The organism is Salmonella sp. SJTUF15591 (assembly GCF_043356435.1).
Taxonomy (GTDB): Bacteria; Pseudomonadota; Gammaproteobacteria; order Enterobacterales; family Enterobacteriaceae; genus Salmonella; species Salmonella enterica.
Genome location: NZ_JBEUJO010000008.1, coordinates 1 through 115,343, shown reverse-complemented (window position 1 = coordinate 115,343; position 115,343 = coordinate 1). Strand labels below are relative to the sequence as shown.

104 protein-coding genes, 1 rRNA gene and 1 pseudogene (1 of these 106 running past the window's edge) are annotated in these 115,343 nt (G+C 53.1%); 61 read left to right on the top strand and 45 right to left on the bottom strand.

What is annotated here, in order from left to right; all coding sequences use genetic code 11:
* Nucleotides 1–2,080, top strand: the 3' portion of a protein-coding gene (gene acnB, locus ABVM99_RS18310; protein ID WP_393927152.1) for a bifunctional aconitate hydratase 2/2-methylisocitrate dehydratase. Its footprint begins 518 nt before the window's first position; 2,080 of the gene's 2,598 nt are visible here — the last part of the coding sequence; the start codon falls outside the window, past its left edge; the stop codon is at nt 2,078–2,080.
* Nucleotides 2,081–2,111: 31 nt separating this feature from the next.
* On the opposite strand, the gene ABVM99_RS18305 is transcribed toward acnB, so the two are convergent.
* A complete protein-coding gene (locus tag ABVM99_RS18305; RefSeq protein WP_023195293.1) occupies nt 2,112–3,083 on the bottom strand; it encodes a DUF4424 family protein in 972 nt (323 codons plus the stop codon).
* A 138-nt stretch (nt 3,084–3,221) separates the two neighbouring features.
* Here ABVM99_RS18305 and ABVM99_RS18300 point away from each other — a divergent pair, with 138 nt between their 5' ends.
* Together ABVM99_RS18300 and ABVM99_RS18295 are read left to right on the top strand one after the other, a co-directional pair.
* A complete protein-coding gene (locus ABVM99_RS18300) occupies nt 3,222–4,244 on the top strand; it encodes a DUF4431 domain-containing protein (RefSeq protein ID WP_223195289.1) in 1,023 nt (340 codons plus the stop codon).
* On the top strand, nt 4,245–4,586 hold the full coding sequence (locus ABVM99_RS18295; protein WP_031607590.1) for a hypothetical protein: 342 nt from the start codon (nt 4,245–4,247) through the stop codon (nt 4,584–4,586).
* A 14-nt stretch (nt 4,587–4,600) separates the two neighbouring features.
* Here the strand turns inward: ABVM99_RS18295 and ABVM99_RS18290 are convergent, their stop codons facing one another.
* Nucleotides 4,601–5,533: a DUF4424 family protein gene (locus ABVM99_RS18290; protein WP_023195296.1), complete on the bottom strand. Its 933-nt coding sequence runs from the start codon at nt 5,531–5,533 to the stop codon at nt 4,601–4,603.
* A gap of 74 nt (nt 5,534–5,607) precedes the next feature.
* On the opposite strand from ABVM99_RS18290, the gene ABVM99_RS18285 reads away from it, so the two are divergent.
* A complete protein-coding gene (locus ABVM99_RS18285; RefSeq protein WP_020898395.1) occupies nt 5,608–6,741 on the top strand; it encodes a DUF4431 domain-containing protein in 1,134 nt (377 codons plus the stop codon).
* 88 nt (nt 6,742–6,829) lie between these two features.
* Nucleotides 6,830–6,922 (top strand): annotated as a pseudogene (locus ABVM99_RS18280) (hypothetical protein); the annotation flags it as partial.
* 39 nt (nt 6,923–6,961) lie between these two features.
* Here the strand turns inward: ABVM99_RS18280 and ABVM99_RS18275 are convergent.
* Together ABVM99_RS18275 and ABVM99_RS18270 are read right to left on the bottom strand one after the other, a co-directional pair.
* Complete coding sequence (locus tag ABVM99_RS18275; protein ID WP_023195297.1) at nt 6,962–7,426, bottom strand: hypothetical protein; 465 nt, start codon at nt 7,424–7,426, stop codon at nt 6,962–6,964.
* 409 nt (nt 7,427–7,835) lie between these two features.
* Nucleotides 7,836–8,159 (bottom strand): low molecular weight protein tyrosine phosphatase family protein, encoded by a 324-nt coding sequence (locus tag ABVM99_RS18270; protein ID WP_001101536.1) that lies wholly within the window; start codon nt 8,157–8,159, stop codon nt 7,836–7,838.
* Nucleotides 8,160–8,429: 270 nt separating this feature from the next.
* On the opposite strand from ABVM99_RS18270, the gene yacL reads away from it, so the two are divergent.
* The 5 genes from yacL to ABVM99_RS18245 all read left to right on the top strand — a co-directional run bounded on the left by yacL (nt 8,430) and on the right by ABVM99_RS18245 (nt 12,998).
* Complete coding sequence (yacL, locus tag ABVM99_RS18265) at nt 8,430–8,792, top strand: protein YacL (protein ID WP_000384308.1); 363 nt, start codon at nt 8,430–8,432, stop codon at nt 8,790–8,792.
* Between the two features lie 234 nt (nt 8,793–9,026).
* The gene (locus tag ABVM99_RS18260; RefSeq protein WP_001022089.1) at nt 9,027–9,980 is read left to right on the top strand and encodes a 2-keto-3-deoxygluconate permease 1; all 954 of its coding nucleotides are present in this window, start codon (nt 9,027–9,029) and stop codon (nt 9,978–9,980) included.
* Nucleotides 9,977–11,248 carry a D-threonate kinase gene (locus ABVM99_RS18255; protein WP_000783300.1) on the top strand — a complete coding sequence of 424 codons (1,272 nt, stop codon included), beginning with the start codon at nt 9,977–9,979 and terminating at the stop codon, nt 11,246–11,248. The genes ABVM99_RS18260 and ABVM99_RS18255 overlap by 4 nt, the downstream gene beginning before the upstream one ends.
* Nucleotides 11,238–12,221 (top strand): D-threonate 4-phosphate dehydrogenase, encoded by a 984-nt coding sequence (locus ABVM99_RS18250; protein ID WP_000448752.1) that lies wholly within the window; start codon nt 11,238–11,240, stop codon nt 12,219–12,221. The genes ABVM99_RS18255 and ABVM99_RS18250 overlap by 11 nt, the downstream gene beginning before the upstream one ends.
* Nucleotides 12,222–12,230: 9 nt before the next feature.
* Nucleotides 12,231–12,998, top strand: a complete 768-nt coding sequence (locus ABVM99_RS18245; protein WP_000678254.1) for a DeoR/GlpR family DNA-binding transcription regulator — start codon at nt 12,231–12,233, stop codon at nt 12,996–12,998.
* Between the two features lie 29 nt (nt 12,999–13,027).
* Here the strand turns inward: ABVM99_RS18245 and speD are convergent, their stop codons facing one another.
* From speD to ABVM99_RS18230, 3 genes are all read right to left on the bottom strand, one after another.
* Nucleotides 13,028–13,822 (bottom strand): adenosylmethionine decarboxylase, encoded by a 795-nt coding sequence (speD, locus tag ABVM99_RS18240; protein ID WP_000734276.1) that lies wholly within the window; start codon nt 13,820–13,822, stop codon nt 13,028–13,030.
* Nucleotides 13,823–13,842: 20 nt separating this feature from the next.
* Complete coding sequence (speE, locus tag ABVM99_RS18235; protein ID WP_000829968.1) at nt 13,843–14,703, bottom strand: polyamine aminopropyltransferase; 861 nt, start codon at nt 14,701–14,703, stop codon at nt 13,843–13,845.
* Nucleotides 14,704–14,809: 106 nt separating this feature from the next.
* A complete protein-coding gene (locus ABVM99_RS18230) occupies nt 14,810–15,157 on the bottom strand; it encodes a YacC family pilotin-like protein (RefSeq protein ID WP_000846613.1) in 348 nt (115 codons plus the stop codon).
* Nucleotides 15,158–15,358: 201 nt separating this feature from the next.
* On the opposite strand from ABVM99_RS18230, the gene cueO reads away from it, so the two are divergent.
* A complete protein-coding gene (cueO, locus tag ABVM99_RS18225) occupies nt 15,359–16,969 on the top strand; it encodes a multicopper oxidase CueO (protein ID WP_000946047.1) in 1,611 nt (536 codons plus the stop codon).
* Nucleotides 16,970–17,046: 77 nt separating this feature from the next.
* On the opposite strand, the gene ABVM99_RS18220 is transcribed toward cueO, so the two are convergent.
* Nucleotides 17,047–19,437 (bottom strand): glucose/quinate/shikimate family membrane-bound PQQ-dependent dehydrogenase, encoded by a 2,391-nt coding sequence (locus tag ABVM99_RS18220; protein ID WP_023195298.1) that lies wholly within the window; start codon nt 19,435–19,437, stop codon nt 17,047–17,049.
* Between the two features lie 205 nt (nt 19,438–19,642).
* Between ABVM99_RS18220 and hpt the strand changes: the two genes are divergently transcribed.
* Entirely contained in the window at nt 19,643–20,179 is a 537-nt protein-coding gene (gene hpt / locus ABVM99_RS18215) for a hypoxanthine phosphoribosyltransferase (protein WP_000683342.1), read from the top strand.
* A gap of 57 nt (nt 20,180–20,236) precedes the next feature.
* On the opposite strand, the gene can is transcribed toward hpt, so the two are convergent.
* Nucleotides 20,237–20,899, bottom strand: coding sequence for a carbonate dehydratase (can, locus tag ABVM99_RS18210; RefSeq protein WP_000651591.1), 663 nt, complete (start codon nt 20,897–20,899; stop codon nt 20,237–20,239).
* Nucleotides 20,900–21,007: 108 nt separating this feature from the next.
* Between can and ABVM99_RS18205 the strand changes: the two genes are divergently transcribed.
* Both ABVM99_RS18205 and ABVM99_RS18200 read left to right on the top strand, forming a co-directional pair.
* Nucleotides 21,008–21,934, top strand: coding sequence for an ABC transporter ATP-binding protein (locus ABVM99_RS18205; protein WP_000150619.1), 927 nt, complete (start codon nt 21,008–21,010; stop codon nt 21,932–21,934).
* Nucleotides 21,931–22,701: an ABC transporter permease gene (locus ABVM99_RS18200; protein ID WP_000983418.1), complete on the top strand. Its 771-nt coding sequence runs from the start codon at nt 21,931–21,933 to the stop codon at nt 22,699–22,701. The genes ABVM99_RS18205 and ABVM99_RS18200 overlap by 4 nt, the downstream gene beginning before the upstream one ends.
* Before the next feature lie 112 nt (nt 22,702–22,813).
* On the opposite strand, the gene ABVM99_RS18195 is transcribed toward ABVM99_RS18200, so the two are convergent.
* The 4 genes from ABVM99_RS18195 to ABVM99_RS18180 are packed head-to-tail and all read right to left on the bottom strand — an operon-like array spanning nt 22,814 to nt 27,736.
* Nucleotides 22,814–23,890 carry a fimbrial protein gene (locus ABVM99_RS18195; protein WP_023195299.1) on the bottom strand — a complete coding sequence of 359 codons (1,077 nt, stop codon included), beginning with the start codon at nt 23,888–23,890 and terminating at the stop codon, nt 22,814–22,816.
* Between the two features lie 8 nt (nt 23,891–23,898).
* Entirely contained in the window at nt 23,899–26,445 is a 2,547-nt protein-coding gene (locus ABVM99_RS18190; protein WP_023195300.1) for a fimbrial outer membrane usher protein, read from the bottom strand.
* A 26-nt stretch (nt 26,446–26,471) separates the two neighbouring features.
* Nucleotides 26,472–27,155, bottom strand: a complete 684-nt coding sequence (gene stiB, locus ABVM99_RS18185) for a fimbrial biogenesis chaperone StiB (protein WP_001086408.1) — start codon at nt 27,153–27,155, stop codon at nt 26,472–26,474.
* Between the two features lie 47 nt (nt 27,156–27,202).
* Nucleotides 27,203–27,736: a fimbrial protein gene (locus tag ABVM99_RS18180; RefSeq protein ID WP_000779122.1), complete on the bottom strand. Its 534-nt coding sequence runs from the start codon at nt 27,734–27,736 to the stop codon at nt 27,203–27,205.
* Between the two features lie 369 nt (nt 27,737–28,105).
* Here ABVM99_RS18180 and ABVM99_RS18175 point away from each other — a divergent pair, with 369 nt between their 5' ends.
* Complete coding sequence (locus ABVM99_RS18175; RefSeq protein WP_000901958.1) at nt 28,106–28,546, top strand: PTS sugar transporter subunit IIA; 441 nt, start codon at nt 28,106–28,108, stop codon at nt 28,544–28,546.
* A 61-nt stretch (nt 28,547–28,607) separates the two neighbouring features.
* Complete coding sequence (locus ABVM99_RS18170; protein WP_000245316.1) at nt 28,608–29,837, top strand: polysaccharide deacetylase family protein; 1,230 nt, start codon at nt 28,608–28,610, stop codon at nt 29,835–29,837.
* A 1-nt stretch (nt 29,838) separates the two neighbouring features.
* Here the strand turns inward: ABVM99_RS18170 and ABVM99_RS18165 are convergent, their stop codons facing one another.
* The 16 genes from ABVM99_RS18165 to thpR form a co-directional block, all read right to left on the bottom strand.
* Nucleotides 29,839–30,900 carry a fimbrial protein StkG gene (locus tag ABVM99_RS18165; protein ID WP_052938223.1) on the bottom strand — a complete coding sequence of 354 codons (1,062 nt, stop codon included), beginning with the start codon at nt 30,898–30,900 and terminating at the stop codon, nt 29,839–29,841.
* Between the two features lie 11 nt (nt 30,901–30,911).
* The gene (locus ABVM99_RS18160) at nt 30,912–31,511 is read right to left on the bottom strand and encodes a fimbrial-like protein (RefSeq protein WP_001186616.1); all 600 of its coding nucleotides are present in this window, start codon (nt 31,509–31,511) and stop codon (nt 30,912–30,914) included.
* An 18-nt stretch (nt 31,512–31,529) separates the two neighbouring features.
* Complete coding sequence (locus ABVM99_RS18155) at nt 31,530–32,087, bottom strand: fimbrial protein (protein WP_000673424.1); 558 nt, start codon at nt 32,085–32,087, stop codon at nt 31,530–31,532.
* A gap of 26 nt (nt 32,088–32,113) precedes the next feature.
* Nucleotides 32,114–32,698 carry a fimbrial protein gene (locus ABVM99_RS18150; RefSeq protein ID WP_001267119.1) on the bottom strand — a complete coding sequence of 195 codons (585 nt, stop codon included), beginning with the start codon at nt 32,696–32,698 and terminating at the stop codon, nt 32,114–32,116.
* 22 nt (nt 32,699–32,720) lie between these two features.
* A complete protein-coding gene (locus ABVM99_RS18145; RefSeq protein ID WP_023195302.1) occupies nt 32,721–35,318 on the bottom strand; it encodes an outer membrane usher protein in 2,598 nt (865 codons plus the stop codon).
* A gap of 67 nt (nt 35,319–35,385) precedes the next feature.
* Entirely contained in the window at nt 35,386–36,138 is a 753-nt protein-coding gene (locus ABVM99_RS18140; protein WP_023195303.1) for a fimbrial chaperone, read from the bottom strand.
* Nucleotides 36,139–36,224: 86 nt separating this feature from the next.
* The gene (locus tag ABVM99_RS18135) at nt 36,225–36,830 is read right to left on the bottom strand and encodes a fimbrial protein (RefSeq protein ID WP_000466114.1); all 606 of its coding nucleotides are present in this window, start codon (nt 36,828–36,830) and stop codon (nt 36,225–36,227) included.
* Between the two features lie 277 nt (nt 36,831–37,107).
* Nucleotides 37,108–37,488 carry an aspartate 1-decarboxylase gene (gene panD / locus ABVM99_RS18130; protein ID WP_000621526.1) on the bottom strand — a complete coding sequence of 127 codons (381 nt, stop codon included), beginning with the start codon at nt 37,486–37,488 and terminating at the stop codon, nt 37,108–37,110.
* A gap of 94 nt (nt 37,489–37,582) precedes the next feature.
* Nucleotides 37,583–38,437 carry a pantoate--beta-alanine ligase gene (panC, locus tag ABVM99_RS18125; protein ID WP_023194384.1) on the bottom strand — a complete coding sequence of 285 codons (855 nt, stop codon included), beginning with the start codon at nt 38,435–38,437 and terminating at the stop codon, nt 37,583–37,585.
* Nucleotides 38,438–38,562: 125 nt separating this feature from the next.
* The gene (gene panB / locus ABVM99_RS18120; protein ID WP_023194383.1) at nt 38,563–39,354 is read right to left on the bottom strand and encodes a 3-methyl-2-oxobutanoate hydroxymethyltransferase; all 792 of its coding nucleotides are present in this window, start codon (nt 39,352–39,354) and stop codon (nt 38,563–38,565) included.
* Nucleotides 39,355–39,474: 120 nt separating this feature from the next.
* The gene (gene folK / locus ABVM99_RS18115; protein WP_000150777.1) at nt 39,475–39,954 is read right to left on the bottom strand and encodes a 2-amino-4-hydroxy-6-hydroxymethyldihydropteridine diphosphokinase; all 480 of its coding nucleotides are present in this window, start codon (nt 39,952–39,954) and stop codon (nt 39,475–39,477) included.
* A complete protein-coding gene (gene pcnB, locus ABVM99_RS18110; RefSeq protein ID WP_125540466.1) occupies nt 39,951–41,348 on the bottom strand; it encodes a polynucleotide adenylyltransferase PcnB in 1,398 nt (465 codons plus the stop codon). Before pcnB ends, folK begins: the two co-directional genes overlap by 4 nt.
* Nucleotides 41,349–41,509: 161 nt before the next feature.
* Entirely contained in the window at nt 41,510–42,406 is an 897-nt protein-coding gene (gluQRS, locus tag ABVM99_RS18105) for a tRNA glutamyl-Q(34) synthetase GluQRS (RefSeq protein WP_052938224.1), read from the bottom strand.
* A 68-nt stretch (nt 42,407–42,474) separates the two neighbouring features.
* Nucleotides 42,475–42,930, bottom strand: coding sequence for an RNA polymerase-binding protein DksA (gene dksA / locus ABVM99_RS18100; protein ID WP_001155232.1), 456 nt, complete (start codon nt 42,928–42,930; stop codon nt 42,475–42,477).
* A 176-nt stretch (nt 42,931–43,106) separates the two neighbouring features.
* A complete protein-coding gene (gene sfsA / locus ABVM99_RS18095) occupies nt 43,107–43,811 on the bottom strand; it encodes a DNA/RNA nuclease SfsA (protein WP_000899412.1) in 705 nt (234 codons plus the stop codon).
* Between the two features lie 16 nt (nt 43,812–43,827).
* Nucleotides 43,828–44,358, bottom strand: a complete 531-nt coding sequence (gene thpR / locus ABVM99_RS18090; protein WP_023195906.1) for an RNA 2',3'-cyclic phosphodiesterase — start codon at nt 44,356–44,358, stop codon at nt 43,828–43,830.
* A gap of 72 nt (nt 44,359–44,430) precedes the next feature.
* On the opposite strand from thpR, the gene hrpB reads away from it, so the two are divergent.
* From hrpB to stfH, 13 genes are all read left to right on the top strand, one after another.
* Nucleotides 44,431–46,860: an ATP-dependent helicase HrpB gene (gene hrpB / locus ABVM99_RS18085; RefSeq protein WP_023195905.1), complete on the top strand. Its 2,430-nt coding sequence runs from the start codon at nt 44,431–44,433 to the stop codon at nt 46,858–46,860.
* Nucleotides 46,861–47,000: 140 nt separating this feature from the next.
* Complete coding sequence (gene mrcB, locus ABVM99_RS18080) at nt 47,001–49,523, top strand: bifunctional glycosyl transferase/transpeptidase (RefSeq protein ID WP_000918127.1); 2,523 nt, start codon at nt 47,001–47,003, stop codon at nt 49,521–49,523.
* Nucleotides 49,524–49,815: 292 nt separating this feature from the next.
* A complete protein-coding gene (gene fhuA, locus ABVM99_RS18075) occupies nt 49,816–52,005 on the top strand; it encodes a ferrichrome porin FhuA (protein WP_023195904.1) in 2,190 nt (729 codons plus the stop codon).
* A gap of 48 nt (nt 52,006–52,053) precedes the next feature.
* Nucleotides 52,054–52,851 carry a Fe3+-hydroxamate ABC transporter ATP-binding protein FhuC gene (gene fhuC, locus ABVM99_RS18070; RefSeq protein WP_023195903.1) on the top strand — a complete coding sequence of 266 codons (798 nt, stop codon included), beginning with the start codon at nt 52,054–52,056 and terminating at the stop codon, nt 52,849–52,851.
* The gene (gene fhuD / locus ABVM99_RS18065) at nt 52,851–53,741 is read left to right on the top strand and encodes a Fe(3+)-hydroxamate ABC transporter substrate-binding protein FhuD (RefSeq protein ID WP_001205357.1); all 891 of its coding nucleotides are present in this window, start codon (nt 52,851–52,853) and stop codon (nt 53,739–53,741) included. The genes fhuC and fhuD overlap by 1 nt, the downstream gene beginning before the upstream one ends.
* A 14-nt stretch (nt 53,742–53,755) precedes the next feature.
* On the top strand, nt 53,756–55,795 hold the full coding sequence (gene fhuB, locus ABVM99_RS18060; RefSeq protein WP_108711029.1) for a Fe(3+)-hydroxamate ABC transporter permease FhuB: 2,040 nt from the start codon (nt 53,756–53,758) through the stop codon (nt 55,793–55,795).
* Nucleotides 55,796–56,734: 939 nt separating this feature from the next.
* Entirely contained in the window at nt 56,735–57,295 is a 561-nt protein-coding gene (gene stfA, locus ABVM99_RS18055; RefSeq protein WP_001090553.1) for a fimbrial major subunit StfA, read from the top strand.
* A gap of 85 nt (nt 57,296–57,380) precedes the next feature.
* On the top strand, nt 57,381–60,038 hold the full coding sequence (locus ABVM99_RS18050) for a fimbrial biogenesis outer membrane usher protein (RefSeq protein ID WP_023195587.1): 2,658 nt from the start codon (nt 57,381–57,383) through the stop codon (nt 60,036–60,038).
* Between the two features lie 17 nt (nt 60,039–60,055).
* Nucleotides 60,056–60,808 (top strand): fimbrial chaperone StfD, encoded by a 753-nt coding sequence (gene stfD, locus ABVM99_RS18045; RefSeq protein ID WP_023195588.1) that lies wholly within the window; start codon nt 60,056–60,058, stop codon nt 60,806–60,808.
* An 18-nt stretch (nt 60,809–60,826) separates the two neighbouring features.
* Nucleotides 60,827–61,339, top strand: coding sequence for a fimbrial protein (locus tag ABVM99_RS18040; RefSeq protein ID WP_001250313.1), 513 nt, complete (start codon nt 60,827–60,829; stop codon nt 61,337–61,339).
* Nucleotides 61,336–61,812: a fimbrial minor subunit StfF gene (gene stfF / locus ABVM99_RS18035; RefSeq protein ID WP_023195589.1), complete on the top strand. Its 477-nt coding sequence runs from the start codon at nt 61,336–61,338 to the stop codon at nt 61,810–61,812. The genes ABVM99_RS18040 and stfF overlap by 4 nt, the downstream gene beginning before the upstream one ends.
* A complete protein-coding gene (locus tag ABVM99_RS18030) occupies nt 61,812–62,342 on the top strand; it encodes a fimbrial protein (protein WP_023195590.1) in 531 nt (176 codons plus the stop codon). Before stfF ends, ABVM99_RS18030 begins: the two co-directional genes overlap by 1 nt.
* A complete protein-coding gene (gene stfH / locus ABVM99_RS18025) occupies nt 62,342–63,181 on the top strand; it encodes a fimbrial adhesin StfH (protein ID WP_023139565.1) in 840 nt (279 codons plus the stop codon). The genes ABVM99_RS18030 and stfH overlap by 1 nt, the downstream gene beginning before the upstream one ends.
* A gap of 97 nt (nt 63,182–63,278) precedes the next feature.
* On the opposite strand, the gene hemL is transcribed toward stfH, so the two are convergent.
* Nucleotides 63,279–64,559 (bottom strand): glutamate-1-semialdehyde 2,1-aminomutase, encoded by a 1,281-nt coding sequence (hemL, locus tag ABVM99_RS18020; protein ID WP_000045249.1) that lies wholly within the window; start codon nt 64,557–64,559, stop codon nt 63,279–63,281.
* A gap of 169 nt (nt 64,560–64,728) precedes the next feature.
* On the opposite strand from hemL, the gene clcA reads away from it, so the two are divergent.
* Together clcA and erpA are read left to right on the top strand one after the other, a co-directional pair.
* Entirely contained in the window at nt 64,729–66,150 is a 1,422-nt protein-coding gene (gene clcA, locus ABVM99_RS18015; protein ID WP_000845430.1) for a H(+)/Cl(-) exchange transporter ClcA, read from the top strand.
* Between the two features lie 81 nt (nt 66,151–66,231).
* On the top strand, nt 66,232–66,576 hold the full coding sequence (gene erpA, locus ABVM99_RS18010) for an iron-sulfur cluster insertion protein ErpA (RefSeq protein ID WP_001278668.1): 345 nt from the start codon (nt 66,232–66,234) through the stop codon (nt 66,574–66,576).
* A gap of 100 nt (nt 66,577–66,676) precedes the next feature.
* Here the strand turns inward: erpA and ABVM99_RS18005 are convergent, their stop codons facing one another.
* Genes ABVM99_RS18005 through mtnN form a run of 3 tightly spaced genes read right to left on the bottom strand, consistent with a single transcriptional unit; the run spans nt 66,677 to nt 68,828 of the window.
* Nucleotides 66,677–67,300 (bottom strand): TRIC cation channel family protein, encoded by a 624-nt coding sequence (locus tag ABVM99_RS18005; protein WP_000964234.1) that lies wholly within the window; start codon nt 67,298–67,300, stop codon nt 66,677–66,679.
* 36 nt (nt 67,301–67,336) lie between these two features.
* Nucleotides 67,337–68,137 carry a vitamin B12 ABC transporter substrate-binding protein BtuF gene (gene btuF, locus ABVM99_RS18000; protein WP_023195591.1) on the bottom strand — a complete coding sequence of 267 codons (801 nt, stop codon included), beginning with the start codon at nt 68,135–68,137 and terminating at the stop codon, nt 67,337–67,339.
* Nucleotides 68,130–68,828: a 5'-methylthioadenosine/S-adenosylhomocysteine nucleosidase gene (gene mtnN, locus ABVM99_RS17995; RefSeq protein ID WP_023195592.1), complete on the bottom strand. Its 699-nt coding sequence runs from the start codon at nt 68,826–68,828 to the stop codon at nt 68,130–68,132. Before mtnN ends, btuF begins: the two co-directional genes overlap by 8 nt.
* Nucleotides 68,829–68,912: 84 nt before the next feature.
* Here mtnN and dgt point away from each other — a divergent pair, with 84 nt between their 5' ends.
* From dgt to cdaR, 3 genes are all read left to right on the top strand, one after another.
* The gene (gene dgt, locus ABVM99_RS17990) at nt 68,913–70,430 is read left to right on the top strand and encodes a dGTPase (protein WP_000146450.1); all 1,518 of its coding nucleotides are present in this window, start codon (nt 68,913–68,915) and stop codon (nt 70,428–70,430) included.
* 129 nt (nt 70,431–70,559) lie between these two features.
* Complete coding sequence (gene degP, locus ABVM99_RS17985; protein WP_023166208.1) at nt 70,560–71,978, top strand: serine endoprotease DegP; 1,419 nt, start codon at nt 70,560–70,562, stop codon at nt 71,976–71,978.
* A 152-nt stretch (nt 71,979–72,130) separates the two neighbouring features.
* The gene (gene cdaR, locus ABVM99_RS17980) at nt 72,131–73,288 is read left to right on the top strand and encodes a DNA-binding transcriptional regulator CdaR (protein ID WP_000929420.1); all 1,158 of its coding nucleotides are present in this window, start codon (nt 72,131–72,133) and stop codon (nt 73,286–73,288) included.
* Between the two features lie 88 nt (nt 73,289–73,376).
* On the opposite strand, the gene ABVM99_RS17975 is transcribed toward cdaR, so the two are convergent.
* Nucleotides 73,377–73,763, bottom strand: coding sequence for a DUF3461 family protein (locus tag ABVM99_RS17975; protein WP_000272193.1), 387 nt, complete (start codon nt 73,761–73,763; stop codon nt 73,377–73,379).
* Nucleotides 73,764–74,009: 246 nt separating this feature from the next.
* Here ABVM99_RS17975 and ABVM99_RS17970 point away from each other — a divergent pair, with 246 nt between their 5' ends.
* Nucleotides 74,010–75,311 (top strand): MFS transporter, encoded by a 1,302-nt coding sequence (locus ABVM99_RS17970; RefSeq protein WP_000017195.1) that lies wholly within the window; start codon nt 74,010–74,012, stop codon nt 75,309–75,311.
* Between the two features lie 36 nt (nt 75,312–75,347).
* Here ABVM99_RS17970 and dapD read toward each other — a convergent pair whose 3' ends face one another.
* The 3 genes from dapD to map form a co-directional block, all read right to left on the bottom strand.
* Nucleotides 75,348–76,172 (bottom strand): 2,3,4,5-tetrahydropyridine-2,6-dicarboxylate N-succinyltransferase, encoded by an 825-nt coding sequence (dapD, locus tag ABVM99_RS17965; protein ID WP_001186676.1) that lies wholly within the window; start codon nt 76,170–76,172, stop codon nt 75,348–75,350.
* A gap of 29 nt (nt 76,173–76,201) precedes the next feature.
* Complete coding sequence (gene glnD / locus ABVM99_RS17960; protein ID WP_052938322.1) at nt 76,202–78,874, bottom strand: bifunctional uridylyltransferase/uridylyl-removing protein GlnD; 2,673 nt, start codon at nt 78,872–78,874, stop codon at nt 76,202–76,204.
* Between the two features lie 237 nt (nt 78,875–79,111).
* Nucleotides 79,112–79,906, bottom strand: coding sequence for a type I methionyl aminopeptidase (map, locus tag ABVM99_RS17955; protein WP_001018214.1), 795 nt, complete (start codon nt 79,904–79,906; stop codon nt 79,112–79,114).
* A 450-nt stretch (nt 79,907–80,356) separates the two neighbouring features.
* Between map and rpsB the strand changes: the two genes are divergently transcribed.
* The 21 genes from rpsB (at nt 80,357) to tilS (ending at nt 106,020) form a co-directional block, all read left to right on the top strand.
* Nucleotides 80,357–81,082 carry a 30S ribosomal protein S2 gene (gene rpsB / locus ABVM99_RS17950; RefSeq protein ID WP_000246886.1) on the top strand — a complete coding sequence of 242 codons (726 nt, stop codon included), beginning with the start codon at nt 80,357–80,359 and terminating at the stop codon, nt 81,080–81,082.
* A gap of 257 nt (nt 81,083–81,339) precedes the next feature.
* Nucleotides 81,340–82,191 carry a translation elongation factor Ts gene (tsf, locus tag ABVM99_RS17945; RefSeq protein WP_000808106.1) on the top strand — a complete coding sequence of 284 codons (852 nt, stop codon included), beginning with the start codon at nt 81,340–81,342 and terminating at the stop codon, nt 82,189–82,191.
* A 144-nt stretch (nt 82,192–82,335) separates the two neighbouring features.
* Nucleotides 82,336–83,061 carry a UMP kinase gene (pyrH, locus tag ABVM99_RS17940; RefSeq protein ID WP_000224567.1) on the top strand — a complete coding sequence of 242 codons (726 nt, stop codon included), beginning with the start codon at nt 82,336–82,338 and terminating at the stop codon, nt 83,059–83,061.
* A 146-nt stretch (nt 83,062–83,207) separates the two neighbouring features.
* Nucleotides 83,208–83,765 (top strand): ribosome recycling factor, encoded by a 558-nt coding sequence (gene frr, locus ABVM99_RS17935; protein WP_000622423.1) that lies wholly within the window; start codon nt 83,208–83,210, stop codon nt 83,763–83,765.
* Between the two features lie 141 nt (nt 83,766–83,906).
* The gene (gene ispC / locus ABVM99_RS17930; RefSeq protein WP_023195593.1) at nt 83,907–85,103 is read left to right on the top strand and encodes a 1-deoxy-D-xylulose-5-phosphate reductoisomerase; all 1,197 of its coding nucleotides are present in this window, start codon (nt 83,907–83,909) and stop codon (nt 85,101–85,103) included.
* Nucleotides 85,104–85,415: 312 nt separating this feature from the next.
* Nucleotides 85,416–86,174 carry a (2E,6E)-farnesyl-diphosphate-specific ditrans,polycis-undecaprenyl-diphosphate synthase gene (ispU, locus tag ABVM99_RS17925; protein WP_000947413.1) on the top strand — a complete coding sequence of 253 codons (759 nt, stop codon included), beginning with the start codon at nt 85,416–85,418 and terminating at the stop codon, nt 86,172–86,174.
* A gap of 12 nt (nt 86,175–86,186) precedes the next feature.
* A complete protein-coding gene (cdsA, locus tag ABVM99_RS17920) occupies nt 86,187–87,044 on the top strand; it encodes a phosphatidate cytidylyltransferase (RefSeq protein ID WP_000922422.1) in 858 nt (285 codons plus the stop codon).
* 11 nt (nt 87,045–87,055) lie between these two features.
* Entirely contained in the window at nt 87,056–88,408 is a 1,353-nt protein-coding gene (gene rseP / locus ABVM99_RS17915) for a sigma E protease regulator RseP (RefSeq protein ID WP_000949017.1), read from the top strand.
* A 31-nt stretch (nt 88,409–88,439) separates the two neighbouring features.
* Nucleotides 88,440–90,851, top strand: a complete 2,412-nt coding sequence (bamA, locus tag ABVM99_RS17910; RefSeq protein ID WP_001240922.1) for an outer membrane protein assembly factor BamA — start codon at nt 88,440–88,442, stop codon at nt 90,849–90,851.
* A gap of 122 nt (nt 90,852–90,973) precedes the next feature.
* Entirely contained in the window at nt 90,974–91,459 is a 486-nt protein-coding gene (gene skp / locus ABVM99_RS17905; RefSeq protein WP_000758966.1) for a molecular chaperone Skp, read from the top strand.
* Between the two features lie 3 nt (nt 91,460–91,462).
* Nucleotides 91,463–92,488, top strand: a complete 1,026-nt coding sequence (gene lpxD / locus ABVM99_RS17900) for a UDP-3-O-(3-hydroxymyristoyl)glucosamine N-acyltransferase (RefSeq protein ID WP_001139265.1) — start codon at nt 91,463–91,465, stop codon at nt 92,486–92,488.
* A 105-nt stretch (nt 92,489–92,593) separates the two neighbouring features.
* Nucleotides 92,594–93,049 (top strand): 3-hydroxyacyl-ACP dehydratase FabZ, encoded by a 456-nt coding sequence (gene fabZ, locus ABVM99_RS17895; protein WP_000210741.1) that lies wholly within the window; start codon nt 92,594–92,596, stop codon nt 93,047–93,049.
* A gap of 3 nt (nt 93,050–93,052) precedes the next feature.
* Nucleotides 93,053–93,841, top strand: coding sequence for an acyl-ACP--UDP-N-acetylglucosamine O-acyltransferase (lpxA, locus tag ABVM99_RS17890; RefSeq protein ID WP_000565950.1), 789 nt, complete (start codon nt 93,053–93,055; stop codon nt 93,839–93,841).
* The gene (lpxB, locus tag ABVM99_RS17885; protein WP_000741216.1) at nt 93,841–94,989 is read left to right on the top strand and encodes a lipid-A-disaccharide synthase; all 1,149 of its coding nucleotides are present in this window, start codon (nt 93,841–93,843) and stop codon (nt 94,987–94,989) included. Before lpxA ends, lpxB begins: the two co-directional genes overlap by 1 nt.
* The gene (gene rnhB, locus ABVM99_RS17880) at nt 94,986–95,582 is read left to right on the top strand and encodes a ribonuclease HII (protein ID WP_000569412.1); all 597 of its coding nucleotides are present in this window, start codon (nt 94,986–94,988) and stop codon (nt 95,580–95,582) included. The genes lpxB and rnhB overlap by 4 nt, the downstream gene beginning before the upstream one ends.
* Before the next feature lie 23 nt (nt 95,583–95,605).
* Nucleotides 95,606–99,088 (top strand): DNA polymerase III subunit alpha, encoded by a 3,483-nt coding sequence (dnaE, locus tag ABVM99_RS17875; RefSeq protein ID WP_001294834.1) that lies wholly within the window; start codon nt 95,606–95,608, stop codon nt 99,086–99,088.
* 12 nt (nt 99,089–99,100) lie between these two features.
* Nucleotides 99,101–100,060, top strand: a complete 960-nt coding sequence (gene accA, locus ABVM99_RS17870; RefSeq protein ID WP_000055753.1) for an acetyl-CoA carboxylase carboxyl transferase subunit alpha — start codon at nt 99,101–99,103, stop codon at nt 100,058–100,060.
* 179 nt (nt 100,061–100,239) lie between these two features.
* Nucleotides 100,240–102,003 carry a chitinase gene (locus tag ABVM99_RS17865; RefSeq protein ID WP_000524168.1) on the top strand — a complete coding sequence of 588 codons (1,764 nt, stop codon included), beginning with the start codon at nt 100,240–100,242 and terminating at the stop codon, nt 102,001–102,003.
* Between the two features lie 75 nt (nt 102,004–102,078).
* Complete coding sequence (gene ldcC, locus ABVM99_RS17860; protein WP_001021042.1) at nt 102,079–104,220, top strand: lysine decarboxylase LdcC; 2,142 nt, start codon at nt 102,079–102,081, stop codon at nt 104,218–104,220.
* 55 nt (nt 104,221–104,275) lie between these two features.
* Entirely contained in the window at nt 104,276–104,665 is a 390-nt protein-coding gene (locus tag ABVM99_RS17855; protein WP_000901086.1) for a VOC family protein, read from the top strand.
* Between the two features lie 62 nt (nt 104,666–104,727).
* On the top strand, nt 104,728–106,020 hold the full coding sequence (gene tilS, locus ABVM99_RS17850; protein ID WP_000210056.1) for a tRNA lysidine(34) synthetase TilS: 1,293 nt from the start codon (nt 104,728–104,730) through the stop codon (nt 106,018–106,020).
* Between the two features lie 83 nt (nt 106,021–106,103).
* Here tilS and rof read toward each other — a convergent pair whose 3' ends face one another.
* Together rof and ABVM99_RS17840 are read right to left on the bottom strand one after the other, a co-directional pair.
* The gene (rof, locus tag ABVM99_RS17845; RefSeq protein WP_000062330.1) at nt 106,104–106,364 is read right to left on the bottom strand and encodes a Rho-binding antiterminator; all 261 of its coding nucleotides are present in this window, start codon (nt 106,362–106,364) and stop codon (nt 106,104–106,106) included.
* Nucleotides 106,351–106,551 (bottom strand): YaeP family protein, encoded by a 201-nt coding sequence (locus tag ABVM99_RS17840; protein ID WP_001518678.1) that lies wholly within the window; start codon nt 106,549–106,551, stop codon nt 106,351–106,353. The genes rof and ABVM99_RS17840 overlap by 14 nt, the downstream gene beginning before the upstream one ends.
* Before the next feature lie 197 nt (nt 106,552–106,748).
* Between ABVM99_RS17840 and ABVM99_RS17835 the strand changes: the two genes are divergently transcribed.
* Genes ABVM99_RS17835 through nlpE form a run of 3 tightly spaced genes read left to right on the top strand, consistent with a single transcriptional unit; the run spans nt 106,749 to nt 108,446 of the window.
* Complete coding sequence (locus ABVM99_RS17835; RefSeq protein WP_001185319.1) at nt 106,749–107,294, top strand: YaeQ family protein; 546 nt, start codon at nt 106,749–106,751, stop codon at nt 107,292–107,294.
* Nucleotides 107,291–107,713: an alternative ribosome rescue aminoacyl-tRNA hydrolase ArfB gene (gene arfB, locus ABVM99_RS17830; protein ID WP_000560523.1), complete on the top strand. Its 423-nt coding sequence runs from the start codon at nt 107,291–107,293 to the stop codon at nt 107,711–107,713. The genes ABVM99_RS17835 and arfB overlap by 4 nt, the downstream gene beginning before the upstream one ends.
* A 31-nt stretch (nt 107,714–107,744) precedes the next feature.
* On the top strand, nt 107,745–108,446 hold the full coding sequence (gene nlpE / locus ABVM99_RS17825) for an envelope stress response activation lipoprotein NlpE (RefSeq protein ID WP_000252578.1): 702 nt from the start codon (nt 107,745–107,747) through the stop codon (nt 108,444–108,446).
* Nucleotides 108,447–108,519: 73 nt separating this feature from the next.
* On the opposite strand, the gene proS is transcribed toward nlpE, so the two are convergent.
* From proS to metN, 6 genes are all read right to left on the bottom strand, one after another.
* Nucleotides 108,520–110,238 (bottom strand): proline--tRNA ligase, encoded by a 1,719-nt coding sequence (gene proS, locus ABVM99_RS17820; protein WP_001260683.1) that lies wholly within the window; start codon nt 110,236–110,238, stop codon nt 108,520–108,522.
* A gap of 110 nt (nt 110,239–110,348) precedes the next feature.
* Nucleotides 110,349–111,056 (bottom strand): tRNA (N6-threonylcarbamoyladenosine(37)-N6)-methyltransferase TrmO, encoded by a 708-nt coding sequence (tsaA, locus tag ABVM99_RS17815; protein ID WP_000093985.1) that lies wholly within the window; start codon nt 111,054–111,056, stop codon nt 110,349–110,351.
* Nucleotides 111,053–111,457, bottom strand: a complete 405-nt coding sequence (gene rcsF, locus ABVM99_RS17810) for an Rcs stress response system protein RcsF (protein WP_001202315.1) — start codon at nt 111,455–111,457, stop codon at nt 111,053–111,055. Before rcsF ends, tsaA begins: the two co-directional genes overlap by 4 nt.
* 118 nt (nt 111,458–111,575) lie before the next feature.
* Complete coding sequence (gene metQ, locus ABVM99_RS17805) at nt 111,576–112,391, bottom strand: methionine ABC transporter substrate-binding lipoprotein MetQ (protein ID WP_000874215.1); 816 nt, start codon at nt 112,389–112,391, stop codon at nt 111,576–111,578.
* A gap of 38 nt (nt 112,392–112,429) precedes the next feature.
* Nucleotides 112,430–113,083 carry a methionine ABC transporter permease MetI gene (locus tag ABVM99_RS17800; protein ID WP_001287486.1) on the bottom strand — a complete coding sequence of 218 codons (654 nt, stop codon included), beginning with the start codon at nt 113,081–113,083 and terminating at the stop codon, nt 112,430–112,432.
* Nucleotides 113,076–114,107, bottom strand: coding sequence for a methionine ABC transporter ATP-binding protein MetN (metN, locus tag ABVM99_RS17795; protein WP_023194922.1), 1,032 nt, complete (start codon nt 114,105–114,107; stop codon nt 113,076–113,078). Before metN ends, ABVM99_RS17800 begins: the two co-directional genes overlap by 8 nt.
* A 189-nt stretch (nt 114,108–114,296) precedes the next feature.
* On the opposite strand from metN, the gene gmhB reads away from it, so the two are divergent.
* Nucleotides 114,297–114,863 (top strand): D-glycero-beta-D-manno-heptose 1,7-bisphosphate 7-phosphatase, encoded by a 567-nt coding sequence (gene gmhB / locus ABVM99_RS17790; protein WP_001140158.1) that lies wholly within the window; start codon nt 114,297–114,299, stop codon nt 114,861–114,863.
* 368 nt (nt 114,864–115,231) lie between these two features.
* Nucleotides 115,232–115,343: ribosomal RNA gene (locus tag ABVM99_RS17785) — 16S ribosomal RNA — on the top strand; the annotation flags it as partial.

Sequence of the window (115,343 nt, the reverse complement as noted above, 5' to 3'; positions counted from 1 at the left end):
GACCGGCGAAACGAATACCGACGATCTCTCTCCGGCGCCGGATGCGTGGTCGAGACCGGATATCCCGTTACATGCGCAGGCGATGCTGAAAAACGCCCGTGAAGGCATTGAGCCGGATCAGCCAGGCGTTGTCGGCCCCATCAAACAAATCGAAGCATTGCAGAAAAAAGGCTACCCGCTGGCCTACGTGGGCGACGTGGTGGGCACCGGTTCTTCCCGTAAATCCGCGACCAACTCCGTGCTGTGGTTCATGGGCGATGACATCCCGAACGTGCCGAACAAGCGCGGCGGCGGCCTGTGCCTCGGTGGCAAAATTGCGCCTATCTTCTTTAACACTATGGAAGATGCGGGCGCACTGCCAATCGAAGTTGACGTTTCTAACCTGAATATGGGCGATGTGATTGACGTCTACCCGTACAAAGGCGAAGTGCGCAATCATGAAACCGGCGAGCTACTGGCAACCTTCGAACTGAAAACCGACGTGCTGATCGACGAAGTGCGTGCCGGTGGTCGTATTCCGCTGATTATCGGCCGTGGCCTGACCACCAAAGCGCGTGAAGCGCTGGGGCTGCCGCACTCAGACGTTTTCCGTCAGGCAAAAGACGTGGCGGAAAGCAGCCGTGGCTTCTCGCTGGCGCAGAAAATGGTCGGTCGCGCCTGCGGCGTGAAAGGTATCCGTCCGGGCGCGTACTGCGAACCGAAAATGACCTCCGTCGGTTCTCAGGATACTACTGGCCCGATGACCCGCGATGAGCTGAAAGACCTGGCCTGTCTGGGATTCTCCGCCGATCTGGTCATGCAGTCGTTCTGTCACACCGCAGCCTATCCGAAGCCGGTTGACGTCACCACGCACCACACGCTGCCAGACTTCATTATGAACCGTGGCGGTGTCTCCCTGCGTCCGGGCGACGGCGTGATCCACTCCTGGCTGAACCGTATGCTGCTGCCGGATACCGTCGGTACCGGCGGTGACTCCCATACCCGTTTCCCGATTGGTATCTCTTTCCCGGCGGGTTCTGGTCTGGTGGCGTTTGCCGCCGCGACCGGCGTGATGCCGCTGGATATGCCGGAATCCGTGCTGGTGCGTTTCAAAGGCAAAATGCAGCCGGGCATCACCCTGCGCGATCTGGTCCACGCCATTCCGCTGTACGCCATCAAACAGGGCCTGCTGACCGTTGAGAAGAAAGGCAAGAAAAACATCTTCTCTGGCCGCATCCTGGAAATTGAAGGTCTGCCGGATCTGAAAGTGGAGCAGGCGTTTGAGCTGACCGATGCTTCTGCCGAGCGTTCCGCTGCCGGTTGTACCATCAAGCTGAACAAAGAGCCGATTGTTGAATACCTGACCTCCAACATCGTCCTGCTGAAGTGGATGATCGCCGAAGGCTACGGCGACCGCCGTACGCTGGAACGTCGTATCCAGGGCATGGAAAAATGGCTGGCGGACCCGCAGCTGCTGGAAGCCGATGCTGACGCAGAGTACGCGGCGGTGATCGACATCGATCTGGCGGATATCAAAGAGCCAATCCTGTGTGCGCCGAACGATCCGGACGACGCGCGTCTGCTGTCTGATGTGCAGGGCGAGAAGATCGACGAAGTGTTCATCGGCTCCTGCATGACCAACATCGGCCACTTCCGCGCCGCTGGTAAGCTGCTGGATGCGCACAAAGGCCAGCTGCCGACCCGCCTGTGGGTGGCGCCGCCAACCCGTATGGACGCCGCGCAGCTGACCGAAGAAGGTTACTACAGCGTGTTCGGTAAGAGCGGCGCGCGTATCGAAATCCCGGGTTGTTCCCTGTGCATGGGTAACCAGGCGCGTGTGGCTGACGGTGCGACGGTCGTCTCGACTTCAACCCGTAACTTCCCGAACCGTTTAGGTACCGGTGCGAACGTTTTCCTGGCCTCTGCGGAGCTGGCGGCCGTTGCGGCGCTGATCGGCAAACTGCCAACGCCGGAAGAGTACCAGACCTACGTGGCGCAGGTGGATAAAACAGCGGTAGATACCTACCGTTATCTGAACTTCGACCAGCTTTCTCAGTACACCGAGAAAGCAGATGGCGTGATTTTCCAGACTGCGGTGTAAAAGTGACTGGCCCGGATTTCCGGGCCAGTTTTTACAGCGAAGAATCGTAATAAAAATGGATATCCAGGTTTTCATCGGGCTTGAAGTTTTTTTGTTTAAACTCCAGGGTTAACGGATCAATTTGTTTTAGCGGGTAATTAAAGCAGGGGACAACCACTTCAGTCTCATCCTTCTTATGAATGCGCAAGGTAAAGTCGCCAATGACACCCTCTTTCCAGTTAGCGCCAGTTTTCAGAATATAGCCCAGATAGCCCCAGCCGATATTCGCGCTACCGTCTTCGTTTTTATATTTTATTCCTGCATCCAGCTGTTTTAACGCCTTGCGAGTGGCGGCGGTCAGGCATTGATCGCCGAGCTCATCACCAAGAAGACTGTCAAGGCTGTCAGGCACGCCGGTGGATTTACTGGGCGTGTATGAGTGGTGAATAACGATCTCCTTGCCCGCCGGAAAACGTTGTTGCCAGATAAAATATTGTTGAACGGCAATATTCAGATAGCCGTCATCAAACCACTCTGACGGTAATTGCTGTTTTCCCTCTTTATATCCTTCTTCAATAGAGGCTTTGCCCTCGCGATTGAGGACATGGCGTAGCTGTGGGATCGTCCAGCCGGTTTGCAGTAGTTTCGCCGTAATGTCTTCTTCACCTTTACCGCCTAAGTCATGGATGACTCGCCAGCGGGACTCGCTTTTAACCGGTTTACCGTCCACGCTGATCTTAAAGTTGGCAATACCTTCTGTGCGATCTCCCATATATCGTTGGGAAATAGCCGGCATCGGAAAGGCTACCAGAACGGTAATATCCTGCGCCGAATGATTAATAAATACATAATCGACATTGATACGATCGCTGGCAATCAACAATCGCTCTTTCGCCATGCTGATCTCATTTTGTTGTAGAAATTCAATGGAACCATTGGTTTCCCCGACCGCCGAGTCGTTTGCATAAGCATGGTAACTGGTAATAAAACACAGGAGTACGCTCAGCCATTTAAAATATGTCATACCGGTGCATTCCATGTCCGAAACATAATCATTATCATAATCCGGCGAGTGCCGTTTTTCGAGGGAAGAAAAATGCGGTATTATTTATTTTTATTATTAATAATTTGCCAAAATACATTTGCCGAAGAAATAAGGCCATTGCCACAAGGTGATACCTGGCGCAAATATATTGCCCTGTCGCTGCGCGATGAAGAAGGGCTTGAGGATGGGCTGTTTAACCTGCGGCGGATTGAAGCAAACAGTAGCATTGCTTACGTTTGTGGCTTAATAAAAGACAAAAACGATAATTTTCTGACGGATGGGCAAAATCAATATCATCTTTATGACCGCGTGATGGCGATAGGTTATCGCTGGAGTTGGGGCAGCGTTGTGCGCTTTGATAAAACCATTGCTTCGCCGCAGGATGTTCACTGCCATTATGGTAAAAACGTACCGTTAACGTCTGCACTCTTACGTGAGCAGGTCGCCGCGCAAGGGCGCAAAAATATTTGCCAGCCGGTAAAAGCCAGCGACCCGCTGCGAAGCGATATTCTGAACGGCCTGCGCGCCAGTTATATTGGCGACAGCAATAGCTTAACCCTTAACGGCCCGCTGCCGACGGTAAAATTTATCGTCGAAGACCTTTGCGCCACGGAAGATTATGCTTACTTTTTGGGTAAGGCGACGGGAGATAAAACGAGTTTTTTTATCCATGATGACGCCAATAATCGGCTTCGCGTCGTGTTGAAAAAATCCCCGGATGGCGTGTGGCGCCCGCAGCCGGAAAACAACCTGCTGACACAACAATCTAAAGTGAGCTGCGGGTACTATAGCGATGGCACGCTGCGAGAAACCGATTTAGCGCAACTGGCGCAGGCGTGCAGGGTGGAGGGAGACACCGTTAACCTCACCGGTACGCTTCGCCAGCAGGGGGACGGCGAGTCCGCTTACTGGACCCTGACCCCGGATAACCCCCTTGCCTGCGTGCGCGATGCCAATAAGCAGCAGCCTGGCTGGAACCAGACGATGCAACTGGTGCTAACCCCACAAGAGCGGGAATCGCTCAACAATTTGGTCGGTAAAAAAGTCAGCGTCGGCGGCGATATTTTTCTGGCGCTGAGCACCTCGCATCATACGCCGCTGTTACTGGATAATATTTTTCGCTTAACGGAAATAAAGTGAATGAGAAAGTTATGGGTTATAGGAATGCTATTGATGCTATGCGGCAACGCTGATGCGGCGGCTAAATTACAGTATTTACACGTTACTAACGGTGGGATGATGGCATTTTACGATGACGGTAACGCAAAAATGTGCGCGCGCTGCGAACCGATGGTGCAGAATCTCAAATCAATGAATAACAAGGCGCCTTATGCCCGTTGGAAACAGATGGGGGATGTCATAAAACTGAAGTCGCCAAATAGCGAGAGTGATTATAAATTTTACCAGCAGGGTGAAATTCTTTCTACCTGGTGGATTTTTAATTATAAGACGCTTCATGCGCTCGTGGATTTAAGTGAGTAAAGCGTTTTATGCCATCATTCGTACATGGACGATAAAGAATAAAACGACACTGCCAGATTTTCCGCAGGCCGGAAATTTTTCTGCTTAAATTCCAGCGTAGTGGCGTTAACCCGCGTCAGCGGCGGCTGAAAGCAGGTGGTTATCGCATCGCCGTGAAGGCGCAGCGTAAACTCGCCGATGTCTCCCTCTTTCCACGCGGGATCACCGGTTAGCACCACATCCATCCGGTTTTGCCCCAAAGCGCCTGCCGGGCCTTGCGTCGTCATTAACTGATCCAGCGCCTGCTGTATTTGCTGGCGGTTTTCCGCCGTCGGGCAGGTGTTGTCATTGTCCAGTTCATCCGTTGACATTAGCGCGCTGAGTGACACGCTCGGGGTATAAACCTGGTGGATAGTCACCGCTTTCCCCGCCGGAAAGGTCTGCTGCCAGATGAAGTTGCGCTGGATAGTAAACTGCGGCTGATTATCCTTAAACCATTCCGGCGGCAGCGCCGGGAGATCCGGCGGAGGCGAAAATTCACCGTCGCTTAGCGCGGCGATCAGTTGCTCCACCGTCCAGCCAGCCTGCTGAAGTTTATCGGTGATCTCTTCCTGCGGAGCATTCAGTACTACGGTCCAGCGTGGTTGCGGGGTCACGATCTGACCATCGACGCGGATTTTAATGTTGCGGATGCCGGGGATGTAATCTTCGCCAACTTCGTTAACGTCGCTAAATGACAGCGGCGGCATGGGGAAAACGACAGGAACGATAATATCCTGCGCGGTCGGATTCACAAACAAATAATCGGCATTAATCCGATCGCGTTCAATTAACAGACGCTCTTTCGCCAGTTGAATATCGCTCTGTGCCAGTAAATGCAATGAACTATTCGCCACGGCCTCATTGGCTTGCGCCGGATGAGGCAATACTGCCAGCAATAACGGGAAACCGAACGCGATCTTTTTCATGAGCAAATGATTACTGATAATAACGCAAAGCGCTATTATGGCACCCTCAATGCAATTTTTCGACGGTCACGTTCATGCGTTATTTTTTATTGGTGTTGATGATGATTTGTTGCAATTTATATGCATCAGATATGTTCCCGCTGAAGCCTGATGAAAATCCACGCGGCGCTATTGCATTAACGCTACGCGAGGAGGTTGGGCTATTAAACGCCCGCTTCGATATCAAGCGGATTGAAATCAACGAGACGCGCGAACTGGCCTATTTTTGCGGCCTGCTAAAAGATACTGACGGTCAGTATATTAAAGATGAAGATGATAAATATTATCTCTTCGATCGTATTCTGCTGGACAGCGGTACCGAAGGGTGGGTGAGTACGGTTTACCTGGATGAAGAGTTTAGCGCGCCGGAGCAAGCAAAGTGCCACTTTGCCGGGAATGTTGACCTGAAGTCACAGGAATTACGCGCGCTGGTGAAACAGTACGGGCGCATCGCAGCTTGCCTGCCGGTAGAAAAAGGCGATCCGTTGCGCACGCAACTGCTTGACGCGGTACGTGAAAACTACGTTGGCGATCTTAATCGTAAAACAACGCTGAATAATACGCCTGTGCCATCCTTCGTGGTGACGCAGCTATGCGCGGCGCAAAAATATGCCTATTTTTGTGGCGAACCTGCCAATGCCGATGCTGACTGGTATAGTCAGGATAGTAAAAAGCTGGATGTGGTATTGCAGAAAGACGCTAATAATACATGGTGGTTGCCCGTTCCTCAATTTCAGGGCATTAGTCGCCAAAGCTCACTGGCCTGGTGTAACCACAGCACCGACATTTTGCCAGTCAAAACGGTTGAAGAAATGGCGAAAAAACGGCAACAGCGTTGCGTGCGGGAAGGCGATACCGTGTCATTGCGCGGAATACTGGCAGAGCAAAAAAGCGGCGCGCAGCGTTATTGGGTGGTTAAACTCGAAGAACCGTTAACCTGCGTCCAGGATGCCGACATGCAGACAGCCGACTGGAATGGGCAAGTGCAACTCTTGTTGAGCGATGAGATCATAGAAAGAGTTAAAGTACAGTACGGCGACGATTTGTTAAACCAAGAAATTGTTGTCACAGGTGATGTTTTACTGGCATTAAGTTCAGATCACCACACGCCACTGGTACTGGAGAATATTGTGAAACTCATGCCCGTGATGGAGGGGCCGGGCTGGTGATGTGAGACTCCCCATTTTTAATGACTGCGTTATTCCGGCGCATAATAAAAGGTCATCGACAGATCGTTTTCCGGCTTCTGCGGAGCTGGCGGCGGTGGATACCTACCGTTACCTGAACTTCGACCAGCTCTCTCAGTACACTGAAAAAGCGGACGGCGTGATTTTCCAGACTGCGGTGTAACAGAGACGGGCCCGGATTTCCGGGCCCGAATGGCGCTTCTTATTTATTATTACGCTTCACTTCCCGTAGCCCCGGCAAATACGTAATTACCCCGCCCATTATTGCCCCGGCTACAATCGCTGGAATAAGCATAATCAATACTTCACCATATATTAATGGCAGTATGCTTATGTCAAAATCATATCGCGCAAAATTAAACAGCGTCGTGATCAGACCACCTGCAATGGCGCAAAGGATCATCCTGTTAATTATTTTTTGATATAATTTCAGGGGTATCAGCGCGCAGGCGACACCGGTTAACCATGCGGGGAGGAGACTGTATATCCAGCCGGTAATAATCACTAATTCTGGTATTGTTCTGCAGAAATAGAACAAAAATGAGTCTGGTCCGCCAATAATGGCGGGTAAAAAGTTTATGATACCTATCGCGGTGGCTGCGCCTATTAACGGCCCAAGCAGAATAAACCAACCGCTATGATAAATTATTCGTCGAAATACAGACATAATGTATCCTTCCTGAATTTTCCTTCAACCGTCTGACAAAAAATACAACTCACTACGGCTTCTCTGCTGATATCGCCCATTGCTGGAGCTCAGTTGAAAAGCGCTTATCAAGTAGCCAACAATTTCATGACAACGACCCGGATGATAAGGAAGCGTCTGAAAGACTAGCAGGCGTCGGCGTGGGCAGGGTATTGATGATTTCTGAAAAAACGCCAGAGGGACACCGGGCTGGTAATGCTATAACTGGATGAGGGGCAGCCATTTTTAATGACTGCGCTCTTCCGGCACATAATAAAAGTTCATCTAAACGGCGCGCTGCCTGATGTGAAATTTGTCGTCGAGTTTTCGCTTAACGGAGATTAAGTGAATGTAATCGTGATGGATGATGGACATTTCCTTGCGGCAATGCCTATATCCCCAACACTTCCGGCACCAGCTCTTCCAGTTGCCTGACCAGCTCAGGGTCCATATAGCGATAATCGTCGGGGATATCGAGTACGTGCAGGGGCTTATTTTCAATAATACGACGATATTCAGCCATCAACCGGTCTTTATGTTTCTGCTCCATAACGCAGATAACGTCAGCCCACTGAAGTAACCCGCACGACACGCTTTTTTTGGCGTTGCGGCTGGTGCCGGCGGAACGGACGCTAAGGCCGGGATAGCGGCGGAACACCTGCTCCGCCGTGGGGCTGCGCCATTGATTACGGCTGCATATGAAAAGCACATTCATTAAATAAATACTCTTCCAGATCGCGCTTCGCTAACGGCGAGTTTGTGAGCCGTGGAGACTCAATACCCCACGGTGCGGCACGTAGCACTTTGTCGGAGCGCGTGTAGATATATTGAAGCGCTAGAGTGACTTTCTGTATGAATAATAAACCGTTTTGGCATTTTTATTTTATCTTTTGTGCGCCCCGCTGTTTTTCTTTCACCGTGCTGCGATAATTACCTTAAGGCGCAATGCGGTATTGGCGCATTGCCAGGGCAGAGGAAAACAATTATGGATTACGAATTTCTGCGCGACGTTACCGGAGGGGTAAAAGTACGAATGTCGATGGGCCACGAGGTGGTCGGTCACTGGTTTAATGAAGAGGTTAAAGACAACCTCTCGCTACTGGATGAAGTAGAACAAGCCGCGCGTACGGTCAAAGGCAGCGAACGCTCCTGGCAACGAGCAGGGCATGAATACACGATCTGGATGGACGGCGAAGAAGTGATGATTCGCGCCAATCAGCTGGATTTTTCCGGCGATGAGATGGAAGAGGGGATGAGTTATTACGATGAAGAGAGTTTATCCCTGTGCGGCATGGAGGATTTTCTACGGGTCGTCGCCGCGTATCGGGAATTCGTCAGTAAAGCCTGACCCTCTCTTCGTTATTGTCCCGCAACGCCAGTCGACGGACAGTTGGGGGCGGTAGTGGAAACGAAATCACTACACATTCCAGCCGGGAGTATCCCGGCTTTTTTATAGCAGAATGATTTTTTGATTTTTATTAATCATTTTAAAACTGTGATCTGACGCGTTTGTGATCTTAATTTGATTGAATATAATCGTTATGATTTTATTCAATCACAACAAGCAACAGGCGGTAAGACCATGAACATCAAAAAAGCAATAGAGCGCGTACCCGGCGGCATGATGGTCGTACCGCTCGTTATTGGCGCAGTCATTAACACCTTCGCTCCACAGGCGCTTGAGATCGGCGGTTTTACCACCGCCTTATTTAAAAACGGCGCGGCGCCGCTGATTGGCGCTTTTCTGCTGTGTATGGGAGCCGGTATCAGTGTGAAAGCCGCGCCCCAGGCGTTATTGCAGGGCGGGACGATTACGCTCACTAAGTTGCTTGTCGCCATCGGCATTGGCCTGGGCGTGGAGCATCTTTTCGGCGCGGAGGGTATTTTTGGCCTGAGCGGCGTGGCGATTATCGCGGCGATGAGCAATTCGAATGGCGGACTTTATGCTGCGCTGGTAGGCGAATTCGGCAATGAGCGCGACGTCGGCGCTATCTCTATTTTGTCTCTTAATGATGGCCCTTTCTTTACGATGATTGCGCTGGGCGCGGCAGGGATGGCGAACATTCCCATTATGGCGCTGGTGGCGGTGCTGGTTCCGCTGGTTGTCGGCATGATCCTCGGCAATCTTGATCCTCATATGCGCGATTTTTTGACCAAAGGCGGCCCGCTGCTCATTCCTTTCTTTGCTTTTGCGCTGGGGGCGGGCATCAACCTGGAAATGTTACTGCAAGGCGGACTTGCCGGAATTCTGCTCGGCGTGCTGACAACGTTCGTTGGCGGTTTCTTTAATATTCGCGCAGATCGTCTGGTTGGCGGAACTGGCATTGCCGGGGCGGCGGCCTCCAGCACCGCGGGTAATGCCGTTGCGACGCCGCTGGCTATTGCGCAGGCCGACCCTTCGCTCGCCGAGGTGGCCGCTGCTGCCGCTCCGCTGATTGCCGCCTCGGTGATCACCACGGCAATCCTGACGCCAGTGTTGACCTCCTGGGTTGCGAAAAAACAGGCGCGTCAGGCTTCTTTGGAGAAAAACGCATGAAAATGATGGTTATCGCCGACGATTTTACCGGATCGAATGATACCGGCGTCCAGTTGGCGAAGAAGGGGGCGAGAACGGAAGTCATGTTGAGCGCGTCGCAAAAACCGTCCCGCCGCGCCGATGTGTTAGTCATTAACACCGAAAGCCGGGCGATGCCCGCAGATCAGGCGGCATCTGCCGTTTATGCCGCGCTTTCCCCGTGGTGTGAGACATCGCCAGCGCCGCTGGTGTACAAAAAAATCGACTCTACATTTCGCGGCAATATCGGCGCCGAAGTGACGGCGGCCATGCGCGCCAGTCAGCGAAAACTGGCCGTTATCGCCGCCGCGATCCCTGCGGCCGGACGCACGACGCTTGAAGGAAAATGTCTGGTTAATGGCGTCCCGCTACTGGAAACAGAATTTGCCAGCGATCCGAAAACGCCCATTGTCTCTTCCCGCATTGCCGAGATAGTGGCGTTGCAAAGTGAGATCCCTGTGTATGAAGTCTTTTTGCAGGATGTCCGACGCGGTGGGTTAAGCGCCTTACTTACGGCTTATGCGGCTGAGGGCGAAGGGATTATCGTCGTGGATGCGGTGGAAGAGCGGGATCTGACGTTGATTGCGCAAGCGGCGTGCGAACAACCGTCGATGCCGCTGCTCGTTGGCGCAGCTGGTCTGGCGAATGCGTTGCCGGTTGAACTTTTTATGCAAGACCGGCAGCGGCTGCCGGTGCTGGTGGTGGCCGGTTCGATGAGCGAAGCCACGCGACGTCAGGTGGATAATGCGCTGTGCCGGGGACGTGCGGAGGTCGTGGATATTGATGCCGCGCGCATGGTGTCGGATAGCGCGGAACAGGAAATCGCGTCTGTCGTAGAGCAGGCCTGCGCGCTGTTAAGTCAGCATCGACATACGATTTTACGCACCAGCCGTCGCGCAGAAGATCGACAGTTAATCGACGCGCTGTGCGAAAAATTCGCGATGAGCCGTCAGCAATTGGGCGAGCGACTGAGCCAGCGGCTTGGCGTCGTCACGTTAAACATTATCGAGCAGGCGCGGATTGGCGGGCTGTTTCTGACCGGCGGCGATATCGCTACCGCCGTCGCCGGCGCGCTTGGCGCTGAAGGTTATCGCATTCAAAGTGAGGTGGCGCCCTGTATTCCCTGTGGAACGTTTGTAAACAGCGAAATTGACGATCTGCCGGTCATTACCAAAGCGGGCGGATTCGGTTCAGACAGTACGTTGTGTGACGCGCTTTATTATATTGAGGAGATGTATTGTGGAGACTAAAACCGTTGCCATTACTATGGGCGATCCAGCGGGCATTGGGCCGGAAATTATTGTTAAAGCGCTAAGCGAAGACGGTCTCAACGGCGCGCCGCTGGTGGTTATTGGATGCCTCGCAACGTTGAAACGTTTACAGGTGAAGGGCATCACGCCGAACGTTGAGCTACGGGCCATTGAACGGGTCGCCGAAGCGCGTTTTGCGCCCGGCATCATTCATGTGATTGATGAGCCGCTGGCGCAGCCGGAGGCGCTGGAGGCCGGGAAAGTTCAGGCGCAGGCGGGGGATTTAGCGTATCGCTGCGTGAAGCGCGCCACCGAGTTAGCGCTACGGGGCGACGTACAGGCTATCGCTACCGCGCCGCTGAATAAAGAGGCGCTGCACCTGGCGGGGCACAACTATCCGGGCCATACCGAGCTGCTCGCGACCCTGACCCATAGCCGCGATTACGCGATGGTACTTTACACCGATAAACTAAAAGTGATTCACGTTTCAACGCATATCGCGCTGCGTAAATTCCTTGATACGTTAAGTACCACGCGTGTCGAAACGGTGATTGGTATTGCTGATACTTTCCTCAAGCGTGTGGGTTACGTTAAACCGCGTATCGCCGTGGCAGGCGTGAATCCTCATGCGGGCGAGAATGGCCTGTTTGGCGATGAAGAGACGCGTATCCTGACGCCAGCCATTACCGATGCCCGCGCAAAAGGTATGGACGTTTATGGGCCGTGTCCGCCGGATACTGTATTTCTCCAGGCTTATGAGGGGCAGTATGATATGGTGGTGGCGATGTATCATGACCAGGGACATATCCCGTTGAAATTGCTTGGCTTTTATGATGGCGTGAATATCACCGCGGGGCTGCCGTTTATCCGGACCTCTGCCGATCATGGCACTGCATTTGATATCGCCTGGACGGGAAAAGCAAAATCTGAGAGCATGGCCGTATCGATCAAACTGGCAATGCAACTGGCATAATTCCCTGTTATGAAAGGACAACACCGTCTGGATCTCATTGTGGCGTATCTGAAAAACCATACGCTGGTTACGGTAGAACAGCTGGTTGAGGCGGTTGACGCATCGCCAGCCACTATCCGTCGCGATTTGATCAAGCTGGATGAGCAGGGCGTGATCAGCCGTAGTCATGGCGGCGTGGCGCTGCGGCGTTTTGAACCCGCCCAGCCCACCACCAATGAAAAACAACTGCGATCGCCCGCTGAAAAACGGGCGATCGCACGCGTTGCCGCATCGCTGGTGAATGCTGGCGATGCCGTCGTGCTGGATGCCGGTACGACAATGATGGAACTGGCGAAATGCTTAACCCATCTTCCGCTGCGGGTCATCACCGTCGATCTGCATATTGCGCTGTTTTTAGCTGAGTTCCGGCAAATTGAAGTGACGATTGTCGGCGGTCGTATCGATGACAGCAGTCAGTCCTGTATCGGTGAGCATGGGCGTAAGCTGTTGCGCAGCGTGTATCCGAACATCGCGTTTATGAGCTGTAATTCATGGGGGGTAAAAACGGGCGTGACGACCCCAACGGAAGATAAGGCCGGGCTTAAACAGGAGATTATTGCTAATGCGCAGCGCAAAGTGTTGCTGGCGGACAGCAGTAAGTATGGCGCGCATTCGCTCTTTAATGTGGTGCCGCTTGAGCGCTTTAATGACGTGATTACCGACGTCAATCTGCCGCCGTCAGCACAGGTTGAACTGAAAGGGCGCGCTTTTGCGCTAACGCTGGTGCAGCCGGAGTGACAGCGCCGTCAGGCGCTGTCAGTGGTGAATCAGACCGCCGAAATATTGCGGCCGTAGTAAATCTCGCGCATCTCTTTCCACAGCGCGGCGGTGATCTCCTGGCGTTCGGTTTCAGTGAGATCTTCCGGTTTGGTGTGAAACATGTAGTGCTTAAGATCGAACTCTTTAAGCAGCATCTTGGTATGGAAAATATTTTCCTGATACACATTTACATCCACCATGTCATACAGCGACTTCATATCTTCCGACATAAAATTCTGAATAGAATTAATCTCATGATCGATAAAGTGCTTCATACCGTTGACGTCGCGCGTAAAGCCGCGCACGCGGTAATCGATGGTGACAATATCGGACTCTAGCTGGTGGATCAGGTAATTGAGCGCTTTTAGCGGTGAAATCACCCCGCAGGTTGACACTTCGATGTCGGCGCGAAAGGTGCATAGCCCGCCTTCCGGATGGCTTTCCGGATAGGTATGCACGCAGATATGGCTCTTATCGAGGTGCGCCACCACGGTTTCCGGCAGTGGGCCGGGATGTTCGGTTTGATCGATAAGTTTCGGGTCGATCGGCTCTTCGCTCACCAGAATCGTGACGCTGGCGCCCTGGGGTTCATAATCCTGACGGGCGATGTTCAGGATGTTCGCGCCGATAATGGAGCAGGTCTCCGACAGGATCTCGGTCAGTCGGTTGGCGTTATAGAGTTCATCGATATAGGCGATATAGCCATCGCGCTCTTCTGCGGTTTTGGCGTAGCAGATATCGTAAATACAAAAACTCAGGCTTTTCGTCAGATTGTTAAAGCCATGCAGTTTCAGCTTTTTCAATTTTTATCACCTCCTTAACGTCACTGTGCGGACAGTGCGTCATGTAGATATTGCGGTAGCGCAAATGCAGCGGCATGAATAGCCGGGTTGTAATAGCGACATTTGAGGCCGGCGGCATGAAAACGCGCCTGAATAATTTCACTCGACAGGTGACGAAGAGCGTCGTTGTCCGTCGCCCAGGCGAAGGTCATGATGCCGCCGTAATAGGTCGGAATCGCCGCCTGGTAGAAGCCGACATCGCTGAAGTAATGACTCAGCTTGCGGTGGCTGTCGAGCGCTTCATCCTGTTGCAGGAAGCACACGCCGTTCTGGGCGACAAAAATGCCGCCCGGATTCAGGCAACGCTTACAGCCTTCATAAAAGGCGGAGGTAAACAGGCTTTCGCCGGGGCCTATCGGATCGGTACAGTCGGAAATGATCACATCAAAGGTCTGATGGGTCTGATTGACGAAATTCACGCCGTCGTCGATCACCAGCGTAAAGCGCGGATCGTCGTAGCTGCCGGCATTGTGGTTGGGTAAATACTGGCGGCAAAACGAGACTACGCCAGCGTCTATCTCTACCATGGTGATGGTTTCGACATTTTTATGCCGGGTAACTTCACGTAGCATTGCGCCGTCGCCGCCGCCGATAATCAGAACGTGTTTCGCATGACCGTGCGCCAGCAGCGGGACGTGGGTCATCATTTCATGATAAATAAACTCGTCGCGTTCGGTGGTCTGTACCACGCCGTCCAGCGCCATCACGCGGCCAAAAGCGGCGTTTTCAAAGATGATTAAATCCTGGTGATCGGTTTTTTCATGATACAGAACGTTGTCTACGGCAAAGTACTGACCAAACTGGTCGTGTAGCGTTTCATGCCACATCGTATTTTCGGCCATTGGCTGATACCTCCATTGTTAACACCCGTAAAAAAAGGGCGCAACATCATAGCTAACAATGACCGTGGATGCACGGTCATTATTTCAGCAATAGGATCGCGGAGGATTATTTAACGTAGGCTAACAGGCTCAGAGAATCGCGGGCCAGAGCTTTGCATTTTTTAGCGACCGGAATACCGATGCCGCTAAGATCGCGGTAGCTGTCTTCGCCCAACGATTTCATATCGAAGGTGTCGTAGTTACTCAGGTCCCACTGATTTTGCTGGGCAAAAAAGACCAGCGCACGGCGAATCTGACTGTTGGGTAAATTTTGGTAACCACAGTCATTTTTCAGAAAAACGAAAACCGCCGTTAAATCGGCCATATCTTCAGCTTCGGATTCAGTAAGCGCATAGCTATTTGCGCATAAGGCCATCAGGCTGCCAAACAACACGGGTCTGAAAAACGTCTTCATTGCTTCTACCACGGCATCAGGGAAAGTCAACGTTAGCATACTGAGAACGTAGCGACGACTTTTATTATTAGAATTGGCCGCGGCGTTTTCATTCTTATTGTATTGCTGTCAGGAATGGTAAAGACGTGTTGCTGGCTTGACCTTCCCGTTAGGGCAGGGTCTAAGCTTAGACACCCGCCTGTTCATTATAAGGAAATGATTATGTTACGCCGTGATTTCTTAAAATATTCAGTGGCGCTGGGGGTTGCATCAGCGCTGCCGCTGTGGAGCCGCGCCGCTTTTGCCGCCGAACGTCCCGCGTTGCCTATTCCTGACCTGTTAACGGCAGATGCGAGCAACCGTATGCAGTTAATTGTTAAAGCCGGACAGTCGACATTCGCCGGTAAGAACGCGACAACCTGGGGCTACAACGGTAATTTGCTGGGGCCAGCGGTACAGCTTCACAAAGGAAAAAGCGTGACCGTTGATATCCATAACCAACTGGCCGAAGACACGACGCTTCACTGGCATGGTCTGGAGATTCCGGGCATCGTCGACGGCGGCCCGCAGGGGATTATTCCCGCAGGCGGAACCCGCACGGTGACGTTTACGCCGGAGCAACGCGCCGCGACCTGCTGGATTCATCCGCACAAACACGGCAAAACCGGGCGCCAGGTGGCGATGGGCCTTGCCGGGCTGGTGCTGATTGAAGATGACGAGATTCGCAAATTGCGCCTGCCGAAACAGTGGGGCATCGACGATGTGCCGGTGATCATTCAGGACAAACGCTTCTCCGCCGATGGCCAGATTGATTATCAACTGGATATTATGACCGCCGCCGTCGGCTGGTTTGGCGATACGCTGCTGACCAATGGCGCTATCTATCCGCAGCATTCCGCGCCGAAAGGCTGGCTACGTCTGCGCTTGCTAAATGGCTGTAATGCGCGTTCGCTGAATATCGCCGCCAGCGATAATCGCCCGCTTTATGTGATCGCCAGCGACGGCGGCCTGCTGGCGGAGCCGGTGAAAGTCACCGAACTGCCGTTATTAATGGGCGAGCGTTTTGAAGTGCTGGTGGATATCAGCGACGGGAAAGCCTTTGATCTGGTGACCCTGCCGGTCAGCCAGATGGGAATGGCGATCGCTCCGTTTGATAAACCGCATCCGGTGATGCGTATCCAGCCGCTGCGGATTACCGCCTCCGGTACGCTGCCGGATACGTTGACGACGATGCCGGCGCTGCCGTCGCTGGAAGGGCTGACGGTGCGCAACCTGAAACTGTCGATGGACCCGCGCCTTGATATGATGGGGATGCAAATGCTGATGAAGAAATATGGCGCTCAGGCGATGAGCGGCATGGATCATGACAGCATGAACGCGCATATGCAGGGCGGCAATATGGGGCATGGCGAGATGGATCATGGCAACATGGATCACAGCGGGATGAATCATGGCGCGATGGGCAATATGAATCACGGCGGAAAATTCGACTTCCATAACGCTAACTTTATCAACGGCCAGGTCTTCGATATGAACAAACCGATGTTCGCGGCGCAAAAAGGCCGACATGAACGTTGGGTCATTTCCGGCGTGGGCGACATGATGCTGCATCCTTTCCATATTCACGGCACGCAGTTCCGTATTCTGTCAGAGAACGGCAAAGCGCCAGCGGCGCATAGAACGGGCTGGAAGGATACGGTACGCGTTGAGGGCGGTATCAGCGAAGTGCTGGTCAAGTTCGATCACGACGCGCCGAAGGAACATGCCTATATGGCGCACTGTCATCTGTTAGAACATGAAGATACGGGAATGATGTTAGGATTTACGGTCTAATCGATGTCTGTGACGCAGGCCGGGTAAGGCGAAGCCGCCACCCGGCACAATGCCCGGCATACGCCGGGCATTAATGGTTATTTCGCGTCGTCAGGCAAAGCATAGGCCACGATATAGTCGCCCATCTTCGTACCAAACGAACCGTGGCCTCCGGCAGAAACGACCACGTACTGCTTACCGTTTACCTCATAGGTCATCGGCGTTGCCTGGCCTCCGGCGGGTAAACGTCCCTGCCACAGTTTTTCCCCGTTGCTCATGTTATAAGCGCGCAGGTAGTTGTCGGCGGTCGCGGCAATGAACAGCACGTTACCGGCGGTTGAGATTGGCCCGCCGAGCATGGGCATCCCCATGTTGAACGGCACCGGAACCGGCATCGGGAACGGCATACTGTCGCGCGGCGTCCCTATACGTTTCTTCCATACGATTTCATTGGTCTTCAGATCCAACGCGGAAATATAGCCCCAGGCCGGTTGTTTACACGGCAGGCCAAACGGCGAAAGGAACGGATTCAGCGTGACGCCGAACGGTACGCCGTACTGTGGCTGAATACCCGCTTCTGTTCCGGTACCTTTCGCGTCTTTCGGCGGCTCCATCGGATTACCCGGGCCGCGTGGGATCAGCTTCGATACAAACGGCAGCGCCATCGGGTTAGCGATAGCGACCTGACGGTCTGGATCGACGGAAATACCGCCCCATTCAAACATCCCCAGGTTGCCAGGGAATACCAATGTCCCCTGCTCGGACGGCGGGGTGAAGATACCTTCATAGCGCAACTGGTGGAACATAACGCGGCACACCAGTTGGTCGAACATGGTCGCGCCCCACATATCCGCGCCGGAGAGATCTTTTTTCGGGCGGAAGGTTAAATCAGAGAACGGCTGAGTTTTGGCGACGTAATCGCCTTTTGCCGCGCCTTGTGGGACCGGTTTTTCCGGAGCGGGCACGACCAGCTCGCCATTACGTCTGTCGAGCACAAAGATATTACCGGTTTTCGCTGGCGCATAGATAACCGGAACGGTGGTACCGTCAACGGTAATATCCGCCAGCGTCGGCTGTGCCGGCAGGTCCATATCCCACAGATCGTGATGGACGGTCTGATAACTCCAGGCCAGTTTCCCGGTGGTGGCATTCAGCGCCAGAATGGAGCTGGCATAACGTTCCTGCTCCGGCGTGCGGTTACCGCCCCAGATATCCGGCGTGGTCACGCCCATCGGCAGATAGACCAGATCCAGTTTCGCATCATAGGCGGCAGGCGCCCAGGAGTTCGGCGAGTTAAAGGTAAAAGCGTGCTCATCGGCTGGAATCGCGTTCGGATCTTTCGCCCCCGGATCGAAGGCCCACAGTAGTTTACCGGTATTAACATCAAAACCACGGATAACGCCGGACGTTTCGCGGGTAGAGAAGTTATCCGTGACCGAACCGGCAATGACAATCGTTTTATCGGTGATAATCGGCGGCGACGTCGGTTCATACAGTCCCGGCGTGGTGTCCGGCATATTGGTTTGCAGATTCAGGACGCCTTTGTTGGCGAAGGTTTCACACAGCTTGCCGGTTTCGGCATTCACCGCGAAAAGGCGACCGTCATTGACCGGGAGGATAATGCGGCGCGGACAGTCGGCGATGACCTCCGGCGAGGCGGTATCCGCTTTGGCCTCATGATAAGAGACGCCGCGGCAGGTCACATGCTGGAAAGACGAATCGGTCTTCAACTGAGGATCAAAATGCCACTTCTCTTTACCGCTGGCGGCGTCCAGCGCGAACAGACGCTGGTGAGCTGTACACAGATAAAGCGTATCGCCGACTTTAATCGGGGTCACTTCGTTGGTGATTTCGCCCGGATCATTGGGTTGTTTCAGATCGCCGGTGCGGAAGACCCACGCTTCTTTCAGTTGGTGAACGTTATCCGCAGTGATCTGTTTCAGCGGCGAATAGCGTTGGCCTTCCTGATTACGTCCATAGGCCGGCCAGTCTTCGTCGGCGATCGACGAGCTTGTTGCGACGGGCGTGGCGTCGGCGCGAAGCGTACCGTTGATCTCCTGCGGGTCGTTGAAGCCAGCCCAGGTCAGAATGCCGCCGCTAATCAGCAGCGCCACGACCAGCGCCGCCACTGCGCCGCTGGAAGGAACCACCAGCCGATGCCAGACAAACGGCAATATTAGCCAGATGCCGAAAAACACCAGAATATCGCTACGCGGCGTGAGCGCCCAGAAGTCGAACCCGACTTCCCACACGCCCCAAATCATTGTCGTCAGCAGCAGGGCGGCATACAGCCACAGCGCGGCACGTTTACTGCGCCATAGCAATCCGGCCACAACCAGCATCACGAGGCCCGCGATGGGGTAGTACCAGGAACCGCCAATAGCAACCAGCCAGACACCTCCGATAAGAAGATACAGCCCGCAAAGTGCTGCAAAGAGGGCCGTCAGCGTCACGAGTAATCGTGGCGATCGTGCGTTATTTTCTGCCATAAAAAGACACCATCCCAAATTGTTAATTTTTTAGTAGCAATTAAGTATAGGAATTAACATGTGTGATCGTCATCACAAAATGAGCTTTCTTATCAAATGCCGCGAATGAATACGTTTGCTGTTATACTGCGTGCCTTGCGCGTCAATGCGGCGTTATTAGTCACCGGCATTGAGTGATTTGTTTTTAAATCATATGGTTATAAATATGAAACATACTGTTGAAGTCATGATCCCCGAAGCGGAGATCAAAGCACGTATTGCCGAGCTGGGTCGTCAGATTACCGAACGTTATAAAGACAGCGGCAGTGAAATGGTGCTGGTAGGTCTGTTGCGTGGCTCATTTATGTTTATGGCGGACCTGTGCCGTGAAGTCCAGGTTCCTCATGAAGTCGATTTTATGACCGCCTCCAGTTATGGTAGCGGCATGTCCACCACCCGCGACGTGAAAATCCTCAAAGATCTGGATGAGGATATTCGCGGTAAAGACGTGCTGATTGTCGAAGACATTATTGATTCCGGTAATACGCTGTCGAAGGTCCGTGAAATCCTGGGCCTGCGCGAGCCGAAATCGCTGGCGATTTGTACGCTGCTGGATAAACCGTCTCGCCGCGAAGTGGACGTGCCGGTTGAGTTTGTTGGCTTTTCGATTCCGGACGAATTTGTAGTCGGTTACGGTATCGACTACGCCCAGCGTTATCGCCATCTACCGTATGTCGGTAAAGTGGTGCTGCTGGACGAGTAAGAGCAGAAATGCCGGATGGCGTCGCTAAAGCGACTTATCCGGCCTATAGCTAATGGCTTATTGGTGGGGAATGTATTTCAGACTTAGGGCGGAGATACCCTTATGATAGCCGTTCTCCAGCGTTTCTCTGTTGGTGGCGGTGACGTCAAGATCGCGCAGCAGGCCATCATTGATACTGTACGCCCAGCCGTGAATGGTCACATTCTGCCCGCGTTTCCACGCTGACTGCATAATGGTGGAATGCCCCAGGTTATAGACCTGCTCCATGACGTTCAATTCATAGAGCGCGTCCAGACGTTGCTCTTCGGGCATTTTTCCCAACAGCGAGCTATGTTTAAGCCAGATGTCTCGGATATGCAGCAGCCAGTTATTAATCAAGCCCAGCTCAGGGTTTTCTACCGCAGCCTTGATACCGCCGCAACCGGAGTGGCCGCAAATGATAATATGCTCAACTTCCAGAACATCTACCGCATACTGAACCACGGAGAGACAGTTCAGATCGGTGTGAATAACCAGGTTAGCCACATTACGGTGAACAAACAATTCGCCCGGTTCAAGCCCGGTTAAACGCTCTGCGGGAACGCGGCTGTCGGAACATCCAATCCATAGAAAGCGCGGTTTTTGCGCTTGCGCCAGTTTCTCAAAAAATCCGGGGTCCTCTTCCACCAGCATTTTTGACCATAGTGCATTGTTGCTGATGAGTGTATCTATGTCTTTCATGGAAGTTAACGACCTGTAACCAAATAAGTGCGTTGGGCTAATATAGGGCAACTCCGTAATTATTTAAACCATATATAAAGTGTAAGAACGTAAAGTAAGTGAGAATTTATGACCATTGCGCTGGAACTTCAACAACTTAAAAAAACCTATCCCGGCGGCGTTCAGGCGCTGCGCGGCATAGATTTGCAGGTCGAAGCGGGGGATTTTTACGCGCTTCTGGGGCCAAATGGAGCAGGGAAATCGACCACCATCGGTATTATCAGCTCATTGGTGAATAAAACGTCCGGGCGCGTTAACGTTTTTGGTTATGACCTGGAAAAAGACGTGGTTAACGCCAAGCGACAGCTTGGACTGGTACCACAGGAATTTAACTTTAACCCGTTTGAAACGGTGCAACAGATCGTAGTGAATCAGGCCGGTTATTACGGCGTGGAGCATAAAGAGGCGGTTTTACGTAGCGAAAAGTATTTAAAACAGCTCGATCTGTGGGAAAAACGTCATGAACGCGCGCGGATGCTCTCCGGTGGGATGAAACGCCGCCTGATGATCGCCCGCGCATTGATGCATGAGCCTAAGCTATTGATTCTCGACGAGCCGACGGCGGGCGTCGATATCGAATTGCGTCGCTCGATGTGGGGATTCCTGAAAGACTTAAACGCCAAAGGCACCACCATTATTCTCACCACCCACTATCTGGAAGAGGCGGAAATGTTGTGCCGCAATATCGGTATTATTCAGCACGGCGAGCTGGTGGAAAATACCTCCATGAAAAATCTGCTTTCAAAGCTGAAATCGGAGACGTTTATTCTGGATTTAGCGCCAAAAAGCCCGCTACCTAAGCTTACGGGTTATCAATATCGTCTGGTGGATACCTCGACTCTGGAGGTGGAAGTGTTACGCGAGCAGGGGGTTAACAGCGTCTTTAGTCAACTGAGCGAGCAGGGGGTTCAGGTATTAAGTATGCGTAATAAAGCTAACCGTCTGGAAGAACTGTTTGTGTCGCTGGTGCATGAAAAACAAGGGGATCGCGCATGATGCAGCTCTACTGGGTTGCCCTTAAAAGCATCTGGGCGAAAGAGATCCACCGCTTTATGCGGATCTGGGTGCAAACGCTGGTGCCGCCCGTCATCACCATGACGCTCTATTTTATTATCTTCGGTAACCTGATCGGTTCGCGCATTGGCGAAATGCATGGTTTTAGCTATATGCAATTTATTGTGCCGGGTCTGATTATGATGGCGGTTATTACTAACTCCTACGCGAATGTCGCGTCGTCATTTTTTAGCGCCAAGTTTCAGCGCAATATTGAGGAACTGCTGGTCGCGCCGGTACCAACGCACGTGATCATCGCCGGATTTGTCGGCGGCGGCGTAGCGCGCGGGCTGTGCGTGGGGATTCTGGTGACGGCGATTTCGCTCTTTTTCGTGCCTTTCCAGGTGCATTCCTGGGTATTTGTCGCGCTAACGCTGATTCTGACCGCGATTCTGTTCTCGCTGGCCGGGCTGCTGAACGCCGTGTTTGCGAAAACTTTTGACGATATCAGCCTGATTCCCACCTTCGTGCTGACGCCGCTGACCTACCTCGGCGGGGTATTTTACTCGCTGACGCTGTTGCCGCCGTTCTGGCAAGGGCTGTCGCACCTGAACCCGATCGTCTACATGATCAGCGGCTTCCGCTACGGCTTCCTGGGTATCCATGATGTGCCGCTGGTGACGACGTTTGGCGTACTGGTGATCTTTATCGCCGCTTTCTACCTGCTGTGCTGGTCGCTGATCCAGCGTGGGCGCGGGTTGCGCAGTTAAGCGTTGACAGGGGCGTTGGGTTGCACTTTGCTTCACCCCATCTACGGGCCCGTAATATCAATGGGTTACGGGACTGTAGGTGGGGGGGGCTTGCTGAAACCCAACGCTTCTCTCAGCGAATCTGAATCTCCAGCGTGGCGGTAGCCTGGTATTCTCCGGTGTGGGGAACATGTCCGGTGGTATTGACCGGCGCGGCGGTGAACTCGGTGCTGCCTTTACCGTCTGTGTAATCTTCAATCGGCAATTCGGCGCTACCGCCGGGAACGATGGTCTTATCGTATTTATCGGAAATCCGTATCCCTAAATTCTCATTGTCGGTTTTCAGGTATTCCGGGTTGTGCGGATCGGTTTCTCCGTTCAATGACATTGACAGGTTGGTGCCGTCCGCCACGTTGCTACAGGTAAAGTTTACTTGCGTGGTGACGTGCGAGTTCTGCGGACTGTCGCCGAGATTACGAATATCTTTGCCCTCAATATCCGGCAGCCTGACCTCGATAACCTGCCCGGCGTTGATGGAACAGGACTGCGGCACGGTAATAGTTCCGGACATGGTGACGTGCGCGACAGGGGGAACGGCGGGGGGAATATTATCTCCGCTGCTGCCCGGCGTTTTTGATAAATAGAGATTCATGATCGTTGTTTGCGGGATCGAGATTTCACCGACCAAAGGATGAGTAATATAAATCCTTACCGTGCCTTTATTGCCCGCCGTCATTGATTTCATTTCTGCATCGCCACAGCCGCCTGCGGAACTATCTTCATTGCTGATTGAGGAAAACGGGACAGGAATATTCTGGTTCAACTTCCCGGCTACATACGCTTCGGTGCCAATTTCCAGTTTGCCTGCCACGAGGACATAGTAATCCATATGTCCGTAGTATCGCGTCTCGCTGTGCGTGCCTTTCTGCGTCAGATCGCCGGTGGTCGCGGTGAAATAGTTGTACCCGCGATAATCACTGTTATCGCAGTCGCATTTAGCCGAATATTCTCCGCCAGCTGACCAGTGCTCTTCAACGATGGTTCCCGTGTGGTTCCCATCCGTATCGGTAATGGTTTGATTAAAACTAAAAGGAAAATTATGCGTGCCGCTGGTGGGTTGACACCAACCGCTTCCGTTGCCCATCGTTCCGTCTGCCAGCGCATGGCCTGAAAATAGCGCCAGCGCCAGCAGCATCCATAAATTCTTCATGTTGTTCCTCACTGGCAGACGGCGTTCGCCATCACGATGCCGTTCATATTTTTGCTGATATCCAGGCGGTAATCCGCGCGGCAAGAGGCGCTTCCCCAGTTCACCAGTAGCAGGCCCTCTTCCGGCAGGCCGCTGAGGAAGACCTGGCCTTTATCGCCGACGATACTGGCCAGGTTCGCATCCTGCCCATCGACGCTTGCCGTCGCGCCAAAGGGCACGGGCTCGCCATTGCTGCGCGTCAGCGTTAACAACACGCGATAGCCCTTATGCGTGTCATACGCCGCGCGCACCACCGCATTACGCGTCGGGTAGACGGTCTGGTTGTTGAGCGGAATATCCACGTTGTCGGCAAACGTGCTGCTGTCGAGCGAGATATCGTAGCGATAATACGGCGTGACGTTGGGGATCACCGTATAACCCCGGAAGTCGGTGGCGACGCCAGTCTGGTTTTCAACCGAAACGCCGCTGGCGCCGGGCGCTTTAATTAAAATCGCCGCGCCGGTAATCGGCTGGCTCAGGGTAATACCGTTTTCGTGCGCCAGAATGCCGCCGCTGATGCCGTAGCTGACCTGTTGGCTATCTGGCGACTGATTGTAACCGGCGTTGAGGTTGGCATAAGTACCTTTGTAGCTGGCGTTTACCCCGCCGGAATCACCGTCTTGTGTGCTGTGGCTCTGCTGTAACGACCAGTTCAGGTTTCTGTCACGCAGCGCGGTGCCGCTAAGGGTGGTGCTGTTCACCGTGGCATCGTGCTTACGCGTGTTCAGCATATAGCTGGCGTATAGCCTGGAATCGAACACCGTAAACGGAACGTGCAGCGACAGCGTGAACAGCCGATCGTTCTGGTTATAACGATCGTCGTCGTTATCATCATCGTCATTGTCCGAACGGTACTGGTAGGTGTTTTTGTTATAGCTGTAGCTCAGCGTATAGCTCACCGGACCCCAGCTATTGTTGTAGCTGGCGCTCAGAGATTCCATCTGCTGCGCGCTGTGCCAGTAATCTTCTTTGACCCAACTTAGCGTTAAGGAACCGAGCGTATTGCTAATTTGCTGGTTGACCGAGGCTTCGAAACGATTATGGCGCTTGCCGTAGTTATCATAAAAATCGTCGTCCGGGTTGATCACCTCGCTCAGCGAATTGTAGTTTTCGCTGGCGTAACGATAGCCGGCCAGCGAAAACGTGGTGCCCGTGCTGACGACGCCCTTGCTGTAGCGGACGCGCCAGGATTGCCCGATTTCTTTGCGGCCATCGTCAAATTTGGCGTGCGACCAGATGCCGTCCAGGGAAATGGCCCCCAGCATCTGCATATTTTGCCCGACGCCGAAGGCGACGGACTGGTATTTATCGCCGGCAATCTGGCTGCCGCCGTACAGGGTGATGCCCCACGGCAGGCCGTACAGCAGGGTCGCCTGGCCGAAGTCGTCCAGCGTGTGGTTGTTATAATCGCGATATTTACCCACGGTCACGCTGTATTTTGCCCGTCCGGTGCGCTGCAGAATCGGCAGCGAAGAGTAGGGCACGATAAAATGCTGTTCGCTGCCGTCGGCTTCTTTTACCGTTACGTCATAGTCGCCGTTGCTGCCGGTAGGAAACATATCGTTGATTTCAAATTCGCCCGGCGAAACGGCGGTTTGATAGGCGATATAGCCGTTTTGCCGCACGATAACCTGCGCGTTTGAGCGGGCGATGCCGCGAATCGTCGGGGCGTAACCACGCTGGCTGTTGGGCTGCATTTGATCGTCAGAGGTAAGCTGGAGGCCGCGAAAAGGTACGCTGTCGAACACGTCGGATGGCGTATTGCTGTCTCCGGCGGTGAACTGGCTTTTCAGCGCGATAATGTCGCGCTGTAAATAGTTATAAACGCTGTTCCAGCTACCGCTCTCGCCGTTATTTGAACTCCAGTTACTGTAGTTGCGAAAACGCCACGGCCCGAGGTTAAAACCCGGCTGGAGAGCGATATACTTCGATTCCGCATCGTCGGAATCCTCGCTGGAACCGTACTCTTTATAGCCGCTGAAGCTGTAGTTCAGCATCAGCGCGGTAATCCCCTCCTGCCACTTTTCCGGCGGCACGTAGCCGCGCGCGTTGTTGGCGATGTAGAGTTGCGGGATGCTTACTGATAATGTCTGTTGCTGAAAATCAAACCGCTGGCTGGCGCCGGGGATAACGCTGAGATCGACGCAGCCTTTTTCACTCTCCAGGGTTGGAAAAAGGTCGGTTTTGACGCTGTTATCTTTTAGTTCCTGAAGCCGTAAACAGCCCTGTAATGCCTGTTGACCGTCACTGAGCGTCGTGAGTTGAAAATCAACGTTTCGCGCGCCGATTTCTGTTTTATTGATATTGATAGTGACGTAATAGGTGCCAGGCAGCTGGCTTTTGTCGTTATCAAATGTCGACAGATCGACGCTTGTGCGACTCGCCTGCCCATGGTTTTCAATAAATGCCGGATTGAAATAGTCGCGCGCCCATGCAACGTGTGTGAACGTGCTGCCCAGCGCGATACACACAGCGCAGCGCGATAAATAAAATACCCGGTGTTGCCTTTTGCACATCGGCACTCTCATCCCTGTCACTCTTCTCAAGGCGTTTGTTTATGTTCGGGGCCAGTACCGCCAAAATCGTTGATGATAGACCAGACAATCGGGCCGCTGGCGGCGGCAGGCAGCGTGTACTGCGCGTTGCCGAAAGGCGCCACATAGCGCGGGGCTTTCACTTTTTGACTGCCAACGGAAAGGGTGGCGAAGTTCATATAATAGGGCGTGGGGTTCTTCACGGTGAGCGTGCGACCCTGACGCGACCACGTTAACCGATCGGCAACCTCTTCTGGTTTTTGGGTTAACGCTTTTGGCCGGTAAATCAGCTTAAATTCCGCTTTAACGGCCAGCATGAGCGTGTTGTGTTTATTGTCCGGATTACTGCTGGGAATCGATTTAATATCCAGCCAGTACAGCGACTCGCGATCTTCCGGCAAATTGCCGCCGGTACGGATAATTCGCAGTACGTTCTTTTGCCCGCCATTAAGGCGAAAAAGCGGCGGGGTGACCATAAACGGCGCATCGCCGCTCGCCCCTGTTTCGCTGATCGATTGCGCCCAGGACTGAATTAAATAGGGAACGTTGTCGCTATTGCTTATCGATATGGACGCATCTTTGGCATCGCCGTGAAAAATAACCCGCGTTGTGCCGATGTTTATCCCTGCGGCATGCGCCAGCGAACCGCACAACAGGCAACAAAGCAACCCTGCTTTAGCCAATGAATTCATTGATGACCTCAATAAACAAAGGGGCCAGCCGACGCTGGCCGCCAGGATCAGTTATATTGCAGATAGAATGTTGCGGTTGCATCGACCGTTCCCGACTTAACGGGAACTGCGGTGGAGATATAGCGGGCGGTGAAAGGCATTGAGAGTTCCGTCACCCCCTCTGTGAGCGCGACTGCGGCAGACCATGCCTGAAGATCGTTAAAGGTCATAGGGGTGCTAGATTTATCAAGAATTTGCACGCCAATATTCTCAGCATCATCCTCATTTTTCAGGATGGTCGCATCGGTTCCGTCGAGTGTGCCTTCAAAGCGCGCCTGTACACTGCTGTAGACGTTTGCGTCGCAGTTTTCGAGTTCGATGGTGAAGTCTTTATCCCCTGCCGTCTGCCCTGCGGCAGTAAAAAGAGAGGCAAATTCGTCCTGTAATGTCACCTCTACTGAATCCGTTTTTACCGTACAGGCGTTTTGCTTAATGAGGCCGGTGATATGTACGGTGCCGTCTTTGGCGGTGTCTGCCAGCGCGGCGGGGGAGAGGGTGATGGCAGCCAGTGCCACAGTGAGTGTTTTTAAGGTGAGTTTCATTATCTTTGATCCTTTAAGATATTATAAATATTGACATAGTAACAATATCTATAGTGTGGGAAGTTATTGTTCTTTTTATTGCCGAATGAGTAAATATAATGTCCGATGATTTTTGCGGAGCGAAGAAAAATTCAGAATACATAAATATGAAATATTTATAATATATATTTAATCAATTATTTTGGTGAGTGTTTGTTTAATTGAATCGCCGTGATTACCCTTTAATGGGCCAGATTCTATGAAGGCTGTTAACAATTTTAAAAATAATGCAAATTTTTTTGAATAAAAAATGATCGTGGTCATAGTGTATTGTCGGCCAAAAAAACATGCTGACATCATGCAGGATTGGAGCTCAATGGAGGAGAAGTTATGCTGGGATGGGTCATTTCCTGTCATGACGATCGGGCGCAGGAAATGCTCGAAGGTCTTGAAAAGAAGTATGGGCCGTTGGCGCAGTGTCGGGCGGTCAATTTCTGGCGTGGGTTAAGCGTAAATATGCTCAGCCGCATGATGTGTGACGCCCTCCATGCCACCGACTCCGGTGAAGGCGTGATATTTTTAACCGACATTTCCGGCGCGGCGCCTTATCGTGTCGCGTCGCTGATGAGCCATAAACATTCTCAATGTGAAGTTATTTCCGGTGTCAGCTATTCATTGATGGAGGAAATGATTCCATGGCGAGAGTCAATGAGCAGTTCAGCATTTCGCGACCAGATTGTCGCGCTTGGCGCGCCGGATGTCACCAGTCTCTGGCATCAGCAGCAGAAAAATCCGCCTTTTGTATTGCTGCATGATTCGTATGAGTTTTGATCAATACCATTGACGACGCTTTTGCTACAATGACGGCGTTTTTTCGCCTCGGTTATGATATATGGTTATGCGCGTTGTTCTTATCTTGCTGTTCTTTTTCGCCGGTAATGTGTTGGCTGCCTTGCCCGCTCGTTATATGCAAACGACGAAAGATGCCGCCATCTGGTCGCAGATTGGCGACAAAATGGTGACCGTAGGGAATATCCGCGCCGGACAAATTCTTTCCGTAACGCCTGTTGCGGCTGATTATTATGCCTTTAAATTCGGCTTCGGTGTGGGCTTTATCGATAAAGGCCATCTGGAATCCGTGCAGGGAAAACAAAAAGTGGAAGATGGCCTGGGCGATCTTAACAAGCCGCTCAGCAATCAGAATCTGGTGACCTGGAAGGACACGCCGGTGTATAACGCGCCGGACATCAGTAGCGCCCCGTTTGGCGTATTGGTGGATAATTTGCGTTACCCCATTATTAGCAAGCTGCAAGGCCGGCTACACCAAACCTGGTATCAGATCCGTATTGGCGACAGGCTGGCTTATGTCAGCGCCATGGATGCGCAGGAAGACAACGGCATTCCGATTTTGACCTATCATCACATCTTACGTGATGAAGAGAATACTCGTTTTCGCCATACGTCCACCACGACTTCGGTTCGGGCATTCAGCAACCAAATGACCTGGCTTCGCGATCGCGGCTATGCCACGTTGACGATGTACCAACTGGAGGATTACATCCATAACCGCGCGAATTTCCCGGCGCGCGCGGTGGTTATCACCTTTGACGATGGCCTTAAATCGGTGAGTCGCTATGCGTATCCGGTATTAAAGCAGTACGGTATGAAAGCGACGGCATTTATTATCTCATCGCGTATTAAGCGCCATCCGCAAACATGGAATCCCAGATCGCTGCAATTTATGAGCGTGTCCGAATTGCGCAAGATAAGCGACGTTTTTGATTTTCAGTCGCATACCCACTTTTTACACCGGGTAGACGGGCATCGTCGCCCGATTTTATATAGCCGCAGCTACCATAATATTCTGTTTGATTTTGAACGCTCGCGGCGGGCGCTCGCACAGTTTACTCCGCACGTATTTTATCTTTCTTATCCCTTTGGCGGCTATAACGCGACCGCTATCAAAGCAGCAAAAGACGCCGGTTTCCATCTGGCGGTCACCACGGTGAGAGGGAAGGTGAAGCCGGGGGATAATCCGATGTTGCTCAAAAGGCTGTATATTCTGCGCACGGATTCGCTGGAAACCATGTCGCGGCTGATCAGCAACCAGCCGCAAGGGTAGTTTACTCGTAGGTTACCTGGAAGGTGACAGACGATCCAAAAATACCGGGTGTCACGGCCTCCGTCCCTGTTTTGACCAGCTTTGCCTTAAAGTTGGCGTTTACTGAGGTCACCGGCCTCCCGATTATCTCGCCCACGGCAATGACTTCTGGCGTACTGTCGGTATGAATTTGCGGATAGGCCGGTGAGCTTATTTTTACGCCGACGCCGCCAGCCGCGGTAACGCTTGAGTTGCTGGTAATCGAGTTGGTGAACAGGTTCTTATCCGCATTGGTATATGAGGATTTCGCCACGAACGAGACTTCAATCGTCCCGGTACAGGTTCCGGTAATCTGAAAAGGCACCTCGGTGGTCTGATCTTTCTCCAGGTCGCTTCGGTACCAATCACCTAAATTCACGGTGGTGGGCGCGGTAAGAATACAGGTCGGTTCGGAGAATGGAATGTTAAACATCATATCAGAAATGGTGATTAGCGGGCGAGGATGGTCAGACTCAGAACCTACGGGGTCTCCGAGAACAATGCGCCCCAATGGGCCGCCGATTGAGCTAATAAAACCGACTCCTGAAGGCACGCCATTAAAGCCGGGCATCTGGTAGATTTCCATCACGGCGTACCATTTTTTTTCATTCTTGAAATAGCCTTCGTTGTCGTCAGCATAAGCGGTCATATAATATTGACCGGAATTGACGGGAAACCATCCGGTAATGCCTTTCCCTGCGGGGTATAACCCAATGGCATACGTAATGCCGGGTATATTAGTGCGAAACAACGCCTTACCGTCGACATACCCTTCAAGTAAGGTGTTGTCCGTCATCTGGTAAATGTTCTCTCCATCATCCCCCACTGCACAGTGGCTGTGCATTTCCGGCGTTAATTCCATCGTAATACCGCTAGCCAGCAGCGTGGCGGTTTGCACCGAGGGGTGAAAGGTAATGATTGGCTGAACGCCTGGCGACATTATCTGTCGTGTATCGCCATTGTAAAATTTACATTCCATAGCACCATAGGCTGCGCCGGATGCGCTCAACAATAACAGTGCGGCCAGATAAGGGGATAGCTTCATCATAAATCCTTTTATTCGTAGCTGACGTCAACCAACACGTTGCTGGTGACAACGCCGCTGACAACTGCGCCCGTATTCTGATAGCGCGCGTAAAACTGATAATCCGTTAAATACAGCGAACTGCTTTTTCCGCTGACGTCGTAAACCACGTTAGAACTGCCATCGCTGTTTAAGACGTTAGTTTTATAGTCTGCCGAGAAAATGACGATACCAACGTTTTGCGCCGCGCCTGTTGTGGCATCATTTTTGAAAACCTGGTTTTGGTTGCTCCAAAAACCGGATTGCGGCGTAAAACTGAACATCAACTGCTTGATGCTACTGTTATCTGCACAGTTTTCGAGACGCACGTTAAAAGGCGTGCCGCCCGCTTCGTCGGTAGGCGCATATTTACTGCTGCCGTCGTTATTGTAAAACCATGCCCGCGTGACGTTGGGAAGGTAGACTTCCCCCCCATTTTCCAGACTGAGTTTGCAGGTGCTGTTAACAATACTGGCGGTCAGATTGATATCCAAATTGGAACCCGCCTGGCTGATGCCAGACCAAAAACCGCCCGTCAGACCCATAAGCAACACAAGACCGGGCTGGCGTAAAAGAAACAGTAATTGTTGCATGAACAAAGCACCTGAAAATTAAGGGTATGTCACAACAAAGGTGACCGGAGCCGTGACATCGCCGGCGGTGACGTCGCTCAGGCTTTTACCGTTTGCCACCACAATGCGTGACGTCATTGGGTAGGTACCCGCACCGTTGGTAATGGTCACCTTCTGTGCGGCTGGTGGCGTTTTACAAGACAGTTTCACCCCCGTGTCTGCATCGCCGCCCCAAATTTCGAAGGCGGTATTCAGGCCCGCCGCGTAAGAATCGCCGTCTAAATTATCACCGGAGCAGGTTCCGCCGGTGCCCGCTTTTGCTTCTACTTCTGCGATGGTTACGCCGGAACAATTGCTCAAGACAATGCTCAGCGGCATCGCTTTCTTGTTAAGATCCGATTTATATGTCTCACCATAGCCAATGGTGCTGACATTTTTTCCGTCACCATTAACGACGATAGCTTTACAGGTACCGGTTGTCACTGTGGTCTTAAAGGTCATTTGTACACTGTCGGTACCGGTAATAGCGGCTCTGACCACTCCAGAGAATAAGACGGCAGAAACGGATAATGTGATTAAAGCTGATGTAAATTTCATAGTGATGCTCCGTAGATCTGCGTTAATTACTCGTAGCTAAATACGAAAGTCGCAACGGCTGAGAAAGCCCCGGTGGTAGCCGAATTTGCCTTGGTCTCTTTCATGATGGCGATCAGCGGAACCTCTTTATTGTTAATTTCTACCTCACTCCAGACCAGACGTTCTGAATCGGCGGTGGAGTTAATAACAAAAGGTTCATCTGGTTTGGATGCGCGCGCTACTGACACCCCCATATAGTCGGCTGAGCCTTTTGTTCCATTCGTTAATATTTTTGTTGAATACCCGGATGGCGTTCCGTTGATTGATGTCTTTAATGATTGAAGCGATGCCGGGCATTCAACAATCACTAATTTAAAATCTGCCGTTGCTGTTCCCGCTCTTACATCATCAATACGAACTTCACCACTACTATTACCAATGATTAATTCCTGTACCGTGTCGGAGCCTGTACCACCGACCAGTTTCATGTTACACGTCGTCTCTAAAATTGTGGCCGTGAAATTAACATCCAGGTTAGTGGAGTTAGCGGCAAGCGCGCTTCCAGAAGCTGCCATTACGGCAAGTGCCGCGATGGGAAGACTGAGGCGGTTTCTTTTCATATAAACTCTCATTAGTTTTTCCCTAAACAGGTCATTACATGTGACAAAGTTGATTGCTCAGTACGGGGGTGAGTCCCGCTTTTGCCGTGGTTTCAGCTAATTGGTAACGCACCGTACAGGTACTTTCTTTACCACTGCCCCACACCACGCGAAGTTCGCCTTGCGGTTCTACGCCGCGCACGTACGCCTGTCCGGCCTGGCCTACGGTACCGACAGTTTCATTTTTCTCGTTAAGGACATCTGCGCCTAAAGGAATAAAGCCTTTATCGCTACGCAGTAATTCCAGAATCAGTGAGCGACCTTCATCGGTTTCAAAATTCACCAGCACGACGGCGCCGCTACGCGGTACGGTAACCGTGCTGGTGCTTTTGATTTCAACATCGTTCTCCAGTGTGCTGATATCCAGCGACACCCGGTTTTCGCGGTAGGCTGACATATACGGTAAAATGCCATAGCCCGAACTGCCGATTTCGCTGCTGCTGTAGCCCAGTCCTGCGCCTTGTGCGCCGCTGGCTTTCACCAGGGCGACGGCGTCGGTTTCGCCAATGCTGCCCGGCGCGAACGCCACGCCGCCAGAATGCAGCACCATGCCACCGCTGTAACTGGCGGAATATTGCTGGCTATTGTCGTCACCAAACGAGGCGGAAATCCCTAATGGGCCATAGCTGCTGTTAAGGGAGCCAAAGCCACTTACCTGATTCAGGTTGCCGTAATTACCGCTGCTGGAGGTGGCGCTCACGGAGTAGCTGATGTCGCTATCTTTGGTATTACCGCTGGCGGTGGAGTTGACGTTAGTACCGCCCTTCATGTCAGAACGCAGGCCCATGTTGATATTGGAGAAACCGCCAGATCGTTCCCCGTTGTGGGAGAACATACTCAACGGAATACTGAAACTTAAATAGACGCTGTCGTCTTTACTGCCGTTCTGGTCATAGGCGCGTTGTAATGACACGCTATAGCTGCCGTAGGCAAAACTGTTGTTGTAACCCACGCTATAGTTGGCCGTGGAGCCCGCATCATTCCAGTAGTCCTGCCATGTTCCGCTGACATACACAGAACCCCAGGTTGTTTCTCCCTGGTTTAAGGGCTGGTTGATGCTGATTTGCACCTGATTTTTGGTACGCTGGTAATCGTCATATAACTCATCACCTGAGCGATAACTTTGCTGCGCATATTGCTGATGTTTAACGCTGTCTTGCAAAGACGCGGCGTCATTCAGGCTGAGGTAGTCTTCAGTAGAAAAACGATAAGCGGCGACGTTAAATGAGGTATTGGTCGCCTCGATCATTTTGCTGTAGGTCAGCCGGTAGCTTTGCCCGCTGAGCGTGCCTAAATCATCAATACTGGCGTGAGATTGCGTTACATCAAAGGCGAATGCGCCAATACCGGTGTTCATTGCCAGACCTAATAACCCAGCATAGAAATTCATATCGGTATATTGCGCGCCGATATAGCCGGTAAAGGTGTTGTTCAGGCCATAGTAAAACTGCGCGTAACCCACCTGCGGTTTATCATGCAAAGAATCATCGTTCAGCTCGCCGACGCCGATATCCCAGCGTGTCGCGCCGGGGCGTAACATTTGGGTGACTGACGAAAAGGGAACGGTAAAGCTGCGTTTGCTGCCGTCCGCTTCTTCTACGGTGACCAGCAGATCGTTACCATAACCTGTGGTGCTAAGGTCGTTAATCTCGAACGCCCCCGGCGGTACGGTGGTTTCGTAGATTTTATTGCCGCTTTGCATCACCGTGACTTTGGCATTGCTGTTGGCGACGCCGCGGATAACAGGCGCGTAGTTGCTGGAGCCCATCGGTAACATGCGGTCATCGTTATACATTCGTATCCCGCTCAGGCTGAAGGAGTCAAACGCATCGCCGCGAGTGTAGGAGTCGCCTATCACCATTTGCGCTTTCAGCGCGGTGATATCTCGCTGTAAATAAACGTCCTGATTGTTGTATTCGCTACCGGTATCTTTGTTCCAGTTAAGGCTACCTCGGGAACGCAAACGCCACGGTCCCATATTTAAACCGTAACGTAGCCCCACGTAAGCGGTATCGGACGTTGTGCCGTTGCCTTCACTGTGCCAGGCGTTCATATCATAAGAGACGATGGCCGCCGGAACGCCATCTTCCCACAGTGAGGGGTCAACATACCCGGCAGGACGCTTCAGGATATAAATCTGCGGGAAGTTGAGATCCATGGCCTGTTTGCCGGAATCGTAATTCGCCGTCGCACCGGGGTAGTATTTTTTTATATCCAGACACGTGGTGTTGTCGTCGACCTCGACGTCATCGCGCATTGCGGCGGGATCAACGCCTGCCTGGGTGAGTAAAAGCGGCGTCAGACATGCACTGGCGCGTGGCGTACCGTTTTCATTAAAGGTAATTTCAGAGGTAGATTTCAACGCATTGTTAAGATTCACTTTCACACGATAGGTTCCGGCAAGCACCGGGTTGCCATATGCATAGCGACTAATATCGATATTAGCGCTGCTATTAAGTAAAAATTGTTCGTTAAATTCTACGGCTTCGTCCGACTCAGCAACGGTTTTTTCTGCTGCTGAATTTGCAGCAGAAACGGAAAAAGGGAGTGCAGCGCCAATAGTAAGACATAATAATGAGCGTTGAAATAGCATTGTTTTTCCGAATAATTAACGTGGGTCAGAATGGCCCACTACATTGGTACGTAATTGTTATAATTGATTAGTTTATTTTGGCTTCTCGTTTATTTGTGCCGCCATTATCATTAATGGTGTTATAGATAACGGTACCGTTAATATTATTCGAAAGGCCTTTTACGGGCATGCTGACCCCGCTAAAGGGTAAAACGGATTTGCTGTCGACGGTATATTCTTTACCGCCCACTTTAAATTTTACGTTGGAAATAGAAACGTTGTACGCGCTGTCATTTTGGGCAAATAGTGAAAGCGTATTGCCTTCTTTTTTCTGCGACCATTTCAGGTTTGCCGCCGCATCGCCAGGCGTGCCTTTCAGGCCATCCGGGCGGAAAAATAATTTGATCCGCGTGCGAAAGGCGAGTTGAAGTTGATTTAAACTCTCGCCTTCTTTAGCTTTTGATTTTGGCGGAATTTCCAGCACGTTAAACCAAAACAGCGATTCCCGATCCTGAGGTAATGCGCTACCCATATACGTAATACGCAAGGATTGCCCTTTTTGTGGATCGATACGAGATACCGGAGGCGTAATGACAAACGGCAGTTTTAGCTCCTGCGGATCAACACCGTCACGCCCGTCATCCAGCCAGGTTTGCACCAGTAGAGGTTTATTGCCCCGGTTATCCAGGTTCACAATCACGTCTTTTGATGACGCTGGGTACACAATACGTGTTCCGGAAATGACGATATCTGCGTTTGCCTGGAATGTGGCAAATGCCGTGAAGGCCGCGGCAGCGAAGCAGGTGGTTTTAAATCCCTTTGTAATAACCGTATTGACCATTTTACCCTCCCTGTAGGTATACTTTAAAATTAAAATCCCCCAGCACAGCCGCTGAGGGATTGGCTAATCTTTTTAAATACAAAGGATTAGTTATAAATAACAGTGAAGGCAACTTGTGCCTGTACGGTTCCTGCCGTTACCGGGCTGGTGTCTGCATTCCACTTCTGGCCCTGGGTGTAGGCTACGCGGTAGAACAGGTCACCAGTGCCATCAGCGGAAATAGTGGCTTTCTGCGTGTTGTTAGTCTGGTCAATTTTGATCAGATCGGTAGCGCCGTTACCGTTGTTAGCCAGCACCAGGTTAACGTTTTCTGCTGCTCCTTGCAGATTAGCCGGTGGTACTAACAGACCACCTGACGTTGAACTGGAACCGCCCCAGGAATTAAACTGAGCGGAGGCATCTTTTACCGTTGCGTTATCACATTCGCTCAGATTCAGAGTGAACTGTTTTTCGCCCAGAGTACTGTTAGCACCCAGTGCGGTAGCGAAGTTTTTAACAAAAACGGTATCCAGAGTAATGTCAAAATCATTACCGTCTTGATCTATTTTATTATCAAGAGAGATTTTACAGGTATTGTTAGAAACCAGACCGTGGAAAGTAATAGTACCCGTATCTGGATCTGCTGCCATTGCAGACCCGGCACCCAAAGTCATTGCAATAAAAGCGGCTACGCCATATTTTCTGAAAAACATTTAGAATATCCATATTTTAGTGATAAATATAAATAAAATATATTTATATATCTTATTTGTTGAAATATTATATTTCGAGGCGGATTTTATAGAGAGTTGCGATGAAAAGGAATAAAGTTATCCATTAGAAATACTTTATGTTCTTTTAAGTAAAACTAATGCTTTATTATTTAAGCAATAAGATAAATAATAAATAATATTATTTATTGGTGATTTAAAAAAAAGACAACCCGTCCCAAAATATGTTTTTCTGGAAGGGTTGTCCTATTATTGAAAATCAGGCAACCTGTACCGGAATAGCTTTCGCGGTGCGCTTCATTTCGTTGTCGCCTTCAAAATAGGCCACTTTCGGACGCCATGTACGCGCTTCTTCATCAGACATGGTGACGAAGCTGGCGATAATCACAATGTCGCCAACTTCAGCGCAGTGCGCCGCCGCACCGTTCACCGAGATGATTCTGGAGCCGCGTTCAGCCGCAATCGCATAGGTTGAGAAACGTTTCCCATTGGTCACGTTCCAGATATCAATCGCTTCGTTTTCCAGAATACCGGAGGCATCAAGGAAATCCTGGTCAATGGCACAGGAACCTTCGTAGTGCAGGTCCGCCTGCGTGACTTTTACGCGGTGGAGCTTGCCTTGCAGCATGGTGCGAATCATAACTTCTTTACCCTGTCGTTTACCTTGGCTAAGCAGGCGCTTGTGGCCTGCTTTGGAAATTCTCAGGCAGTATTGCCCGATTTTTAACCCCTGTCTACTGGGCTAATGTAACGCTTTGATTATCGATCAGACGCGCCTGACCCAGCCAGGCGGCGGCCAGAATCACTGCGCGTTTGCTGGTTTCCGTCAGCTCCTGCAGCGTGTCGGCATCACGAATTTGAATGTCGTCGGCACGGAAGCCTTTTTCATTCAGTTCCTGTTCGGCAATGGCGATAATCTCTTGCAGCTCACGATTACCCGCAATCAGTTTTTCAGCGATGCTATTCATCACGTTGTGTAGACCCGGCGCAATTTTGCGCTGCTCTGCGGTCAGATAACTGTTACGTGAGCTGAGCGCCAGACCGTCTTTGGCGCGAATAATCGGCACGCCGACGATCTCAATGTCATAACTCATATCCGCCACCATTTTGCGGATCAGCGCCAGTTGCTGAAAATCCTTCTCGCCAAAGCAGGCGATATCCGGCTGGATCAGGTTGAACAGCTTGCTGACGATAGTCGAGACGCCGCGGAAATGACCCGGACGGCTGGCGCCTTCCAGCATGGTAGAGAGGCCGGGAACATCAACGTACGTCTGGCCTTCCAGCCCCTGTGGGTAGATTTCCTCAACGGCTGGCGCAAAGACATAATCGACTTTGCGTTTGTTCAGCTTTTCACAATCTTCCTGCAGCGTGCGCGGATAACGCGCCAGATCGTCCGGCCGGTCAAACTGCATCGGGTTGACGAAAATGCTGACGATCACCACATCAGCCCGGGCTTTTGCCTCATCGACCAGCTTCATATGGCCGTCGTGCAGGTTGCCCATGGTGGGAACCAGTGCGACGCGTTGACCTTCCTGACGCAGACGACGAATATGCTGGCGCAGCAGCGGCAGGGTTTCAATGATTAGCACAACAAAACTCCTTGAGTTGCTTGATGATCCTGCCCGATGGCGCTGCGCTTATCAGGCCTACATCCGTTGAGGATCGGTAGGCCGGATAAGACGCGTCGCGTCGCCATCCGGCACGGTCAGAAAAATTAGTGAAAGCTGTGTTCTTCGCCCGGATAAACGCCGGACTCCACTTCAGCCATATACTGCCGTACGGCGGCGCGCATGTCGCCCGCCTCGGCAAGGAAATTTTTCGCGAATTTGGGAATATGGCCGCCGGTGATGCCAAACGCATCGTGCATCACCAGGATCTGACCGTCGGTGACGTTGCCCGCGCCGATGCCGATCACCGGAATCGACAGCGCTTCCGTGACGCGCTTCGCCAGCTCAACCGGCACGCACTCCAGCACCAGCAGTTGAGCGCCAGCGGCTTCTAAAGCCAAAGCGTCATCCAGCAGCACTTGTCCGGCATCGCCGCGGCCCTGAATTTTATAGCCGCCGAAGATATTCACCGACTGTGGCGTTAGCCCCAGATGACCACAAACCGGCACGGCGCGTTCGGTGAGCATTTTCACCGTATCAACCAGCCAGGCGCCGCCTTCAATTTTGACCATATTGGCCCCCGCACGCATCACGATAGCCGCGTTTTCAAACGCCTGTTTCGGGGTGGCGTAAGCCATAAACGGCAGGTCGGAGAGCAATAGACAGTTGGGCGCGCCACGTCGCACGGCACGAGTGTGGTAAGCGATATCTTCCACGGTGACCGGCAGAGTGGAGTCATGCCCCTGAATCGTCATGCCCAGCGAGTCGCCAACCAGCATCACATTGATACCTTCGTCGGCAAATAACTTAGCGAAGCTGTAGTCGTAGGCGGTAATTGTCGCGAAGCGTTTTTTCTCTTGCTTGCATTTCTGCAGCAGTGAAATGGTGGTGGGTTTCATAACGTTTCCTGATGGTAAAAGTTATATTTCCCGGCATTCTAACAGTCATATTCAGGGGGGCAATTGATTTAAGCAATCGTTTGGCGCTAAAGCAGTAAACGCTAAAGGGGAGGCGATGTTTTACCAGTGGGCGGGTTTTGCAGCACCAAGATGGGTGAGATGCTGATGCAGGCTGATACCATCCGGAAAGATCAGATCAGGAGCGATTTCGAATAACGGCCACAGCATAAAACCGCGGTTTTTCATGTCGTAGTGCGGTACGGTCAGACGGTCGGTGTTAATGACTTCATCGCCAAACAGCATAATGTCGAGGTCCAGCGTGCGCGGCCCCCAGCGTTCGGCTTTGCGCACCCGGCCCTGTTGCAGCTCAATGCGCTGGGTATGGTTAAGCAATTCTTCGGGGGCGAGGGCGGTATCCAGCGCCACCGCGGCGTTCAGGTAGTCCGGCTGATCCTGTGGACCAAGCGGCGGCGTGCGGTAAAACGAAGACACCGTGACGATACGGCTATCGGGAATGTCGGCGATAGCCTTCAGGGCGGCATTGACCTGCTCCAGCGGAGAGGCCAGATTACTGCCAAGCGCGATATACGCGATCGTCATACGGTGCCCTCGCGGCGCGGCGCGCGTTTGCGCGGACGTGAACGGCGGCGGCGTGGAGCAGGATCGTCGTCCAGCTCGTTGAGCATCCCTTTTTGTTCCGGCGGCGCGGAAGCCTGAAACTCGGCCCACCACTGCGCCAGACGTTGCAGTTCAGTATTATTTTCCACCTGAGCGCGCAGCTCCAGTAAATCAAACGCGGCGCGGAATTTGGGATGTTCCATCAGTTTCCAGGCGCGTTTGCCCTGGCGTCGCGACATCCGTAACTGAAGCTGCCAAATATCACGGGTAAGCGTGGTCAGGCGTTTCGGGATCGCCAGTGAACGGCAGGCTTCATCCAGCACGTCATTCATGGCCAGCGCGAAAGCATCGTAATAGGCCAGACCGCTCTCCTGAGCGATTTTTTGCGCCATCTCCAGCAGCGGATACCAGAACATGGCGGCAAACAAAAATGCCGGGTTAACGCGCATCTCGTTACGGATGCGGTTATCCGTATTCTTCAACACCTGCGCAATGATGCGTTCCATTGCGCTGTCGCCGTTTTCGGTGAAATAACGCGTAATGGTAGGAAACAACGGCTGGAAGAGGTGGTATTCCCGCAGTTGTTGATAGGTTTCGTAACCGTTCCCCGCCTGCAACAGCTTCAGCGACTCTTCGAACAGGCGCGCGGGAGGAATGTCGTTTAGCAAGGTAGCCAGACGCGGGATTGGCTCAGCCGTTTCAGGGCTGATACGCATATTGAGCTTCGCAGCGAAACGCACGGCGCGCAGCATTCGAACCGGATCTTCGCGGTAGCGCGTTTCCGGATTGCCGATCAGGCGAATCACGCCTTCTTGCAGATCCTGCATTCCGCCGACGTAATCGCGCACGGTAAAATCCGCTACGCTGTAGTAAAGGCTGTTGATGGTGAAATCGCGGCGCTGGGCATCTTCTTCGATAGAGCCGAAGATATTATCGCGCAGCAGCATACCGTTTTGCCCACGCTGGGAGGTTGTACGGTCGCTTTCACTGCCTTCATGATGACCACGAAACGTTGCCACTTCGATAATTTCCGGGCCAAACATCACGTGAGCCAGGCGGAAACGACGCCCCACCAGACGGCAATTGCGGAATAATTTCCGTACCTGATCCGGTGTTGCGTTGGTGGTCACGTCGAAATCCTTCGGCTTTTTGCCGAGCAGGAGATCGCGGACGCCGCCGCCGACCAGGTAGGCTTCATAGCCCGCTTTGTTCAGCCTGTACAGTACCTTGAGGGCATTTTCACTGATATCTTTGCGGGAGATAGCGTGCTGTTCACGCGGGATAATCGTCATATGTGGACGGGCGACGGCTTGTTCTGCCTCGCTCTCCTCGCGGCTTAACACCTTACGGCAAAAATTAGCGACTCGGGTAAAAATAGCGCACCTCGGTAGTGTCATACATTAATAAGATCAACTTACTCTATGTCTTTCGCATTACGGCAGACGGGCGTAAGAGAGCAACGCGACCTGGGCTGTAAGCATCATTAACGCCGCAGCAATGCGAAAGACGATGAGCAAAAATAGCGGCTAATCATAGCTCAGCGAGACGCATTTGAGAATGCCGGATTTACATTAGCCGATGTGGGTACGGCTGTAAGCCTCCAGTGCGTCACCGCAAAGCGCAGCAACTCCTCAACAGACATCTCCTGCCACGCTACGACGTCGCGTTGGCCTAAAAAGCGCAATGCCTGGACCAGTACCGGGCGCGGATCGCCTGTCGCAAGCGCAGGGGCATGATTTTGCTTGGAAAGTTTAGCGCCTTGTTCGTTGAGCGCCAGCGGAAGGTGCACGTAACCAGGCGCACGCCAGCCAAACTGTTTATACAGCGAAAGTTGTCGGACAGTGGGGTCGATTAAATCTGCGCCGCGGACGATCTCCGTCACCCCCTGAAAATGATCGTCGACCACCACGGCCAGATTATAAGCAAACAGTCCGTCGCGGCGGTGGATAATAAAATCTTCGCTCGCCAGCTGTGGGTCAGCCTGGATGTCGCCGCGCAAGGCATCATGGAAACGCATCACCGGATGCCGCTGTTTAATTCTGACGGCGGCATTCTCCGGCCCGTGGCATAACGTCCGGCAATGGCCGTCGTAAATACCGCCCAGACGTTGAATGCGCGAGCGGGGGCAAGTGCAGTAGTAGCTCAGTCCCTGCTCGTGAAGCCAGGCCAGCGCCTCGCGATAAGCCTCATGACGCTGTGATTGCCATAAGACCTCGCCATCCCAGTGCAGGCCGTAATGTTCCAGCTGGCGCAGAATGGTCGCTGCGGCACCGGGAACTTCACGTGGGGGGTCGATATCCTCTATGCGAACGCGCCAAATTCCGCGTTGCGCACGGGCTTGTAGATAGCTGCCGAGGGCGGCGATTAACGAGCCGAAATGCAGTTCGCCGGATGGCGACGGCGCGAAACGGCCAATATAGTGTGAGTCAGTCATGCTGCGGGCAATAAAGAATAAGGCGGGAAAACTCCCGCCTGTCATAAATAGGGTAGAAACGAACGGGATTAACCCGCCATCTGTTTTTCGCGAATTTCAGCCAGCGTTTTGCAGTCGATGCACAGATCGGCTGTTGGACGCGCTTCCAGGCGGCGGATACCAATCTCCACCCCGCAGGACTCGCAATAACCGAAGTCTTCATCTTCCACTTTCTTCAGCGTCTTCTCGATCTTTTTGATCAGTTTGCGCTCACGGTCACGATTACGTAACTCCAGGCTAAACTCCTCTTCCTGCGCGGCGCGATCGACCGGATCGGGGAAGTTGGCGGCTTCGTCCTGCATGTGCGTCACAGTGCGATCGACTTCATCCCGGAGTTGATTACGCCATGCTTCAAGAATACGCTTGAAGTGCGATAGCTGGGCTTCGTTCATATACTCTTCGCCCGGTTTCTCCTGGTACGGCTCCACCCCAGCGATGGCGAGAATACTCAGGGACGATGTTTTACGGTTTTGCCCTTCTTGCATGTTGCTTCTCCTTAACACGCACTATCGATCCCCATGTTCGGGGGAAAATCAGGTCGCTATAAATAGCAGATGCTTTTCCGGATAGCAATTATCTAAACGTAACACTTGACAACCCTGTGAGGAAAAGCGTATTTACGCACGCGGCCAGAATACTTAATAATCAGGCTGTTATTCCACTACAACGTTATGGGTACTGGTTCGTTCAGTTCCATTTTTTGGGCTGAAAGTTCTGCTTTATAAGCTAAAACTTCCACGCCTTTATTCTGAGCCTCGCTCAATAGCTGCGCGTATTTTATATCGATATGACGTGCGGGTGAAAAACGTGTAATGGCGGAGTGCAGCACCGCGAACACCACCACCGCGCGATGACCTGCCGCCGCAACGCCCATCAACTCCCGAAGATGTTTTTGCCCTCGTTCGGTGATGGCGTCGGGAAAATAACCGTTTTCTTTTTCCGCTAACGTGACCGATTTCACTTCAATATAGCAGTCCGGGCGGAAATCTGCCTGTAACATAAAATCTATACGGCTGCGCTCGGCGCCATATTTGACTTCACTTTTCAGAATATTGTACCCCGCCAGCGCCGGCAGGCGATTCTCCTGAATCGCTTCTTTCGTTAGCTGGTTCGCCCGCAGCGTATTCACGCAAATGAATGCGCCGGATTGCGTTTCAGTCAATTCCCAGGTATGCGGATATTTGCGTTTAGTATTTTCTGATGTCGAATACCAGACGGTATCGCCAGGCGTGGCGCAGCCGGTCATTGCGCCGGTATTAGGACAGTGCAGCGTAAGCGTCGTACCGTCAGGGGTGATCACATCGGCTAAAAAACGTTTATAGCGCTGAATCAGCGTAGCGCGTTGTAAAGGGGGGGAGAATAGCATCGACATTCCTTCATTATTATTCGCCCAGCGTCCAGCGCTGCAGCTCGGCATAGCGGGTACGGCCTTGCCCATACGAAGAGGCGTAAAGCGCAAACGACGTGACCGGAAATGACCAGCAAAAGCCCGGCGGCGGGATAGCCACCGTATGGCTGGCGTCGCGCAGCAGCGTAATATGCGGGTGAAAAGGCTGCGGGCTTTGGTAACAACCGCTGCGGGCGGCCTGCGCGCGCAGCATATTAGCCAACTGCAACAACCCGCGCGGCGGCTGGCGCATCCCCAGCCACACCACGCGCGAACGCAGCCACTGACCGGCGTCATCCAGATGTAGCGTAAAGCCCGGCTGGCGAATTCGTCCGGCCAGTTGCGCAAGCGCGCGCTGCTTATCGCTACTGACGTCGCCTAAAAAGGCCAGCGTCAGGTGCAGGTTCGCCGCTGCCACGGGGCGTCCGTCTTCAGACGCAAAATGGGCGGCGCGCCAGGCGATAATTTGCGTGCGCGCGTCGTCGGGTAAGTCAATCGCAAAAAACAGCCGTTTTGGCTCAGACATAGGGATACTCGGTTATGGATTAACACGATGCTACAATGCGGCGCAAAGAAAGTTAACCCCGTGGAGCCGTTTGTGACGTCATTGCCCGTTGCCGCCGTATTGCCTGAATTGTTGACAGCCCTAAAAACCGCGCCGCAGGTTTTGTTGTCCGCGCCTACCGGGGCGGGGAAATCCACCTGGCTGCCGTTGCAACTCCTGCAACAGGGGCCGGTTGCTGGAAAAATCCTCCTGCTTGAACCGCGTCGTCTGGCGGCGCGTAATGTCGCCCAGCGTCTGGCGGAAGCGTTGAATGAAAAGCCTGGCGAAACGGTAGGTTACCGGATGCGCGCGCAAAGCTGCGTGGGGCCGCGTACCCGGCTGGAAGTGGTGACCGAAGGCGTATTGACCAGAATGATTCAGCGCGATCCCGAATTACGCGGCGTGGGGCTGGTGATACTGGATGAATTTCATGAGCGCAGTTTACAGGCGGATTTAGCGTTGGCGCTGTTGCTGGATATCCAGCAAGGGCTCCGTGACGATCTCAGGCTGTTAATCATGTCAGCGACGCTGGATAACGACAGGCTTTGTCAGCGACTGCCTGATGCGCCGACGATCGTCTCGGAGGGGCGCGCGTTTCCCGTGGAGCGACGTTATCAGCCGCTCGCGGCGCATTTGCGTTTTGATGAAGCCGTCGCGATGGCGACAGCGGAACTGCTGCGCAATGAAAACGGTTCGCTGCTGCTATTTTTACCCGGTGTAGGCGAAATACAGCGCGTTCATGAACATCTGGCGTCGCGGGTAGGGAGCGATGTCCTGCTTTGTCCGCTGTATGGCGCATTGTCTCTGGAGGCGCAACGCAAAGCGATTGTTCCCGCCCCCGCCGGGATGCGTAAAGTGGTGTTGGCGACTAACATTGCCGAAACCAGTTTGACGATTGAAGGGATTCGTCTGGTCGTCGATAGCGCTCAGGAGCGCGTGGCGCGATTCGACGCGCGAACGGGACTGACGCGGCTGGTTACGCAGCGTATCAGTCAGGCGTCAATGACGCAGCGCGCGGGGCGCGCCGGACGACTGGCGCCGGGAATCTGTTTACATCTGCTGGCAAAAGAACAGGCGGAGCGGGCGGCGGCGCAAAGCGATCCGGAAATCTTACACAGCGACCTCTCCGGTTTGTTGATGGAGGTGTTGCAGTGGGGATGTCACGATCCGGCATCGCTTTTCTGGCTGGACAGGCCGCCGGAGGTGAATCTTCAGGCCGCCCGCCGTTTATTATTGATGTTAGGCGCGCTGGAGGGCGAGCGGTTAAGCGCGCGGGGCCGGAAAATGGCGGCAATGGGTAACGATCCGCGCCTGGCGGCGATGTTAGTCAACGCCGACGAGGGCGACACCGCCGCCACCGCCGCCATGCTCGCGGCCATCCTTGAGGACCCGCCGCGCGGCGGCGGTACGGATTTAAGCGTGCTATTTTCGCGGCGACAGCCGGGCTGGCAGCAGCGTAGCCAGCAGCTTTTAAAACGGCTGCAGGTGCGTAATGGCGAGCCGGATAGCGCGCTTATTATGCCGCTGTTGGCCAGAGCGTTTAGCGACCGCATCTCGCGACGTCGTGGTCAGGAAGGGCGCTATCAGTTAGCCAATGGTATGGGTGCGATGTTAGATGCGGATGACGCGTTGGGACGTCATGAATGGCTGATCGCGCCGCTGTTACTGCAAGGTAGCGCCTCGCCGGACGCCCGAATATTGTTGGCGCAGCCGCTGGATATTGCCTCGCTGATTCAGGCGTGTCCTGATTTACTGCGCCAGTCTGACACGGTTGAATGGGACGAAGCGCAGGGAACGTTGAAAGCGTGGCGCAGAATGCGTATTGGACAGTTGACGGTTAGCGTTCAGCCACTGGCGAAACCGTCTGAAGAGGAGCTTCATCAGGCGATGCTGAACGGCATCCGCGATAAAGGTCTGGCCGTCCTTAACTGGACGCCGGAAGCGGAGCAGTTCCGTCTGCGTCTGCACTGTGCGGCGAAATGGCTGCCGGAATATGACTGGCCTGCCGTGGATGAGGCGTCGCTGCTGGCGACTCTGGAAAACTGGTTGCTGCCGCACATGACAGGCGTACAGTCGTTACGGAGTCTGAAATCTCTGAATGTGACTCAGGCGTTACGGGGACTGCTTGACTATGCCATGCTGCAACGTCTGGATAGTGAACTGCCTGGGCATTACACTGTGCCGACGGGAAGCCGAATAACGATTCGTTATCATGAAGATAACCCGCCCGCTCTGGCGGTCAGAATGCAGGAAATGTTTGGCGAAGCGAAGACCCCAACCATCGCTCAGGGCCGCGTGTCGCTGGTGCTGGAACTGCTTTCGCCTGCGCAGCGACCGCTACAGATTACACGCGATTTAAGCGCTTTCTGGCAGGGGGCGTATCGCGAAGTGCAAAAAGAGATGAAGGGCCGTTACCCCAAACATGTCTGGCCGGACGATCCGGCGAATACGGCCCCAACGCGGCGCACGAAGAAGTATTCGTGACGTGTTATACGTTGCCTCGAGGCCGGATAAGGCGTTAATCGCCATCCGGCGAAAGGGTAAATTGAGAGATTTCTTCTTCTGTCGTTTGGCGGAAGAATAGAGAATCGGGCCTTTGCGCCTGTATGTTGCGGAGAAAAAGCATGGCGGGGAATGACCGCGAGCCGATTGGACGTAAGGGGAAACCGTCACGTCCTGTGAAACAAAAGGTGAGCCGTCGTCGGCAGCATGACGACGATTATGATGATGACTATGAGGATGAAGAACCGATGCCGCGTAAAGGTAAGGGCAAAGGGCGTAAGCCTCGTGGCAAGCGCGGCTGGCTGTGGCTATTGCTAAAACTGTTTATCGTTTTTGTGGTGCTGTTCGCCATTTACGGCGTCTATCTGGATCAAAAAATCCGCAGCCGTATTGATGGCAAGGTCTGGCAGCTTCCGGCGGCGGTATATGGCCGGATGGTGAACCTTGAGCCAGACATGCCTGTCAGCAAAAACGAGATGGTGAAATTGCTGGAAGCGACGCAGTATCGTCTGGTGACGAAGATGACCCGTCCCGGCGAATTTACCGTGCAGGCCAATAGCATTGAGATGATCCGTCGTCCGTTTGACTTCCCGGACAGCAAAGAAGGGCAGGTGCGCGCGCGGTTGACGTTCAGTGACGGGCGTCTGGAAACCATCGTCAATCTGGATAACAACCGCCAGTTTGGCTTCTTCCGTCTCGATCCGCGGCTTATCACCATGCTTTCTTCGCCAAATGGCGAGCAGCGTTTATTCGTCCCGCGCAGCGGTTTCCCGGATCTGCTGGTCGATACGCTGTTGGCGACGGAAGACCGTCATTTCTATGAGCATGATGGCATTAGTCTTTACTCTATCGGGCGTGCGGTGCTGGCCAACCTGACGGCGGGACGCACGGTGCAGGGGGCCAGTACGCTGACCCAGCAGCTGGTGAAGAACCTGTTCCTCTCCAGCGAAAGATCATACTGGCGTAAAGCGAATGAAGCCTACATGGCGCTGATCATGGATGCCCGTTACAGTAAAGATCGTATTCTTGAGCTGTACATGAACGAGGTCTACCTCGGTCAAAGCGGGGACAATGAAATTCGCGGTTTTCCGCTGGCGAGCCTGTATTACTTTGGGCGTCCGGTAGAGGAATTGAGCCTCGATCAGCAGGCGTTACTGGTTGGGATGGTAAAAGGGGCGTCGATTTATAACCCGTGGCGCAACCCGAAACTGGCGCTGGAGCGTCGTAACCTGGTGCTACGCCTGTTACAGCAGCAGAAAATCATCGATCAGGAACTCTATGACATGCTGAGCGCGCGTCCGCTTGGCGTACAGCCGCGCGGCGGCGTTATTTCACCGCAGCCAGCGTTTATGCAGATGGTTCGTCAGGAACTGCAGGCGAAGCTGGGGGATAAAATTAAAGATCTCTCCGGCGTGAAGATTTTCACCACCTTTGACTCCGTGGCGCAGGATGCCGCAGAAAAAGCCGTTGTCGAAGGCATTCCGGCGTTGAAGAAGCAGCGTAAATTGAGCGATCTGGAAACCGCGATGGTGGTGGTGGATCGCTTTAGCGGCGAGGTGCGCGCGATGGTTGGCGGGGCGGAGCCGCAGTATGCCGGCTATAACCGTGCCATGCAGGCGCGCCGTTCCATCGGGTCGCTGGCGAAACCGGCGACCTATCTGACCGCGTTAAGTCAGCCGAACTTATACCGTCTGAACACCTGGATTGCCGATGCGCCGATTTCTCTGCGCCAGCCGAATGGTCAGGTCTGGTCGCCGCAGAACGACGATCGTCGCTACAGCGAAAGCGGGAAAGTGATGCTGGTGGATGCGTTAACTCGCTCAATGAACGTACCGACGGTCAATCTGGGGATGGCGTTAGGTTTACCGGCGGTAACCGATACCTGGACGAAGCTCGGCGTGCCGAAAGATCAGCTCAATCCGGTTCCGGCGATGCTGTTAGGAGCGCTGAACCTGACGCCGATCGAAGTGGCGCAGGCGTTCCAGACTATCGCCAGCGGCGGAAATCGCGCGCCGTTATCAGCGCTGCGTTCAGTTATTGCGGAAGATGGTAAAGTGCTGTACCAAAGTTATCCGCAAGCTGAACGCGCCGTACCGGCACAGGCGGCTTACCTGACGCTCTGGACAATGCAGCAGGTTGTCCAGCGTGGTACGGGGCGTCAGCTTGGCGCGAAATATCCGGGTCTGCATCTGGCGGGTAAAACCGGGACGACAAACAACAATGTCGATACCTGGTTTGCCGGTATCGACGGCAGCCAGGTGACTATCACCTGGGTAGGCCGTGATAACAACCAGCCGACGAAATTGTACGGCGCCAGCGGCGCGATGGCGATTTATCAGCGCTATCTGGCGAACCAGACGCCGACGCCTTTAGTTCTGACGCCGCCGGAAGATGTGGTGGATATGGGCGTTGATTACGACGGTAATTTTGTCTGTAGCGGCGGTATGCGCACTCTGCCGGTCTGGACGGACGATCCAAATACGCTGTGCCAGCAGGGCGAGATGATGCAACAGCAACAGCAGCCGTCAGGCAATCCGTTCGATCAGTCGTCTCAGCCGCAGCAGCCTGCGCAGCAACAGCCGCCGAAAGAAGAGAAGAGCGACGGCGTTGCCGGCTGGATTAAGGAGATGTTCGGCGGCAATTAATCACGGTAATAGTGCCGGGTGGCGCTGTGCTTACCCGGTCTACACCGTTACGACCCCATTATGTGCGACGTAGGCCGAATAAGACGCTTACGTCGCCATCCGGCAAATCCCCTATAAATAACATTTCAGTCTAATTTATTAACCCTTCCTTTTCATCTGGTTATTTCTTAACCCCTTAGTTTTCGTAGGGCCGCGTATCGCTTGCCATTGCGACGATATTTCGCCTATCATGCTGCGGTTATAATAATAATTATCGTTTACGTTATCATTCACTTTCATCAGAGATATACCAATGGCGCGTCTTAAAACTGCTCAGCCAAACTCTTCACTGCGTAAAATCGCAGTTGTAGTAGCCACAGCGGTTAGCGGCATGTCTGTCTATGCACAGGCGGCGGTTCAACCGAAAGAAGAAACCATTACCGTAACCGCAGCGCCTGCCGCGCAGGAAAGTGCCTGGGGACCGGCTCCGACCATCGCCGCGAAGCGTTCCGCCACTACCACCAAAACTGATACACCTATCGAAAAAACGCCACAGTCGGTTTCGGTGGTCACTAACGAAGAGATGCAGATGCATCAATTCCAGTCAGTAAAAGAAGCGTTGGGTTACACGCCGGGCGTAACGGTAAGCAGTCGCGGCGCTTCCAATACCTATGACTTCGTGATTATCCGTGGCTTCTCTTCCGTCGGCCTGAGCCAGAATAACTATCTGGATGGCCTGAAATTGCAGGGGAACTTCTACAACGATGCGGTTATTGATCCCTACATGCTTGAGCGTGTTGAGTTGATGCGTGGCCCAACGTCCGTTCTCTATGGTAAGAGCAACCCGGGCGGTATCATTTCGATGGTTAGCAAGCGGCCGACTACTGAGCCGCTGAAAGAAATTCAATTCAAAATGGGGACGGACAATTTGTTCCAGACCGGTTTTGATTTTAGTGATTCCCTGGATGACAACGGTGAGTTCTCATATCGTCTGACAGGGCTGGCGCGTTCGACAAATGAGCAGCAAAAGAGTTCTGAGTCGCAGCGCTATGCGATTGCGCCCTCTTTTACCTGGCGTCCTGATGAGAAAACGAATTTTACGTTCCTTTCTTATTTCCAGAACGAACCAGAGACCGGCTACTACGGCTGGCTGCCGAAAGAGGGAACGGTTGAACCGTTACCGAATGGTAAACGCTTGCCAACAGATTTCAATGAAGGGGCGTCAAACAACACCTATTCTCGTAACGAGAAAATGGTGGGATACAGTTTCGAGCATGGCTTCAACGACACTTTTACCGTGCGCCAGAATTTACGTTTTGTTGAAATGAAAACCGCGCAAAAAAGCGTCTATGGCACGGGGATTGCGGCGGACGGCCATACGCTTAACCGCGGTACTATCGTTGACAACGAGCGTTTACAGAATTTCAGCGTAGATACACAACTGGAAAGTAAATTCGCGACCGGCGATATTGATCATACGTTGCTGACGGGTGTCGATTTCATGCGTATGCGTAATGATATTAACGCGACGTTTGGTAGCGCGCCGTCAATCGATCTCTATAACAATTACCATCCTGAATACTTTGCTTTCGGCGGCGCTGAGCCGTACCAGATGAACGAAAGTAAACAAACAGGCCTTTATGTTCAGGATCAGGCGGAATGGAATAAGTGGGTATTTACTCTCGGTGGCCGTTATGACTGGTCTAAACAAGCGACAACGGTGCGTCAGAATTCCACTACGCCGACAGAAGGATATATTGAACGTAATGACCACCAGTTCACCTGGCGCGGTGGCGTAAACTACGTATTCGATAATGGAATTTCACCTTACTTCAGCTATAGCCAATCTTTCGAGCCAAGCGCCTTCGATTTGTGGAGCACTCCACGCGTTTCTTACACGCCGTCAAAAGGCGAGCAATATGAAGCAGGGGTGAAATATGTACCGAAAGACATGCCGGTTGTTGTTACGGGTGCCGTTTATCAGCTGACCAAAACCAATAACCTGACCGCCGATCCAACCAACCCATTAGCGCAGGTGCCGGCAGGCGAAATTCGTGCGCGAGGTGTAGAGCTGGAAGCCAAAGCAGCATTGACGGCTAACATCAATATGACGGCGTCTTACACTTATACTGATGCTGAATACACGAAAGACACTAACCTGAAAGGGAATACGCCAGAGCAGGTGCCTGAACACATGGCGTCGTTGTGGGGCGATTACACCTTCAACGACGGTCCGTTGTCAGGTTTAACGCTGGGAACAGGCGGTCGTTTTATTGGCTCCAGTTACGGCGATCCGGCCAATAGCTTCAAGGTAGGCAGCGCAGCGGTGATGGATGCGGTCGTCAAGTACGATCTGGCGCGTTTTGGTATGGCGGGCTCCAGCATTGCGGTTAACGTTAATAATCTGCTCGACCGCGAATACGTCGCCAGCTGCTTCCAGACCTACGGCTGTTTCTGGGGCGCAGAACGTCAGGTCGTTGCAACGGCAACCTTCCGTTTCTAATTTCTTTTTGGGCACGGCTGGCCGTGCCCGTTTTACAAGTTGGCTGCGATGCAGGAAAACCACATTCATTCCGATACCACCTTTGCGCTGCGAAGCGTCGCCTTTCGTGTGCCGGGCCGCACGCTTTTACACCCCCTCTCGTTAACGTTTCCCGCAGGTCGCGTCACCGGACTTATCGGCCATAATGGTTCCGGTAAATCCACGCTGTTAAAAATACTGGGCCGCCATCAGCCGCCTTCCGAAGGGGATATTCTGCTCGACAATCAGCCGCTGGCGAGCTGGAGCAGCAAGGCGTTTGCCCGCAAAGTTGCCTATCTGCCTCAACAATTGCCGCAGGCGGAAGGAATGACGGTGCGCGAACTGGTGGCGATTGGCCGCTATCCATGGCACGGCGCGTTGGGACGCTTTGGCGTCGCGGACCGGGAAAAAGTAGACGAGGCGATTACGCTGGTCGGCTTAAAACCGCTGGCGCATCGTCTGGTAGACAGCCTTTCCGGCGGCGAGCGCCAGCGCGCGTGGATTGCCATGCTGGTCGCGCAGGACAGCCGTTGTCTGCTGCTGGATGAGCCGACGTCAGCGCTGGATATCGCCCATCAGGTGGACGTGCTGGCGCTGGTGCATCGCTTAAGCCAGCAGCGCGGGCTGACGGTGGTTGCGGTGCTGCACGATATCAACATGGCGGCCCGCTACTGTGATTATTTAGTCGCGCTACGCGGCGGTGAAATGATTGCGCAAGGAACGCCTGCGGAACTGATGCGCAGTGACACGCTGGAGAAGATTTACGGTATCCCGATGGGTATCCTTCCGCATCCGGCGGGCGCGGCACCTGTGAGTTTTGTGTATTAATGCGTGATTTATATCCTCTTACTCGCCGCCGTTTATTAACGGCGATGGCGCTCTCGCCGCTGCTGTGGCAAATGAATACGGCGCAGGCTGCCGCTATCGATCCCCGCCGGATTGTGGCGCTGGAGTGGCTGCCGGTTGAGCTGCTGCTGGCGCTCGGTATTACGCCTTATGGCGTGGCGGACGTGCCAAATTATAAGCTGTGGGTTAGCGAACCGCCGTTGCCGGATTCGGTGATTGATGTGGGTCTTCGCACTGAACCCAATCTCGAACTGCTGACGGAGATGAAGCCGTCGTTTATGGTCTGGTCGGCAGGCTACGGACCCTCGCCGGAGAAACTGGCGCGGATCGCGCCGGGGCGCGGGTTCGATTTTAGCGACGGCAAAAAGCCGCTGGCGGTGGCCCGACGCTCGCTGGTTGAACTGGCGCAGACGCTGAATCTGGAAGCTGCGGCAGAAAAACATCTGGCGCAATACGATCGCTTCATCGCCAGCCAGAAGCCGCATTTTATCCGCCGCGGGGGGCGTCCGTTACTGATGACGACGCTTATCGATCCGCGGCATATGCTGGTGCTCGGCCCGAATTGCCTGTTCCAGGAGGTGCTGGACGAGTATGGCATTGTCAATGCCTGGCAGGGTGAAACCAACTTTTGGGGCAGTACGGCGGTTAGCATCGATCGGCTGGCGATGTATAAAGAAGCGGATGTGATCTGCTTCGATCACGGGAATAACACCGATATGAACGCGCTGATGGCAACGCCGCTGTGGCAGGCCATGCCGTTTGTCCGCGCCGGGCGTTTTCATCGGGTGCCCGCCGTTTGGTTCTATGGCGCGACCCTCTCCACGATGCATTTTGTCCGCATCCTGAATAACGTGTTGGGAGGCAAAGCGTGAGCAGAAAACGTGAAATGCCGGATGGCGGCGCGAAAAGCGTCTTATCCGACCTACGGTTCGGGCGCTTTGTAGGCCGGATAAGGCGAAGCCGCCATCCGGCGTTGCTGTTATTGGCGCTGTTTGTTGCCGCCTGCTGGCTGACATGGGTTAACTTCTCCGTTGCGCTACCGCGCAGCCAGTGGCAACAGGCTATCTGGTCACCGGATATCGACATCATTGAGCAGATGATTTTTCATTACAGCCTGCTGCCAAGACTGGCGATTTCGCTACTGGTGGGCGCGGGACTTGGGCTGGTAGGCGTCCTGTTCCAGCAAGTATTACGTAACCCGCTGGCGGAACCGACCACGCTGGGTGTGGCGACCGGCGCGCAATTGGGGATCACGGTGACTACGCTTTGGACGATTCCCGGCGCGCTGGCCACGCAGTTTGCCGCCCTGACGGGAGCCTGCATTGTCGGCGCGCTGGTGTTCGGCGTGGCGTGGGGCAAACGCCTGTCGCCAGTGACCCTGATCCTCGCCGGGCTGGTGGTTAGCCTCTATTGTGGCGCAATCAACCAGTTACTGGTGATTTTCCACCACGATCAGTTGCAAAGCATGTTTTTATGGAGCACCGGAACGCTAACGCAAACCGACTGGAGCGGCGTGCAGCGTCTGTGGCCGCAGTTGCTGGGCGGTGTGATGCTCACGTTATTGTTGTTACGCCCGATGACGCTGATGGGGCTGGATGACGGCGTTGCGCGTAATCTGGGTCTGGCGCTGTCGTTAGCGCGTCTGGCGGCGCTGTCGCTGGCGATTGTGTTGAGCGCGCTGCTGGTCAACGCGGTGGGCATTATCGGTTTTATCGGCCTGTTTGCGCCGCTGCTGGCGAAAATGCTTGGCGCAAGACGTCTGCTGGCGCGCCTGATGCTGGCGCCGCTCATTGGGGCGCTTATTTTGTGGCTATCCGATCAGATTATCCTTTGGCTAACCCGCGTATGGATGGAGGTTTCCACCGGGTCAGTGACGGCGTTAATCGGCGCGCCGCTGCTCCTGTGGCTGCTGCCGCGGCTTAAAAGCATGAGCGCGCCGGATATGAACGCCAGCGATCGTGTGGCGGCGGAACGTCGGCACGTTCTTGCTTTTGCCGTTGCCGGTGGCGCGCTCCTGCTGCTGGCAACATGGGGCGCGCTCTCTTTTGGTCGCGACGCGCACGGCTGGACGTGGGCGAGCGGAACGCTGCTTGAAGAACTGATGCCGTGGCGCTGGCCGCGGATACTGGCGGCGTTAATGGCGGGCGTCATGCTGGCGGTGGCGGGCTGCATTATTCAGCGTCTGACCGGTAATCCAATGGCCAGTCCGGAAGTGCTGGGGATCAGTTCCGGAGCCGCGTTTGGCGTGGTGTTGATGCTGTTTTTGGTGCCGGGGAATGCTTTCGGTTGGCTACTGCCTGCCGGAAGCCTGGGCGCGGCGGCGACACTGCTGATTATTATGTTAGCCGCCGGGCGCGGCGGTTTCTCGCCGCAACGGATGTTGCTGGCGGGGATGGCGCTCAGCACCGCGTTTACCATGCTGCTAATGATGCTCCAGGCGAGCGGCGACCCGCGGATGGCGGAAGTGTTGACCTGGATCGCAGGATCTACCTATAACGCCACTGACGGGCAGGTTACGCGAACCGCGATCGTAATGGTGATTTTGCTGGCACTTGTGCCGTTGTGTCGCCGCTGGTTAACGATTTTGCCTCTGGGCGGCGATGCCGCGCGCGCGGTGGGCATGGCGCTTACGCCGTCGCGTATCGCGCTGCTGGCGCTGGCGGCTTGTTTGACGGCAACCGCGACGATGACCATTGGGCCGCTGAGTTTCGTTGGACTGATGGCGCCGCATATTGCGCGGATGCTCGGTTTTCGCCGGACGATGCCGCATATGGTCATCTCGGCGCTGGCAGGGGGCGTTTTACTGGTCTTTGCCGACTGGTGCGGCAGGATGGCGCTATTTCCGTATCAGATCCCGGCGGGACTGCTTTCAAGCTTTATTGGCGCGCCGTATTTTATCTATTTGCTACGTAAACAGAGCCGGTAAAAAAAGGCTGTGCCACATTTATGTCGGGTGGCAGCCATGCTCAACCCGACCTACAAATTACACAATATCAATATGTTGTGGCAATATTTTGTAGACCTAAAAATAGCTGAACGCTATCAGGTGCGAGAGCTGTCCTGTCACGTTTTATCGAGGGAATTCTGCTTTTATTTTCAGCAAGAAGCAGGTGTTATTTCTGTATCGATAAGTCATGTGCTATTTCAGTGGCGCGCCGCTGTCTCCTGAACAGGGTGACTAATTTCAACATATCCAGGCCCGAAACGTTGATGATAAATTGCGGCATGATCTATCCAATAATAAGAATTACCGGTTTCGGTATTAAGCCTTTTTAAATATTAAGATGCGGATGCCGCATCTTTAATGCATCTCGTAAATCAATTTTAATTTAATAATAAATTTTCATTATAAAACTTCGATAATAAAATATTATTTTTTTATCGAAGTAATAAAAAACAACTCTATTAAAATAAATTAATTGCCACGAGTAAACAAAAAAAATGTAATTTAGCATTTTTTGTTTTTTTTAATGAAATTTATACCAAAAATAAATGTTACGCGTCATTGCTATATATTCAGTACTGTAATTCTGATCTTTTTTTATTCATTTTGACATGTTTATTGTTTTTTTGGCTCTCCCGTCTTGCTTGATTTGTTTGTTTTTTGAACGGTAAAAATATTTATTATTTAATTCTGATAATCCTTTAAATAAAAAACACTTGTCTTTGGGTTTTTAATGGAAAATACTTCACCGCGCCCAAGGGATGTTATTTATTAACGTGTTGTTTGCTTCTTTTGAATGTTGCATCGGCAATTTCATAACTCGTCATATAATATATATCTACTAATATAAACATGGGGTATTGAGTATAACTCCGTGTGAATAGCGTAAAAATACTCACCAACTTTTAATAAGGATGAAAAATGAATACAGCAGTAAAAGCTGCGGTTGCTGCCGCACTGGTTATGGGTGTTTCCAGCTTTGCCAATGCTGCAGGCAGTAATACTGGTACGGTTACTTTTACCGGTACTATTGAAGATTCACCGTGTTCAATCGTGGTTGGCGACGAACACCAGACCGTTAACCTGGGCCATATCGGTACCGGTTCTCTGATGGGCGGTAAAGAATCTTCAAAAGTCGATTTCCATATCGGTCTGGAAAACTGCGCCTTCACCACTGAGAAAGAAGCGTCTACCGTTTTCTCTGCCATCGGTAACGAATCCAGCGCTAATCCGGGCAGCGTTGCGCTGATGCGCATCGGCGGCGGCGAAATGGCGGGTTCCAGCATTGTCATCGGCAACCACCTGGGTTCCGCGATCAAATTGGGCGACGCTTACAGCGAAAATCTGACGATGAACGGCAGCGTTGCGGCGGCGAAACAGACTCTTAACTTCAAAGCCTGGGTGAAAGGCGATTCCGCTGCCAGCACTATCGATACCGGCGAATTCAGCAGCACCGTAAACTTCACGATCAGCTATCTGTAAGTGAAATATCATCCTGCGGCAGTCTGCCGCAGGATAATGCTTAAAGTAAAAAAATAGATTATATATTTCAGGGATAGATTGTCTGATGGCTCACTATAAAAAATTTCGTCTGAGCACGCTTGCGGCCGTGGTGGGTATTGTTCTGGCTGTCGGTCCGGAAAATAGCTATGCGGAAGCACCCATTCAATTTAACACCCGATTTCTTGATGTTAAAGATGATGCCAGCCTGGATCTCTCCCGTTTTTCCCGTAAAGGCTACATTATGCCGGGGAGCTATCATCTCCAGGTGCTGGTCAATCAAAGTCAAATTGCCCAGGATAATGTTATTACGTATTCCGTTGATAATAACGATCCTGATAATACATATCCCTGTTTATCGCCTGAACTGGTATCGCTGCTGGGGTTAAAACCTGAAATAGCAGATAAAATGATCTGGATAAATGCCGGTCAGTGTCTGCAACCAGATCAACTGGAAGGGATGGAAACCCAAACGGATTTAAGCCAGTCAACGCTGACGGTGATTATTCCGCAGGCGTATCTGGAATACAGCGATGAAGAGTGGGATCCACCTTCCCGCTGGGATGAAGGGATTCCCGGCGTGTTATTTGACTACAACGTTAACAGCCAGTGGCGACATGCTGAACATGATGATGGCGATGAATATGACATCAGCGGCAACGGCACGGTGGGTGCCAACCTCGGCGCGTGGCGTTTGCGCGCGGACTGGCAGGCTAACTATCGTCACGAAAATGACAGCGAAGATAAAGACAACTTTGGCTCCAGTTCCGAACAGAACTGGGACTGGAACCGCTATTACGCCTGGCGGGCGATCCCGCAGCTCCGGGCGCAGCTAACGCTGGGCGAAGGATCGCTGGAATCCGATATTTTCGATGGCTTTAACTATGTTGGCGGCAGCCTTATCACCGACGATCAGATGTTACCGCCTAATCTGCGCGGCTACGCCCCGGATATATCAGGCGTGGCGCGCACCAACGCCAAAGTCACCTTGACCCAGCGCGGGCGGGTGATTTATGAGTCGCAGGTCCCGGCAGGGCCGTTTCGCATTCAGGATATTAATGAAACGGTATCCGGCGATCTACACGTCAAAATTGAAGAACAAAGCGGTCAGGTGCAGGAATATGACGTCAGCACCGCCTCCATTCCGTTTCTGACCCGTCCCGGCCAGGTGCGCTACAAGTTGGCCGCCGGGCGACCGCAGGACTGGGATCACAATATGGAAGGCGGCTTTTTCACCTCAGCCGAAGCCTCCTGGGGGATCGCTAACGGCTGGTCGCTGTACGGCGGCGCCATCGGCGAGCAGGATTATCAGGCGCTGGCGTTAGGACTGGGGCGCGATCTGGCGCTGCTGGGCGCGTTTTCCATCGATGTCACCCATTCCCGTGCGACGCTGCCTGAGGGTAGCGCCTACGGCGACGGCACCATTCAGGGTAACTCGTTCCGTGCCAGCTACGCTAAAGATTTTGATGATATAGACAGCCGTCTGACGTTTGCTGGTTATCGCTTTTCCGAAGAAAACTACATGACGATGGACGAGTTTATCGATACGCATAATGACGATAACGATCGTCAGCGTACCGGCCACGATAAAGAGATGTATACCCTGACGTACAGCCAGAACTTTTCGGCAATAAACGTCAACGCCTATATCAACTACACCCATCGCACCTACTGGAATCAACCCAACCAGGACAGCTATAACCTGACGCTGTCGCACTATTTCGATGTCGGCGAGGTGCGCGGGATTAGTCTGTCGGTGAACGGTTTTCGCAACGAATATGACAATGAACGTGATGACGGCGTGTACGTCTCGCTCAGTATTCCGTGGGGCAACAACCGCACGCTGAGCTACAACGGCTCCTTTAGCGATGACAACAACAGCAATCAGGTCGGCTATTACGAGCGCATTGACGATCGCAATAACTACCAGATCAACGCTGGCCGCGCGGATAACGGCGCGACTCTCGACGGCTACTACCGTCATCAAGCGAGCTATGCCGACATTGACGTCAGTGCGAACTATCAGGAAGGCGACTATACCTCCGGCGGGCTGAACATCCAGGGCGGCGCGACGCTGACTGCTAAAGGCGGGGCGCTGCACCGCACCAGCGTCAACGGCGGCTCGCGGCTGATGGTGGATGTCGGCGATGAAGCGAACGTACCCATCTCCGGCTACAGCACGCCGGTATATACCAACGCGTTTGGTAAAGCCGTCATTGTCGACGTCAACGACTACTACCGCAACCAGGTGAAAATCGACATTACCCAGTTGCCGGAAGACGCGGAAGCAACCCTCTCCATTGCTCAGGCGACCCTGACGGAAGGGGCGATCGGTTATCGCCGCATGGAGGTGCTCAGCGGTAAAAAAGCCATGGCCAGTATCCGCCTGCGCGATGGCGGCACGCCGCCCTTCGGCGCGGAGGTTTACAACAGTCGCCAGCAACAGTTAGGGATCGTAGGTGAAGACGGCAGCGTTTATCTGATCGGCATTAACCCCGGCGAGCGATTGCAGGTGACATGGGAAGGTAAAATGCAGTGTGAAGCGGCGTTGCCCGACCCGCTGCCGGGCGATCTGTTTAGCGGCCTGCTGCTGCCGTGCATCGGCGACGCTTCATCACCTGAGGCAACGCAGCCCGAAGAGAAACCATTACTCCAGCTTCATACGCAGCGGCTGACGTCTTCAACGCAACCCGAAGCGCTCTCTTCTCGTTATCCAACACATTGATTCAGGAAATCGCATTCATGATGCCATTAAAACGTTATAACCTGGCCGCTGTTTTGCTGCTTTTGCTGGGCGGCTACGGTAGCGCCCAAGCCGCCATCGCGCCCGAGCGCACCCGCCTGGTGTTTCGCGGCGAAGATAAATCGATAAGCGTCGATCTGAAAAACGCCAACAGCAAACTGCCCTATCTGGCGCAGTCCTGGATGGAAGATGAGAAGGGCGTCAAAATCACCTCACCTTTAATCGTCGTCCCACCGGTCCAGCGCATTGAGCCGTCGGCAATCGGACAGGTCAAAATTCAGGGGATGCCGGCGCTGGCGTCGCTCCCCAAGGATCGGGAAACCCTTTTTTATTACAACGTGCGCGAAATTCCGCCGCAAAGCGACAAGCCCAATACGCTGCAAATTGCCCTGCAAACGCGCATCAAAGTTTTTTACCGCCCGCAGGCGCTATCGAAAATCGATATGCAGCATCCCTGGCAATACAAGATCACCCTTCAGCGTCAGGGCAATGGCTATCAGGTGAGCAATCCGACCGGTTACTACGTGGTGTTAAGCAACGCCAGCAACCGCATGGACGGCACACCGGCCAGAGGCTTTAGCCCTTTAGTGATTGCACCAAAAAGCAACGTGACGCTGGGAGGGGACGCCAGTGAATTAGGTCACTCGCCTGTGCTGACTTACGTCAACGATTATGGCGCGCGGTTACCGCTGATTTTTAACTGTACTGACAACAGTTGTGCGGTAGATGAAGCAAAAAGCAGAAAGTCGTAACCGACAAGGAGACGCAAGATGAGGCAATGGCGGTTACGGCTGGGCACGGTAACGTGTGCGGCCATGCTGAGTGCGGTCAGTATGCCGCTGGCAGCAGGAAGTAAGACGGTCAACATGACGCTGACGATAGTCGTTAATGCCGCGCCGCCCTGTACTGTGACCGGCGGTGAGGTGGAATTTGGCAATGTGTTGACGACGAAAGTGGACGGGGTGAATTACCGGCAGGCGGTGGGCTATCGCCTGAGCTGTAACGGCAGAGTGAGCGATTACCTGAAGTTACAGATTCAGGGGAATGCGGTGACTATCAATGGCGAGTCGGTATTGCAAACCGATGTCGATGGATTGGGTATCCGTCTGCAAACCGCCACGGATGGCGCGCTGATTTCACCCGGCAATACGCAATGGTTGTCATTTCAATACAGCGGTGGCAGCGGTCCGGCCATTGAGGCAATTCCCGTCAAAAATAATGGCGTAACGTTAACAGGTGGCGCGTTTAACGCAGGCGCCACGCTGGTGGTGGATTACCAATGAAAAAAATAGTTTTGACGATGTTAATGGGGGGCAGCCTTGCCGCACAGGCAGCCGATAATCTTAAGTTCCACGGCACATTAATTTCACCGCCGAATTGTACGATTAACAATGATCAGACGATCAACGTTGAGTTCGGTAACCTGCTGATTAATAAAATAGATGGTACGCGTTATGCGCAGAATGTTCCGTATGAGATCACCTGTGATTCAACGGTGCGCGATGAGACGATGGCGATGACCCTGACGCTAAGCGGTTCCGTGAGTGATTTTAATCCGGCGGCGGTAAACACCAGCGTGGCGGGACTGGGGATTGAACTCAGGCAGAACGACCAACCCTTTACGTTGGGGTCCACCATTACGGTGAATGAACAATCGATACCTGTTCTGAAAGCCATACCGGTTAAAAAGAGCGGTGCTTCGCTGACAGAAGGCGGCTTCGATGCGACGGCAACATTACAGGTGGATTATCAGTAATGGCTAAAAGACAGGCGTTATTACACGGCGCGGCCTGCATCCTCTGTGGGGCGCTGATATTGCCGATCTCAGCGGCAGATAACCTGCATTTTTCCGGTAGCCTGGTGGCCAGTCCTTGCACGCTCACGATGCAGGGGACGGGGATTGCCGAAGTCGATTTTTCGTCGCTTGACAGTTCTGATTTCACTCCCGACGGCCAGTCTGCTCGTAAGCCTTTGGTGTTTGAACTCACGGATTGCGATTCGGCGCTGAGTAACGGGGTGCAGGTGACTTTCACTGGAACCGAAGCGACCGGAATGCGCGGTATCCTGGCCATCGATAGCCACTCAGGCGCTTCCGGGATCGGGATTGGTATTGAAACGCTATCCGGCGTTCCCGTGGGCATGAACGATGAAGAGGGGGCGATATTCACGCTGGTGACGGGGAATAACGCGCTAAGCCTGAATGCCTGGGGACAACGTCTTCCTGGCGAGGACCTGGTTCCGGGAACGTTCTTCGCAAGCGCACTAGTTACCTTTGAGTATTTATGATGAGAAACATACAGATTTTATTTTTACTGTTGGCGGTCGTTTGTTGCCGTTCAATAGCGGCGGGACCCATGCTGAAAGCGACATTTTCAAGCACCACGATGTATTATGGTATTGGCCCTAATAGCGACAAATCTATTGTGGCGGAGGTGACGATAGCGACTCCGGAGGGAGTGTACTATGGCTCCTGGAACCTTTCGGGACATCGTAAAGGAGAAACGCTAACCGCAGACTCCTGGTCTGGGCCAGAACCTGCGCCGAAGGTTGTATTGAAGGATTTTGATAACACTGTTTCGCGATCTGCGTGCAAGAATCTTCCCTCGAACTGGAGGGGGTGTGGCTCTTTTACCCTGGAGATTACGGTACAAAGCGATGATTATGGTTGCCCCTGGCTGGCGTCGAGCCATATCGTTGCTACCGCTTTTATCACTAACGAAACGTATTCTCCGCCGGATACGCGCAGTTCAGTTTGCCCGAAAGTTCCCGTTGATACTTTTGATATCTCCTGGGATGCGAACGTTTCGAAACAGAAAACAACCCTCATGCTTGATGCCACCGGTGGCACGGTGAATCGCACGTTACATACCTATTTGATGGAGGGGGGAAAACTTTGCGATGGCAGCAAATTTGACAACCGTGGCGCTTATTGCCGTTTTGTCTCATCGGGTATTACGCTCAATGTGCTGGGCTGCGACCAGTCGAGCGTCACGACCAGCGCCGTTGATCATCCGATAACCGATGTTGAACTTCATGACATTAATGTGGCGGTGAACACCAGCAACATTGGCTCCGGGCAGTTCACGTCGACCTGTAGCTTTCAGTATATTATTGATGAGCTTTAGGTTGTCTGGTGCGGTTCAGGCTAACCTGCGATGAACCAAAAAAAGCCGGGTGGCGGCTTCGCCTTACCCGGCCTATGTTGTTTCTGGACGTTCTCTTTTACAATTTCGCAAACACCCGACGCGCGGCGTCAATAGTATTATTAATGTCGTCCATGCTGTGTGCGACCGACATAAAGCCCGCCTCAAACGCCGATGGCGCCAGATACACGCCTTCCTCCAGCATCAGGTGGAAGAAACGCTTAAAGCGTTCCACGTCGCACGCCATCACGTCCTGATAGCAGGTTACGCTCTCAGCGTCGGTGAAGAAAATCCCGAACATGCCGCCGACATGGTTAACCACCAGCGGAATATTCGCTTCTTCGGCAGCTTCCAGCAAACCTTCCGCCAGACGGGTGGTGAGCTCATCCAGCGTTTCATGAATGCCGGGTTGGGCGACTTCATTCAGGCAGGCGAAACCGGCCGCCATCGCAATCGGGTTGCCGGAAAGGGTGCCAGCCTGGTAAACCGGGCCCGTCGGCGCCAGCGCATCCATTACATCGCGACGACCGCCAAACGCGCCTACCGGCATCCCGCCGCCGATGATTTTACCCAGACAGGTCAGGTCAGGCACGACGCCGTAGTAATCCTGGGCTCCGGCCAGTGCTACGCGAAAACCGGTCATCACTTCGTCGATAATCAGCAGTGCGCCGAACTCATCGCACAAGGCGCGCAGACCTGGCAGGAATTCCGGCAGCGGCGGGACGCAGTTCATATTGCCCGCCACGGGTTCGACGATGATACAGGCAATTTCCTGCGGATATTGTTCAAACGCCGCGCGCACTGACGCCAGATCGTTATAAGTGCAGGTCAGAGTATGTTTCGCGAAATCTGCCGGCACGCCCGGCGAGTTCGGCTGACCAAGCGTCAGCGCGCCAGAACCGGCTTTGACCAGCAGGCAGTCTGCGTGGCCGTGGTAGCAGCCTTCGAATTTGATAATCTTATCGCGGCCAGTAAAACCACGCGCCAGGCGAATAGCGCTCATGGTCGCTTCGGTGCCGGAGTTCACCATGCGCACCATGTCCATGGTCGGCACCAGGTTGGTGACCAGTTCCGCCATTTTCACTTCCATTTCGGTTGGCGCGCCGAAGCTTAAACCGCGCTCCGCAGCTTCGATCACCGCATTGCGGATAGCCGGATGGTTATGCCCCAGTACCATTGGCCCCCAGGAACCGACATAGTCGATATACGCTTTGCCATCGACATCATAAAGATACGCGCCGTCCGCTTTTTCGATAAACAGCGGGGTGCCGCCCACGCCAGTGAAGGCGCGAACAGGGGAGTTCACGCCGCCGGGGATCAGCTCGCGGGCCGCGCTATAGAGATTTTCAGACTTACTCATGGAAAGATTCCTGGTTCGTAGAAAAAGTGAATACCCGCTATTCTAAGTTATTCAGAGAAGGTTATGAAAGTTTTACGCATTTGAAACAATACGATTTGCAGGGGATTTTCGCGGCGTTGGCGAGTAGAATGCCGACTTTAGATTTGTATTACCAATTAATGATCTTCTGATGAAAACAGACACTTCCACCTTTTTAGCTCAGCAAATTGTGCGTTTACGGCGCAGAGATCAGATTCGCCGGTTAATGCAGCGGGATAAAACGCCGCTGGCCATCCTGTTCATGGCGGCCGTTGTCGGCACGCTTACCGGACTGGTTGGCGTCGCCTTTGAAAAGGCGGTTTCCTGGGTACAAAACATGCGCATTGGCGCGCTGGTTCAGGTCGCGGACCATGCGTTTTTGCTTTGGCCGCTGGCCTTTATCCTTTCGGCGTTACTGGCGATGGTCGGCTACTTTTTGGTGCGAAAATTTGCGCCGGAAGCCGGCGGCTCGGGTATCCCGGAAATTGAAGGCGCGCTGGAGGAGTTACGTCCGGTGCGCTGGTGGCGCGTGTTGCCAGTGAAATTTATCGGTGGGATGGGAACGTTGGGCGCAGGAATGGTATTAGGGCGCGAAGGGCCAACGGTGCAAATCGGGGGCAACCTGGGGCGCATGGTGCTGGATGTTTTTCGTATGCGCAGCGCCGAAGCGCGGCATACGTTGCTGGCGACCGGCGCGGCGGCGGGGCTCTCTGCGGCGTTTAACGCGCCGCTGGCGGGTATCCTGTTTATTATTGAAGAGATGCGCCCGCAGTTTCGCTACAACCTGATTTCGATTAAAGCGGTGTTTACCGGCGTCATCATGTCGAGCATTGTGTTCCGCATATTTAACGGCGAAGCGCCGATTATTGAAGTCGGCAAACTGTCTGATGCGCCGGTTAACACGCTGTGGTTATACCTTATCCTCGGTATTATTTTTGGCTGCGTCGGGCCGGTATTTAATTCGTTGGTGCTGCGTACCCAGGATATGTTTCAGCGCTTTCATGGCGGCGAAATTAAAAAATGGGTGCTTATGGGCGGCGCGATCGGCGGCCTGTGCGGTATTCTGGGGTTGATTGAGCCGGAAGCGGCAGGCGGCGGATTTAACCTTATTCCTATCGCCGCGGCAGGTAATTTTAGCGTCGGGCTACTGCTGTTCATCTTTATTACCCGGGTGGTCACGACGCTGCTTTGCTTTTCTTCCGGCGCGCCGGGGGGCATTTTCGCCCCGATGCTGGCGCTGGGAACGCTGCTTGGTACGGCCTTCGGTATGGCGGCGGCAGTGCTTTTCCCGCAGTATCACCTGGAGGCCGGTACCTTTGCGATTGCCGGGATGGGGGCGCTGATGGCGGCGTCGGTGCGCGCCCCGCTGACGGGGATTGTGCTGGTGCTGGAGATGACCGATAACTATCAGCTCATTTTGCCAATGATTATCACCTGTCTTGGCGCGACACTATTAGCCCAGTTTTTGGGCGGGAAACCGTTATACTCAACCATCCTGGCGCGCACTCTGGCGAAGCAGGATGCGGAACAGGCGGCGAAAAACCAGAATGCGCCTGCGGGCGAGAATACTTGAACGAATTACCAGGGTATTAGATAATGACTGCCAATATTGGGTGAAAATTTATCCAATTACCGATGTCGTTTGGAGCAAAATATGAGTGATGACGTAGCGCTGCCGCTGCAGTTTACCGACGCAGCAGCGAATAAAGTAAAAAGTCTTATCGCTGACGAAGATAACCCGAATCTGAAATTGCGCGTGTATATCACCGGCGGTGGTTGCAGCGGCTTCCAGTATGGTTTTACCTTTGACGATCAGGTTAACGAAGGGGATATGACCATCGAAAAACAGGGCGTTGGCCTGGTGGTTGACCCGATGAGTTTGCAGTATCTGGTGGGTGGTTCGGTCGATTATACCGAAGGCCTGGAAGGTTCCCGCTTCATTGTAACCAACCCGAATGCGAAAAGTACCTGCGGGTGTGGCTCTTCCTTCAGCATTTGATTGTTGTTCGTTGTGCCGGATGGCGACGCGAGCGTCTTATCCGGCCGACAGGAAAGATGTTCCAGGCCCGATAAGCGTAGCGCCATCGGGCAAAACAATATCAACGTCCGTTTTCATCCAGTGCAAACGTCGGCAATTTCAAATGCCAGCGAATGGCCGCCAGTCGAATGAACAGCGTGACCACCATACCCATCATGCTGGCGCTTTCCAGCGGTACTGAAAACGTATAAAACGCGGTGGCGTGAACAATCCCGCCGATAATACAGGCCGTGGCATAGATTTCGGTGCGTAGGATCATGGGGATCTCGCGTGCCAGAACATCGCGAATAATCCCGCCGCCGACGCCGGTAATCACGCCCATACAGACAGCCACTAATGGCCCCGTTTCAGCGAGGAAGGCTTTATTCACCCCAATGCCGACAAATACCGCCAGCCCGACCGCATCCAGTACCGGCAACATCCATTTCGGCAGACGTCTTGGCTGGCGAACCAGCAGGATGGTCAGCATACTGGTGACCATGGCGACGACCAAATCGGTAGGATCTTTAACCCAGAATACCGGGCCGTTATCCAGCGCCATATCGCGGATTGTCCCGCCGCCGACGGCAGTAACGACGCCGAGCACCAGGACGCCGAACGGGTCCATACGTAATTTCCCGGCCAGCAACACGCCAGAGATAGCAAATACAGCCGTGCCTACAATATCCAGCCAATAGACGAGCATTGTCGAATCCCCACTGGGAGCCTGGTAAGACAGGCTCTAATTCACCTGTGAAAGCGCATTACAGAGTTGTTTTGCGGCGAGGATAATACGCGGGCTTGCGCGTTCAAACCAGTCGCTGTTAAGCGGAATAACCGGAATTTTTAACAGGTTTCCCCAGTATTGTTCAATTTTGAGAATTTCGCCCGCTTTTCCGGCCACGATAATGGCCTGGGGATGCCTTGCCAGCACCTGTTCACGGCTGACTTGCGGCCACGGCACGCGGCTGTCAGCAAAGACGTTTTCTCCACCGCAGGTCGTCAAAACCTGATGTTGAATAGACCCTTTACCACTGGTAAACAGAGGATTCATGCCAAACTGAAGAAAGACGCGCTTTTTAGCTTTACCGGCATACTCGGCGTTGAGCGCGGCGTACTCGTTTAGCAATGTCTGCGCTGCCTGCCGAGCCTTTTCCGGCTGCGGGCTCCAGGCGGCCAGTTGACGGAGCGTGTCGGCGATCTGTTCGATGGTTACCGCGTCCACCCACATGACCTTAATACCTAATGACGTCAGTTGGTTTACCTGGCGTTCCGCATTACCGCCGCGCCAGGCGACGACCAGATCCGGCTTCAGCGCCACAATGCGTTCCAGATTCATTCCCTGCCAGGTAGAGACCTGTTCTATTTTTTGCGCTTCGGGCGGGTAGTCGGAATAGCTGCTGACGCCAACGGGCGTAATCCCGGCGGCAAAAGCGAGCTCCGTATTGGCGGGAGAGAGGGTAATGACGCGCGGCGCAGCGTAAAGCCACACCGGGAGCGTAAGCAGCAGGGCGACCAGCGCCCTGAACATTTGCTTAGCCATGCGCCAGTTTCTGTACCAGCGTTTCGACCATCAGAGTCGACTGTTTCGCCGCCACCGCGAGGAATTTGTCAAAGCTGAGGTGCGATTGCTGATCGGCCACGTCAGAAATAGCGCGTACCACCACGAACGGCACGTTGAAGTTATAGCAGACGTGTGCGATAGCGGTGGCTTCCATCTCTACGGCGACCGCGTCGGGGAAGTTATGCCGAATTTTTGCCAGCCCGACGGAGCCGTTAATAAACGCGTCGCCGCTAACAATAAGGCCGCGTACCGCGTTCAGATTCAGCTCCCTGATGCAGGATTCCGCGGCGGCGATCAGTTTGTCATCGGCCTTAAATCCGGCCGGACAGCCCGGTAATTGCCCGTATTCATAGTCGAAAGCGGTCACATCAGCGTCGTGGTAACGCGCTTCGTCAGAGACGACGATATCGCCGACCTTCAGCGTGGACGCCAGACCGCCTGCGGAACCGGTATTGATGATCACGTCCGGTTTGCAGTGCTCCAGAAGCAACGTTGCGCCCAGCGCCGCCGCGACTTTACCGATACCGGATTTCAGCAACGCCACTTCGGTGCCATTCAACTGGCCGGTGTAAATTTCGCAGCCGCCTAGCGTAATCGTCTGACGGTTGTCAATTTTGTCACGCAGCAGCGTAACTTCTTCTTCCATTGCGCCAATGATGCCGATTTTCATAGATTTACTCGCGATAAGTCAGTTTTGAGGGCATAGTTTATCATGCGCTTATGGGGAAGCGCATTTCTCAGGCGGGGAGAGAATATGGCATCGATCGATTTCCGAAATAAAATTAACTGGCATCGTCGTTATCGTTCACCGCAGGGCGTAAAGACGGAACATGAGATCCTGCGGATTTTTGAAAGCGATCGCGGGCGGATTATCAACTCTCCGGCTATACGCCGTTTGCAGCAAAAAACGCAGGTTTTCCCGCTGGAGCGCAATGCCGCGGTGCGTACTCGCCTGACGCATTCAATGGAGGTGCAGCAGGTAGGGCGTTATATCGCGAAAGAGATTTTAAGCCGCCTGAAAGAGCAAAACCGACTGGAGGAGTACGGTCTGGACGCGCTGACCGGTCCCTTTGAAAGTATTGTGGAAATGGCCTGCCTGATGCACGACATCGGTAATCCGCCGTTCGGTCATTTTGGCGAGGCGGCGATCAATGACTGGTTTCGTCAGCGGCTGCATCCGGAAGATGCGGAAAGTCAGCCGCTCACGCATGATCGTTGTGTGGTTTCCTCGCTACGGTTACAGGAAGGCGAAGAAAATCTGAACGATATTCGCCGCAAGGTACGTCAGGATATCTGCCATTTTGAAGGCAATGCACAGGGAATTCGTCTGGTGCATACGCTCATGCGGATGAATCTTACCTGGGCGCAGGTTGGCGGAATTTTAAAATATACCCGTCCGGCATGGTGGCGAGGGCCGGTGCCGGATTCCCATCGCTATTTAATGAAGAAACCGGGCTATTATCTTTCTGAAGAGAAGTATATTGCGAGGTTACGTAAAGAACTTCAGTTAGCGCCTTACAGTCGCTTTCCATTAACGTGGATTATGGAAGCCGCAGATGATATTTCTTATTGTGTCGCCGATCTTGAAGACGCGGTAGAGAAAAGAATCTTTAGCGTTGAGCAGCTTTATCATCATTTATATCACGCGTGGGGCCACCATGAGAAGGATTCGCTGTTTGAGCTGGTGGTAGGAAATGCGTGGGAAAAATCACGCGCCAATACATTAAGCCGCAGTACCGAAGATCAGTTTTTTATGTATTTACGGGTAAATACATTAAATAAACTGGTGCCCTATGCCGCTCAGCGTTTTATTGATAATTTGCCGCAGATTTTTGCCGGTACCTTCAATCAGGCGTTACTGGAAGATGCCAGCGGTTTTAGCCGCCTGCTTGAACTCTATAAGAATGTGGCGGTTGAACATGTGTTTAGCCATCCGGATGTAGAACAGCTTGAACTACAGGGATACCGGGTGATCAGCGGATTATTAGATATCTATCAGCCGCTATTAAGCCTGTCGCTTAACGACTTTCGCGAGCTGGTGGAAAAAGAACGGTTGAAACGCTTCCCCATAGAATCGCGCTTATTTCAGAAACTTTCTACGCGCCATCGTTTGGCCTACGTGGAAGTCGTCAGTAAATTACCCACGGATTCGGCGGAGTACCCGGTACTGGAATATTATTATCGCTGTCGGTTGATTCAGGATTATATCAGCGGGATGACTGACCTTTACGCATGGGATGAATATCGGCGTTTGATGGCGGTCGAACAGTAAATGGACTTTTGTAAAGATGGACAATAAATTTTTACTTTTTCCAGAAACTTTATTCCGGAACTTCGCGTTATAAAATGAATCTGACGTACACAGCAATTTTGCGTTACCTGTTAATCGAGATTGAAACACATGAAAAAAACCACATTAGCAATGAGTGCACTGGCTCTGAGTTTAGGTTTGGCATTGTCGCCTCTGTCTGCCACGGCGGCTGAAACGTCCTCTTCAGCAATGACTGCCCAGCAGATGCCAAGCCTGGCACCGATGCTCGAAAAAGTGATGCCATCGGTGGTCAGTATTAATGTAGAAGGTAGCACCACGGTGAATACGCCGCGTATGCCGCGTAATTTCCAGCAGTTCTTTGGCGATGACTCCCCGTTCTGCCAGGACGGTTCTCCGTTCCAGAATTCTCCGTTCTGCCAGGGCGGCGGCAACGGCGGTCAACAGCAGAAATTCATGGCGCTGGGCTCCGGCGTAATTATTGACGCCGCGAAGGGCTACGTCGTCACCAACAACCACGTGGTTGATAACGCCAGCGTGATTAAAGTACAGCTTAGCGATGGACGTAAATTCGATGCTAAAGTGGTGGGCAAAGATCCGCGTTCTGATATCGCGCTGATTCAAATTCAGAATCCGAAGAACCTGACGGCGATTAAGCTGGCGGACTCCGACGCGCTGCGCGTGGGGGATTATACCGTCGCTATTGGTAACCCGTTTGGTCTGGGCGAAACGGTGACGTCAGGTATCGTTTCGGCGCTGGGGCGTAGCGGCCTGAACGTAGAAAATTACGAGAACTTTATTCAGACCGACGCCGCGATTAACCGTGGTAACTCCGGCGGCGCGCTGGTGAACCTGAACGGTGAGCTGATCGGTATTAACACCGCGATTCTGGCGCCGGACGGCGGCAACATCGGTATCGGCTTCGCTATCCCCAGTAACATGGTGAAAAACCTGACGTCGCAGATGGTGGAATACGGTCAGGTGAAACGCGGCGAACTGGGGATCATGGGGACTGAGCTGAATTCCGAATTGGCGAAAGCGATGAAAGTCGATGCCCAGCGTGGCGCGTTCGTCAGCCAGGTGATGCCGAATTCGTCCGCGGCGAAAGCGGGTATCAAAGCCGGGGATGTCATTACCTCGCTGAACGGTAAACCGATCAGCAGCTTTGCGGCGCTGCGCGCTCAGGTCGGCACTATGCCGGTCGGCAGCAAAATCAGCCTCGGTCTGCTGCGTGAAGGTAAAGCGATTACGGTTAATCTGGAACTGCAGCAGAGCAGCCAGAGTCAGGTTGATTCCAGCACCATCTTCAGCGGGATTGAAGGCGCTGAAATGAGCAATAAAGGCCAGGATAAAGGCGTTGTGGTGAGCAGCGTGAAAGCGAATTCACCCGCCGCGCAAATTGGCCTCAAAAAAGGTGATGTGATTATCGGCGCTAACCAGCAGCCGGTGAAAAATATCGCCGAACTGCGTAAGATTCTCGACAGCAAACCGTCGGTTCTGGCGCTGAATATTCAGCGTGGTGATAGTTCTATTTATTTGCTGATGCAGTAATCACCTTTGTCCCCCTTCCTCCATGGAAGGGGGCAACACTTTTCTGTGAAACCCCCCACAACTCCATACTTATTTGCACCGTTTTGTGCATTTGCACAATGTCGAGACCTGTCATCTTCCTTATGCTTGTGCTCTGCTCACAGGAGGGATTTATGGCTGGCTGGCATCTTGATACCAAAATGGCGCAGGATATCGTGGCGCGCACTATGCGCATCATCGATACCAATATCAACGTAATGGATGCCCGCGGGCGTATTATCGGCAGCGGCGATCGGGAACGTATTGGTGAATTGCACGAAGGCGCGCTGTTAGTACTGTCGCAAGGCCGGGTTGTGGATATCGACGACGCCGTGGCGCGACACCTGCACGGGGTGCGTCAGGGGATTAATCTTCCCTTACGCCTTGAGGGCGAAATTGTCGGCGTGATCGGCCTCACCGGCGAACCAGAGCATCTGCGTAAATATGGTGAACTGGTGTGTATGACTGCCGAAATGATGCTGGAGCAGTCGCGGTTAATGCACCTTTTGGCGCAGGATAGCCGTTTGCGCGAAGAGCTGGTGATGAACCTGATTCAGGCCGAAGAAAATACGCCGGCGCTGGTGGAATGGGCGCAGCGTTTGGGGATCGATTTGAACCAGCCGCGTGTGGCGGCGGTGGTGGAAGTCGACAGCGGCCAGCTTGGCGTCGATAGCGCAATGGCGGAACTTCAGCAGTTGCAGAATGCGCTTACCACGCCGGAGCGTAACAACCTGATAGCCATTGTTTCTCTCACCGAGATGGTGGTACTCAAACCCGCCTTAAACTCGTTTGGTCGCTGGGATGCTGAAGATCATCGTAAGCGCGTAGAGCAGCTTATCTCGCGCATGAAAGAGAATGGTCAGCTACGTTTTCGCGTGGCGCTGGGCAATTACTTTACCGGGCCGGGCAGTATTGCACGCTCATACCGCACGGCGCGCACCACGATGATGGTCGGCAAACAGCGGATGCCAGAAAGCCGCAGCTATTTTTATCAGGATTTGATGCTGCCGGTTCTGTTAGATAGCCTGCGTGGCGGCTGGCAGGCCAATGAGCTGGCGCGCCCGCTGGTAAAACTCAAAGCGATGGATAACAACGGGTTATTACGTCGGACGCTGACGGCGTGGTTTCGCCATAATGTCCAGCCGCTGGCGACCTCTAAGGCGCTGTTTATTCATCGTAACACGCTGGAATATCGGCTAAATCGTATTTCGGAACTGACCGGGCTGGATTTGGGAAATTTTGACGATCGGCTGTTGCTGTATGTGGCGCTACAATTGGATGAACAGCGTTAAGCCCGGCGGCGCTACGCTTATCAGGCCTACGGGGATATATCTGTAGGCCGGATAAGGCGTAACACGTCGCCATCCGGCAACACACAGCTTACTTACGGGTAAGCTTGTCCAGATCGGCTTCGATTTCACTGATCTTATTCGCGACGACGCTTTCCAGATGGCGCAAGTCGTCGAGGATCTTACGTTTGAGATCGAGTTCTGAGCGGTCGCGCTGGCAGATTTGGTCCAGCTCGTCAATCACATAGCGTAGGTTAGGGCTAATCTCCTGTACTTCTTTATAACCCTGACCGATGCCATCGGCCACCACCGTTTTACGCTGGCGTGGATACTTAAACTTCACGCTTTTAGCAAAGAATTCACCTCTATCCTTTTGAAAATAGATTTTCAGGATATCGTTATTGGCTTCTTGCCGCAGGCTGTAACGATCGATTTCCTCAGGATTGGTAATGCCCAGACTTTTTAGATTGTCATACATAGCGGTATCCTTCATCACACTATAACTTTTGAATAATTAACGAAAAATTGGTTTTTCGCCACCAATGTATACAAAAAAAGCGCGGTTGATCGCAGAAGACGTCTCGGCAACGTCATGAGCAAAAGGGCGACGGTTATTGATAGCTTAAGTAATTCAACGCGATATTCCGTTTATAGAGAAAGCGTTTGAAGTCAGTGTGGGAAATTGACCGGAGGCAGTGGTCGATAACCTTGAGAGGCGGAGTCTATGTCCGGAACGTATAATGCTACTATTCGCCGGGTGGTGGTTTCCGCCTGGATAGGAAACTCCATTGAATATTATGATTTTCTATTATACGGCCTGGCAAGCGCGCTGGTATTTGGCCCGCTTTTTTTTCCTGGCGCCAGCCCATTGACTGCAACGTTATCTTCTTTTGCCAGTTTCGGCGTGGGATTTATCTCCCGGCCGCTGGGCGCGCTATTTTTTGGCAACAGGGGAGATACGCTTGGGCGTAAAAACACGTTATTAATTACGTTAGGGGGGATGGGCGCGGTCACGTTTCTCATCGGTTGCCTGCCTTCTTACGCCAGTATCGGCGCGCTGGCGCCTGCTTTACTGGTTATTCTGCGTTTTCTACAGGGATTTATGGTTGGAGGCGAATGGGGAGGCGCCATGTTGATGGTCGTGGAATATGCTGCTGGAAAGCACCGGGGGCGGTTAAGCGCGCTATCGCAAACAGGAGGACTCACGGGACAATTATTGGCGACAGGCGTATTTATAGTCGTGACCCAATTACCGCAGGAGGCGTTGTTATCGTGGGGATGGCGTATTCCTTTTCTGCTCAGTGCGCTTTTGGTGTTGCCTGGATTATATATGCGTCATCGTCTGGATGAGACGCCTGTCTTCCGTGCGTTTAAAAAGCAGCAGGCCATTAATCATAGGCAGCAAAGAGAAGAAAGGCCGGTGGTCAAAGTGGTACGAGAACAATGGCGTAGCATTTTGCTGATTATAATTCTGCGTTTTGCGGAAAGCGTTCCCTTTTTTCTTGCTACCGTCTTCGCGGTTTCCTGGGCGACGACGCAGCTTGGGATTGCCAGCCTGACTATTCTGTACATTGTAATGTTCACCTGTCTGCTGGCGTATCCCATGCACGTGCTATTTGGCATCATGTCGGATCGGCGTGGCTGCCGTCAGGTGTATATTTTCGGCGCGCTTTTTGTCGCGGCAATGGCTTTTCCCTTTTTCTGGCTGCTGGAAAGCCGTTCGCTCATACTGATGACAATGGGCTACGTTTTGCTTATTAACATTGGTCATAATTCACTGAATGCCGTGCAACCTTCTTTTTTCGCCGGACTGTTTCATCCGCCTGTACGCTACAGCGGTTCATCAATTGGCGCTCAGTTGGGGGCGGTTGTGGCAGGGGGATTCACGCCGTTTATCGCTAAAGCGTTAAGCGCAGTCTATGATAACAGTTGGACTTTGGTTGCCGGTTATGTCGTTTTGACTGCGCTGGCTTCGGCGTTTGCGGCAAAGATTGCGCCGGAAACCGTGTTACCGCATTCGCCGTAATGCAAAGGGGGGCTGTCGCCCCCGCTTTTCACTCGCTTAATCAATAGTGCGCAATAATTCGTTAATGCCCACTTTACCACGCGTTTTGGCGTCGACTTTTTTCACGATCACCGCGCAGTACAGACTGTACTTGCCGTCTTTTGACGGCAGGTTGCCGGAAACGACCACGGAGCCCGCCGGTACGCGGCCATAGTGAACTTCACCGGTTTCGCGATCGTAGATTTTGGTGCTCTGGCCGAGGTATACCCCCATGGAAATGACGGAACCTTCTTCGACAATGACGCCTTCCACGACTTCAGAACGCGCGCCAATAAAGCAGTTGTCTTCAATGATGGTCGGGTTAGCCTGCAACGGCTCCAGTACGCCGCCGATACCTACGCCGCCGGAAAGGTGAACATTTTTACCAATCTGCGCGCAGGAACCCACCGTCGCCCAGGTGTCAACCATGGTACCTTCGTCAACGTAGGCGCCGATGTTAACGTAAGACGGCATCAGCACGGTGTTGCGGGCGATAAATGCGCCCTGACGAACGGCCGCAGGCGGAACGACGCGGAAGCCTTCTTTCTGAAAACGCGCTTCGTCGTAATCAGCGAATTTCATCGGGACTTTATCGAAGTAGCGGCTTTCCGCACCGTCGATAACCTGGTTATCGTTAATACGGAAAGAGAGCAGAACCGCTTTCTTCAACCACTGGTGAGTGACCCACTGACCGTCGATTTTTTCTGCGACACGCAGCGCGCCGGAATCAAGTAGAGAAATGACCTGGTTTACCGCCTCTCGGGTCACGGTATCTACATTAACCGGCGTAATATCGGCGCGGCGCTCAAAAGCGGTCTCAATAACGTTCTGTAACTGCTGCATTGTTAAACTCTTTCATATAAATAAACACACTACCCTTTATCGTTTGGATTGAGGGCCGCTGTCAACCGTTGTTGTACCTCAAGTTGCAGCACATTATTAAGTGCGCGCCGATCCGCTGTGGCGATTATGAATAAATCTTCTACTCGTTCACCAATGGTTGTAATTCGGGCGCCATGAAGCGAAATTCCCAGATCGGCAAAAATTTGTCCGACCCTGGCCAGCAGACCTGGTTGATCGAGCGCGATCAATTCCATGAATGATTTTCTGTCGGTATGGGTGGGCAGAAAATTGACTTCCGTTTCGACCGTAAAGTGCCGTAACTTTGCCGGTTGCCGACGCGGCTGCGGCGGCTGCCAGCTACGCTGCGTAATGGTCTGTTCAAGACCGGTGCGAATAACGTCATGGCGATCCGCCGCCAGCGGGCTGCCGTCTGGTTCCAGAACGATAAACGTATCCATTGCCATGCCGTCGCGAGTGGTAAAGATCTGCGCGTCATGGACGCTTAAATTACGCCTGTCCAGCTCGGCGCAGACGGCGGCAAACAGATAGGGTCTGTCCGGACTCCAGATAAAAATTTCGGTTCCGCCGCGCGTGGCCTGCGGACTGAGCAACACTAACGGTTGGCGCAGATCGTGCTGCAATAAATGGCGTGCGTGCCAGGCGAGCTGATTTGGACTATGACGAACAAAATAGTTAGCGCGACAGCGGGTCCAGATTTTATGCAGCGCGGCTTCATCAATATTGTCCATTCGCAGCAGCGCCAGCGCCTGAAGCTGATGGTGACGCACGCGCTCACGCATATCCGGCGTATTTTGCATTCCACGCCTGAGCTGTTTTTCAGTGGCGAAGTACAGCTCGCGCAGCAGGCTCTGTTTCCAGCTATTCCACAAGGTTTCGTTGGTCGCGCAGATGTCCGCGACGGTCAGGCAGACCAGAAAACGCAGCCGTGTTTCGGTTTGCACCTCTTCGGCGAACTGCTTGATGACTTCCGGATCCTGGATGTCGCGGCGCTGGGCGGTGACTGACATTAGCAGGTGTTGGCGCACCAGCCAGGCGACCAGTTGCGTTTCGCGTGAGTTCAAACCGTGCAGTTCGGCGAAGGTGAGTACATCCTGCGCGCCCAGTACGGAATGGTCGCCGCCGCGTCCTTTCGCAATATCGTGGAACAGCGCGGCGATCAGGATCAGTTCCGGATGGGGAAGCCGCGGCCAGAGATCGACGCATAGCGGATGGCGCTGGCGCGTCTCTTCTTTTGAAAAGCTCTCCAGTTTGAGCATTACGCGGATAGTGTGTTCATCCACCGTGTATGCGTGGAACAGGTCAAACTGCATTTGTCCGACGATGTGCGACCACTGCGGCATATAAGCCCACAGTACGCTGTGGCGATGCATGGGCAGCAGGCCGCGGCTGACCGCGCCGGGATGGCGTAGCATACTCAGAAACAGAGTGCGCGCCTCCGGGATGTAACACAGCGGTTGGCTCAGGTGGCGGCGGGCGTGGCGCAAGTGGCGTAACGTCGTAGAGTAGATGCCGGTGATCGCGCTATTGCGCACCATCATATAAAACATGCGCAGGATCGCTTGCGGTTCGCGGATAAACAGCGTGTCGTCACGCAGATCAATAAGCGTGCCGCGCAGTTGAAACTCATCGTCAACAGGACGTGGTTTTTCATCCGCAGGCAGCGCCAGAATCGCCTCGTCAAATAGCTGAAGCAGCATCTGATTAAGTTCGCTCACCCTGCGCGTAACCCGGAAGTAGTCTTTCATCATCCGCTCAACCGGATCGTTGCCCTCGCCGCTGTAGTTAAGGCGTTGAGCGACGCTTAACTGGCGGTCGAACAGCAGGCGGTTATCGTAGCGGCTGACCACCAGATGTAGCGCAAAGCGAATGCGCCACAGGATATGCAGGCACTCGTTGAGCTCCGCGCGCTCAGCCGGGGTTAAAAAGCCGAATCCCACCATCTCATCGAGCGAGGTAGCGCCGAAGTGACGTCGGGCGACCCACTGCAATGTATGGATATCGCGCAGGCCGCCGGGGCTGCTTTTAATATCCGGCTCCAGATTATAGCTGGTACCGTGATAGCGCTGGTGGCGTTGGTTCTGCTCTTCTACTTTGGCGGCGTAAAATTTGTCGGACGGCCAAAAGCCTTCGCTGAAAATATGTTTTTGCAGTGCCAGAAACAGAGCGACATCACCGATCAGCAGGCGCGTTTCGATGAGGTTTGTTGCAACGGTTAAATCAGACAGACCTTCCAGCAGACACTCTTCCAGCGTACGTACGCTATGCCCGACATCCAGCTTGACGTCCCATAATAAAGTCAGCAGCTCGCCGACCTTTTGCGCCTGTTCATCGGGCAGCTTTTTGCGGCTTAAAATGAGCAGATCAATATCGGAAAGCGGATGCAGTTCGCCGCGTCCATAGCCGCCGACGGCGACCAGCGCCAGATCGGCAATCTGACCGAAACCGGCCTCAATCCACAGGCGTTGCAACAACTGGTCGATAAATTCGGTTCGGGCTTCAATAAGCTGTTCAGCACAAATGCCGCTGTCAAATGCCTCTCCCAGCCAGTGTTGAAAGATGTCGATGCGGGCTTTGATACCGGCGACGGTCAGTTCAGCGCGCGGCCAGACGCCAGGGTTTTGCGGCTGGTCAGGGAGGGTGGGGAGTGCGGTATTCGCGTGCTGTTCAGGAAGAGTATTCATATGCGCCACCCATTAAAAAGCCGGATGGTGGCGTGAACGCCTTATCCGGCCTACGTATTTACTCTTCATCCTTCAAGTTGCTTCTACGTTGGCTGCGCTCGTTCACTCCAGTCACGTACTTATGTACGCTCCTGAAGATTCACTCTCTTGCCGCCTTGAGGCAACTCGAATGATTTTGAGTAAAGGTGTAATTTGTAGGCCTGATAAGATGCGAAGGCATCGCCATCAGGCAAAACATTATTCGTCGTGTGTGATGATCGCCGGGATGGTGTCATCTTTACGCAGCGTCAGAATTTCACAGCCGTTTTCCGTTACCACAATAGTATGCTCGTACTGAGCAGACAAGCTGCGGTCTTTGGTTTTTACCGTCCAGCCGTCTTTCATGGTGCGGATACGGTAATCCCCGGCGTTCAGCATCGGTTCAATGGTAAAGGTCATGCCAGGCTGCAACACGACGCCGCCATCGTCTGCATCATAATGCAGCACCTGCGGTTCTTCATGGAAGCCGCGACCAATACCGTGTCCGCAGTATTCACGTACCACGGAGAAACCTTCGCCTTCGGCATATTTCTGGATGGCGGCGCCAATGGTGCGCAGGCGGATGCCCGGTTTCACCATTTTGATGCCCAGATACAGGCTCTCTTGCGTGACGCGGCACAGACGCTCGCCCAGAATGGTCGGTTTGCCGACGATAAACATCTTCGAGGTATCGCCGTGGAATTCATCTTTAATCACGGTCACGTCGATGTTGACGATATCACCATCTTTCAGATGTTTAGCGTCATCCGGAATGCCGTGGCACACCACTTCATTAATAGAGATACAGACGGATTTCGGATAGCCGTGGTAGCCGAGGCAGGCGGAGATCGCGTGTTGTTCGTTAACGATGTAATCGTTACAGATACGGTCCAGTTCGCCGGTGGTGACGCCCGGTTTGATATACGGTTCGATCATTTCCAGCACTTCGGCTGCCAGACGGCCCGCGACGCGCATTTTTTCGATGTCTTCAGATGTCTTGATAGAGATAGCCATGAATTCTGTCCATCAGTGCCGATGATTTCGGCAATAATTGTGTAAGTGCTGACAATGGTATCAGTCAGGGGTGTACCCTGCCAAATTGAGAATCATTCTGAACTTCGCCTTTCGTGCCACAGGTGCGTTGGCGACATTTTTTCACCCCAGTCACTTATTGGCCGTAAGCTCCCGGGGATGCAAAAATTTGCCGCCTGCCTGTAACACGAAATTCATCGTTCAATTCAGCATTGAGTGCCAACAATTATTGGTGTCGGTGGCGTATTTGTGGTATAAAGCGCGCCGGACTTCCGATCCATTCGAAGACTACACACGATGGACGGGAGCGACAAATCTCACTTTGTGTAACAACACACACGTATCGGCACATATTCCGGGGTGCCCTTTGGGGTCGGTAATATGGGATACGTGGAGGCATAACCCCAACTTAATCTATAGAGGTTTTAAATCATGGCAACTGTTTCCATGCGCGACATGCTCAAGGCTGGTGTTCACTTTGGTCACCAGACCCGTTACTGGAACCCGAAAATGAAGCCTTTCATCTTCGGCGCGCGTAACAAAGTTCACATCATCAACCTTGAGAAAACTGTACCGATGTTCAACGAAGCTCTGGCTGAACTGAACAAGATCTCTGCTCGTAAAGGTAAAATCCTTTTCGTTGGTACTAAACGCGCTGCAAGCGAAGCGGTGAAAGAAGCTGCTAACAGCTGCGACCAGTTCTTCGTGAACCATCGCTGGCTGGGCGGTATGCTGACTAACTGGAAAACAGTTCGTCAGTCCATCAAACGTCTGAAAGACCTGGAAACTCAGTCTCAGGACGGTACTTTCGAAAAGCTGACCAAGAAAGAAGCGCTGATGCGTACTCGTGAGCTTGAGAAACTGGAAAACAGCCTGGGCGGTATCAAAGACATGGGCGGTCTGCCGGACGCTCTGTTCGTTATCGATGCTGACCACGAGCACATTGCTATCAAAGAAGCGAACAACCTGGGTATCCCGGTATTTGCTATCGTTGATACCAACTCTGATCCGGACGGCGTTGACTTCGTTATCCCGGGTAACGATGACGCAATCCGTGCTGTTAGCCTGTACCTGGGCGCTGTCGCTGCAACCGTTCGTGAAGGCCGTTCTCAGGATCTGGCTTCCCAGGCGGAAGAAAGCTTCGTAGAAGCCGAGTAATAAGGCTTGATAACTCCCTAAAATAGTTCGAGTTGCAGGAAGGCGGCAAGCTCGAGAATTCCCGGGGGCTTACATCAGTAAGTGACTGGGATGAGCGAGTGAAGGCAACGCGCCTGCGGCTCGAAATATGAAGGGGAGAGCCCTTATAGACCAGGTAGTATCACGTTTGGTTAGGGGGCCTGTATATGGCCCCCTTTTTCACTTTTATATCTGTGCGGTTTGATGCCGGGCAGATCAAATCTTTCGAGGATTTTAGAATGGCTGAAATTACCGCATCCCTGGTAAAAGAGCTGCGTGAGCGTACCGGCGCAGGCATGATGGATTGCAAAAAAGCGCTGACTGAAGCGAATGGCGACATTGAGCTGGCAATCGAAAACATGCGTAAGTCCGGCGCTATCAAAGCGGCGAAAAAAGCAGGCAACGTGGCTGCTGACGGCGTAATCAAAACCAAAATCGACGGCAACGTCGCTTTCATTCTGGAAGTTAACTGCCAGACTGACTTCGTGGCTAAAGATGCTGGCTTCCAGGCATTTGCTGACAAAGTGCTGGACGCCGCTGTTGCTGGCAAAATCACTGACGTAGAAGTTCTGAAAGCACAGTTCGAAGAAGAGCGCGTTGCTCTGGTAGCGAAAATTGGCGAGAACATCAACATTCGTCGCGTCGCTTCCCTGGAAGGCGACGTTCTGGGTTCTTACCAGCACGGTGCGCGCATCGGCGTTCTGGTTGCCGCTAAAGGCGCTGACGAAGAGCTGGTTAAACAGCTGGCGATGCACGTTGCGGCAAGCAAGCCGGAATTCGTTAAGCCGGAAGACGTGTCTGCTGACGTGGTAGAGAAAGAGTACCAGGTACAGCTGGACATCGCGATGCAGTCCGGTAAGCCGAAAGAAATCGCAGAGAAAATGGTTGAAGGCCGCATGAAGAAATTCACCGGTGAAGTTTCTCTGACTGGTCAGCCTTTCGTCATGGAACCGAGCAAATCTGTTGGCCAACTGCTGAAAGAGCACAACGCTGACGTGACTGGCTTCATCCGCTTTGAAGTGGGCGAAGGCATTGAGAAAGTCGAGACTGACTTTGCAGCAGAAGTTGCTGCGATGTCTAAGCAGTCCTGATTTTCCTGAGGAGCCGCCTGAGGGCGGCTTCTTTTTGCGCCTCTCTTGTAAAATCAGCCGACGCCTGGCGTCTGCGCTGAAATGCGACGTACAATGTCGCCGGAATTAACTCATATCAATCGTTGACAGTCTCAGGAAAGAAACATGGCTACCAATGCAAAACCCGTCTATAAACGCATTCTGCTTAAATTAAGCGGCGAAGCTCTGCAGGGTACGGAAGGCTTCGGTATTGATGCAAGCATACTGGATCGTATGGCTCAGGAGATCAAAGAACTGGTTGAACTGGGTATTCAGGTTGGTGTGGTGATTGGCGGTGGTAACCTGTTCCGTGGCGCGGGTCTGGCAAAAGCGGGGATGAACCGCGTTGTGGGCGACCACATGGGCATGTTGGCCACCGTCATGAACGGCCTGGCAATGCGTGATGCGCTTCACCGCGCCTATGTGAACGCCCGCCTGATGTCGGCAATTCCTTTAAACGGCGTGTGCGACAACTACAGTTGGGCCGAGGCGATTAGCCTGCTGCGTAATAACCGTGTTGTGATTCTGTCTGCAGGTACGGGTAACCCGTTCTTCACTACCGACTCTGCGGCCTGTCTGCGCGGGATCGAAATTGAAGCGGATGTCGTACTGAAAGCGACCAAAGTGGATGGCGTATTCACTGCCGATCCGGCAAAAGATCCTTCCGCGACCATGTACGATCAGCTGACCTACAGCGAAGTGCTGGATAAAGAGCTGAAAGTGATGGATCTGGCGGCGTTCACGCTGGCTCGTGACCACAAACTGCCGATTCGTGTTTTCAACATGAATAAACCGGGCGCGCTGCGTCGTGTGGTGATGGGCGAAAAAGAAGGGACGTTAATCACGGAATAATTCCCGTGAGCGCCAAATACGGGTAAGATTCTGTTCTATTGACGGGTCTTATTACCTGGCAGAAATTAAACGAGACTATACTTAGCACATCTTTGTATTGTGTGACCGTCTGGTCTGACTGAGACTAGTTTTCAAGGATTCGTAACGTGATTAGCGATATCAGAAAAGATGCTGAAGTACGCATGGAAAAATGCGTTGAAGCGTTCAAAACCCAAATCAGCAAAGTGCGCACGGGTCGTGCTTCTCCCAGCCTGCTGGATGGTATTGTCGTAGAATACTATGGCACTCCGACCCCGCTGCGCCAGTTGGCAAGCGTAACGGTAGAAGACTCCCGTACCTTAAAAATTAACGTGTTTGACCGTTCTATGGGGCCAGCCGTTGAAAAAGCGATCATGGCGTCAGACCTCGGTTTGAATCCAAGCTCTGCGGGCACCGACATTCGCGTTCCGCTGCCGCCGCTGACCGAAGAACGTCGTAAAGATCTGACGAAAATTGTCCGTGGCGAAGCGGAGCAGGCGCGTGTCGCCGTTCGTAACGTCCGCCGTGATGCGAACGATAAAGTAAAAGCTCTGCTGAAAGATAAAGCGATCAGTGAAGATGACGATCGTCGCTCTCAGGAAGAAGTACAGAAAATGACCGACGCGGCAATTAAGAAAGTTGATGCGGCGTTGGCAGATAAAGAAGCAGAACTGATGCAGTTCTGATTGATCTGTACGCAGATATAAACTCATTCCACCGCTAAACCTGGCGGATGAGTGGTGTACAAAGCGCCGCGCAGAAGACATTATCAGGTCTCCTGTGCGGCGTTTTGCTTTTTATTCCGTTTCAACATTTCTGGACGTTTCATGAAGCAATTAACCATTCTGGGCTCGACCGGCTCTATTGGTTGCAGCACACTGGACGTGGTGCGCCATAATCCTGATAGCTTCCGCGTTATCGCGCTGGTGGCGGGTAAAAATGTCGCCCGCATGGCGGAGCAGTGCCTGGAGTTCTCGCCGCGTTATGCCGTGATGGACGATACGTCGAGCGCAGAACAGCTCGAAATAATGCTTCAGCAGCATGGCAGCCGCACCGAGGTTCTGAGCGGTCAGCAGGCTGCCTGTGAGATGGCGGCGCTTGATGAGGTCGGGCATGTGATGGCGGCCATTGTGGGCGCGGCTGGTTTACTGCCGACCCTGGCGGCGATTCGCGCAGGGAAGACGATTCTGCTGGCGAATAAAGAATCGCTGGTGACCTGCGGGCGGCTGTTTATGGACGAAGTAAAACGCAGCAACGCCCGGCTTTTACCCGTCGATAGCGAACATAACGCGATTTTTCAGAGTTTGCCGCAATCTATTCAGCATAATCTGGGATACGCTGACCTTGAGCAAAATGGCGTAACGTCGATTTTGCTTACCGGGTCTGGTGGCCCGTTTCGTGAAACGCCAATGTGCGATCTGGCAGCGATGACGCCGGATCAGGCATGTCGTCATCCGAACTGGTCGATGGGGCGAAAAATCTCCGTCGACTCCGCCACCATGATGAATAAAGGTCTGGAATACATTGAAGCGCGTTGGTTATTTAATGCCAGCGCACGTCAGATGGAAGTGTTGATCCATCCGCAATCGGTCATTCATTCGATGGTGCGTTATCAGGACGGCAGCGTCCTGGCGCAGCTTGGAGAACCTGACATGCGTACGCCTATTGCGCATACGATGGCATGGCCGAATCGCGTCACGTCCGGCGCGCAGCCGCTCGATTTTTGCAAACTCAGCGCGCTGACGTTTAGCGCGCCAGATTATCAGCGTTATCCATGCCTGAAGCTGGCGATGGAGGCGTTTGAGCAAGGTCAGGCGGCAACGACGGCGCTCAATGCGGCAAACGAAATCACCGTTGCCGCGTTTCTGGCGCAACAGATTCGTTTTACCGATATCGCCGGGCTCAATTTAGCGGTGCTGGAGAGGATGGATTTACAGGAACCGGCAAGCGTTGAGGGCGTATTGCAGGTTGACGCCATCGCGCGTGAAGTAGCCCGAAAACAAGTGATACGGCTCTCACGCTGACGATTATCCCGCGACAGAAGATCGTGCTATTTGTTAGCGTTGGGCTTCGGTGATATAGTCTGCGCCACCTGATCGCAGGTTTTTGGCTTTTTTCGGTCAGGTTAGCCGTGGTTTTACACGGCTTTTTTGTGGATACACAAAATCATTCAGGACGCATCGGGACGGCAGGCGAATACGTTCCCGGCGTGCGCAGACAGCGCACGACAGGGGCGATGAGGCGCAGTCATCCGCGAAGCGAACCGAAGAGAATGTGTATAAAGGCTTCAGTATTCCTGAGTACCGCTAAATCCTTTCAGGGACAAAAAACGCGTTATGTTGTCTGCAACTCAACCAGTAAGCGAAAATTTGCCAGCACATGGCTGCCGTCATGTTGCCATAATTATGGATGGCAATGGTCGCTGGGCGAAAAAGCAAGGGAAGATCCGGGCCTTTGGGCATAAAGCCGGGGCGAAGTCCGTCCGGCGAGCGGTCTCTTTTGCTGCCAATAACGGTATTGATGCGTTAACGCTGTATGCCTTTAGTAGTGAAAACTGGAACCGACCGGCGCAGGAAGTGAGCGCGTTAATGGAGCTGTTTGTGTGGGCGCTGGATAGCGAAGTCAAAAGCCTGCACCGCCATAACGTTCGCCTGCGTATTATCGGCGATATCAGCCGATTCAACTCACGTTTACAAGAACGTATTCGCAAATCAGAAGCGCTTACCGCCCATAATACGGGTCTAACGCTGAATATCGCTGCGAATTACGGCGGACGTTGGGATATTGTCCAGGGAGTCCGACAACTGGCGGAACAGGTGCAGGCTGGAGTGCTGCGCCCCGATCAGATTGATGAAGAGAGACTAGGCCAGCAAATCTGTATGCATGAGCTGGCGCCTGTGGATTTAGTAATTAGGACTGGGGGAGAGCATCGCATTAGTAACTTTTTGCTTTGGCAAATTGCCTATGCCGAACTTTACTTTACGGATGTTCTTTGGCCCGATTTCGATGAACAAGACTTTGAAGGTGCGCTGCATGCCTTTGCTAATCGAGAGCGTCGTTTCGGCGGTACCGAGCCTGGTGATGACAAAGCCTGATGGGGGTTGCTTTTGCTGAAGTATCGCCTGATTTCTGCTTTTGTGTTAATACCCGCGGTCATCGCTGCGCTTTTTTTATTGCCGCCGGTGGGGTTCGCCATTATTACGCTGGTTGTCTGTATGCTGGCCGCGTGGGAATGGGGACAGTTAAGCGGTTTCGCCGCGCGTTCACAGCGGGTTTGGCTGGCGGTGCTGTGTGGTCTGTTATTGGCGCTGATGCTATTTTTGTTGCCTGAGTATCATCACAACATTCGTCAACCGCTGGTTGAGATGTCGCTTTGGGCATCGTTAGGATGGTGGGTTGTCGCGCTACTGCTGGTGCTATTTTATCCCGGTTCGGCGGCAATCTGGCGCAACTCAAAAACATTGCGTCTCATTTTCGGTTTGTTAACTATTGTGCCATTTTTCTGGGGCATGCTGGCGCTGCGTGCCTGGCACTATGACGAGAATCATTACAGTGGCGCAATATGGCTACTCTATGTCATGATCCTGGTCTGGGGAGCGGACTCTGGCGCGTATATGTTTGGTAAATTGTTTGGCAAACATAAGCTGGCGCCGAAGGTTTCCCCGGGTAAAACCTGGCAAGGGTTTATCGGCGGGCTTGCTACGGCTGCCGTGATCTCATGGGGTTACGGTATGTGGGCGAATCTGAATGTTGCGCCTGTTATCTTGCTGATTTGCTCTGTGGTGGCGGCTCTGGCTTCTGTACTGGGCGACCTCACCGAGAGTATGTTTAAGCGCGAAGCAGGAATTAAGGATAGCGGCCACTTGATTCCAGGCCATGGCGGCATTCTGGACCGAATTGACAGCCTGACGGCTGCCGTACCGGTCTTTGCTTGCCTGTTGTTACTGGTGTTCAGGACGCTCTAACGGAAGGTTTTATGCTGAGTATTCTCTGGAATCTGGCTGCATTCATCATCGCACTGGGCGTGCTGATCACTGTGCATGAATTTGGTCATTTCTGGGTTGCCCGGCGCTGCGGTGTGCGAGTTGAGCGCTTTTCCATCGGTTTTGGCAAAGCGCTCTGGCGTCGTACCGATCGGTACGGCACCGAGTATGTCATCGCCCTGATCCCGCTGGGCGGCTACGTCAAAATGCTGGATGAACGCGCCGAACCGGTAGCGCCGGAATTGCGTCGTCACGCCTTCAATAACAAAACGGTGGGCCAGCGCGCCGCAATTATTGCCGCAGGTCCGGTTGCGAACTTCATTTTTGCTATCTTTGCTTACTGGCTGGTCTTTATCATCGGCGTCCCTGGCGTTCGTCCGGTCATTGGTGAAATAACGCCCAACTCGATTGCTGCGCAGGCGCAAATTGCGCCTGGTACGGAACTTAAAGCCGTTGATGGTATCGAAACCCCTGATTGGGATGCCGTGCGTTTACAACTGGTGTCCAAAATTGGCGATCAGCAGACGACGGTGAGCGTCGCGCCGTTTGGTAGCGACCAGCGGCAGGACAAAACGCTTGATTTACGTCACTGGGCATTTGAGCCTGATAAGCAAGATCCTGTATCTTCTTTAGGGATTCGGCCCCGCGGGCCACAGATTGAACCGGTACTGTCAGAAGTGCAGGCGAATTCCGCAGCCAGTAAAGCGGGTTTGCAAGCAGGCGACAGGATCGTTAAAGTCGATGGTCAGCCGTTAACGCAGTGGATGAAATTCGTGACGTTTGTACGCGATAATCCCGGTAAGCCGTTAGCGTTAGAGATTGAAAGGCAGGGGAGCGCCTTGTCGTTGACGTTAACGCCGGATACGAAATCGGTTAACGGAAAGGCGGAAGGGTTTGCAGGCGTGGTGCCTAAAATTATTCCTCTGCCGGAAGAGTACAAGACTATACGCCAGTATGGGCCTTTTAGCGCCATCCTCGAAGCCACGGATAAGACGTGGCAGTTGATGAAGCTGACGGTCAGTATGCTGGGTAAATTGATAACCGGTGATGTGAAACTGAACAACCTCAGTGGGCCGATTTCTATCGCTCAGGGGGCTGGGATGTCAGCGGAGTTCGGGGTGATTTATTACCTGATGTTCCTTGCGCTAATCAGCGTGAACTTAGGGATAATCAACCTGTTTCCGCTGCCCGTTCTTGACGGGGGTCATCTGCTGTTCCTGGCGATTGAAAAGCTTAAGGGCGGGCCGGTATCCGAGCGGGTTCAAGACTTTAGTTATCGCATTGGCTCGATTTTGCTGGTGTTGTTAATGGGGCTTGCACTTTTCAATGATTTCTCTCGGTTGTAAGAGAGTTAGTTAGGAAGAACGCATAATAACGATGGCGATGAAAAAGTTGCTCATAGCGTCGCTGCTGTTCAGCAGCGCCACCGTATACGGTGCTGAAGGGTTCGTAGTGAAGGACATTCATTTCGAAGGCCTGCAGCGAGTCGCCGTTGGTGCGGCTCTCCTCAGTATGCCGGTGCGCACAGGCGACACGGTTAATGATGAAGATATCAGTAACACCATTCGCGCTCTGTTCGCCACCGGCAACTTTGAGGACGTCCGCGTCCTGCGCGATGGTAATACCCTTCTGGTTCAGGTAAAAGAACGTCCGACCATTGCCAGCATCACTTTCTCCGGGAACAAGTCGGTGAAAGATGACATGCTCAAGCAAAACCTCGAAGCGTCTGGCGTACGTGTTGGCGAGTCTCTGGATCGCACCACGCTGTCTGATATCGAAAAAGGTCTGGAAGACTTTTACTATAGCGTAGGTAAATACAGCGCCAGCGTTAAGGCGGTCGTCACGCCGCTGCCGCGCAACCGTGTTGATCTTAAACTGGTGTTCCAGGAGGGCGTATCGGCGAAGATCCAACAGATCAACATCGTCGGTAACCATGCCTTTAGCACCGAAGAACTCATTTCTCATTTCCAGTTGCGTGACGAAGTGCCGTGGTGGAACGTCGTCGGCGATCGTAAATACCAGAAACAGAAGCTGGCGGGCGACCTTGAAACCTTGCGCAGCTACTATCTGGATCGCGGCTACGCGCGTTTCAATATTGACTCCACGCAAGTGAGTCTGACGCCGGATAAGAAAGGGATCTACATCACCGTCAATATCACCGAAGGCGATCAGTACAAGCTTTCCGGGGTTCAGGTGAGCGGTAACCTGGCCGGACATTCCGCTGAAATTGAGAAACTGACGAAAATTGAACCGGGCGAGCTCTATAACGGCACCAAAGTGACCAAAATGGAAGATGACATCAAAAAGCTTCTGGGTCGCTATGGTTACGCCTATCCGCGCGTGCAGTCACAGCCTGAAATTAACGATGCTGACAAAACCGTAAAACTGCGCGTAAACGTCGATGCGGGCAACCGTTTCTACGTGCGTAAGATCCGCTTTGAAGGCAACGACACCTCAAAAGATTCCGTTCTGCGCCGTGAAATGCGCCAGATGGAAGGGGCGTGGCTGGGCAGCGACCTGGTTGACCAGGGGAAAGAGCGTCTGAACCGTCTCGGCTTCTTTGAAACCGTCGACACCGACACGCAGCGCGTTCCGGGTAGCCCGGATCAGGTTGATGTGGTGTACAAGGTGAAAGAGCGCAACACCGGTAGCTTTAACTTCGGTATCGGTTACGGTACAGAAAGCGGCGTTAGCTTCCAGGCTGGCGTTCAGCAGGACAACTGGTTAGGTACCGGTTATTCCGTGGGGATTAACGGTACCAAAAACGACTACCAGACCTACAGCGAACTGTCCGTTACTAACCCATACTTTACCGTTGACGGCGTGAGCCTCGGTGGTCGTATCTTCTATAACGACTTTGAAGCGGATGATGCCGACCTGTCCGACTATACCAACAAGAGTTACGGTACGGACGTGACGCTTGGCTTCCCCATCAACGAGTACAACACGTTGCGTGCTGGTCTGGGTTATGTCCATAACAAACTGTCCAACATGCAGCCGCAGATTGCGATGGATCGTTATCTTGAGTCGATGGGCGACCCTGATGCCAGCGATTTTGCCGCTGACGACTTCACCTTTAACTACGGCTGGACCTATAACAAGCTTGACCGTGGTTATTTCCCGACGGACGGCTCGCGAGTCAACCTGACGGGTAAGGTGACGATCCCAGGTTCCGACAACGAATACTACAAAGTGTCGCTGGATACCGCGACCTATGTGCCTATTGATAACGATCACAAGTGGGTGGTTCTGGGGCGTACTCGTTGGGGTTACGGCGATGGTTTAGGCGGCAAGGAAATGCCGTTCTATGAGAACTTCTATGCCGGTGGTTCCAGTACCGTGCGTGGTTTCCAGTCGAATACTATCGGCCCGAAAGCGGTCTATAAAAATGGCGCCCACACTAGTTGGGACGATAATGATGATTACGAAGACTGTACTCAGGAATCAGGCTGTAAATCAGATGATGCGGTAGGTGGTAATGCCATGGCTGTCGCCAGCCTGGAATTTATTACCCCGACGCCGTTCATCAGCGAAAAGTATGCCAACTCGGTTCGTACCTCCTTCTTCTGGGATATGGGTACCGTTTGGGATACGAACTGGGATCCGTCATCTGCGCCGTCAGATGTACCGGACTACAGCGATCCAGGCAACATCCGTATGTCCGCGGGTATCGCATTACAATGGATGTCCCCATTGGGGCCGTTGGTCTTCTCCTACGCCCAGCCGTTTAAAAAGTACGATGGAGACAAAGCCGAGCAGTTCCAGTTTAACATTGGTAAAACCTGGTAATTGTTCACTGCAAAGGAATGCATTGGTAGTGTAGCGATGACTTTTGGCGATGCCCCCAGGGATCGCCAGGCCACGCAAAGAGCTGTACCTTCGGGTGCAAATGGGATGGTAAGGAGTTTATTGTGAAAAAGTGGTTATTAGCTGCAGGTCTTGGTTTGGCGATGGTAACGTCCGCACAGGCTGCTGACAAAATTGCAATCGTCAACATGGGTAATCTGTTCCAACAGGTTGCGCAGAAGACGGGTGTATCCAATACACTGGAAAACGAATTTAAAGGCCGTGCGGCTGAACTGCAAAAAATGGAAACCGATCTGCAATCTAAAATGCAGCGTCTGCAATCCATGAAAGCAGGTAGCGATCGTACTAAGCTGGAAAAAGACGTGATGTCTCAGCGCCAGACTTTCGCGCAAAAAGCGCAGGCTTTTGAGAAAGATCGCGCTCGTCGTTCCAACGAAGAACGCAACAAACTGGTGACTCGTATCCAGACTGCGGTGAAAAAAGTGGCTAACGACCAGAGTATCGATCTGGTGGTAGACGCAAACACCGTTGCTTACAACAGCAGCGATGTGAAAGACATCACCGCTGACGTACTGAAACAGGTTAAATAAGTAATGCCTTCAATTCGACTGGCTGACTTAGCAGAACAGTTGGATGCAGAATTACACGGTGATGGCGATATCGTCATCACCGGCGTTGCGTCCATGCAATCTGCAACAACAGGCCACATTACGTTTATGGTAAATCCTAAGTACCGTGAACACTTAGGTTTATGCCAGGCTTCTGCGGTTGTCATGACGCAGGACGATCTTCCTTTTGCCAAGAGCGCGGCGCTGGTAGTTAAAAATCCCTACCTGACCTACGCGCGCATGGCGCAAATTTTAGATACTACGCCGCAGCCCGCGCAGAATATCGCGCCAAGCGCCGTGATTGATGCGACGGCAACGCTGGGTAGCAATGTTTCAGTCGGCGCGAATGCGGTGATTGAATCTGGCGTACAACTGGGCGATAACGTGGTTATCGGCGCAGGCTGTTTCGTCGGAAAAAATAGCAAAATCGGGGCGGGTTCACGCTTGTGGGCGAACGTAACGATTTACCACGACATTCAGATCGGTGAGAATTGCCTGATCCAGTCCAGTACGGTGATCGGCGCGGACGGTTTTGGCTACGCTAACGATCGTGGCAACTGGGTGAAGATCCCACAACTGGGCCGGGTCATTATTGGCGATCGTGTCGAGATCGGCGCTTGTACCACCATTGACCGTGGCGCGTTGGATGATACTGTTATTGGCAATGGCGTGATTATTGATAATCAGTGCCAGATTGCACATAACGTCGTGATTGGCGACAATACGGCAGTTGCCGGTGGCGTCATTATGGCGGGTAGCCTGAAGATTGGCCGTTACTGCATGATTGGCGGCGCCAGCGTGATCAATGGGCATATGGAAATATGCGACAAAGTCACGGTAACTGGCATGGGTATGGTGATGCGTCCCATCACGGAACCGGGCGTCTACTCCTCAGGCATTCCGCTGCAACCCAACAAAGTATGGCGTAAAACTGCTGCATTGGTGATGAACATTGATGATATGAGCAAGCGTCTCAAAGCGATTGAGCGCAAGGTTAATCAACAAGACTAACGTTTCGCCTTGTAGTTGCCATTCTTTTCCGGCCTGTCACATTCATACGATTGCGGCAGGCCGTGTTATTATTGCCTTTTTGTATATTTGGACAGGAAGAGTATTTTGACTACTAACACTCATACTCTGCAGATTGAAGAGATTTTAGAGCTTCTGCCGCACCGTTTTCCGTTTTTACTGGTCGATCGCGTGCTGGACTTTGAAGAAGGTCGTTTTCTGCGTGCGGTGAAAAATGTCTCCGTCAACGAGCCGTTTTTCCAGGGACACTTCCCGGGCAAACCGATTTTGCCAGGCGTGCTGATTCTGGAAGCGATGGCGCAGGCAACCGGTATTCTGGCGTTTAAAAGCGTTGGGAAACTGGAACCTGGCGAACTGTATTATTTCGCGGGTATTGATGAAGCGCGCTTTAAGCGTCCGGTGGTGCCAGGCGATCAGATGATCATGGAAGTCACTTTCGAGAAAACGCGCCGTGGCCTGACCCGCTTTAAAGGGGTTGCGCTGGTCGACGGTAAAGTTGTGTGCGAAGCAACCATGATGTGTGCTCGTAGCCGGGAGGCCTGATTCGTGATTGATAAATCCGCCTTTATTCATCCTACCGCCATTGTGGAAGACGGCGCTGTAATTGGCGCTAATGCCCACATTGGTCCCTTTTGTATTGTTGGGCCGCAGGTCGAAATTGGTGAGGGAACCGTACTGAAGTCTCATGTGGTCGTGAATGGTCAAACCAAAATCGGCCGCGACAACGAGATTTATCAGTTTGCCTCCATCGGTGAAGTGAACCAGGATCTGAAATATGCGGGTGAGCCGACCCGTGTGGAAATTGGCGATCGTAACCGCATCCGCGAAAGCGTCACCATTCATCGTGGTACAGTGCAGGGCGGTGGGTTGACGAAGGTGGGTAGCGATAACCTGCTGATGATCAATGCGCATGTCGCACATGATTGTACGGTAGGTAATCGCTGTATCCTCGCCAACAACGCCACGCTGGCGGGGCACGTATCAGTCGATGATTTTGCGATCATCGGCGGTATGACGGCAGTTCATCAATTCTGCATTATCGGTGCGCATGTGATGGTCGGCGGCTGCTCCGGCGTGGCGCAGGATGTCCCTCCGTATGTGATTGCGCAGGGTAACCATGCGACGCCGTTCGGGGTAAATATTGAAGGGCTGAAGCGTCGCGGCTTTAGCCGTGAAGGGCTGGTGGCGATTCGTAATGCCTACAAACTGTTGTACCGCAGTGGTAAAACGCTCGACGAAGCGAAGCTGGAAATCGCTGAACTTGCTGAAAAGCATCCGGAAGTGAAGGCGTTTACCGAGTTCTTTGAGCGTTCAACGCGCGGTCCGATTCGTTAATGGCGGCACAGCGTCCTTTAACGATTGCCCTGGTCGCCGGTGAAACGTCCGGCGATATTCTTGGCGCAGGCTTAATTCGTGCGCTGAAAGCGCGCGTACCCAACGCCCGCTTTGTGGGCGTTGCGGGGCCGCGTATGCAGGCCGAAGGGTGTGAAGCCTGGTACGAAATGGAAGAGCTGGCGGTCATGGGCATTGTTGAAGTGCTCGGACGTTTACGCCGTTTGTTGCATATCCGCGCCGATCTGACCCGCCGTTTTACCGAACTCAAGCCCGATGTCTTTGTCGGGATTGATGCCCCTGATTTCAATATTACCCTCGAAGGTAATCTGAAAAAACAAGGGATTAAGACCATTCATTATGTCAGCCCGTCCGTTTGGGCCTGGCGACAGAAACGCGTTTTCAAAATAGGCAGATCCACCCATATGGTGTTGGCTTTTCTGCCTTTCGAAAAAGCGTTTTACGATAAATTTAACGTCCCGTGCCGCTTTATCGGTCACACCATGGCGGATGCCATGCCGCTGGACCCGGATAAAAATGCGGCGCGCGATGTGCTGGGTATCCCGCATGACGCCCATTGTCTGGCGCTACTGCCTGGCAGCCGTGGCGCGGAAGTGGAAATGCTCAGCGCCGATTTCCTGAAAACCGCACAATTACTGCGACAGCGCTATCCCGATCTGGAAGTGGTAGTGCCGCTGGTGAACGCGAAACGCCGCGAGCAGTTTGAAAAAATTAAAGCGGAGGTTGCGCCGGATCTCGCCGTTCATTTGCTGGACGGCATGGCGCGCGAGGCGATGATCGCCAGCGACGCGGCTCTGCTGGCCTCGGGTACGGCGGCGCTGGAGTGTATGCTGGCAAAATGCCCGATGGTAGTGGGATATCGTATGAAGCCCTTCACTTTCTGGCTGGCGAAACGTCTGGTGAAAACGGAGTATGTGTCTTTGCCTAACCTGCTGGCGGGAAGAGAATTAGTCAAAGAGCTGTTGCAGGAAGAGTGCGAACCGCAAAAACTCGCCGAAGCGCTGTTGCCGCTACTGGCGAACGGTAAAACCAGCCATGCGATGCACGACACCTTCCGTGAACTGCATCAGCAGATCCGCTGTAATGCCGATGAGCAGGCGGCAGATGCCGTCCTGGAGTTAGCACAATGATCGAATTTGTTTATCCACACACCCATTTAGTGGCGGGTGTGGATGAAGTGGGCCGTGGCCCGCTGGTGGGCGCCGTAGTGACCGCCGCCGTGATCCTCGATCCGGCGCGTCCGATCGTCGGTCTGAATGATTCCAAAAAATTGTCTGAAAAGCGTCGTCTGTCATTGTATGACGAGATTAAAGAAAAGGCGTTAAGCTGGAGTCTGGGACGCGCGGAAGCGCATGAAATTGATGAGCTGAATATTTTGCACGCCACCATGCTCGCCATGCAGCGCGCTGTCGCTGGTCTGCATATTGCGCCAGAATATGTGCTGATCGACGGCAATCGCTGTCCGGAGCTGCCTGTGCCGTCAATGGCCGTGGTGAAAGGCGACAGCCGCGTGGCGGAGATTAGCGCGGCGTCTATTCTGGCGAAAGTCACCCGCGACGCAGAAATGGCGGCGCTGGATATCGTTTTTCCTCAGTATGGCTTTGCGCAGCACAAAGGCTATCCAACCGCTTTTCATCTGGAAAAGTTGGCACAGTATGGCGCGACGGCGCACCACCGACGCAGTTTTGCGCCTGTTAAACGCGCTCTGGGACTTGTGTCCTGATTCTTGTATCGAGAAATCTGAAGATGTCTGAACCACGTTTCGTTCACCTGCGGGTGCACAGCGACTACTCTATGATCGATGGGCTGGCGAAGACCGGGCCGCTGGTGAAAAAGGCGGCCTCATTAGGTATGCCTGCGCTGGCGATCACCGATTTTACCAACCTCTGCGGTCTGGTGAAGTTCTACGGAGCGGGTCATGGCGCGGGCATTAAACCCATCGTCGGGGCGGACTTTAATGTTCACAACGAACTGCTGGGAGATGAGCTGACTCATCTGACGGTACTGGCGGCGAATAATACGGGATACCAGAACCTGACGTTGCTGATCTCGAAAGCGTATCAGCGCGGCTACGGCGCGGCAGGCCCGATTATTGAGCGCGACTGGCTGGTAGAGCTTAAAGAAGGTTTGATCCTGCTTTCCGGCGGGCGCATGGGCGACGTAGGCCGCTGTCTGCTACGCGGCAACCAGGCGCTGGTGGAGGAGTGCGTTGCTTTCTATGAAGCGCATTTTCCCGAACGCTACTTCCTGGAACTGATCCGTACCGGCAGACAGGATGAAGAGACCTATCTCCATGCTGCGGTTGAGCTGGCTGAGGCACGTGGTTTGCCGGTTGTCGCGACAAACGATGTCCGTTTTCTTGAAAGCGATGATTTTGACGCCCATGAAATTCGTGTCGCGATCCACGACGGTTTCACGCTCGACGATCCTAAACGTCCACGCAATTATTCACCGCAGCAGTATATGCGCAGTGAAGAAGAAATGTGCGAGCTGTTCTCCGATATTCCGGAGGCGCTGGAAAATACGGTGGAGATTGCCAAACGCTGCAACGTAACGGTGCGTCTGGGTGAATATTTCCTGCCGCAGTTCCCGACCGGCGATATGACCACCGAAGATTATCTGGTCAAAAAAGCGAAAGAGGGGCTGGAAGAGCGTCTGGCTTTCCTGTTTCCGGACGAAGAAGAGCGCAAAAAGCGTCGCCCGGAATATGACGAGCGTCTGGATATTGAACTACAGGTTATCAACCAGATGGGGTTCCCTGGCTACTTCCTCATCGTGATGGAGTTTATCCAGTGGTCAAAAGATAACGGCGTGCCGGTAGGGCCGGGACGTGGTTCCGGGGCCGGTTCGTTGGTGGCCTACGCGCTGAAAATTACCGACCTTGATCCGCTGGAATTTGACCTGCTGTTCGAACGTTTCCTGAACCCGGAACGTGTCTCGATGCCTGACTTCGACGTCGACTTCTGTATGGAGAAACGCGACCAGGTGATTGAGCACGTCGCAGACATGTACGGGCGTGATGCGGTATCGCAAATTATCACCTTCGGTACGATGGCGGCGAAAGCCGTTATCCGCGATGTAGGCCGAGTGCTGGGGCATCCGTACGGTTTTGTCGATCGTATCTCGAAGCTGGTGCCGCCCGATCCGGGCATGACGCTGGCAAAAGCCTTTGAAGCGGAACCGCAACTGCCGGAAATTTACGAGGCGGATGAAGAGGTCAGAGCGCTGATCGATATGGCGCGTAAGCTTGAAGGCGTCACGCGTAACGCCGGTAAGCACGCTGGCGGCGTGGTCATCGCGCCGACCAAAATTACCGACTTTGCGCCGCTGTACTGCGATGAAGAGGGCAAGCATCCGGTTACCCAGTTTGATAAAAGTGACGTGGAATATGCCGGGCTGGTGAAGTTCGACTTCCTCGGTTTGCGTACGCTGACCATCATCAACTGGGCGCTGGAGATGATCAACAAGCGGCGCGAGAAAAACGGCGAGCCGCCGCTGGATATCGCCGCCATTCCGCTGGACGATAAAAAAAGCTTCGACATGCTGCAGCGCTCGGAAACCACGGCGGTCTTCCAGCTTGAATCGCGCGGCATGAAAGATCTGATCAAACGTCTGCAGCCGGACTGCTTTGAAGATATGATCGCGCTTGTGGCCCTGTTCCGTCCCGGTCCGTTGCAGTCAGGGATGGTAGACAACTTTATCGACCGTAAGCACGGTCGTGAAGAACTCTCTTACCCGGACGTTCAGTGGCAGCATGAAAGCCTGAAGCCGGTACTGGAGCCGACCTACGGCATCATTCTGTATCAGGAACAGGTGATGCAGATTGCCCAGGTACTTTCCGGGTATACTCTCGGCGGCGCGGATATGCTGCGTCGTGCGATGGGTAAGAAAAAGCCGGAAGAAATGGCCAAACAGCGTTCCGTTTTTGAAGAGGGCGCGAAAAAGAACGGTATCGACGGCGAACTGGCGATGAAAATCTTTGACCTAGTGGAGAAATTCGCCGGTTACGGGTTTAACAAATCGCACTCCGCCGCTTATGCGCTGGTTTCTTACCAGACGCTATGGCTAAAGGCGCACTATCCGGCTGAATTTATGGCGGCGGTGATGACTGCCGATATGGACAACACCGAGAAGGTCGTCGGCCTGGTGGACGAGTGCTGGCGGATGGGACTGAAAATTCTGCCGCCGGATATTAACTCCGGATTATACCATTTCCACGTTAATGATGAGGGCGAGATCGTCTACGGTATCGGCGCGATCAAAGGCGTCGGCGAAGGGCCGATCGAAGCGATCATCGACGCGCGTAATCAGGGCGGCTATTTCCGCGAACTGTTTGATCTGTGCGCGCGGACCGATACCAAAAAGCTCAACCGCCGGGTGCTGGAAAAGCTGATCATGTCCGGGGCGTTCGACCGCCTGGGGCCGCACCGCGCCGCGCTGATGAACTCATTGGGCGATGCGCTGAAAGCCGCCGACCAGCACGCCAAAGCGGAAGCTATCGGTCAGGCGGATATGTTCGGCGTACTGGCGGAAGAGCCGGAGCAAATCGAGCAATCCTATGCCAGCTGCCAGCCGTGGCCGGAGCAGGTGGTGTTAGATGGGGAACGTGAAACGTTGGGTCTGTACCTGACGGGCCACCCCATCAATCAGTATTTAAAAGAAATTGAGCGCTATGTCGGCGGGGTAAGGCTCAAAGACATGCATCCGACAGAACGTGGTAAAGTCACCACGGCTGCGGGGCTCGTGATTGCCGCAAGGGTTATGGTCACCAAGCGCGGCAATCGTATCGGCATCTGTACGCTGGATGACCGTTCCGGGCGTCTGGAAGTGATGTTATTTACCGACGCGCTGGATAAATACCAGCAGTTGCTGGAAAAAGACCGCATACTTATCGTCAGCGGACAGGTCAGCTTTGATGACTTCAGCGGGGGGCTTAAAATGACCGCCCGCGAAGTGATGGATATTGACGAAGCTCGCGAAAAATACGCTCGCGGGCTTGCTATCTCGCTGACGGACAGGCAAATTGATGACCAGCTTTTAAACCGACTCCGTCAGTCTCTGGAACCCCACCGCTCGGGGACCATTCCAGTACATCTCTACTATCAGAGGGCGGATGCGCGTGCGCGGCTGCGTTTTGGCGCAACGTGGCGTGTCTCTCCGAGCGATCGTTTACTTAACGATCTGCGTGGCCTCATTGGTTCGGAGCAGGTGGAACTGGAGTTTGACTAATACAGGAATACTATGAGTCTGAATTTCCTTGATTTTGAACAGCCGATAGCAGAGCTGGAAGCGAAAATCGATTCTCTGACTGCGGTAAGCCGCCAGGATGAGAAACTGGATATTAATATCGATGAAGAAGTCCATCGCCTGCGCGAAAAAAGCGTAGAACTGACGCGCAAAATCTTCGCCGATCTCGGCGCATGGCAGGTAGCCCAACTGGCGCGCCATCCGCAGCGTCCGTACACCCTGGATTATGTTCGTCTGGCGTTTGATGAGTTTGATGAGCTGGCGGGCGATCGCGCCTATGCTGATGACAAAGCCATCGTCGGCGGTATCGCGCGTCTGGAAGGGCGGCCGGTGATGATCATTGGTCATCAGAAAGGTCGTGAAACCAAAGAAAAAATTCGTCGTAACTTTGGCATGCCAGCGCCGGAAGGCTACCGCAAAGCGCTGCGCCTGATGGAAATGGCTGAACGCTTCAACATGCCGATTATCACCTTCATCGACACCCCGGGCGCTTACCCTGGCGTGGGCGCGGAAGAGCGTGGTCAGTCTGAAGCTATCGCCCGCAACCTGCGAGAGATGTCTCGTCTGAACGTACCGGTCATCTGCACCGTGATTGGCGAAGGCGGCTCCGGCGGCGCATTGGCGATTGGCGTGGGTGATAAAGTGAATATGCTGCAATACAGCACCTATTCCGTTATCTCCCCGGAAGGTTGCGCCTCTATTTTGTGGAAGAGCGCCGACAAAGCGCCATTGGCTGCTGAAGCGATGGGCATCATCGCGCCGCGTCTGAAAGAGCTGAAGCTCATCGATTCCATCATTCCGGAGCCGCTGGGCGGCGCGCACCGTAATCCGGAAGCGATGGCGGCATCGCTAAAAGCGCAGCTGCTGGAAGATTTAGCCGATCTCGATGTGTTAAGCACCGATGATTTAAAAAACCGTCGTTACCAGCGTTTGATGAGCTACGGTTACGCTTAATCATTTACCTCATTTTTCCCAGGAGACCGGATAATCCGGCCTCTTTTTTTTGGACGAGGAAAAATGAGACGCCGATGAGTTGATGTGATTAAACGCAACGGCATGTTCTCCCTGACACTGTATCAACTGCCAGGCGTGTGGCCAGGGCAGGCAGTGAACTACCCTTCAAGGAGAAAATTATGGGATTGCAAAAAACACTGGCGCTCAGCGCCGTGGCGGCAGGAATCATGTTGAGCTTATCCGGTGCGCAGGCCGCGCCGCTGCTTAGCAGTAGTGAGCCAATGACCATCAACGCCAGCGATCTGGCGGCGAAAGAGAAAGCGCTGACGGATTTTCCGTTAATGGAGGCAGTGAAATCCTCTATCCAGACGTTGGATAACAGCGCGGTCGAACAAATCGAACCGGGGCGCGCCGCTAACCCGGCAAACGTAAAACGCGTTGAAAGTATTCTGAAAGAGGCCGACTGGGATTATCTGTTCCCGATGCGCGCGCCGGAATACACTTACTCTAACTTCCTGAAAGCGATAGGTAAATTCCCGGCGGTTTGTGGTACCTACACCGATGGACGCGATAGCGACGCTATCTGCCGTAAAACCCTGGCTACTATGTTTGCGCATTTTGCCCAGGAGACGGGCGGTCACGAAAGCTGGCGTGACATTCCAGAATGGCGTCAGGCGCTGGTCTATCTGCGCGAAGTCGGCTGGACTGAAGGGCAGAAAGGCGGCTACAACGGCGAATGTAACCCGGATGTATGGCAGGGCCAGACCTGGCCGTGCGGTAAAGATAAGGACGGCGATTTCCTCAGCTATTTTGGTCGCGGGGCAAAACAGCTTTCTTATAACTACAACTATGGGCCTTTCTCTGACGCGATGTATGGCGACGTTCGCCCTCTGCTGGATAAACCCGAGCTGGTGGCGGATACCTGGATGAACCTGGCGAGCGCCGTCTTCTTCTTTGTGTATCCGCAGCCGCCGAAGCCGTCTATGCTACATGTGATTGACGGTACCTGGCAGCCAAACGATCGCGATAAAGCAAACGGCCTGGTATCAGGTTTCGGCGTCACCATTCAAATCATCAATGGCGGCGTGGAGTGCGGCGGCGCAGATGAGAATGCGCAGTCGCTTAACCGTATCGCCTACTACAAAGAGTTTGCCAACTACCTGAAAGTGCCGGTGCCGGCGGACGAAGTGTTGGGCTGTAAAAAGATGAAGCAGTTCGATGAAGGCGGCGCTGGCGCGTTACCGATCTATTGGGAACAAGACTGGGGCTGGAGCGCCGATACTGCGGACGGTAAAACCTATTCCTGCCAGTTAGTGGGATATCAGACGCCGTATACCGCCTTTAAAGAGGGCGACTACACAAAATGTGTACAGCATTATTTCAACGTTAATGTCGTCGATGATAACGGAACCACTGAACCGGATGTCACGCCAACTCCGGCGCCAGTGACGGATGAAAACGTGGCGCCAGTCGCGCGCATTGCCGGACCGGTCGGGGCGGTGGAAGCTGGTAGCCCGGTTTCACTCAGCGCGGAAGGATCGACCGACGCGAATGGCGACAAGCTCACCTATACCTGGATGTCGCAGGATGGCAAAACGCTGAGCGGTCAGGATAAAGCCGTTGTGATTTTCAACGCGCCGGATGTCACTCAGAACACCCAGTATGTGGTGAATCTGACCGTTAGCGACGGTACGCTCTCCAGTACAGCGGTTTATACGCTGAATGTGAAAGCGAAGGCCGCCGCTGCGGATGACGAAGATAAGACCACCAGCTACCCTGCCTGGAGCAGCAGCCAGAAATGGAATCCGGGCGACATCGTTAACAGTAATGGCGCATTGTACCAGTGCAAACCGTTCCCGGAAGGCTCATGGTGTAATGTTGCGCCTGCCTACTATGAGCCCGGCGTAGGGATTGCCTGGGCCGATGCATGGAACGCATTGTAATAAGATAAATCCTGTCGGTGCTTTGCATCGGCAGGATTGTTACTATGCTTATCTCAGGTTTTTTCAGGAGAAAGCATGAACATCATCGCCATTATGGGGCCGCACGGGGTTTATTATAAAGATGAACCCATCAAGGAGCTTGAGCGTGCATTACAATCCCTGGGATTTCAAATTATCTGGCCGCAAAATAGCGTTGACTTGTTGAAGTTTATTGAACATAACCCGCGCATCTGCGGCGTTATTTTTGACTGGGATGAATACAGTCTCGACCTTTGTAGCGAAATCAACCAGCTAAATGAATACCTTCCTCTCTACGCCTTTATCAATACCAACTCCACGCTGGACGTTAGCGTTCACGATATGCGCATGGCGCTGTGGTTTTTTGAGTATGCATTGGGGCTGGCTGAAGATATCGCGACGCGCATTCATCAATATACAAACGAATATCTCGATAATATTACGCCGCCGTTTACCAAAGCGCTTTTTACCTACGCCAAAGAAGGAAAATATACCTTTTGTACGCCGGGTCATATGGCGGGAACGGCGTATCAGAAAAGCCCGCCAGGCTGTCTGTTTTATGACTTTTTTGGCGGCAATACCTTAAAGGCCGATGTGTCGATTTCGGTGACTGAACTAGGATCGTTGCTGGATCACACCGGGCCGCATCTGGAAGCGGAAGAGTATATCGCCCGTACTTTTGGCGCCGAGCAGAGTTATATGGTGACGAACGGTACGTCGACCTCAAATAAAATTGTCGGTATGTATGCCGCGCCTGCGGGAAGTACGCTACTTATTGATCGTAATTGCCATAAATCGCTGGCGCATTTGCTGATGATGAGCGATGTGGTGCCTCTCTGGTTGAAGCCGACGCGCAATGCGCTCGGTATTCTCGGCGGTATTCCTAAGCGTGAATTTACCCGCGACAGCATTGCGCGTAAGGTGGCGGAAACCGCGCAGGCGCAATGGCCGGTTCATGCGGTTATCACCAATTCGACTTACGATGGTCTGCTGTATAACACTAACTGGATCAAGCAGATGCTGGACGTTCCCTCGATCCATTTTGATTCCGCCTGGGTACCCTATACCCATTTCCATCCGATCTACCAGGGGAAAAGCGGGATGAGCGGCGATCGGGTGCCCGGAAAAGTGATTTTCGAAACGCAATCCACCCATAAAATGCTGGCGGCTTTTTCGCAGGCGTCGCTTATTCATATCAAAGGGGAATATGACGAAGAGACGTTTAACGAAGCGTTTATGATGCACACTTCCACATCGCCGAGCTATCCCATTGTCGCCTCTATCGAGACCGCGGCGGCGATGCTGCGCGGCAATCCAGGGAAAAGATTGATTAATCGTTCGGTGGAGCGGGCGCTCCATTTTCGTAAAGAGGTACAGCGGCTACGTGAAGAGTCCGATAGCTGGTTCTTTGATATCTGGCAGCCGGAAGAGGTTGATGAGGCCGAATGCTGGCCGGTCACGCCGGGAGAAACCTGGCATGGCTTCGCCGATGCCGATGACGATCATATGTTTCTCGATCCGGTTAAGGTGACAATCCTGACGCCGGGGATGGATGAACAGGGCAACATGAGCGAAGAGGGGATACCCGCCGCGCTGGTGGCGAAGTTCCTCGATGAGCGAGGCGTGGTGGTGGAAAAAACCGGGCCGTATAATCTGCTGTTTTTGTTCAGCATAGGGATTGATAAGACCCGTGCGATGGGGCTGCTGCGCGGACTGACGGAATTTAAACGCGCCTACGATCTTAACCTGCGCGTCAAAAATATGTTGCCGGATCTGTATGCGGAAGATCCGGATTTTTATCGCAATATGCGCATTCAGGATCTGGCGCAGGGGATCCATAAACTGATCCGCCAGCACGATCTTCCGGGGCTGATGCTGCGGGCGTTCGAGGTTTTACCGGAGATGATCATGACCCCGCACCAGGCCTGGCAGCGTCAGATCAAAGGCGAGGTGGAAACCGTGGCGCTCGATCAACTGCCAGGGCGCGTTTCCGCGAATATGATCCTGCCTTATCCGCCAGGCGTTCCGCTGTTGATGCCCGGCGAGAGGATCACGCAACAGAGTCGGGCCGTGCTCGATTTTCTGCTGATGCTCTGCTCGATTGGCCAGCATTATCCCGGTTTTGAAACGGATATTCACGGTGCGAAACGGAATGAAGACGGGGTGTACCAGGTACGAGTCTTAAAACACGCCTGTTAGCTTGCCTGACGGGAATGTGACGAGTAACGTACTGATAATCAATAAAGGAGACGCTATGCTGGGATTAAAACAGGTTCATCACATCGCGATCATTGCGACAGACTATGCGGTGAGCAAGGCGTTTTACTGCGATATTCTGGGGTTCGATCTGCTAAGCGAAGCCTGGCGGGAAGAGCGTGACTCATGGAAGGGCGATTTGGCGCTAAACGGGCAGTATGTGATTGAGCTTTTCTCTTTTCCCTTCCCTCCGGCGCGTCCAAGCCGACCTGAAGCCTGCGGCCTGCGCCATCTGGCTTTCAGCGTGGAAAATGTGGAAAACGCCGTTGCGCATCTGGAAAAGCATCAGGTTAAGTGCGAACCGATACGCATCGATCCGTATACCGGGAAGCGCTTTACTTTTTTCAACGATCCGGACGGTTTACCGCTTGAGCTGTATGAGCAGTAAGGCTTGTCATTAAGACGCTCGCCAGGTAACGTTGCCGGGCTAAGTCACTATAAGCATGGATCATGACCACTCTCACGTTGAATACCTCGTTACTCTCTTCTCGCCGTATTCTGGCTGCCTTTAGCGGCGGCCTGGATTCTACGGTGCTGTTGCATCAACTGGTGTTGTGGCGAGAACGCCATCCTGACGTCACGCTGCGTGCTATCCATATTCATCACGGTTTAAGCCCTCATGCTGATAGCTGGGTGCGGCATTGCGAAACCGTATGCGAACGCTGGCAGGTTCCGCTGGTAGTGGAGCGGGTGACGCTGGCGGATAATGGCCTGGGTATCGAGGCCCATGCGCGTGAAGCGCGCTACCGGGCGTTCGCACAGACGCTATTGCCTGGCGAAGTGCTGGCAACCGCGCAGCACCTTGACGATCAGTGTGAAACGTTTCTGCTGGCGTTAAAGCGCGGCAGCGGTCCGGCCGGACTTTCCGCGATGGGAGAACGCTCGCCTTTTGCCGGAACTCTGCTTCTTCGCCCGCTGTTGAGAGAAACGCGGAAGACGCTGGAACAGTGGGCTGTGCGTCATGGCTTATGCTGGATTGAAGATGAAAGCAATCAGGATGACGCCTACGATCGCAATTTTTTACGCCTGCGCGCGCTTCCGCTCTTACAGCAGCGCTGGCCGCATTTTCCTGCGGCGGTAGCCCGTAGTGCGACGCTCTGCGCCGAGCAAGAAAGGCTGCTGGACGAGCTTCTGGCCAGCGATCTTACTGACTGTATCACGGCGGAGGGAACATTGCGGCTCTCTCCATTAATGTCGATGAGCGATGTACGGCGGGCGGCGATTTTGCGTCGCTGGCTGGCGATGCGTAATGCGCCGATGCCCTCTCGCGACGCGCTGGAACGTATCTGGCAGGAGGTGGCGCTGGCGCGCGACGATGCCTCTCCCTGTTTACGCTTTGGCGATCACGAGATTCGCCGTTACCAGTCGCAACTGTGGTGGATTAAATCCGTGGCCGGACAACACGAAACGACGGTCGCCTGGCCCGTCTGGCAAACACCGCTGGCGCTGCCTGCCGGCTTAGGGACGGTACAGCTCGTTCCTGGTGGCGAACTGCGCCGACCGCGAGAGGAAGAATCCGTCAGCATTCGTTTTAAAGCGCCAGGCGTGTTACATATTGTCGGGCGTAACGGTGGACGTAAATTAAAGAAAATCTGGCAGGAGCAGGGGATCCCGCCCTGGCGACGAGATACCACGCCGCTGTTGTTTTACGGCGAAACGCTGATTGCGGCTGCGGGTGTTTTTGTGACGCGTGAGGGAGCAGCAGAAGATAAAGAAGGGGTGAGTCTGGTTTGGCATGCCTGATGGCGCTGCGCTTATCAGGCCTGCGTATCGCATGGAACGTAGGCCGGATAAGGTGCTTGCACCACCATCCGGCAACAAAATACTCAGGATTCGCTAACTACCACGGTACCAATTTCCGGGTGGCTGAAACTGGCGATTTTATCGAGACGAAGCTCACAAGACTCGCCGGAAACTTCGGCAAGCAGATATTCTACGTTTTTACGTAAGATCAAATCGTTCGCTTTTGCCTGCAAAACCTCGCCATCTTTTAACGTTAGCGTCAGTATTAAATGATGCATGCAGGCAAGCTCAAGACTATCGTAGTCATCGCAATTAATGGGTTGATACGTTTCATTCATTGACATAATCGCTCACCAGTAAGTTCGCGGCAGCATAAGCTGCCTTTTCCCTGACCGACTCTGAAAGGGCGCTATCTGCCGCCACTTCATTAAGCACTTTCAATACACAACCCAGCGCATCCGGGACATACCCTAAGTCTCCGCTGGCGATTTCCGCATACCGCTTGCGTACTAACTCACAATATTTTTCCACATGCCCTCCTGTCAGCATTCTGACTTAACCGTGGATGCAAGTCTAAGCCTACGAAGTTAAATCTTGTTTAGCAAGGTGACTATACCATACTCATTTGCGCAATATCAGCGCCTGACGCGAGTGGGTAAAAGATTCGTTAACAGCCTTTTAGCGCGGTTTTCGCTACAATGGGCGCCTGATTCGAAAGGAGTTTTCTCATGGCGCTTAAAGCGACAATTTATAAAGCCGTCGTCAATGTGGCTGACCTTGATCGCAACCGGTTTCTGGATGCGGCATTGACGCTGGCGCGTCACCCTTCTGAAACGCAGGAGCGCATGATGCTGCGCCTGTTGGCATGGATAAAATATGCTGATGAACGGTTGCAGTTTACACGCGGGCTCAGCGCGGAAGATGAGCCGGAGGCCTGGCTGCGTAACGATCATCTGGGCATCGATCTCTGGATAGAGCTGGGGCTGCCGGATGAGCGCCGTATTAAGAAAGCCTGTACTCAGGCGAGCGACGTCGCGCTCTTTGCTTATAACTCCCGGGCGGCGCAAATCTGGTGGCAGCAGCATCAAAGCAAGTGCGCGCAGTTCGCTAACCTGTCCGTCTGGTATCTGGATGACGGGCAACTGGCGCAGCTCAGTGAATTTGCCGATCGTACCATGACGCTACAGGCGACGATTCAGGACGGCGCAATCTGGCTTTCTGATGCTCGGAATAATCTGGAAATACAGCTAACCGCCTGGCAACAGCCCTCATGATTGCCATCTCCCGGACGGTCTCCATAGCCGATAATGAGCTGGAAATTACGGCCATTCGCGCGCAGGGCGCGGGTGGTCAGCACGTAAATAAGACCTCTAGCGCGATTCATTTGCGCTTTGACATTCGGGCCTCTGGCCTGCCAGAGTATTATAAACAGCGTTTGCTGACGGCCAGCCACCATCTGATAAGCGATGATGGCGTCATTATCATTAAGGCGCAGGAGTTCCGGAGCCAGGAGCTCAACCGGGACGCGGCTATCGCCAGGCTGGTTGCCGTCATAAAAGAATTAACCGCGGAGCAGAAAAGCCGTCGCGCAACCCGTCCGACGCGTGCCTCGAAAGAGCGCCGTTTGTCCTCAAAGGCGCAAAAATCTTCTGTAAAGGCGCTTCGCGGCAAAGTTCGTCGTCCACTGGATTGACGGGCAGGAATAGCAATTTCATAAGGATTTTATGGTGAGAACAGCAATATTGTCAGTAGCGGCAGCCTGTACGCTATTTGCATTGATAGGGTGTAATAACCGTGCGGAAGTTGACGCCCTGCAACCTGCGCAGGCGGCGGAATTAAAACCCATGCAGCAAAGCTGGCGCGGCGTGCTGCCCTGTGCGGATTGTGAAGGTATTGAAACGTCACTATTTCTGGAAAAAGACGGCACATGGGTGATGAACGAGCGCTATCAGGGCGTGCGTGAAGAACCTTCCTCTTTTGCGTCATACGGTACCTGGGCGCGGACGGCGGATAAACTGGTGTTAACCGACAGCAATGGCGAGAAATCGTATTATCGCGCGAAAGGCAATGCGCTGGAGATGCTCGACAGAGAAGGCAATCCGGTGGCTTCGCAGCTTAATTATACGCTTGTGCCTGTTACCGCCAGCCTGCCGGTAACGCCAATGCCGCTGCGTGGTATGTATGTATACAGGGCCGATGCGGCGACCTTTACCGATTGTGCGACCGGAAAACGGCTCCCGGTCGCCAGTAACGCCCAGCTTGAGCGCGGCTATCTGACGGCGAAAAGTGAAGCGGAAAAACCGGTGCTGCTGACGGTAGAAGGGCATTTTGTGTTTGCCGCGAACCCGGACACGGGCGAGCCGGTAAAAATGCTAATAGCCGATAAAAATGCGAAGTTTACGCCGGGTAAAGATTGCACCCACTAATAAAAGGCCTCGCAGGGTGCGAGGCCTTTACATATCTGTCGGGTGGCGCCGGGCAATCCCAACAAAATGTCGTTTAGCCTTTAATCGCCTTGACCAGATAATCAACGATATCGCCGGTTTTAATCAGCGATTTTTCACCGCTGCGACGGTATTTATACTCAATATCGTCGTTATCCAGGTTGCGATCGCCAATCACGATAGTATGTGGAATACCAATCAGCTCCATATCGGCAAACATCACGCCCGGGCGCTCTTTACGGTCGTCCATCAGCACTTCAATGCCCTGCGCGCGCAATTCGCTGTACAGCTTTTCCGCCAGCTCCTGCACACGGAAGGATTTGTGCATATTCATCGGCAGAATAGCGACCTGGAAAGGCGCAATGGCGTCAGGCCATACAATGCCGCGCTCGTCAAAGTTCTGCTCGATAGCCGCGGCAACGACACGTGTTACGCCGATACCATAGCAGCCCATTGTCAGGATCTGGTTACGGCCATCTTCACCCTGAACGGAGGCTTTCAGCGCTTCTGAGTACTTGGTACCTAACTGGAAGATGTGGCCCACTTCGATACCGCGTTTGATAAGCAACGTTCCCTGACCATCCGGACTCGGATCGCCGGCGACTACGTTACGGATGTCGGCAACAACAGGCGTCGCCACATCGCGATCCCAGTTAATACCAAAGTAGTGTTTACCGTCGATGTTGGCGCCAGCGGCAAAATCGCTCATGGCGGCAACGGTGCGATCGATGATGACCGGAATCGGCATATTGACCGGGCCGAGGGAGCCAGGGCCAGCATTAATTACGGCGCGAATCTCTTCTTCGGTAGCGAAGGTCAGCGGGCTGGCAACGTGCGGCAGTTTTTCCGCTTTAACTTCATTCAGTTCATGATCGCCGCGAACCAGCAGAGCCACCAGCGGAGACTTGCTGTCTTTCACCGCTTTCACCAGCAGCGTTTTTACCGTTTTTTCAATTGGCAGGTTGAATTGTTCCACCAGCTCCGCGATGGTTTTGGCATTTGGCGTATCGACCAGAGTCATTTCCTGCGTCGCCGCTGCGCGCGGCGTTTGCGGCGCGATAGCTTCTGCCAGTTCAATGTTAGCCGCGTAATCAGAAACATCAGAGAAAACGATATCGTCTTCGCCGCTTTGCGCCAGCACCTGGAATTCATGCGAGGCGTTGCCGCCGATAGAACCGGTATCGGCCTGTACCGCGCGGAAATCCAGCCCCATACGGCTGAAGATACGGCTATACGCGGCGTACATGGCGTCATAGGTTTCCTGCAACGACTCCTGAGAGGTGTGGAAAGAGTAAGCATCTTTCATCAGGAATTCGCGCGAACGCATCACGCCAAAGCGCGGACGCACTTCATCACGGAATTTGGTCTGGATTTGGAAGAAGTTCAGCGGCAACTGCTTATAAGAGCTGAGTTCATTACGCACCAGATCGGTGATAACTTCTTCGTGGGTCGGGCCGAGTACGAACGGACGCTCGCCACGGTCGACAAAACGCAGCAGTTCCGGACCGTACTGTTCCCAACGACCACTCTCTTGCCACAGGTCGGCTGGCTGAACGACTGGCATCGACACCTCGATAGCACCGGCGTTGTTCATCTCTTCACGCACGATGTTTTCGACTTTTTTCAGGACGCGCAGGCCGGTCGGCAGCCAGGTATATAACCCGGAGGCGAGCTTGCGGATCATCCCGGCGCGCAGCATCAGCTGGTGGCTGATAACCTCGGCGTCGGCAGGTGTCTCCTTCAGAGTGGAGAGCAGGTATTGGCTAGTACGCATGTTGTTACGGTTCCAGTTGAACGATCGAACAGGCTCAATGTGAGCCTGATACAAAAAAAGTGATTTAGTTTACCAGCGTGCAAGAGATGTCAAAAGAGAAGGGCGTGAAATTACTGTGGTTCCAGCGCAAACACTTCAAATCCCGAGTTAACCACACGCCAGCGCACGTTAAAATCATGCAGCCAGACGGCATAGGTTTTGCCCGTCTCTTCACCCTTACGATAAGCCGGGCGAGGATCTTGCGCCAGCACATCGCAAATAAATGTCCGTAGCTGCGGATAACGCCTTTCCAGCGTCGTAAGCTGTTGAGCCACCTCAGCGGTAAAACTCACGGGCATTTCAGCTATCGGCGCCTGTTGCGCATAGCTGGCGGCGGCGTCCGGTAAGGCCTCGGCAAACGGTAAATACGGTTTGATATCCACCACCGGCGTGCCATCCACCAGATCCAGACTGCCTAATTTCAGAATTACGCTCTCTTTCCGGCACTCGATACCTTTTAGCGCAACGAGCGACATGCCAATCGGATTGGGGCGGAACGTGGAGCGCGTGGCAAAAACGCCCATTCTGGCGTTACCGCCAAGACGGGGCGGACGAACTGTCGGCCGCCAGCCGCCGTCCATCGTCTGATGAAAAACGAAAAGCACCCACAAATGGCTGAACGCTTCCAGGCCGCGAACGGCATCGGCCTGGTTGTAAGGCGCTATCAGATGCAGTTCGCCGCAGGCGCTTTTGACCAGACCAGGCTGGCGCGGAACGGCGAATTTTTCTTTATAGGGGGAGCGAATAACGCCGATTTGTTCAAACTGAAAGCTGCTCATTTCGCCGAAATATTCAGGGCGGACCCGATACAAACCGCCTGACGATAGCAGCCTGGCGTGCCGCTGGTAATTTCACAGCTGTGCAGCAGGACGGCGTTGGCTTTCATTTTAGATGCATTAATCTGCATACGCTTGCGCGCAGTTGGAATGTTAGGCGGAGAGTCTTGATTTGTCGCCTGGCAGGATTCGCCGCTAACCTCGCCAAGATCGCGGAAAGGTTTGCCGACTAAGTCTTCAGCATTGGTGTAAATCCTGACGGGAGCGGCACGCGGCGCTTTAGGTTTCTCCGGCTCCGCTTTTGGCGGGGTTGCGGTGCTTTGAACGGGTTCAACAGGGGATCTGCTTAGCATGGAACAACCGCCCAGCATGAGTGCCAATAAACAGATCGGTAAAGCACGCATAATATTTCCTCAATGAATGTTCTAATTGCCAGATATTGAATCAGGAGCTTGCATAAATGACAAGACGGGCAATAGCCCGTCCTGAATAATATTACAGATTGTGGAATCAGCCTAAAACTTACCAGCCTTTCACCGCACCGCCATTAAAAACTTTATTTGCGGCTTCGTACACTTCATCAGACTGATAAGCCTGAACGAATTTTTTCACATTCTCGGCGTCTTTGTTATCTTCACGCGTCACGATCAGGTTAACGTACGGAGAATCTTTATCTTCAACGAAGATACCGTCTTTCGCTGGCGTCAGGCCAATCTGGCTGGCGTAAGTCGTATTGATGACCGCTAACGCGATCTGCGCGTCATCCAGCGAACGCGGCAACTGCGGCGCTTCCAGCTCAACAATTTTCAGATTTTTCGGGTTTTCCACGATATCCAGCGAGGTAGGAAGCAGACCAACGCCGTCTTTCAGTTTAATCAGCCCTACTTTTTGCAGCAGCAGCAGGGAACGACCAAGGTTGGTCGGGTCGTTAGGCACAGCGACCTGGGAACCGTCCTTGAGCTCATCCAGAGATTTGATTTTTTTGGAATATCCTGCAATGGGATAGACAAAAGTCTTACCAACGGAAACCAGTTTGTAGCCGCGATCTTTGATTTGCTGATCCAGATACGGTTTGTGCTGGAAGGCATTGGCATCGATATCGCCTTTGCTCAGCGCTTCATTAGGCAGAACATAATCATTAAAGGTCACCAATTCCACGTCCAGGCCGTATTTTTCTTTCGCGACTTTCTGCGCGACTTCGGCAACTTGCTGCTCTGCGCCAACGATTACGCCGACTTTAATATGATTCGGATCTTTTTCATCCTGACCGCAACCCGCAAGTGCCAGAGAACCAATCAGAGCACCCACTGCCGCAAAGGTTTTGAATTTGAACGCCATGCTTATTTCCTTAATGAGTATTTGTGTTGTGTTTAACGTTACTTATGCGTGACAGCCCTGACGATGCGATCGCCGGATAACTGAATTAAATAAACCAGAACGACAAGTAATACCAGCACCGTATTCATCACGGTAGCATTGTATCCAATATAACCGTACTGATAGCCGATTTGACCGAGACCGCCTGCGCCGACGGCGCCGCCCATTGCGGAGTAACCGACCAGGGTGATCAGTGTAATGGTTGCCGCATTCACCAGACCAGGCAGCGCTTCCGGTAAAAGGATTTTACGTACAATTTGCAGCGGCGTGGCGCCCATCGCTCGCGAGGCTTCAATCAGCCCGGCAGGGATCTCTAACAACGCATTTTCCACCATACGGGCGATAAAAGGCGCGGCGCCGACGGTCAGCGGTACAATCGCGGCCTGCAAACCAATGGAGGTGCCGACAATTATTCGGGTAAAAGGAATCATCCACACCAACAGGATGATAAAGGGAATCGAGCGGAAAATATTGACCACCGCAGAGAGGGAGCGATACAGCCTGGCGTTCTCCATAATCTGCCCCGGGCGCGTAACATACAGCAATACGCCAACCGGCAGGCCAATCACGAAACCGAAGAAACCGGAGACAAAGGTCATCGCCAACGTTTCCCAAACGCCACGAACCAGTAACCACATCATTGCCTCAGACATAACCCAGTACCTCTACTTTCACATGGTGATCCTGCAGCCAGGCAATTGCGGCTTGCGTCTCTTCTTGTGTGCCGTGCATTTCCGTTAGCATAATGCCGAACTTCACACCGCCCGCGTAATCCATCTGCGCGCTGATAATATTATTGTTCACGTTGAAACGACGCGCGGTTTCAGAAAGCAGCGGGGCATCCACAGACTGTCCGGTGAATTCCATGCGCAGCATCGGCACGCTGTCAGTTTCCGGCGACGCTTTCAAACGCGCCTGGTAATCTTCCGGAATGTCCAGGTGCAGAGTGGACTGAATAAACTTCTGCGCCAGCGGCGTTTTAGGATGCGAGAAGACTTCGCTGACCGTATCCTGCTCAATAAGCTCGCCATTACTGATGACGGCAACGCAGTCGCAGATACGTTTCACGACATCCATTTCATGAGTGATAAGCAGAATCGTCAACCCCAGACGACGGTTGATATCTTTCAGCAATCCCAGAATCGAACGGGTCGTCGCGGGATCAAGCGCGCTGGTGGCTTCATCGCACAGCAACACTTTTGGATTACTGGCTAACGCGCGGGCAATCGCGACACGCTGTTTCTGACCGCCGGAAAGATTTGCCGGATAGCTGTCGTGCTTGTCGCCAAGACCGACTAAATCCAGCAGCTCTGTGACACGGTGTTTGATCTCTTCCTTTGGTGTGTTATCCAGTTCCAGCGGCAACGCGACGTTGCCAAACACGGTACGGGAAGAGAGCAGGTTAAAATGTTGGAAAATCATGCCGATTTGACGGCGAGCTTTGGTCAACTCAGACTCTGAAAGCGTTGTCAGCTCCTGACCGCCGACCTGAACGCTACCTTCGGTTGGACGTTCAAGTAAGTTTACGCAGCGGATAAGCGTACTTTTACCGGCGCCGGAGGCGCCGATGACGCCGTAAATTTGTCCGGCAGGGACATGCAGGCTGACATTGTTCAGCGCCTGAATAGTGCGCGCCCCCTGCTGGAACACTTTGGTAATATTCGAAAGTTTAATCATTGATTCTTTATTATCGTAATGAAATGAGCGGAGGCATTTTCGTCTGCCTAATACGGTCAACGCCGTCAACAGAATGGATGTTAAGGCATCCAGACGTCTAAATCAATCAGGCTTTATACGATGAGCACTTTCTTGCCTGCTGAAACATGCGATACTAGCGCCACTTGCTTTACTCAGGAGCTATAAAAGGTGGCAAAGTCTGTACCCGCAATTTTTCTCGACCGTGACGGCACCATTAATGTGGATCACGGCTACGTACATGAAATCGATGCATTCGAGTTTATAGACGGTGTTATTGACGCGATGCGCGAGCTAAAAAAAATGGGCTATGCGCTGGTGGTGGTGACGAACCAGTCCGGAATCGCGCGCGGCAAATTCACTGAGGCGCAGTTTGAAACGTTAACCGAATGGATGGACTGGTCGTTGGCGGATCGCGATGTTGATTTGGACGGCATCTATTATTGTCCTCACCATCCGCAGGGCAGCATAGAAGAGTTCCGTCAGGTATGTGATTGCCGCAAGCCGCATCCAGGAATGCTTATCTCGGCGCGTGATTTCCTGCATATCGATATGGCGGCTTCTTATATGGTGGGAGACAAGCTGGAAGATATGCAGGCGGCAGCGGCGGCAAATGTCGGGACAAAAGTGCTGGTGCGTACGGGCAAACCGGTCACGGCAGAAGCAGAAAACGCGGCGGACTGGGTGTTAAACAGCCTTGCCGATCTGCCATCGGCGATAAAAAAGCAGCAAAAATAAGCGTTATGGATAAAAGATGAGCGGTTAAAACAAAAATGCATTTTTCCGCTTGTCTTCCTGAACCGACTCCCTATAATGCGCCTCCATCGACACGGCGGATGTGAATCACTTCACACAAACAGCCGGTCGGTTGAAGAGAAAAATCCTGAAATTCAGGGTTGACTCTGAAAGAGGAAAGTGTAATATACGCCACCTCGCGACGGTGAGCTGCAAGCCGCGTCGCACCTGCTCTTTAACAATTTATCAGACAATCTGTGTGGGCACTCGAAGATACGGATTCTTAACGTCGCAAGACGAAAAATGAATACCAAGTCTCTGAGTGAACACGTAATTCATTACGAAGTTTAATTCACGAGCATCAAACTTTTAAATTGAAGAGTTTGATCATGGCTCAGATTGAACGCTGGCGGCAGGCCTAACACATGCAAGTCGAACGGTAACAGGAAGCAGCTTGCTGCTTTGCTGACGAGTGGCGGACGG

Bases quoted from the DNA above. Each gene is read 5' to 3' on its own strand.
- ABVM99_RS17865 (WP_000524168.1), top strand. From the start codon at position 100,240: ATGGGATTGCAAAAAACACTGGCGCTCAGCGCCGTGGCGGCAGGAATC.
- clcA (WP_000845430.1), top strand. From the start codon at position 64,729: ATGAAAACAGACACTTCCACCTTTTTAGCTCAGCAAATTGTGCGTTTA.
- ABVM99_RS18205 (WP_000150619.1), top strand. From the start codon at position 21,008: ATGACCATTGCGCTGGAACTTCAACAACTTAAAAAAACCTATCCCGGC.
- panD (WP_000621526.1), bottom strand. From the start codon at position 37,488: ATGATTCGCACCATGCTGCAAGGCAAGCTCCACCGCGTAAAAGTCACG.
- degP (WP_023166208.1), top strand. From the start codon at position 70,560: ATGAAAAAAACCACATTAGCAATGAGTGCACTGGCTCTGAGTTTAGGT.
- hemL (WP_000045249.1), bottom strand. From the start codon at position 64,559: ATGAGTAAGTCTGAAAATCTCTATAGCGCGGCCCGCGAGCTGATCCCC.
- fhuD (WP_001205357.1), top strand. From the start codon at position 52,851: ATGCGTGATTTATATCCTCTTACTCGCCGCCGTTTATTAACGGCGATG.
- ABVM99_RS18285 (WP_020898395.1), top strand. From the start codon at position 5,608: ATGCGTTATTTTTTATTGGTGTTGATGATGATTTGTTGCAATTTATAT.
- ABVM99_RS18270 (WP_001101536.1), bottom strand. From the start codon at position 8,159: ATGAATGTGCTTTTCATATGCAGCCGTAATCAATGGCGCAGCCCCACG.
- stfH (WP_023139565.1), top strand. From the start codon at position 62,342: ATGAGAAACATACAGATTTTATTTTTACTGTTGGCGGTCGTTTGTTGC.
- ABVM99_RS18220 (WP_023195298.1), bottom strand. From the start codon at position 19,437: ATGGCAGAAAATAACGCACGATCGCCACGATTACTCGTGACGCTGACG.
- ABVM99_RS18245 (WP_000678254.1), top strand. From the start codon at position 12,231: ATGAAAGGACAACACCGTCTGGATCTCATTGTGGCGTATCTGAAAAAC.
- ABVM99_RS18170 (WP_000245316.1), top strand. From the start codon at position 28,608: ATGGTTATGCGCGTTGTTCTTATCTTGCTGTTCTTTTTCGCCGGTAAT.
- pyrH (WP_000224567.1), top strand. From the start codon at position 82,336: ATGGCTACCAATGCAAAACCCGTCTATAAACGCATTCTGCTTAAATTA.
- tsaA (WP_000093985.1), bottom strand. From the start codon at position 111,056: ATGAGCAGCTTTCAGTTTGAACAAATCGGCGTTATTCGCTCCCCCTAT.
- stfF (WP_023195589.1), top strand. From the start codon at position 61,336: ATGAAAAAAATAGTTTTGACGATGTTAATGGGGGGCAGCCTTGCCGCA.
- ABVM99_RS18135 (WP_000466114.1), bottom strand. From the start codon at position 36,830: ATGTTTTTCAGAAAATATGGCGTAGCCGCTTTTATTGCAATGACTTTG.
- ABVM99_RS17855 (WP_000901086.1), top strand. From the start codon at position 104,276: ATGCTGGGATTAAAACAGGTTCATCACATCGCGATCATTGCGACAGAC.
- tilS (WP_000210056.1), top strand. From the start codon at position 104,728: ATGACCACTCTCACGTTGAATACCTCGTTACTCTCTTCTCGCCGTATT.
- ABVM99_RS18040 (WP_001250313.1), top strand. From the start codon at position 60,827: ATGAGGCAATGGCGGTTACGGCTGGGCACGGTAACGTGTGCGGCCATG.
- rpsB (WP_000246886.1), top strand. From the start codon at position 80,357: ATGGCAACTGTTTCCATGCGCGACATGCTCAAGGCTGGTGTTCACTTT.
- ABVM99_RS18140 (WP_023195303.1), bottom strand. From the start codon at position 36,138: ATGGTCAATACGGTTATTACAAAGGGATTTAAAACCACCTGCTTCGCT.
- ABVM99_RS18005 (WP_000964234.1), bottom strand. From the start codon at position 67,300: ATGCTCGTCTATTGGCTGGATATTGTAGGCACGGCTGTATTTGCTATC.
- dgt (WP_000146450.1), top strand. From the start codon at position 68,913: ATGGCATCGATCGATTTCCGAAATAAAATTAACTGGCATCGTCGTTAT.
- folK (WP_000150777.1), bottom strand. From the start codon at position 39,954: ATGACGATCGCGTATATCGCGCTTGGCAGTAATCTGGCCTCTCCGCTG.
- accA (WP_000055753.1), top strand. From the start codon at position 99,101: ATGAGTCTGAATTTCCTTGATTTTGAACAGCCGATAGCAGAGCTGGAA.
- ABVM99_RS18295 (WP_031607590.1), top strand. From the start codon at position 4,245: ATGAGAAAGTTATGGGTTATAGGAATGCTATTGATGCTATGCGGCAAC.
- ABVM99_RS18030 (WP_023195590.1), top strand. From the start codon at position 61,812: ATGGCTAAAAGACAGGCGTTATTACACGGCGCGGCCTGCATCCTCTGT.
- gluQRS (WP_052938224.1), bottom strand. From the start codon at position 42,406: ATGACTGACTCACACTATATTGGCCGTTTCGCGCCGTCGCCATCCGGC.
- rof (WP_000062330.1), bottom strand. From the start codon at position 106,364: ATGTCAATGAATGAAACGTATCAACCCATTAATTGCGATGACTACGAT.
- ABVM99_RS17835 (WP_001185319.1), top strand. From the start codon at position 106,749: ATGGCGCTTAAAGCGACAATTTATAAAGCCGTCGTCAATGTGGCTGAC.
- ABVM99_RS18180 (WP_000779122.1), bottom strand. From the start codon at position 27,736: ATGAAACTCACCTTAAAAACACTCACTGTGGCACTGGCTGCCATCACC.
- btuF (WP_023195591.1), bottom strand. From the start codon at position 68,137: ATGGCTAAGCAAATGTTCAGGGCGCTGGTCGCCCTGCTGCTTACGCTC.
- ABVM99_RS18290 (WP_023195296.1), bottom strand. From the start codon at position 5,533: ATGAAAAAGATCGCGTTCGGTTTCCCGTTATTGCTGGCAGTATTGCCT.
- stfD (WP_023195588.1), top strand. From the start codon at position 60,056: ATGATGCCATTAAAACGTTATAACCTGGCCGCTGTTTTGCTGCTTTTG.
- panB (WP_023194383.1), bottom strand. From the start codon at position 39,354: ATGAAACCCACCACCATTTCACTGCTGCAGAAATGCAAGCAAGAGAAA.
- hpt (WP_000683342.1), top strand. From the start codon at position 19,643: ATGAAACATACTGTTGAAGTCATGATCCCCGAAGCGGAGATCAAAGCA.
- cdaR (WP_000929420.1), top strand. From the start codon at position 72,131: ATGGCTGGCTGGCATCTTGATACCAAAATGGCGCAGGATATCGTGGCG.
- glnD (WP_052938322.1), bottom strand. From the start codon at position 78,874: ATGAATACTCTTCCTGAACAGCACGCGAATACCGCACTCCCCACCCTC.
- ABVM99_RS18305 (WP_023195293.1), bottom strand. From the start codon at position 3,083: ATGACATATTTTAAATGGCTGAGCGTACTCCTGTGTTTTATTACCAGT.
- ABVM99_RS18195 (WP_023195299.1), bottom strand. From the start codon at position 23,890: ATGAAGAATTTATGGATGCTGCTGGCGCTGGCGCTATTTTCAGGCCAT.
- ABVM99_RS18160 (WP_001186616.1), bottom strand. From the start codon at position 31,511: ATGCAACAATTACTGTTTCTTTTACGCCAGCCCGGTCTTGTGTTGCTT.
- can (WP_000651591.1), bottom strand. From the start codon at position 20,899: ATGAAAGACATAGATACACTCATCAGCAACAATGCACTATGGTCAAAA.
- metQ (WP_000874215.1), bottom strand. From the start codon at position 112,391: ATGGCGTTCAAATTCAAAACCTTTGCGGCAGTGGGTGCTCTGATTGGT.
- mtnN (WP_023195592.1), bottom strand. From the start codon at position 68,828: ATGAAAATCGGCATCATTGGCGCAATGGAAGAAGAAGTTACGCTGCTG.
- ABVM99_RS18150 (WP_001267119.1), bottom strand. From the start codon at position 32,698: ATGAGAGTTTATATGAAAAGAAACCGCCTCAGTCTTCCCATCGCGGCA.
- metN (WP_023194922.1), bottom strand. From the start codon at position 114,107: ATGATTAAACTTTCGAATATTACCAAAGTGTTCCAGCAGGGGGCGCGC.
- ABVM99_RS18230 (WP_000846613.1), bottom strand. From the start codon at position 15,157: ATGAAGACGTTTTTCAGACCCGTGTTGTTTGGCAGCCTGATGGCCTTA.
- map (WP_001018214.1), bottom strand. From the start codon at position 79,906: ATGGCTATCTCTATCAAGACATCTGAAGACATCGAAAAAATGCGCGTC.
- ABVM99_RS17975 (WP_000272193.1), bottom strand. From the start codon at position 73,763: ATGTATGACAATCTAAAAAGTCTGGGCATTACCAATCCTGAGGAAATC.
- speE (WP_000829968.1), bottom strand. From the start codon at position 14,703: ATGGCCGAAAATACGATGTGGCATGAAACGCTACACGACCAGTTTGGT.
- ABVM99_RS18255 (WP_000783300.1), top strand. From the start codon at position 9,977: ATGAAAATGATGGTTATCGCCGACGATTTTACCGGATCGAATGATACC.
- ABVM99_RS18200 (WP_000983418.1), top strand. From the start codon at position 21,931: ATGATGCAGCTCTACTGGGTTGCCCTTAAAAGCATCTGGGCGAAAGAG.
- fhuA (WP_023195904.1), top strand. From the start codon at position 49,816: ATGGCGCGTCTTAAAACTGCTCAGCCAAACTCTTCACTGCGTAAAATC.
- mrcB (WP_000918127.1), top strand. From the start codon at position 47,001: ATGGCGGGGAATGACCGCGAGCCGATTGGACGTAAGGGGAAACCGTCA.
- nlpE (WP_000252578.1), top strand. From the start codon at position 107,745: ATGGTGAGAACAGCAATATTGTCAGTAGCGGCAGCCTGTACGCTATTT.
- yacL (WP_000384308.1), top strand. From the start codon at position 8,430: ATGGATTACGAATTTCTGCGCGACGTTACCGGAGGGGTAAAAGTACGA.
- stfA (WP_001090553.1), top strand. From the start codon at position 56,735: ATGAATACAGCAGTAAAAGCTGCGGTTGCTGCCGCACTGGTTATGGGT.
- sfsA (WP_000899412.1), bottom strand. From the start codon at position 43,811: ATGCTATTCTCCCCCCCTTTACAACGCGCTACGCTGATTCAGCGCTAT.
- ABVM99_RS18165 (WP_052938223.1), bottom strand. From the start codon at position 30,900: ATGAAGCTATCCCCTTATCTGGCCGCACTGTTATTGTTGAGCGCATCC.
- ABVM99_RS18260 (WP_001022089.1), top strand. From the start codon at position 9,027: ATGAACATCAAAAAAGCAATAGAGCGCGTACCCGGCGGCATGATGGTC.
- rseP (WP_000949017.1), top strand. From the start codon at position 87,056: ATGCTGAGTATTCTCTGGAATCTGGCTGCATTCATCATCGCACTGGGC.
- fhuC (WP_023195903.1), top strand. From the start codon at position 52,054: ATGCAGGAAAACCACATTCATTCCGATACCACCTTTGCGCTGCGAAGC.
- ABVM99_RS17800 (WP_001287486.1), bottom strand. From the start codon at position 113,083: ATGTCTGAGGCAATGATGTGGTTACTGGTTCGTGGCGTTTGGGAAACG.
- ABVM99_RS17970 (WP_000017195.1), top strand. From the start codon at position 74,010: ATGTCCGGAACGTATAATGCTACTATTCGCCGGGTGGTGGTTTCCGCC.
- erpA (WP_001278668.1), top strand. From the start codon at position 66,232: ATGAGTGATGACGTAGCGCTGCCGCTGCAGTTTACCGACGCAGCAGCG.
- proS (WP_001260683.1), bottom strand. From the start codon at position 110,238: ATGCGTACTAGCCAATACCTGCTCTCCACTCTGAAGGAGACACCTGCC.
- stiB (WP_001086408.1), bottom strand. From the start codon at position 27,155: ATGAATTCATTGGCTAAAGCAGGGTTGCTTTGTTGCCTGTTGTGCGGT.
- ispC (WP_023195593.1), top strand. From the start codon at position 83,907: ATGAAGCAATTAACCATTCTGGGCTCGACCGGCTCTATTGGTTGCAGC.
- ldcC (WP_001021042.1), top strand. From the start codon at position 102,079: ATGAACATCATCGCCATTATGGGGCCGCACGGGGTTTATTATAAAGAT.
- cueO (WP_000946047.1), top strand. From the start codon at position 15,359: ATGTTACGCCGTGATTTCTTAAAATATTCAGTGGCGCTGGGGGTTGCA.
- tsf (WP_000808106.1), top strand. From the start codon at position 81,340: ATGGCTGAAATTACCGCATCCCTGGTAAAAGAGCTGCGTGAGCGTACC.
- arfB (WP_000560523.1), top strand. From the start codon at position 107,291: ATGATTGCCATCTCCCGGACGGTCTCCATAGCCGATAATGAGCTGGAA.
- lpxB (WP_000741216.1), top strand. From the start codon at position 93,841: ATGGCGGCACAGCGTCCTTTAACGATTGCCCTGGTCGCCGGTGAAACG.
- ABVM99_RS18275 (WP_023195297.1), bottom strand. From the start codon at position 7,426: ATGTCTGTATTTCGACGAATAATTTATCATAGCGGTTGGTTTATTCTG.
- ispU (WP_000947413.1), top strand. From the start codon at position 85,416: ATGTTGTCTGCAACTCAACCAGTAAGCGAAAATTTGCCAGCACATGGC.
- thpR (WP_023195906.1), bottom strand. From the start codon at position 44,358: ATGTCTGAGCCAAAACGGCTGTTTTTTGCGATTGACTTACCCGACGAC.
- ABVM99_RS18145 (WP_023195302.1), bottom strand. From the start codon at position 35,318: ATGCTATTTCAACGCTCATTATTATGTCTTACTATTGGCGCTGCACTC.
- lpxD (WP_001139265.1), top strand. From the start codon at position 91,463: ATGCCTTCAATTCGACTGGCTGACTTAGCAGAACAGTTGGATGCAGAA.
- fhuB (WP_108711029.1), top strand. From the start codon at position 53,756: ATGCCGGATGGCGGCGCGAAAAGCGTCTTATCCGACCTACGGTTCGGG.
- dapD (WP_001186676.1), bottom strand. From the start codon at position 76,172: ATGCAGCAGTTACAGAACGTTATTGAGACCGCTTTTGAGCGCCGCGCC.
- ABVM99_RS18175 (WP_000901958.1), top strand. From the start codon at position 28,106: ATGCTGGGATGGGTCATTTCCTGTCATGACGATCGGGCGCAGGAAATG.
- dnaE (WP_001294834.1), top strand. From the start codon at position 95,606: ATGTCTGAACCACGTTTCGTTCACCTGCGGGTGCACAGCGACTACTCT.
- bamA (WP_001240922.1), top strand. From the start codon at position 88,440: ATGGCGATGAAAAAGTTGCTCATAGCGTCGCTGCTGTTCAGCAGCGCC.
- dksA (WP_001155232.1), bottom strand. From the start codon at position 42,930: ATGCAAGAAGGGCAAAACCGTAAAACATCGTCCCTGAGTATTCTCGCC.
- rcsF (WP_001202315.1), bottom strand. From the start codon at position 111,457: ATGCGTGCTTTACCGATCTGTTTATTGGCACTCATGCTGGGCGGTTGT.
- ABVM99_RS18050 (WP_023195587.1), top strand. From the start codon at position 57,381: ATGGCTCACTATAAAAAATTTCGTCTGAGCACGCTTGCGGCCGTGGTG.
- ABVM99_RS18190 (WP_023195300.1), bottom strand. From the start codon at position 26,445: ATGTGCAAAAGGCAACACCGGGTATTTTATTTATCGCGCTGCGCTGTG.
- ABVM99_RS18155 (WP_000673424.1), bottom strand. From the start codon at position 32,087: ATGAAATTTACATCAGCTTTAATCACATTATCCGTTTCTGCCGTCTTA.
- rnhB (WP_000569412.1), top strand. From the start codon at position 94,986: ATGATCGAATTTGTTTATCCACACACCCATTTAGTGGCGGGTGTGGAT.